This window comes from Streptomyces sp. NPDC026673, from assembly GCF_040638135.1.
Classification (GTDB): Bacteria; Actinomycetota; Actinomycetes; order Streptomycetales; family Streptomycetaceae; genus Actinacidiphila.
Window position 1 is genome coordinate 1 of sequence record NZ_JBEZXR010000037.1, and the last position, 87,088, is coordinate 87,088.

An 87,088-nucleotide genomic window follows, 5' to 3' on the forward strand; every position below is an offset into this window, starting at 1 on the left:
GTGCGGCATCCGGGACGACAAGAGCAGGTGCCCGCCATGCACATAAATATGCGGTCCAGAATGCCCAGCCCCGGAGGCCCCGACCCCGGCCCACCACACACGCAGCGGCGCGGTGCCTGACCGCGCCGGGCAATCGGGCGGGAGGGCGGGGAAAAAGCCCAACCGCAACCACAAACGGCCCGCACACAGAGACCCCGGTCAGCCGACCGCCAAGGTCACCGCACTGCGAGATCCTGCAACCCCACCACCCGCAGCAGCCGCAGCCGCTCGTACGACTCGCTCCCCGGCCGCGCCGTGTAGACGATCAGCCGCTGACCGCGCTCCGCGCTCAGCAGCACCTCGCACTCCAGCTCCATCAGCCCGACCACCGGATGCTGGAACCGTCTCACGTCGGCGCACCGCACGGCGACCTCGCGGGTCTCCCACAGGCGCGCGAACTCCCGGCTGCGACGCCGCAGTTCCGCCACCAGCGCCCCCGCGCGCCGATCGTCGGGCCGGGCGGCCAGCACCGCGCGCAGGTGGGCGACATGGCGCCGGGCGTGCTCCGCACGGTCCGCCGCGGGGAAGAGCTCGCGCGCCGAGGCGTCCAGGAAGAAGCGCCGCACCAGGTTGCGCTCCGCCGGCGGACGGGACGCGGCGTCGCCGACGAGCGCCGCGGCCATCGCGTTCTGGGCGAGGACGTCGCCCGTGTCGCTGACGACCTGCGCGGGGGTGTCGTCGAGCCGGTCGAGCACCAGGAGCAGCCCGGGCCGTACGTGCCCGGTGCCGTGGGGCGGTTCCTCGCCGGCCAGGTGGAACAGGTGGTCGCGCTCGTCCTCGGAGAGGCGCAGCGCACGCGCGAGGGCGCCGAGGATCTGCCGGGAGGGACGGGGACCGCGTGACTGCTCGAGCCGGGTGTAGTAGTCGGCGGACATCCCGGCGAGCTGGGCGACCTCCTCGCGGCGCAGCCCGGGCGTGCGGCGCCGCGCGCCGTCCGTGAGGCCCACGTCGGACGGTGCGAGGCGGGCGCGGCGGCGACGCAGGAAGTCGGCGAGTCGCCCACGGTCGAGGTCCACGGTTCAAGGATCACGCCGGGCGGAGGCGTTATCCAGGGAGTGTCGGTCCCCGGATCGGAAGGTCCCTCCCGCCGTGCCGCGGGCCGCCGCAGCCCGGTCCGGACGCGGCGACGAGAGGGATCGCGGACGCGCACGCCGGTGACGGGTGCGACCGGTCGGGTCGGCAGCCGGTTCATGCCGAGGCCGCTGCGGTGGCGCCGCCCGGCGACGAGCCGCCGTTCGCAGTATCCGCCGGTGGGGGCGGCCCGCGACGCGGGCGTGCTCTGACTCACCCGATCCGGGGACGCAACGGCCGCCGTGCCGCGTGCGCCGCCCGACCTGCTGGGACGCTGTGCGCATGACGACGGCACGGCGGCCGGTCCCCGCGGGGGTGGGCCAGGTGGTGGCGCGTATGCGCGCGCTCGGCACGGCACTCCCGCCCCGGGACGGGGTGGCGGTGTTCAACCGTGTCTATCTGTCGGTCACCGAGGAGCTGGACGGCCGCCTGGCCGCGGGCGGTTTCGGTGATCCCGTGGCCGCCGCCGAACTGGCCGCCCGCTTCGCCGCGCGCTATCTGCGTGCGGTGGACGGCGCGGTCGACGGCCGCGCCGTCCCGGCCTGCTGGCGGCCGCTGCTGCAACTGCGCGGGCACCGCGGCATCCGCCCGCTGCAGTTCGCGCTCGCCGGGATCAACGCGCACGTGGGCCACGACCTGGCGCTCGCCGTGGTGGACACCTGTTCCGCGCTGGGGTGCGACCCTCCGGCGATGGAGCGGGACTTCGACCGGGTCGGGGATCTGCTGACCTCCGTCGAGGAACGCGTCCGCGAGGAACTGATGCCCGGCCCGGACCTGCTGGACCTCGCCGACCCGCTGACCCACCTCGCCGGTTCCTGGAGCCTGGAACGCGCGCGGGACGCGGCGTGGGCCGCGTCCCGCGTGCTGTGGTCCCTGCGCGGACTGCCCGAGGTGTACGAGGAGTTCGCCGAGAAGCTCGACGCGGGTGTCGGGCTGGTGGGGCGCTTCCTGCTGACTCCGCTGGGCCGCTGAGGGCGCCTCAGTCCTCGTCGAGGCCGACCGGGGCGATCTCGTCGTAGAGGTCGCCGGGGCCGGGGTTGGTCGGGTCCGTGGCGCCGCCGAACTGGTGCATGACGCCCCACACGGCGTTGAGCGCGGTCTGCACGGCGCCCTCGGCCCAGCCAGCCGTCCAGGAGATGTCGTCGCCGGCGAGGAAGATGCCGCGCTTGTCCTCGGGCAGGGTGTCCTGCATGAAGTGGGTGAACAGGCGCCGCTGGTAGCGGTAGTGGCCGGGCAGGTTCGCCTTGAACGCGCCCATGAAGTAGGGCTCGTTCTCCCAGGACACGGTCACCGGGTTGCCGATGATGTGCCGCCGTATGTCGACCTTCGGGTAGATCTCGCCGAGCGACTTGAGCATGACCTCCATGCGCTCGGACGCGCTCAGCGGCAGCCACTTGAGGCTGTCGTCGCACCAGGTGTAGGAGAGGCAGATCACGGCCGGCCTGTCGGGGCCGTCGTCCAGCAGGTAGGTGCCGCGGGTCATGCGGTCGGTGAGCGTCATGCTCATCACGTCGCGGCCCGTCTCCTCGTCCTTGTCCAGCCAGAACGGCCGGTCGACGGGGACGAAGAGCTTGCTGGACTCCATGTAGTGGGTGCGCTCGATCGCCGTCCAGTGGTCGATCGGGAAGAGCGAGTCGTCGCAGTCGATCTTGCTGAGCAGCATCCAGCTCTGTGCGGTGAAGATCGCGGCGCGGTAGGTGCGGATGTCGCCGTTCGCGTCGGTGACGGTGATCCGGTTGCCCGCGGTGCGGTGCAGCCGGGTGACGGCCGGGCGGGGGTCGCCGCCGTGCAGCGACTTCAGCGAGGTGCCGTGCGGCCAGTGCACGATCTTCTGCGGCTCGCGCTCCCACAGCCGCTGCGGGAGCTGCTGGCTGCCGCCGACGATGCCGCGGTGGTGGTCGTCGGCCTCGGTGTAGACGACGCGCAGGATCTCCAGGATGGAGTTGGGGAAGTCGGTGTCCCAGCCGCCGGTGCCGAAGCCGACCTGGCCGAAGATCTCGCGGTGGCGGAAGGACTTGAAGGCGTCGGAGTCGCAGAGGAAGCCGTAGAAGGTCTGGTTGTCGAGCTTCTCCACGAGCTTCGCCCAGATCTCGCGGATGCGCGGGACGTCGCGCTCGCGCATGGCGCGGTTCATGTCGGAGAAGTCCGCGCCCTCCTCCAGGCAGGCGTTCCACGCGTGCGCGACGTCGCGGTACACCTGCGGGAGGTCCTCGATGGTCTCGGCGTAGTGCGACTCGCCCTTGAGGTCGACGACGGTCGAGGGGGTCTCGGGCGCGAGCGGGTTGGGGAACGGCTTGGTCTCCAGGCCCACGAGGTCGATGTAGTGCTGCAGGGCGGTCGAGGAGGGCGGGAAGCGCATCGCGCCCATCTCCGCGGTCAGGCTCTCGTCACAGCCCTCGAAGCCCACGGTGCGCAGCCGCCCGCCGATCCGGTCGGCCTCGTAGACGACGGGCCGGAGGCCCATCTTCATCAGCTCGTACGCGGCGACGATGCCGGAGAGGCCGCCGCCGATGACCGCGACCTCCGCGCCGTGCTCGGTCGCCGGTATGGAGCCCAGGCCCGCGGGGCTCGCCAGGAAGTCGTCGTACGCGTACGGGAAGTCCGGGCCGAACATGGTGATCGGCGGCGCCGACCGCACCTCGGGGTGCTGCTCGTCGTGGACCGCGGTGGGCACCGTGGACGTCATGGCGTGGCTCTCCTGGCTGTGAAGCGGGGGTGGGGCGGTGGAGCGGGGGTGGAGTGCGGGTCAGCCCAGCGAGCGGTAGAGCTCGGGGCGGCGGTCGTCGAGGTAGGGGGTCTCCTCGCGGACCGCGCGCAGGAGTGCCGGGTCGGCGTCGGCGACGACCAGTTCCTCGGCGGTGCCGGCGCGGGCGCGTACGGCGCCGTCGGGCCCGGCGAGGCAGCTGAGCCCGGCGAAGTCGAACTCGCCCTCGGGGCCGCAGCGGTTGGCGTAGGCCACGTGCAGCTGGCTCTCGTACGCACGGGCCGGGACGAGGGTCTGGGCGACGAACTCGTAGGGCCGCATCAGCGCGGTGGGCACGGCGAGCAGCTGGGTACCGGACAGGGCGTGGGCCCGCACGTTCTCCGGGAACTCGACGTCGTAGCAGATGAGGAGGCCGATCCGGGTGCCGTCGAGCTCGGCCTGGACGACGGCGTCGTCGCCGGGGGTGAACCAGGTGCGCTCGAAGTCGCCGAAGAGGTGGGTCTTGCGGTAGTTGGCGAGGCGCTCGCCGTCCGGGCCGATCAGCTGGGCGGAGTTGAAGACGCCGCAGCCGTCGCGCTCGGGGTAGCCGTAGACGATCCCGAGGCCGTGCTCGGCGGCGATCCGCGCGACGCGGGCGGCGCTCGGGCCTCCGGCGGCTTCGGCCAGGTCGGGTATCGCGTCGCCGAGGGCGTAGCCGGTCAGGAACATCTCGGGGGTGACCAGCAGACGGGCTCCCGCGGCCGAGGCCCGGCGCGCCGCGGCGTCGAGCGCGGCCAGGCTGTCGTCCACGGAGGAGGGGACGCCGCTCGGGCCTTGGTACAGCGCGGTGCGCAGCGGCGCCATGGAGCCTCTTTCGCCTGGTGGGAAGCGTGTTCCGGTCTGCCTCGACGGTACGATTCCGGGCATCCGGGCGACAAGACGCGTCCGTTGCGCACCGACCGTCGATTCGTTGCGCGCCGGGGCGGGAACGCGGCGATTCGTTGCGCCGGGTGTTCCCGCGCGCGTTCGTCGTCGCGCCGGGTCGTCCCGGCGCGGCCCCTACGCGGGTGAGCCGGAGGTGTAGCGGCGCAGCAGCGGGGAGAGCACCAGCACCGACTTGGTGCGCTCCACGAAGGGCTCGCCCGCGATCCGCTCCAGGACCCGCTCGAAGTGGCGCACGTCGGAGGCGTAGATCTGGACGACGGCGTCCGCCTCGCCGGTGACGGTCGAGGCGGAGGCGACCTCCGGGTAGCGCGACAGGCCGCGCCGGATGTCCTCCGGCGAGGTGTTGTGGCGGCAGTAGAGCTCGACGAACGCCTCGGTCTCCCAGCCCAGTGCGGCGGGCTCGACCCGGACGGTGAAGCCGGTGATGGCGCCCTCGGCAAGCAGCCGGTCGACCCGGCGCTTCACGGCGGGGGCGGAGAGCCCGACGAGGCCGCCGATGTCGGCGAAGGAGCGGCGGGCGTCCTCGGCGAGGGCGTGGACGATGCGTTCGTCGAGTTCGTTCAGTCGCACTGGGGGTGGGTCACTTCTCTTCGCGAGCGAGCGGGGAACGGCGCATGCCGTACGCGACACAGACTACGAGCCCGGGCGCCGTCCGACCGGCGCAGCACCCCCGGGTGATCGCGTCGCAGCCGATCGTCACCCTCGCGCGGGGTCCGAGACCGTCGGACGGTCCCGGCCGGCCGCGGGTCGCCCCGGGCCGTGACCGCGCCCGGTCACGGCTGCGCCCCGTCCGCTTCCGCGAACGGGGCGCCCGGCCGGAGGTGCCGGCTACTGCCAGCTGGCGTGCAGCGGCTTGCCCTCGGCGTAGCCGGCCGCGCTCTGGATGCCGACGACGGCCTTCTCGGCGAACTCGGCGAGGTTGGCGGCCCCGGCGTACGTGCAGGAGCTGCGGACACCCGCGATGATCGAGTCGACCAGGTCCTCGACGCCGGGACGGGCCGGGTCGAGGAACATCCGCGAGGTGGAGATGCCCTCCTCGAACAGGCCCTTGCGGGCACGGTCGTAGGCGGACTCCTCGCTGGTGCGGTTGGCCACGGCGCGGGCGGAGGCCATGCCGAAGCTCTCCTTGTACAGCCGGCCGTCGGCGGTCTGCTGCAGGTCGCCGGGGGACTCGTAGGTGCCCGCGAACCAGGAGCCGATCATGACGTTGGACGCACCGGCGGCGAGCGCCATGGCGACGTCGCGCGGGTGCCGGACCCCGCCGTCGGCCCAGACGTGCTTGCCGTGCCGCGCGGCCTCGGCGGCGCACTCCAGGACGGCGGAGAACTGGGGGCGTCCCACGCCGGTCATCATGCGGGTGGTGCACATCGCGCCGGGGCCCACGCCGACCTTGACGATGTCGGCACCGGCCTCGATCAGGTCGCGCACGCCCTCGGCGGAGACGACGTTGCCCGCCACGACCGGCACCTGCGGGTCCAGCGCGCGGACGGCCTTCACGGCCTGGATCATGCTCTCCTGGTGGCCGTGGGCGGTGTCGACGACGAGGGTGTCCACGCCCGCGTCGAGCAGCTGCTTGGCCTTGCCCGCGACGTCGCCGTTGATGCCGACGGCGGCGGCGATGCGCAGCCGCCCGCCGGCGTCGGTGGCCGGGGTGTAGAGGGTGGCGCGCAGCGCTCCCTTGCGGGTGAGGATGCCGGCCAGCCTGCCGTCGGCGTCGACGGCGGGGGCGAGCTTGCGGTGGGCCTCCTCCAGGCGGTTGAAGGCCTCGCGCGGGTCGATGTCCGCGGGCACCAGCAGGAGGTCCTTGGACATCACCACGGACACCTGGGTGAAGCGGTCCACACCGGTGAGGTCGTGCTCGGTGACGATGCCGACCGGACGCCCGTCCTCGACGACCACGGCGGCGCCGTGCGCGCGCTTGGGCAGCAGGGCCAGGGCGTCGGCGACGGTGGCGTGCGGGCCCAGCACGATCGGGGTGTCGAGGACGAGGTGGCGCTGCTTGACCCAGCCGATCACATCGGTGATCACCTCGATCGGGATGTCCTGGGGGATGACCACCAGGCCTCCGCGACGGGCGACGGTCTCGGCCATGCGCCGTCCGGCGATGGCGGTCATGTTGGCGACCACGAGCGGGATGGTGGTACCGGTGCCGTCGGGCGCCGAGAGGTCCACACCCTGGCGGGAACCCACCGCCGAGCGGCTGGGGACCATGAACACGTCGTCGTACGTCAGGTCGTACGGAGGCTTTGCATCATTGAGGAAACGCACGTACTTCAGTTTTGCATGGGCGGAGCCGGAATGAACACGGAGGAAACTCCGGTGCTCACAAAGGGTCGCTCGTAGCTTCCTCCAAAACGACCTCGAAGCGGAGCCCGGCGGGATCGTGGAAGGCGGCGGCGTCCGCGAGGACCCGGCGGGCGGTCTCCCACTCCCCCGGCTCGGCGGCCGCGTACCCCTGCCACCCGCGTACGACCAGGCGCAGGCCGCCCTGTGCGGGGTCCGGCAGGTCGGTGAGGCAGTCGTAGAGCGCGTCCCAGTTGCGGCCGAACCAGTGGGGCAGCCTCAACTGCTCGGCGCTGCGGTCCATGAACGCGCTCTTGGTGGTGACCCCGTGGAGGTCCAGCACCGCCGTTGCCGTCATCTGCGGACCGCCCTGAAGGTCTTGTAGTGGTCGTCGGTGTAGTAGATCTCGCCGCCGGCTCCGGTGACGATGCGGCGGGCGCCGCGGTCCGGCGCACCCGGGGTCGGCACGGTGTACTCGTGGTAATAGTCGCTCGGGCGTGACGGCAGGATGCCCTCGAAGTTGTGGAAGACGGTGCCGTCCTTCGCGTACGGGAAGGGGCCGCCCGTGTCGATCAGGCGGAGCGTCTCCCGGGCCTCGGCGGGCAGGGTGCCGGCGGCCACCGTGGGCACCGTCTCCGCCGGCGATGTATCGGCCGTCGGCAGCGAGCAGCCGGTGAGCAGCAGCGCGAGAGCGCCCAGGAGGGCGACGGTGATCGCGAGGAGGCGGCGGGCGGGCCCGGTCGGCATGCGGTGATGCTGTCACAGCCGGGGGCACCGGCCGCGCACGGCGCGCGTGGCGACGGCGCCCGGGCCCTACGCGCCCCGGGCCGCCTCGGGGTCGGAGCGGTCGAGGGCCGGGCGCGGCATGGGGGCCGTGGAGTCCAGCAGGTAGTCGGCCGCGGCGGTGTCCGTCACGATGCTGGTGACCAGGCCGGACCGGAGCACGGCGTCGACCGCGGCGGCCTTGCGCGACCCCCCGGCGATGGCGAGGACCTCGGGGATGCGGCGCAGCCGGTCCGCCTCGATCGTGATGCAGCGCTCGCCCAGGTCACGGCCGACCAGTCGGCCCTCGGCATCGAACAGATGCGAGGACATCTCCGCGGCGACGCCCAGGGACGCGTAGTGCTCGCGCTCCGCCTCGGTCAGGGCGTCGTGGACGGTGGAGATGCCGGCCGCCCACGAGCCGATCGACACCACGGCCACGGTGACCTTGTCGAAGTAGCTCATGGCCGCCGCGATGCCGCTCTGGGCGCGCAGCGCGGCGGCGGTCGCCGGATCGCGCAGCACCATCGGGGCGTACATGGGGTGGGCCTCGCCGCCGGAGACCGCCGCCGCGGTGCGGACCGCCTCCACCGAGCCGCGGTCGGCGGTGCCTGCGTCGTACACGCCGGTGAGCTGGACGACGGTGCACGGCGGCAGCCGGTCGAGGGCGTTCGCCATGGTGATGATGGAGCGCCCCCAGGCGAGGCCGAGCACGTCGCCCTCGCTGACGAGCTCGCCGAGCAGTTGGGCGGCGACCGCGCCGAGGTTCTCCGGGTCGGGGCCGTCGGTCTCGTCGGCGGGCGACTCGACGACGACGGCGTGCCGCAGCCCGTAGCGGGCCCGCAGGGCGTCGGAGCGCTCGGCGTCGAGTTCCGCCGGGACCCTGATCTCGATCCGCACGAGGTCGCGCTCGAGGGCCGTCTCCAGGACCCGGGCCACCTTGAAGCGGCTCACGCCGAACTCCTCGGCGATCTGGATCTTGGATTTGCCCTCCAGGTAGAAGCGGCGCGCCATCGCCGCCGCCTGGACCATCTCGCCGGGGCCCATGCGCACCCCTGTGCGGCCTGTGGTCACGTTCTCTCCCCAGTTGCCCATCTGATCGGCTCCGCGCTCATCCTCGCACGTACTCCGCGGTACCGGAGCACGCTGCCCACGGAGTGGTCAGTGCGCGCAGGCGGCCGCCGCCTGCTTGCGCAGACCCCTCACGGCCTCGGCCGGATCCTCGGCGCCGTAGACGGCGGAACCGGCGACGAAGACGTCCGCGCCGGCCTCGGCACAGCGCTCGATGGTGGCGGCCGAGACGCCGCCGTCGACCTGCAGCCACAGATCCAGGCCGTGCTTGTCGATCAGCTTCCGGGCGCGGCGGATCTTGGGCAGCATGATGTCCAGGAAGGCCTGGCCGCCGAAGCCGGGCTCCACGGTCATGATCAGCAGCATGTCGAGCTCGGGCAGCAGATCCTCGTACGGCTCGACCGGGGTGGCGGGCTTCAGCGCCATGGAGGCCCGGGCACCCTTGGCGCGGATCTCCCGGGCCAGGCGCACCGGGGCCGCGGCCGCCTCGACGTGGAAGGTGACGGAACTCGCCCCCGCCTCGACGTAGGCCGGGGCCCAGCGGTCCGGATCGGCGATCATCAGGTGACAGTCGAGCGGGGTCTCCGTCGCCTTGCGGAGCGACTCCACCACCGGCACGCCGAGCGTCAGGTTGGGGACGAAGTGATTGTCCATCACGTCGACGTGGAGCCAGTCCGCGCCCTCGACGGCCCGCGCCTCGTCGGCGAGCCGCGCGAAGTCGGCGGAGAGAATACTGGGGTTGATCTGCACGGCCATGCCCCCAGTATGGCGGTGGACGCCGCCCGCCCGCGCACCGGGCGACCGGCTGTGGAAAACCACCCCGCACGGCCCGGGCGGGCGTGGGATGCTGTGCGGATCGAGAGCACTCCTCGGGGGACGCCTTGGCGAGGCGGAGGTGGCGGGTGTGAAGGCTCCACGCGATTGGGCGGTTCTGGTCTGCGGACGCCGCGGCAAATGGGTCGTGCTGGCGCTGTGGCTCGTCCTGCTGGTGGTGATCGCGCCCCTGGCCCAGAAGCTCACGGACGCCCAGCAGAACGACTCCTCCTCCTGGCTGCCGGGCAGCGCCGAGTCCACCCGGGTCCTGGAGCTGCAGAAGGGGTTCCTGCCCGACACCGCGCCCGCCGTCGTCATCTACGCGCGCCCCGGAGGGCTGACCGCCGACGACCGCACGACGGTCGATCAGGACGCGGCGCGGATACGGGAGATGACGGCCAACGGCGTCTTCGGCAGCCGCACCGTCGGCCCGGTGTACGAGGAGCGGGCGGCCGGCCCGCGCGCCGCGCAGCTCATCGTCCCGATCAGCGTGGACGAGGGCGGCTGGACGGGCCTCGCCGCCGCGGTGGCCGACATCCGCGCCGTCGCCGGCGAGGACACCGGCGGCCTCGAGGTGCACATCACCGGACCGGGTGGTTTCGCGGCCGACTCCGCCGAGGCCTTCGAGGGCATCGACGGCACCCTGCTGTACAGCGCGCTCGCCGTGGTCGTCGTCATCCTGCTGCTGACCTACCGCAGCCTCACCCTCATCCTGCTGCCGGTCGTCTCGGTCATCGGAGCCCTGTTCACGGCGCAGGCGGCCGTCTATCTGCTGGCCGAGCACGCCGACCTCGTCGTCAACGCGCAGAGCGCGGGCATTCTCACCGTCCTGGTGTTCGGCGCCGGTACGGACTACGCGCTGCTGCTGGTGGCCCGCTACCGCGAGGAGCTGCGGCGTCACGAGGACCGGCACGAGGCCATGGCGCTCGCCCTGCACCGGGCGGGACCGGCGATCGTCGCCAGCGCCGCCACGGTCGCGGTGAGCATGCTGTGCCTGCTGGCCGCCGAGATGAACTCGACCTCCGGACTCGGGCCGGTCGCCGCCGTCGGCATCGCCATCGGCCTGGCCGCCATGCTCACGCTCTTCCCCGCCCTGCTGGTCATCGTGGGCCGCTGGGTGTTCTGGCCCGCGATCCCGCACGTCGGCTCGGCGGAGCCCACCCGCAGCGGGCTGTGGTCCCGGACGGGGCACCGGATCGACCGGCGGCCGCGGGCGGTCTGGGTGGGCACCGCCGCCGCACTGGCCGTGCTGTCGCTGGGCCTGATCGGCCTGAAGGCGGCGGGCCTGAGCAACGCCGAGAGCTTCACCGGCACCCCCGACTCCGTCACCGGCCAGCAGGTCGAGGCCCGCTACTTCCCGGCCGGCTCCGGACAGCCGCTGGTGGTGATCGCCGACGCGGACGCGGCGGCGGAGGTGAAGGCCGCGCTCGGCGGCCTCAAGGGCGTCGCCCCCGGCTCGGCGGTCGTCCCGCGGGGGGCGCCGGCGGAGAAGGACGGACGGGTCTATCTGGAGGCCACGCTCACCGACCCGGCCGACAGCCAGGCCGCCAAGGACACCGTGGACCGCGCCCGGGAGGCCCTGCACGCCCTGCCCGGCGCCGACGCCAAGGTCGGCGGCGGAACGGCGACCCAGCTCGACGCGGGCCGCGCCGCCGCGCACGACAACAAGCTGCTCATCCCGATGATCCTCGTCGTCGTGCTGGTGATCCTCGCCATCCTGCTGCGGGCCCTCATCGCGCCACTGGTGCTCATCGCGACCGTCGTGCTCTCCTTCGCCGCCGCGCTCGGCGTCAGCGTGCTCGCGTTCCGCCACCTCTTCGGTTTCGCGGGCGAGGACACGGCCTTCCCGCTCTTCGTCTTCGTCTTCCTGGTGGCGCTGGGCATCGACTACAACATCTTCCTGATGACGCGGATCCGCGAGGAGACCGCGCTGTCCGGGACCCGCGAGGGCACCCTCGTCGGCCTCGCGGCCACCGGCGGCGTCATCACCTCCGCCGGTCTCGTCCTGGCCGGCACCTTCGCGGCACTGGCGACACTGCCGGTGGTCGGCTTCGCCGAGATCGGCTTCGCGGTCGCCTTCGGCGTCCTGCTGGACACCCTGGTCGTGCGGTCGGTGCTGGTCACCGCGCTCAGCCTCGACCTGCGGCACCGGGTGTGGTGGCCCAGCCGCCTGGACCGGCCCCGCGCCGCGCCGCGGGCGGGGGAACCGACGGCCCTGGACGCCCCGCGCGCCGGTGCGTCAGGTCCGTGAGCGACGGCGGACGGGCGGTGCCGCCGGTCACGGCGGCTCCCGCACAGACGTGACCGCCCGCGCGGGGCGCGGGCGGTCACGTGCGGCACGGCGCGTCTCACGCGTTGGGACGCTTGCCGTGGTTGGCGCCCTTCTTCTTCCGGGCGCGCCGCTTGTTGCCACGCTTGGACATGACGCCCAACTCTCTCATTCGGGACAATTCGGCCGCGGCCAGTCTACGGCGGCCCCCGGCGAGCGGCACGCCGGTGAGGTGACGGGGCGGCCGCGGCCGCGGTTTCCACGCCGGCCGCGTGGTCAGTCCGGGAAGTGCTCGCGCATGAAGGCGTTGCGGAAGGTGCCGGACGGATCGAGCCTGGCGGCGAGCCGCCGGAAGTCGTCGTAGCGCGGGTAGAGCTCGCGCAGCGTGCCGGGCGAGGGCGTGAAGAGCTTGCCCCAGTGCGGGCGGGCGGCGAAGGGGGCCAGCGCCTCCTCGACGACCCGGACCGCCCGCGCGACCGCCTCCGCGTCCGGGCTCCAGGTGAAGTGGAAGGCGATGCTGTCGCGCCCGTAGGCCGGGCTGAGCCACAGCGAGTCGGCCGCCACGGCACGGATCTCACTGATCAGCAGCACGGACGAGAACCGCTCCCGTACCCGCCACAGGGCGTCGAACGCCGCCGCGGCGTCCCGCCGGTCCACGAAGAACTCCGACTGGATCTCCTCCCCGCTGCTCGGGGTGAACTCGAGGCGGAAGTGCGGCAGCCGCTCGTGCCAGGGCCCGACGGCACCTTGCTGCGGCGTGCAGTGCGTCCCCGGCATGCCGGGGATCGGGTGCCGCGGCCCGTCGGCCGCGATGGCCCCGAACCACGTGCCGGGCGCGGGCTCGGCCGTGTCGGCGTCGACCCGCTCCTTGACCCACACCTGGTCGACGGCCCGGTCCCGCCACCGGGTGAACGCGGACACGCTGTACGCGCCGGCCATCACCGCGTCGAGGTTCTCCCGGAACCCCTCCCCGGGCATGTCCTCGTAGACCGTCTGCCGCATGGTGAAGGCGGGCACCAGGTCGAGGGTCAGCCGTGTCACCACGCCGAGCGCGCCGAGGGCGACGACAGAGCCGTCGAAGTCCGGGTCGCCACGCCGGATCTCGACGCACTCGCCGTCGGCGGTGACCATGGTCAGCGCCCGTACCGCCCCGGCCAGGCTGCGGTTCGCGGTGCCGGAGCCGTGGGTGCCGGTGGCGCACGCCCCGGCCACGGAGATGTGCGGCAGGGAGCCGAGATTGTGCAGCGCGAGGCCCGCGTCGTCGATGGCGTGGACGATCTCGCCGAAGCGCAGCCCTGAACCGACCGTGGCGGTGCGGGCGGCGGGGTCGATGTCGATCACGGCGGGCAGCCGCGAGGTCGAGACATGCTCGCCGTCGGTGTCGGCGACGGTGCTGAAAGAGTGCCGCGTACCCAGGGCGCGCACCCGGCCGGAGCGCGCGACGATCTCCTGAAGCCGGGCCACGGACTCGGGGCGGTGGAGTCGGCGTGCGGTGAAGGCGACGTTGCCGCCCCAGTTGCTCTCCGCGGGCATCGCGGTCGTTCCTTCCTGTCCGGCCTCGCTCCCGGCCGCCGCTCGGCGCGCGGCGTGCCCGGTCCAGCGGTCGAGGCCTCCGGTTCCACGGTGATTGTCGCCGCCGGCGCGTGCGCGCGGGGGCCCGGGGTCGCCGGACACGCCGGTTCCTCCGTGCCGGCTCGCACCTCACGGGACGGCTGCCGCGGTTCCCGGTCCACACCCATGGTATTGACGTGCTCCCGTCAGGCTGGCATGGTCTAGACCTAACCTGGGCTCAACGGGAAGGTGCCACAGGGAAGTTCACGCTCTCCGATGCACGACGGGCTCCGCGCCCCGTCCGTGCGTGATCCCCCGCCCCGCAGCCGTGCGAGCACCCCCGCGAAGCTCCCTCCCCCCACGACCACGGCCCCGGGCCGGGTAAGGAGCGACTCCCCCATGTCCACGTCCCTCGCCGGACGGCCTCCCACCGGGCGCGCCGCCCTGGGCCCGTCCGTGGTGTTCGCCGTCCTCGCCGCACTCCTCGCCACCCTGTTCGTCGCGACGCCGGCCGCCCGCGCGGCGGACGGCCAGATCACCGGCCTCGCCGGCAAGTGCGTCGACGTCGCCGCGGCGAACAGCGCCAACGGCACCGCCGTACAGCTCTACGACTGCAACGGGACCAACGCCCAGCGCTGGTCCAACCCCGGCGACGGCACACTGCGCGCGCTCGGCAAGTGCCTCGACGTCGTCGACCGCGGCACCGCCGACGGAGCCGCGGTCCAGTTGTGGGACTGCGCGGGCAGCGCCAACCAGCAGTGGGTCGTCACCGCGGCCCACGACATCGTCAACCCCGCCGCCAACAAGTGCCTGGACGTCCGCGACAACAGTTCCGCCAACGCCACCCGGCTGCAGATCTGGAGCTGCACCGGCGGGGCCAACCAGAAGTGGAACGCCCCCGCGAGCGGCGGCGGCGGCACCAACCCGTCCGGATTCGTCGTCAGCGAGGCCCAGTTCAACCAGATGTTCCCGGGCCGCAACGGCTTCTACACCTACAGCGGCCTGGTCGCGGCCCTGAGCTCCTACCCGGGCTTCGCCAACTCCGGCAGCGACACCGTGAAGAGGCAGGAGGCCGCCGCCTTCCTCGCCAACGTCAGCCACGAGACGGGCGGGCTGGTGTACGTGGTCGAGCAGAACACGGCCAACTACCCGCACTACTGCGACTGGGGCCGGCCCTACGGCTGCCCGGCCGGCCAGGCGGCGTACTACGGCCGCGGCCCCATCCAGCTCAGCTGGAACTTCAACTACAAGGCGGCGGGCGACGCCCTCGGCATCGACCTGCTGGGCAACCCCTGGCGCGTCGAGCAGGACGCCGCCGTCGCCTGGCGCACGGGCCTTTGGTACTGGAACACCCAGAGCGGCCCGGGCACGATGACCCCGCACAACGCCATGGTGAACCAGGCCGGCTTCGGCCAGACGATCCGCTCCATCAACGGATCCCTGGAGTGCGACGGCCGCAACCCGGCGCAGGTGCAGAGCCGGGTGAGCAAGTACCAGCAGTTCACGGCGATCCTCGGGGTCGGCGCGGGCGGCAACCTCTACTGCTGAGCTCCGTGTGGCGGGGTGCGGCCCGGACTCCCCGGGCCGCACACGTCACCCGCCGTCAGTCCCCGGTGCGGCGCAGCAGGGCGAGGTACATCGCGTCGGTTCCGTGCAGATGGGGCCAGAGCTGGACGTCGGGACCCTCGCCGAGGTCGGGCACTCCGGGCATGAGGGGGCGGGCGTCCACCCATTCGGCGGGGACGGCACCCGGCCGGCCCAGGACGTCCTCCACGACGGCGCGGGTCTCGGCGGCGTGCGGGGAGCAGGTCGCGTAGCCGACGACGCCACCGACGCGCACCGCGCGCAGCGCGGACTCCAGCAGACCGCGCTGGAGCGGCGCGAAGCCCGGCACGTCCTCGGCGCGGCGGCGCCAGCGGGCCTCGGGACGGCGGCGCAGGGCGCCCAGGCCGGTGCAGGGCACGTCGACCAGGACCCGGTCGAAGGCCCCGGGGCGCCAGGCCGGGCGGGTGCCGTCGGCGACGATCACCTCGTACGGGCCGGGGTTGCCGGACAGGGCGCGGGCGACGAGCCGGGCACGGTGCGGCTGCTTCTCGGAGGCGACCAGGGCCGCCCCGCGCTCCGCGGCGAGCGCGGCGAGCAGGGCCGCCTTGCCGCCGGGACCGGCGCAGCCGTCCAACCAGAGCCGGTCCGGGCCGTCGCCCAGCGGAGCGGCGGCCAGTGCGGCGGCGACGAGCTGGCTGCCCTCGTCCTGGACGCCGGCGCGGCCCTCGCGCACGGCCTCGATGGACGCGGGGTCGCCGCCCTCGGCGAGCCGGACGGCGTAGGGCGACCAGCGGCCGGGGACGGTCGCCTCGGCGGGGAGCGCGTCGGCGAGTTCCTGCGGCGTGGCGCGGCCGGGGCGCGCCACCAGGGTGACCTCGGGGCGCTCGTTGTCCGCGGCGAGCAGCTCCTCCATGCCGGCGCGACCGCCGCCGAGGGCGTCCCACAGGGCCGAGACGATCCAGCGCGGATGCGAGTGGACGACGGCGAGGTGGTCCTCGGGATCCTCGTCGTAGGGCGGCGCCACGTCGCCCAGCCAGGTGTCCAGGTCCTTCGCGGCGATCCGGCGCAGCACCGCGTTGACGAACTTGGCCCGCCCGTCGCCGAGCACCACACGGGCCAGCTCGACGGTGGCGGAGACCGCCGCGTGCGTGGGGATGCGGGTCCCCAGCAGCTGGTGCGTGCCGAGCGACAGGACGTCCAGCACGGGCGGGTCGACCTCGCGCAGCGGCCGGTCCACACAGGCCGCGATGACGGCGTCGTAGGTGCCCTGGCGGCGCAGGGTGCCGTACACCAGCTCGGTGGCGAGCGCCGCGTCGCGCCGGCCGAACTCCCGGCCCTTGCGCGCGGCCTCGGTCTCGGCCTCGCGCAGCAGCGCGGGCAGGACGAGGTTGGCGTACGCGTCGCGCTCGTCGACCGCCCGCAGTGCCTCGAACGCCAGGATGCGCACGGGGTCGCGCTGCGGCTTGCGGTAGGGCCGGCCGCCCTGCGGGGGTCCGCCCTGGGTGCGGCCCCGGCGGGCGGCGGGATGCGGTCGGCGGCGTGACGGTTCGCTCACGTGAAAGGTGCTCCGGGAGTGTCGGTGGTACGGCGGGGGCGCGGTGCGCCCCCGCTTCGAGCGTACGTGGAGGGCGTGCGGTTACCCGCCGAGCCGTTCGCCGGAGGGGACACGGACGCCGCGCGCCCAGTCGGCGGCGGCCATCGGCTTCTTGCCCTGCGGGCGCACCTCGCCGAGTTCCACGGCGTGGCTGCCGGTGCCCACGTACACGGCGCGCTTGGTGACCTCCAGCTCGCCGGGCGCCAGGTCGGTGCGCTCGGGCCGGGGGGTCACGGGGCCGATCTTGAGGCGCTCGCCGCCGAAGAGGGTCCAGGCGCCGGGCGCGGGGGTGCAGCCGCGGACCACCCGGTCGACGCGCAGCGCCGGGGCGTTCCAGTCGACCCGGGCGTCATCGACGGTGATCTTGGGAGCCAGGCTGATGCCCTCGCCGGGCTGCGGGCGGGCCACCAGCGTGCCGTCCTCGATGCCGTCCATGGTGGCGGAGAGCAGCTTCGCGCCGCTGTGCGCGAGCCGGGTGAGCAGGTCGCCGCTGGTGTCGCGCGGGCGGACGTCCTCGGTGACGACGCCGTAGACCGGCCCGGAGTCCAGGCCCTCCTCGATGAGGAAGGTCGCGGCGCCGGTGACCTCGTCGCCCGCCATGACCGCGTGCTGCACCGGTGCGGCGCCGCGCCAGGCGGGGAGCAGGGAGAAGTGCAGGTTGACCCAGCCGTGGGCGGGCACGTCGAGGGCGACGCGGGGCAGCAGCGCGCCGTAGGCGACGACCGGGCAGCAGTCGGGGGCGATCTCCCGCAGCCGGGCGAGGAAGTCCTCGTCGCGCGGCCTGGCGGGCTTGAGGACCTCGATGCCGGCCTCCTCGGCCCGCTGGGCCACGGGGCTGGCGATGAGCTTGCGGCCGCGTCCCGCCGTGGCGTCCGGCCGGGTGACGACGGCGACGACCTCGTGCCGGCCGGAGGCGATCAGGGCGTCGAGGGCGGGAACGGCGACCTCGGGGGTGCCGGCGAAGACGAGCCTCATGCGTACGGGATGCCTTTCTGCGGTGCGCGGCTCTACAGTGCGCGGCCGAATGTGCTGTGCGGGGAGACGCGGACCTGGGGCGCGGGCTGACCGGCCCACTCGGCCTCGCGTATGGCCTTCATGGCGGCCTTGCGCTGCTCGCGGTCGAGGCGGTCGATGAAGATGATGCCGTCGAGGTGGTCGGTCTCGTGCTGGATGCAGCGGGCGAGCAGCCGGGTGCCCTCGATGGTCACCGGGTCGCCGTGCATGTTGAAGCCCTTGGCGACCACGCCGTGGGCACGCTTGGTGTCGAAGCGCAGTCCGGGCAGGGAGAGGCAGCCTTCGGGGCCGTCCTGCTCGTCGTCGCTCAGACTGAGGTCGGGGTTGACCAGATGGCCGAGCTCGCCGTCCACGTGGTAGGTGAACACCCGCAGCGAGACGCCGATCTGAGGGGCCGCCAGGCCGGCGCCGGGGGCGTCCCGCATGGTCTCCTCGAGGTCCCGGACGAGGGTGCGCAGCTCCTTGTCGAAGACGGTCACGGGCTGCGCCTTCATGCGCAGCACGGGGTCGCCGAAGAGGCGGATCGGCTGGATGGACACGCGATGGCTCCGTGGTCGTACGGCGACAGGGCAACCGCACCAGTCTATGGGCCGGTGGGGTGGGGGCGCGCACCCCTGCGCACGCCCCCCGAAGGGTGCGATGCGCCCCTTATGCGTGACTCGATGGGAGTCTGGCGCGTTGGTCAAAGGAGTTTGACCCACAGGAGCCGGTTCGAGAGGCCAGTTGATGCCCGAACACGCAACTCATGACGCCCAGGCCAGGGCGAGCCTTCACCTGCTGGTGCGGGACATCGAGAGGGTCCGCCGACAGGTCGACGCGCTGCGTACCCTCACCACCCAGCTGGGCAATGTCTACCGTCCCCGCCGGGGCGGGCCGTCCGCGGGATTCGTGGTCTACGGCCGCGCCCCCGCCCCGACCGTCCGGCTCGCCCAGGAGCTGCGGGACAGCGTGGAGACCCTGGTGACCGCGGCCGTCGAGTTCGACCGCTCCCTGGGCTTCAGCTGGGACGCCGTCGGCTCCGCGCTGGGCGTCACCAAGCAGGCCGTCCACCGGCGGTACGGCAATCGGCGCGCGGCACCGGGCGGCGCCGCCACGGCGGAGGTGCACGGCGAGCCCCCCGCCCCGGCGGTCGTGCCCTCCGTCCCCGCGGCCCGCGCGATGCCCGCGCACACCGCGCCGGCGGCCCGTGACGAGGCCGTCCCCGGCGCCGTCCCCGCCCCGCGCACGGGCTGACCGGGCGGCTGCCGGGCCCGTCCCGTCCCGCCGCCCACCACGCCGACAGGACGGACGCCGGGGCGGGCGGGTGTGGCGGCCGGAGACGCCGCGGTCAGGACCGCGAATGCTCCGGGACCGCCGCGTCCAACGTGCGCTCCCCCACCGTCTGGCCGCCGCTCGTCTCCCCGGTCGGCCGGAAGCCGAGCCCCAGGTAGAAGCCCTCGGGGCCGTCGTCGCCGGGATGCCAGGTGGTGGTCATCCGGGCGCCGCCCCGGCGGCGGATCTCGGCGGCCACGGACTCGACCGCGAACCTGCCGTGCCCGCGCCCCTGTTCGCCCGCCGCGATGGCCAGGCGCCACAGGCCGGAGCGCAGGTCGGTGCCGCTTCCGTCGCCCGCGAAGTCGATGTCGAAGAACGCCATGAGGAATCCGACGACCCGGTCGCCGTCGAGGATGAGCCGGGGCCAGGCCGTCTCCCCGTACGCGTACGCCTCCGCCAGGGACTTCACGACGGGCGCCACCAAGTGCTCCTGGTCGGGACGGACCTTCAGGGCGATGGCGGCGTCGACGTTCTCGGGCGTGATCTTCTCCAGGCGCAGCGAGGTGGTCATGGCCGCCACCCTAGCCAGGTCAGCCCTGGGCCGTGGCCCGAGGGCGGCGGGCCGGGTACCTCCCCGACACGGCGCTACCCGATGTCCGGCGGGTCGATGCGGACGCGGACGGGATCGGGTTCCTTGCGGGCGATCCGGGCCGTCTGCGCGGACTTCAGGGCGGCCGCCAGGGCGGCGCCGCTGCCGGGGGGAACACGCAGCAGCACCCGCTCCCAGCGCTCGCCGGGAGGGGTGTCGCCGGAGCGGCGGGGCCGCGCCGGATCGACGATCGGCAGCGGGACCGGACCGAGGACATCCGTGCCCTCCGGCAGCCGGACCGTGGCCAGCAGGTCGGCGACGGCGGCGGGACGGCCGCTCACCGAGGCCATCCGGGAGACCGGGGGGAAGCCCAGCTCGGCGCGTTCGGCCAGCTCGCGCACCGCGTGGCCGACCGGGTCCCACCGGACGAGGGCCTGCACGGGCCGCAGCGTGGGCTCCCCCAGGACGACCACCGTGCCTCCCTCGTCGGCCGGACGCACCAGCGCCGCCGCCGCGGCCCAGCGGCGCAGGGTCTCCTCCCCCGCCCGCAGATCGGGCCGGTTGAGCAGGGCCCAGCCGTCCAGCAGCAGCGCGGCCGCGTAACCGCCCTCGGCGACCGGCTCCGCGCCCGGGGTCGAGATCACCAGCGCGGGCGTACCCGCCACGGACGCCAGCACGCTGTCGCGCCCGGAGGTCCGGACGGGCACCTTGGGGAACGCCCTGCCCAGCTCGTCCGCGGTACGCCGGGCGCCGACCACCTGGGCGCGCAGCCGGAAACCGCCGCACTCCTTGCAGTGCCAGCCCGCTTCGGGCCGCCCGCACCATCCGCAGTGCGGCGCGCTCTCCCCGTCGCCGAGCTGCAGCGGGCCCGCGCAGTGCGCGCAGCGGGCGGGCTCACGGCACCGCTCGCAGGCCAGGCGCGGCACATAACCGCGCCGGGGCACCTGCACCAGCACCGGCCCGCGCTGCAACGCGTCCCGCGTCACCTGCCAGGCGACGGACGGCAGCCGGGCCGCCCGCGCGGCGGCGTCCCGCGCCTCGTCGCCCTCGCCGACGGTGCGGACCAGGGGGGCGGCGGCCCGGACCCGATCGCGCGGCGCGGTGAGCGGCAGCGCCCACTGGGTGTCGACCAGTTGCGCGCCCTCCACGGTGCAGGTGAGGCCGCCGAGCAGGAAGCCCGTCCGCTCCTCGGCGGCCCTCAGCAGCAGGACGTCCCGGGCGTGTGGCTGCGGCGCGTGCTGCTCGGCGTGGCTGGAGTCCCCGTCGTCCCAGAGCACGGCCAGCCCGAGGTCCGCCACGGGCGCGAACATCGCGGCCCGGGTGCCGACGACCGCGCGCACGCTGCCGCGGCTCACGGCGAGCCAGCGGCGATAGCGCTCCTCCGGCCCGGCGTCGGCGGTGAGCAGCACATGGCGACCCTCGCCGACGAGCGCGGTGAGCGCCTCGTCGACGCGGGCGGCCGCGCGGCCGTCGGGCACGACGGCCAGCGCCCCGCGCCCCGACGCGAGCGTCGCCGCCATGGCACGGGCGATCTCCTCGGGCCAGTACGGCCCCGGCAGCGCCGTCCACACCGCACGCGGGGTGTCCCCCCGGGCCAGCGCCTGCAGGAACGCCGGTCCGGTCGGATAGCGCCGCCACGGCCCGGGCTCGGGCACGCCGGGAGCGGACAGCGGCTCCCGCGGCGGCTCCGCCTCGACCTTGGCGCGGCGCGGCGGCACCGCGAGCTGCACGATGTCGGCGAGGGCGCCCGCGTAGCGGTCGGCGACGGCACGGCACAGGCGGAGCAGCCCGGGGGTCAGCACCTCCTCGGGCGACAGGACCTGGGCGAGGGGCGCGAGGGGACCGCGGTAGTCGCTCTCGGGGAGCCGGTCCACGATGAAGCCGTCGTGCAGTTCCCCGCCTTCGCGGCGGCCGCCCTTGCCCACGCGGCCGCCGAAGCGCACCCGGACGCGCACTCCGGGCCGCGCCTCGGCGTCCATCGCGGCGGGCACCGCGTAGTCGAAGTACTGGTCGAGGTGGAGCAGGCCCTTGTCGACCAGGACGCGCGCCACGGGCAGCCCTTCGGCCAGCGCCGCGCCCCGCCAGGTCCGCGGCTTGGCGCGGGGCTCCTTGGCCTTGCGCACCGTCTCCCGGATGAGCGCGAGCTGCTCTCCCCCGTGCGGCTCCGCCGCCGGGGACACCTGTCGGTCGTCCTCGCTGCTCACAGCCTCAGTGTTACCAGACACGTCCGACACCGGACGCCGCCGGCGGTGTTCCCGGGGACGACGACGGCCCCGGACCGTGAAGGTCCGGGGCCGTCGTCAGGCCGTGGAGCCGGGGCGCTGGGGCCGGGACTTAGAGGCCGGCCGCCTGGCGCAGCGCCTCGACGCGGTCGGTGCGCTCCCAGGTGAAGTCCGGCAGCTCACGGCCGAAGTGGCCGTACGCCGCGGTCTGCGCGTAGATCGGGCGGAGCAGGTCGAGGTCGCGGATGATCGCGGCCGGGCGGAGGTCGAAGACCTGCCCGATGGCCTGCTCGATCTTCTCGTGGTCCACGGTGTGGGTGCCGAAGGTCTCGACGAACAGGCCGACGGGCTCGGCCTTGCCGATCGCGTAGGCGACCTGGACCTCGCAGCGCGAGGCGAGGCCCGCGGCGACGACGTTCTTGGCGACCCAGCGCATGGCGTAGGCGGCGGAGCGGTCGACCTTGGACGGGTCCTTGCCGGAGAAGGCGCCGCCGCCGTGGCGGGCCATGCCGCCGTAGGTGTCGATGATGATCTTGCGGCCGGTGAGGCCGGCGTCGCCCATCGGGCCGCCGATCTCGAAGCGCCCGGTGGGGTTGACCAGCAGTCGGTACCCGTCGGTGTCGATCTTGATGCCGTCGTCGAGCAGCGCCTTCAGCTCCGGCTCCACGACGAACTCGCGGATGTCGGGCGCGAGCAGCGACTCGAGGTCGATGTCGCTGGCGTGCTGCGAGGAGACGACGACGGTGTCGAGGCGCACGGCCTTGTCGCCGTTGTACTCGATGGTGACCTGGGTCTTGCCGTCGGGCCGCAGGTAGGGGATGGTCCCGTTCTTGCGGACCTCGGACAGCCGCCGGGAGAGCCGGTGCGCCAGCGTGATCGGGAGCGGCATCAGCTCGGGGGTCTCGTCGCAGGCGTAGCCGAACATCAGGCCCTGGTCGCCCGCACCCTGCTTGTCGAGCTCGTCGTCGTCGCCCTCGACCCGGCTCTCGTACGCCGTGTCGACGCCCTGCGCGATGTCCGGGGACTGCGCACCGATGGAGACCGAGACACCGCAGGACGCTCCGTCGAAGCCCTTCTTCGACGAGTCGTAGCCGATGTCGAGGATCTTGTTCCGCACCAGGGTCGCGATGTCCGCGTACCCCTTGGTGGTGACCTCTCCGGCGACGTGCACCAGACCGGTGGTGATCAACGTCTCGACGGCGACGCGCGAGGAGGGGTCCTCCTTGAGCAGGGCGTCGAGGATCGTGTCGCTGATCTGGTCAGCGATCTTGTCGGGGTGGCCCTCGGTCACGGACTCCGAGGTGAACAGGCGGCGGGACACATCGCTCCCTGGGGTTGCAGCGGCTGCTGGCTGATCATTGGCGGCTCGCGCGGGGCTGCGCCCGGCGGGCCATGGGTCAGTTTATCGTCCGACTCATGCGCTGGGACACGACATCTCGCACCTTGGATATGCCGTGACCTGCGACACTGTGCATCACCTCGGGGCGGAACGCCAGTAGCGCACACGTGCCGCCCCGAAGTGTCGTCAGGTCAGGCGGGCGACGACCAGATCCCACACCTGCTCCGCGAGGGCCTCCTTGGGCCCGTACGGCACGGCGGTCTCGCTGCCGTCGGCGCCGAGCACGACGGCCTCGTTCTCCTCGGAGCCGAAGGCCTTGTGATCGCCTACCTCGTTGACGACCAGCAGGTCACAGCCCTTGCGGGCGAGCTTGGCACGACCGTTGGCCAGGACGTCGTCGGTCTCGGCGGCGAAGCCGACGACGATCTGGGCGGGGTGCGGCCGTTCGGCTGACAGCTCGGCGAGGACGTCGGGGTTGCGCACCAGCTCCACGGGCGCGGGCTCCTCGCCGTCCTTCTTCTTGATCTTGCCCTCGGCGTAGCGGGCCGGCCGGAAGTCGGCGACGGCGGCAGCCATCACGACCGCGTCGGCGTCGGAGGCGGCCTTCAGGACGGCCTCGCGCAGCTGCACCGCGGTGCCGACGCGCACGACGTCGGCCCCGGCCGGGTCGGCGAGGCCGGTGTTGGCGGCGATCAGGGTGACCCGGGCGCCCCGGGCGAGCGCCGTGCGGGCGAGGGCGTAGCCCTGCTTGCCGGACGAGCGGTTGCCCAGGTAGCGGACCGGGTCGAGGGGCTCGCGGGTGCCGCCGGCGCTGATCACCACATGGCGGCCGGCCAGGTCGGCCTCCAGGGCGCGGGGACCGCGCAGCAGCACCCGGCGGCAGGCCTCGAAGATCTCGGACGGGTCGGGCAGTCGTCCCTTGCCGGTGTCGACGCCGGTGAGGCGGCCGACCGCGGGCTCGACGACGATCGCGCCGCGGCGGCGCAGCGTCGCCACGTTCTCCTGGGTGGCGGCGTGCTCCCACATCTCGGTGTGCATCGCGGGCACGAACACCACGGGACAGCGCGCGGTGAGCAGGGTGTTCGTCAGCAGGTCGTCGGCGAGACCGTGGGCGGCCTTGGCGAGCACGTCGGCGGTGGCCGGGGCGACCACGACGAGGTCGGCGCCCTGCCCGATGCGCACGTGCGGCACCTCGTGGACGCTCTCCCACACCTCGGTCGCGACCGGGTTCCCGGACAGCGCCGACCAGGTGGCCTCACCGACGAAGTGCAGCGCCGAGGCCGTGGGAACGACCTTCACGTCGTGACCGGACTCGGTGAAGCGGCGCAGCAGCTCGCACGCCTTGTAGGCGGCGATCCCGCCGCTCACACCCAGGACGACCTGTGGCTTTCCCATCGCCTCTCCCGCGTGGTGTTGGACCCGTGTGCGTACTACCCCATGACACACCACGGGCCCGGCGGCCGTGCCGCCGGGCCCGTGGTGGGACGCCTGGGCGTGATTACTGGGCCGGGCCCTCGATGGCCTCGGAGGTCAGCAGGCCCGCGTTGATCTCGCGCAGCGCGATCGACAGGGGCTTCTCGTGCACGTGCGTGTCCACGAGCGGGCCGACGTACTCGAGCAGACCCTCGCCGAGCTGCGAGTAGTACGCGTTGATCTGACGGGCACGCTTGGCCGCGTAGATCACGAGGCTGTACTTCGAGTCGGTGGCCTCGAGCAGCTCGTCGATCGGCGGGTTGATGATGCCCTCGGGTGAGGTGATGGAAGAGGACACGCTCTACCTTCCGATTGGGTGCAAAAAGATCAGACTACGGCCATCAAGGCTAGCAGCTCGCGCGCGACGTCCTCGACGGAGGTGTTGACCAGGGTGGTGTCGAACTCAGGCTCGGCCGCCAGCTCGATCCGCGCGGCCTCCAGCCGGCGCTCGATGACCTCGGGCGGTTCGGTGCCCCGGCCGGTGAGCCGGCGGACCAGCTCGTCCCAGCCGGGCGGCGCGAGGAAGACCAGCTGCGCCTCGGGCATCGACTCGCGGACCTGGCGGGCGCCCTGCAGATCGATCTCCAGCAGGACCGGCTCCCCGGCCTCCAGGCGCTCCAGCACCGCCTGGCGCGGCGTGCCGTACCGGTTCCCCGCGAACTCGGCCCACTCCAGCAGTTCGCCGTTGGCGACGAGCTTGTCGAACTCGTCGTTCTCGACGAAGAAGTAGTGCACCCCGTGCTTCTCACCGGGGCGGGGCTTGCGGGTGGTGGCCGAGACGGAGAGCCACACCTCGGGGTGGACTGTGCGCATATGAGCGACGACCGTGCTCTTGCCGACCCCCGAGGGGCCGGAGAGCACGGTCAGCCGCGGACGTTCACTCATGGAGCGATTATCCCGGTTCCCGGAGGGTGCTGGGAACGTCAGGCAGCGGGGCTGCCGAACTCGCGCTCCAGGGACGCGATCTGGTTGGAGCCGAGCCCACGGACCCGGCGGCTCTCGGAGATGCCGAGCCGCTCCATGATCTGCTTGGCGCGGACCTTGCCCACGCCGGGCAGGGACTCCAGGAGGGCGGAGACCTTCATCTTGCCGATGACGTCGTTCTCCTGGCCCTGCTTGATGACCTCGTGCAGCGAGGCGCCGGAGTGCTTGAGCCGATTCTTGACCTCGGCGCGCTCCCGGCGAGCCGCGGCGGCCTTCTCGAGCGCGGCAGCGCGCTGTTCAGGGGTAAGGGGCGGAAGAGCCACGCCTACGTCACCTCGGAAGTAGAACTGTCGGATACGGATCGGTGTGGAACCTAGTCGCCCCCCACCTGCAGGGGCAACGTGAAACGCGCAGCTTGCGCGCTCTCGACGGAGACTAGCGGCCCCAGCGGCGTCAGTCAGCGCAAACAAGAAGAAAAGTCCTGGTCAGCGTCAACCGACCAGGACTTTTCGGACAAATCTGCGCAGGTTTCCGGACGTCTTGACCGCTACTTGACGACTTCGGCGAGCTGTGCGACCTCGCGTTCCGCCGCTTCGCGCAGTGCGGAGACCGACGGTCCGAGCTTCAGTACGCCACGGCTGACACTCGGCACGACATTGCGCACGGCCTCCCCGAAGACCCGCGGCAGGTCGGCCGCGGTCGCTCCCTGGGCCCCGATGCCGGGGGCGAGCAGGGGCCCGTTCACGGCGAGGTCCACACCCGCCTCGTCGAGGGTCGCTCCCACGACCGCGCCGACCGATCCGAGCGGCCGGTCGCCCTCGTTCTCCGCCGCGATGTGGTTCAGCATCACCTGGGCGAGGGACATGCCGCCCGCCGCGGTTGACCGCTGCACTTCGGCGCCCTCCGGATTGGAGGTCAGGGCGAGCACGAAGACGCCGCTGCCGCTCGCCCGGGCCGCGTCAAGGGCGGGGCGCAGCGAGCCGAAGCCCAGGTACGGGCTGACGGTGACCGCGTCCGAGAACAGCGACGAGGCCGGGTCGAGGTAGGTGGCGGCGTACGCGGCCATGGTGGAGCCGATGTCGCCGCGCTTGGCGTCCATCAGCACCAGCGCGCCCGCGGCGCGGGCCTCGGCGACGGCCGTCTCCAGGACGGCGATGCCGCGCGAGCCGAAGCGCTCGAAGAAGGCGCTCTGCGGCTTGAGGACGGCGACCCGGTCGGCCAGCGCCTCCACCACGGTGCGCGTGAAGCGTTCCAGGCCGGCGATGTCGTCCTGCAGTCCCCACGCGGAGAGCAGCGAGGAGTGCGGGTCGATGCCGACGCAGAGCGGCCCGCGGGTGTCCATGGCGCGGCGCAGCCGCGCGCCGAAGGGCTCGGGGTTCATCGCGGGGTGTCCGCCTTCCGGGTCTCGGCGCCGACGGCGTCGGCGAGGGTGGCGTACGGGCTGGCCTGCAGCAGTGCGGCGAGGTCCCGGTGGACCGTGCGGCACCAGAAGGGCCCCTGGTAGACGAAGGCGCTGTAGCCCTGGACGAGGGTGGCGCCGGCCAGGATGCGCTGCCAGACGTCCTCGGCGGTCTCGACGCCGCCCACGCCGACGAGGGTGATGCGGTCCCCGACGCGGGCGTACAGCCGGCGCAGCACCTCCAGGGAGCGCTCCTTGAGGGGGGCGCCGGACAGCCCGCCGGTCTCCTTGACCAGCGCGGCGTCCGAGCGCAGGCCGAGGCCGTCGCGGGCGATGGTGGTGTTGGTGGCGATGACGCCGTCGAGGCCGAGTTCGAGGGCGAGGTCGGCGACGGCGTCCACGTCCTCGTCGGCGAGGTCGGGGGCGATCTTCACCAGCAGGGGGACGCGGCGGTCGGTCACGGTGCGGTCGGCGGCCTCCCGCACGGCGCTGAGCAGCGGCCGGAGGTGGTCGACGGCCTGCAGGTCGCGCAGTCCGGGGGTGTTGGGCGAGGACACGTTGACGACGAGGTAGTCGGCGTGCCGGGCCAGTCGCTCGGTGGAGGTGACGTAGTCGGCGACCGCCTCCTCCTCCGGGACGACCTTGGTCTTGCCGATGTTGACGCCGACCGTCGTCGGGAAGACCGCCTTGCGGGCGGCCAGGCGCTCGGCGACCGCCGCGGAGCCCTCGTTGTTGAAGCCCATGCGGTTGATCAGGGCGCGGTCGGCGACCAGGCGGAAGAGCCGCTGCCTGGGGTTGCCCGGCTGCGGCAGGGCGGTGACGGTGCCGATCTCGACATGGTCGAAACCGAGCATGGTGAGCCCGTCGATGCCGACGGCGTTCTTGTCGAAGCCGGCGGCCAGCCCGAAGGGGCCGTGCATCCGGCGGCCCAGGGCCTCGGTGCGCAGTGCGCGGTGCCGCGGGGCGAGCAGCGCGGCGGCGAGGGTGCGCAGGACGGGGATTCGGGCGGCGAGGCGGATCCAGCCGAAGGCGAGGTGGTGGGCCTGCTCGGGGTCGAGGCGCTTGAAGAACAGGTTGAACAGCAGGGAGTACATGCGGGGCCTTCCACGGCGGGCGGACTGAGGGCTCGTGAAGAGGGGGACACCGGATCGGTGTCCCCCTCTTCGGCCTACGCCTCGCGGGCGGCGGTCAGGCGTTCCGCGTGCTCTTGCAGGGAGCGGACCCCGACGTCGCCCCGGTTCAGCGCGTCGACGCCCTGGACGGCGGCGGCGAGCGCCTGCACCGTCGTCAGGCACGGGACTCCGCGGGCGACGGCCGCGGTGCGGATGTCATAGCCGTCGAGACGGCCGCCGGTGCCGAACGGGGTGTTGACGATGAGGTCGATGGCGCCCTCGTGGATGAGCTCGACGATGGTCGGCTCGCCGTTGGGGCCGGTGCCCTCGCTCTTCTTGCGCACCACGGTGGCCTCGATGCCGTTGCGCTTGAGCACCTCGGCGGTGCCGGAGGTGGCCAGCAGCTCGAAGCCGTGCTCCAGCAGCGCCCGGGCCGGGAAGATCAGCGCGCGCTTGTCGCGGTTGGCGACCGAGACGAAGGCGCGGCCCTTGGTCGGCAGCGCGCCATAGGCGGCGGCCTGCGACTTGGCGTACGCCGTGCCGAAGACCGAGTCGATGCCCATGACCTCGCCCGTGGAGCGCATCTCCGGGCCGAGGACGGTGTCGACGCCCCGGCCGTGCACGTCGCGGAAGCGGCTCCAGGGCAGCACGGCCTCCTTGACGGAGATCGGCGCGTCCAGCGGCAGGGTGCCGCCGTCGCCCTGGGCCGGGAGCAGGCCCTCGGCGCGCAGCTCGGCGATGGTCGCGCCGAGCGAGATGCGCGCGGCCGCCTTGGCGAGCGGGACCGCCGTCGCCTTGGAGGTGAAGGGGACCGTGCGGGAGGCGCGCGGGTTGGCCTCGAGCACATAGAGGATGTCCCCGGCCAGGGCGAACTGGATGTTGATCAGGCCCAGGACGCCGACGCCCTTGGCGATGGCCTCGGTGGAGGTGCGCAGCCGCTTGATGTCGTGGCCGCCGAGGGTGATCGGGGGCAGGGCGCACGCGGAGTCGCCGGAGTGGATGCCGGCCTCCTCGATGTGCTCCATGACGCCGCCGAGGTAGAGCTCGTGGCCGTCGTAGAGCGCGTCGACGTCGATCTCGATGGCGTCGTCGAGGAAGCGGTCGACCAGCACGGGGCGGTCCGGGCCGATCTCGGTGGACTCGGCGATGTACGAGGCGAGGCGGGTCTCGTCGTAGACGATCTCCATCCCGCGGCCGCCGAGCACGTACGAGGGCCGGACCAGGACCGGGTAGCCGATCTCGTCGGCGATGGCCTTGGCCTCCTCGAAGGTGGTGGCCGTGCCGTGCTTGGGGGCGGGCAGGCCCGCCCGGGCCAGGACGCGGCCGAAGGCGCCGCGGTCCTCGGCGAGGTGGATGGCCTCGGGCGAGGTGCCGACGACGGGCACGCCGTTGTCCTTCAGCGCCTGGGCGAGGCCGAGCGGGGTCTGGCCGCCGAGCTGGACGACGACGCCCGCGACGGGGCCGGCCTGCTGCTCCGCGTGGACGATCTCCAGCACGTCCTCCAGGGTGAGCGGCTCGAAGTACAGCCGGTCGGAGGTGTCGTAGTCGGTGGAGACGGTCTCGGGGTTGCAGTTGACCATGACGGTCTCGTAGCCCGCGTCGCTCAGCGCGAAGGAGGCGTGCACGCACGAGTAGTCGAACTCGATGCCCTGGCCGATGCGGTTGGGGCCGGAGCCCAGGATGATCACCGCGGGCTTCTCGCGCGGCGCGACCTCGCTCTCCTCGTCGTAGGACGAGTAGAAGTACGGGGTGCGCGCGGCGAACTCGGCGGCGCAGGTGTCGACCGTCTTGTAGACCGGCCGGACCCCGAGCGCGTGCCGGACCTCGCGGACGACGTCCTCGCGCAGGCCGCGGATCGCGGCGAGCTGCGCGTCGGAGAAGCCGTACCGCTTCGCCTCGGCCAGCAGCTCGGGGTCGAGCTTGTCCGCGGCGGCCAGCTCGTCGGCGATCTCCTTGATCAGGAAGAGCTGGTCGACGAACCACGGGTCGATCTTCGTGGCGTCGAAGACCTCCTGCGGGGTGGCCCCGGCGCGGATCGCCTGCATGACGGTGTTGATCCGGCCGTCGGTGGGGCGCCGGGCGGCCAGCAGCAGCTCGCCCTTGTCGCCGGGAGCGCCGGTGAAGGCGAACTGGCTGCCATTCTTCTCCAGGGAGCGCAGCGCCTTCTGCAGGGCCTCGGGGAAGTTGCGGCCGATGGCCATGGCCTCGCCGACCGACTTCATGGTGGTGGTGAGGGAGGCGTCGGCGGCCGGGAACTTCTCGAAGGCGAAGCGCGGCACCTTCACGACGACGTAGTCGAGCGTCGGCTCGAAGGAGGCCGGGGTCTGCTCGGTGATGTCGTTGGGGATCTCGTCGAGGGTGTAGCCGACGGCGAGCTTGGCGGCGATCTTGGCGATCGGGAAGCCCGTCGCCTTGGAGGCGAGCGCCGAGGAGCGGGAGACGCGCGGGTTCATCTCGATGACGATGACCCGGCCGTCCTCGGGGTTGACGGCGAACTGGATGTTGCAGCCGCCGGTGTCGACGCCGACCTCGCGGATCACGGCGATGCCGACGTCGCGCAGCACCTGGTACTCGCGGTCGGTGAGCGTCATCGCGGGCGCGACGGTGATGGAGTCGCCGGTGTGCACGCCCATGGGGTCGAAGTTCTCGATGGAGCAGACGACCACGACGTTGTCGTGCTTGTCGCGCATCAGCTCCAGCTCGTACTCCTTCCAGCCGAGGATGGACTCCTCCAGGAGCACCTCGGTGGTCGGCGAGAGCGTCAGGCCCTGGCCGGCGATGCGGCGCAGTTCCTCCTCGTCGTGGGCGAAGCCGGAGCCGGCGCCGCCCATGGTGAAGGAGGGGCGGACGACGACCGGGTAGCCGCCCAGGGTGTCGACTCCGGCCAGCACCTCGTCCATGGTGTGGCAGATGACCGAGCGGGCGGACTCGCCGTGGCCGATCTTGGTGTTGACGGCCTTGACGACCTCCTTGAACAGGTCGCGGTCCTCGCCCTTGTTGATCGCCTCGACATTGGCGCCGATCAGCTCGACGCCGTACTTGTCGAGGACGCCCGCCTTGTGGAGGGAGATCGCGGTGTTGAGCGCGGTCTGGCCGCCCAGGGTGGGCAGGAGCGCGTCGGGGCGCTCCTTGGCGATGATCTTCTCGACGAACTCCGGGGTGATCGGCTCCACATAGGTGGCGTCGGCGATCTCCGGGTCGGTCATGATCGTGGCCGGGTTGGAGTTGACCAGAATCACCCGCAGGCCCTCGGCACGCAGGACGCGGCAGGCCTGGGTGCCGGAGTAGTCGAACTCGGCGGCCTGGCCGATGACGATCGGGCCGGAGCCGATGACCAGGACGGACTGGATATCGGTGCGCTTAGGCACGCTGGCCCTCCATGAGCTTCACGAAGCGGTCGAACAGGTACGCGGCGTCGTGCGGACCTGCGGCGGCCTCGGGGTGGTACTGGACGCTGAAGGCGGGGGTGTCGAGCAGCCGAAGGCCCTCGACCACGTTGTCGTTGAGGCACACATGGGAGACCTCGACCCGCCCGTACGGGGTGTCGGTGACCTGGTCGAGCGGCGCGTCCACGGCGAAGCCGTGGTTGTGGGCGGTGACCTCGACCTTGCCGGTGGAGCGGTCCTGCACCGGCTGGTTGATGCCGCGGTGGCCGTACTTCAGCTTGTAGGTGCCGAAGCCGACGGCGCGGCCGAGCAACTGGTTGCCGAAGCAGATGCCGAACAGCGGGGTCTTCCGCTCCAGGACGCCCTGGATGACGGCCAGGTCGGCGGTGGCCGGGTCCCCGGGGCCGTTGGAGAGGAAGACGCCGTCGGGCTCGACCGCGTAGACCTCGTCCAGGGTGGCGCCGGCGGGCAGGACGTGCACCTCGATGCCGCGTTCGGCCATCCGCTGCGGGGTCATGCCCTTGATGCCGAGGTCGATGGCGGCGACGGTGAACTTCTTCTCGCCGATCGCCGGGACGACGTACGGCTCCTTGGTGGCGACCTCGGCGGAGAGGTCGGCGCCCTTCATCTGGGGGCTCGCCTGCACCGCGGCCAGGAGCGCGGCCTCGTCGGCCTGCGCCTTGTCGCCGGAGAAGATGCCGACCCGCATCGCGCCGCGCTCGCGCAGGTGGCGGGTGAGGGCGCGGGTGTCGATGCCGCTGATGCCGACGACGCCCTGGCGGGTCAGCTCCTCGTCCAGGGTGCGGCGGGAGCGCCAGTTGGAGGGCACACGGGCGGGGTCGCGGACGACGTAGCCGGCCACCCAGATGCGGGAGGACTCGGGGTCCTCGTCGTTGACGCCGGTGTTGCCCACGTGCGGGGCGGTCATGACGACGACCTGGCGGTGGTACGAGGGGTCGGTCAGGGTCTCCTGGTAGCCGGTCATCCCGGTGGAGAAGACGGCCTCGCCGAAGGTCTCCCCCACGGCCCCGTAGGCGCGGCCGCGGAAGGTGCGGCCGTCCTCCAGGACGAGTACGGCAGGGACCCGGGCGGGCCGCTGGGTGGAGGTCGTCATCGTGCGCCTTCCTGGTCGTGCGTGAGAGTGTTCAGGGCCTCGACCCACGCGGCGTGCCCGGCGGCGTGGTCCGAGCGGAAGCCGGAGTCGATCAGCCGGTCGCCGTGCGCCCAGGTGACCACCAGCAGGCCGCCCTCGGTGAGGACCTTGCCGGCGATGCCCTTGTCGAGGCGGGCGCCGCGCAGGTCCGCGGCGGGGACGAAGAAGCTCGGCGCGCCGGTGCGGACGACGTTCAGCCCCTGGTCGGTGAGGGTGAGCTCGACCCGGCTGCGCACGCCGAGGCCGTGGGCGACGATCCGGTCCAGCCACTGCCCCGCGGTGGTGCTGCCGTGGTAGCGGCCACTCGTCGTCAGCATGGCGAGCCGGGGCTCGCCGGGCTCCTCGGGCGCGGTGGGCAGGGCGGGCAGGTCGCTCTGGAGGGTGGCGCGCCACTTCCAGCCCTGGCGCATCAGCCAGTACAGGAGGGCGACGAAGAGCAGGAGCCCGATGACCCAGCCGATGCGCTCGGCCCAGTCGGTGACCTGGGCGGAGTGCTTCTCCTCCGCCGCGATGAGTACCAGTGGTGTCACGTGAGCTTCCCGTCCATGAGCGTCGCCTTGCCCCGCAGGAAGGTCGCGAACACCTGGCCCGGCAGCTCCAGACCCTCGTAGGGGGTGTTGCGGCTGCGGGAGGCGAAGCCCGCGGGATTCACCTCACCACGGTATGCCGGATCGACCAGGGTCAGGTTGGCGGGCTCACCAGCCGAGACGGGCCGTCCGTGACCGGAGAGGCGGCCGATCGCCGCGGGGCGGAAGGACATCCGGTCAGCGACGCCGGCCCAGTCGAGCAGCCCGGTGTCGACCATCGCGTGCTGGACGACCGACAGCGCCGTCTCCAGGCCGACCATGCCCATGGCCGCCGCGCCCCACTCGCAGTCCTTGTCCTCGTGCGGGTGCGGGGCGTGGTCGGTGGCCACGCAGTCGATGGTGCCGTCGGCGAGCGCCTCGCGCAGCGCCATGACGTCGGCCTCGGTGCGCAGCGGCGGGTTGACCTTGTAGACCGGGTTGTAGGTGCGCACCAGCTCGTCGGTGAGCAGCAGGTGGTGCGGGGTGACCTCGGCCGTGACGTCCCAGCCCTTGGACTTGGCCCAGCGGACGATCTCGACCGAGCCGGCCGTGGACAGGTGGCAGATGTGCACCCGGGAGCCGACGTGCGCGGCGAGCAGCACATCACGAGCGATGATCGACTCCTCGGCGACGGCCGGCCAGCCGGTCAGGCCCAGTTCGCCGGAGACGACGCCCTCGTTCATCTGGGCGCCCTCGGTCAGGCGGGGCTCCTGGGCGTGCTGGGCCACGACGCCGTCGAAGGCCTTCACGTACTCCAGGGCGCGGCGCATGATCACGGCGTCGTCCACGCACTTGCCGTCGTCGGAGAAGACGCGCACTCCGGCGGCGGAGTCGGCCATCGCGCCGAGTTCGGCGAGCTTCTTGCCCTCCAGGCCCACGGTGACGGCGCCGACCGGCTGGACGTCGCAGTAGCCGTGCTCGCGGCCGAGGCGCCAGACCTGCTCGACGACGCCCGCGGTGTCGGCGACCGGGAAGGTGTTGGCCATCGCGTGGACGGCGGTGTAGCCGCCCGCGGCAGCCGCGCGGGTGCCGGTGAGGACGGTCTCGGAGTCCTCACGGCCGGGCTCGCGCAGATGGGTGTGGAGGTCCACGAGGCCGGGGAGGAGGATCCGGCCCTCGGCCTCGACCACGGTGGCGCCCTCGGGGGCGGTCAGGCCCGGGCCGATCTCGGCGATGGTCTCGCCGTCGATCAGGACGTCCTGCGGCTCACCGCCGAGGATCCTCGCGCCGCGGATCAGTGTCCTCGGGGTCGCGCTCATGTTCACTTGCTCTCCTCGGTGCGGGCGGGGGCGGTGGCGGGGCCGGACACGGCGGGCTCGGCGCCGCCGAGCAGCAGGTACAGGACGGCCATGCGGATGCTGACGCCGTTCTTCACCTGCTCGACGGCGGTGCAGCGCGGCGAGTCGGCGACCTCGGCGGTGATCTCCATCCCGCGGTTCATCGGGCCGGGGTGCATGACGACGGCGTGGTCGGGCAGGGCGGCCATGCGGATGCCGTCGAGACCGTAGCGGCGGGAGTACTCGCGCTCGGTGGGGAAGAAGGCGGCGTTCATGCGCTCGCGCTGGACGCGCAGCATCATCACGGCGTCGGACTTGGCGAGCACCGCGTCCAGGTCGTAGGAGACCTCGCAGGGCCAGTTCTCGACGCCGATGGGCAGCAGCGTGGGCGGCGCCACCAGGGTGACCTCGGCGCCGAGCGTGTTGAGCAGCAGCACATTGGAGCGGGCCACCCGGCTGTGCAGCACGTCGCCGACGATCGTGATGCGGCGCCCGGCGAGGTCGCGGCCGGGGCCGGACAGGTGGCGGCGCATGGTGAAGGCGTCCAGCAGGGCCTGCGTGGGGTGCTCGTGGGTGCCGTCGCCGGCGTTGACGACGCTGCCGCCGATCCAGTCGGAGTACGCCAGCCGGTGCGGGGCGCCGGACATGTGGTGGCGGATGACCACGGCGTCGGCGCCCATCGCCTCCAGGGTGAGGGCGGTGTCCTTCAGGGACTCGCCCTTGGACACGGAGGAGCCCTTGGCGGAGAAGTTGATGACGTCGGCCGACAGGCGCTTGGCGGCGGCCTCGAAGGAGATGCGGGTGCGGGTCGAGTCCTCGAAGAAGAGGTTGACGACGGTGCGGCCGCGCAGGGTCGGCAGCTTCTTGATGGGACGGTCGGCGACGCGTGCCATCTCCTCGGCGGTGTCGAGCACGAGGAGGGCGTCGTCGCGGGTGAGGTCGGCGGCCGAGATCAGGTGGCGCTTCATCGGGTCACTCCGGAGGATGCGTGCGGGGGCGGACTGGGTGGCGGCGCGCCACGTCTCCCGGGCAGGCCGGTGGCGGGGACGGGCGGGCAGGGCGCTGCCCCGGAAGCCGGGGCGGGGCTCGCGCTACTCGTCCGCCGGGGAGCCGTCGCGTACGCCGAGCAGGACGCAGTCGCGCCCGTCCTCCTCGGTCAGATGGACCTTGACGGTCTCGCGCAGCGAGGTGGGGATGTTCTTGCCGACGTAGTCGGCCCTGATGGGCAGCTCGCGGTGGCCGCGGTCGACCAGGACGGCCAGCTGCACGGCGCGGGGACGGCCGATGTCGCCCAGCGCGTCGAGGGCGGCGCGGATCGTGCGGCCGGAGAAGAGCACATCGTCGACGAGGACGACCAGCCGGCCGTCCACGCCGTCGGCCGGGATCTCGGTGCGGGCGAGCGCGCGCGCAGGACCGAGCCGCAGGTCGTCGCGGTACATGGTGATGTCGAGCGAGCCGACCGGGACCTTGCCACCGGTGATGCCGTCGAGCTTGTCGGCGAGTCTGCGGGCCAGGTGGACCCCGCGGGTCGGGATGCCGAGGAGCACCACGTCGTCGGCGCCCTTGGCGCGTTCGACGATCTCGTGGGCGATGCGGGTGAGCACCCGCGCGATGTCCGGGGCCTCGAGCACGGGCCGGGCCGGATCGGAACCGGTTGTGGTCATGGAAAAGGGACCTCCTTCCCCGCCTCACGGGACGGGCCTTAAAGGACGCCAAAACGTACGGGTCAACCGTATCAGGCACCCTGGCGCACTCCCCGGCGGGGTCTGGCGAGCGCCTGGCGCGGCCTTCGGGCCGGGACCGCCGCCCGTACCACGATCGACTGCGGATCCCGGCCGAAAGGCCGGTGACCGGCCATTCCTCGCTCTTCCGGGGGACCGGTGTGGACCATTCGGCTTGACGGATTCCAATTACGCTGCGTAACCTCACAGTGAGTTACTGAGTTTCCGTCCGGGGAGCCATATGTCCAGCGATTACGCCAAGCAGCTCGGAGCGAAGCTCCGCGCCATCCGCACGCAGCAGGGACTCTCCCTCCACGGTGTCGAGGAGAAGTCCCAAGGCCGCTGGAAGGCCGTGGTGGTCGGTTCCTACGAGCGCGGCGACCGCGCCGTGACCGTGCAGCGCCTTGCCGAGCTCGCCGATTTCTACGGCGTTCCGGTTCAGGAGCTGCTGCCCGGTTCCGCGCCGGGCGGTGCCGCCGAGCCGCCGCCGAAGCTCGTCCTCGACCTCGAGCGTCTGAGCCAGGTGCCGTCCGACAAGGCCGGCCCGCTGCAGCGTTACGCCGCCACGATCCAGAGCCAGCGCGGCGACTACAACGGCAAGGTGCTGTCGATCCGCCAGGACGACCTGCGCACCCTCGCCGTCATCTACGACCAGTCGCCCTCGGTCCTGACCGAGCAGCTGATCAGCTGGGGCGTCCTCGACGCGGACGCGCGGCGCGCGGTGCAGCACGAGGAGGGCTGACACCCTCGGGAAGCAGAAACGTCCCGCCCCTTGGGCACGGCCGCGAGGCCGTACCCAAGGGGCGTTCGTGTTCGTGCCGGCGGCGACGGCCTCGCGGCAGCCCGGACATGCCACGGGCCCGGAACGCGGGGCGTTCCGGGCCCGGTGGGCCATACAGGGCGGCTGGGCCGCAGAGGGCGGCCCTACTCCCCCCGGAGGTCCGGCTTCAGCTCCTTGAGACGGGCCAGCAGACCGTTCACGAACGAGGGCGACTCGTCCGTCGAGAACTCCTTGGCCAGCTGCACGGCCTCGTCCAGGACGACGGCGTCGGGGACGTCGTCCTCCCAGATCAGCTCGTAGGCGCCGAGCCGCAGGATGTTCCGGTCGGTCACCGGCATCCGGTCGAGGGTCCAGCCCACGGCGTGCTTCGACAGCAGTTCGTCGATGCGCCGCGCCCGTTCGGCGTAGCCCTCGACGAGCTGCATCGTGTATTCGCTGACCGGCGGCTGCCGGTCGTCGGTCCGCGCGAGCCTGATCCAGTCGGCCATGGCGGTCTTGGGGTCGACACCCCGCTGCTCCGCCTCGAAGAGAATCTGGAAGGCGCGCTTGCGGGCCTTGTTACGAGCGGCCACGGTTAGCTGGTCACCCGGCCGAGGTACTCACCCGAACGGGTGTCGACCTTGATCTTCTCACCGGTGGTGATGAAGAGCGGGACACCGATCTCGTAACCGGTCTCCAGCTTGGCGGGCTTGGTGCCGCCCGTGGAGCGGTCGCCCTGCACGCCGGGCTCGGTGTACTCGATGACGAGCTCGACGGCGGCCGGCAGCTCGATGTAGAGGGGGGCGCCCTCGTACATGGCGACGACGGCCTCGAAGCCCTCCAGGAGGAAGTGGGCGGCGTCGCCGACGACCTCGGGGCTGATGTAGACCTGGTCGTACGTGTCCATGTCCATGAACACGAAGCTCTCGCCGTCCTTGTAGGAGAACTGCATCCCGCGCTTGTCGACGTTGGCCGTCTCGACCTTCACGCCGGCGTTGAAGGTCTTGTCGACGACCTTGCCGGAGAGCACGTTCTTGAGCTTCGTACGGACGAAGGCGGGGCCCTTGCCGGGCTTGACGTGCTGGAACTCGACGACGGACCAGAGCTGGCCGCCGTCGAGCTTGAGCACGAGGCCGTTCTTGAGGTCGTTCGTGGTGGCCACGGTTGCGGAATCTCCTGCACTGCTGCTTCGGGGACCCGGAGCCGCGACCGCCCGCTACAGGGCGAGCAGCTCCTTGGTCGTGATGGTGAGTAGCTCGGGCCCGCCGTCCGTCGGGGGACGTACGACGAGTGTGTCGTCAATGCGGACACCGCCGCGGCCCGGGATGTGGACTCCCGGTTCGACGGTGACCGGCATGCAAGCGTCCAGTTTACCCATGGCCGAGGGGGACAACCGAGGGTCCTCGCCGATCTCCAGTCCGACGCCGTGTCCGGTGGTCTCCCCCAGCGCCTCGCCATGGCCCCCGGACTCCAGGATGTGGCGTGCCGCGCGGTCCACATCGCGGCAGGCGGCGCCCGGTGCCAGGGCCTCGCGGCCGGCCCGCTGGGCGGCGAAGACCAGGTCGTACAGCTCGATCTGCCAGTCCGCGGGCGTGGTGCCGATGACGAAGGTGCGCCCCACCTCGCAGCGATAGCCCCGGTAGCAGGCGCCCAGGCAGACGGTGAGGAAGTCGCCCTCCTCGACCCGCCGGTCGGTGGGCAGATGGCGCGCCGCGCCCGAGTGGGGGCCCGTGCCGACGCAGGTGGGGAAGGCCGGGCCGTCGGCCCCGTGGTCGATCAGGCGGCGCTCCAGCTCCAGGGCGAGGTGGCGTTCGGTGCGGCCCACCAGGATCGACTCCAGGAGCTCGCTGAGCGCCTGGTCGGCGATCTCGGCGGCGATCCGCAGCGCGGAGATCTCCTGCTCGTCCTTGACCAGGCGGAGCTGCTCCACGGCCGAACCGAGGTCGGACAGGCGTACGCCGGGGGCCGCGCCGCCGACCGCCCGGTGCCGCGCCACGGTCAGGTGGTGCTCCTCGACGGCCAGGGCCTCCGCCTTGCGGTCCGCGGCCAGCGCGGCCGCGGTGACCGCCGGATCCCCCTCCGGGCCGGACAGGACGACGCCCCGCACGTCGTCCGGAAGCCGGCCCTCGGCCAGATCGCCGGACGGATGACGGTGGTGGACCAGGACGTCCTCGGGGCCGGGCCCCACCAGCAGCACGGTCCCCGGCGGGGCGCAGCCCGTCAGATAGCGGACGTTGGCGGGACGGGAGACGAGCGCCGCCGCCGATCCGGCCGCCGCGCAGCGGTCCCGGAGGCGTTCCCTGCGGGCAGCGTGCACCTCGGACATGTGGCGAGCGTACGTCGCGTCCCGCCGGTCGGCCTGTCGAGAGCCGCCGGGGTGGAGCCGGCCCGCGGCTACCAGGCGGGCGGGCCCTGGAGACTGCGGGTGACGACCTGGTCGAGGGCGCCCGCAGCCGCCGCGACGTCGAGGTGGGAGTTGTCGATGATGGGCAGCCCGGAGCCGTACCAGCCGGCCATCCGGCCGTGGATACGGGCGACCTCCTCGTCCGAGAGCCGCCGGTTCCCGCTGCGCTGGGCGTTCCGGGCCAGCACGACGTCGAGGCCGGGGAGGAGGACGACGGGCAGCAGGCCGGGGCCGACGTGGCGCTTCCAGCCGCCGAGGCCGACGACCGGGCGGTCGGGGAAGACGGCGTCGTCGATGATGCAGGAGATGCCGTTCGCGAGGAAGTTGCGGGCGGCGAAACCGCAGGTGCGGCGGGCGAGGCGGTACTGGGCCTCGGAGTTGTCGTTCCATCCGGACTGGGGGTCGGCGAAGCCCGAGCGGACCCACTCGCGGACGTCGTCCAGGCTGATGTGGGCGGTGGGGACGCCCCGGTGGTCGGCCCAGTGCCGTGCGATGGTCGTCTTGCCCGCGCCGGCCGCGCCGATCAGCAGGACCGCCACGGGACCGCGCGTGCCGTGCGGCAGTGCGGCGCCGCCGCTGCCGGCGGGCTGGGCGGGCGGCTGAACCGGGTGCTGGACGGGAGTCCCGTGGGCCATCGGGAAGTGGCCGGTGGTGCCCGGGGGCTGCGGCGGCCCTGGCTGCCCGGCCGGCTGCCCGCCGTGCGGCGGTGGCAGCGGCGCACCCACGGCATGCTGCATCGAGGCCCACTCCGTCCGTACAAGAGCTTTCAGGTTCGACCGAACGGTACCGTCAACGGCCGTAGTTGTGTGAACGGCCGGGCACCCCGCGGGGTGCCCGGCCGTTCGGAATCCCTGATCCCGTGCGACGCCTTCGCTACGCGGAAATCTCCGCATAGGCGGCGAGGAGCACCCCCGGGTCGGGAGCCTCCAGGACGGTCGGCTTAGCGAGGCCGTCCAGGACGATGAAGCGCAGCCGGTCGGCGCGCGACTTCTTGTCCACCTTCATCGTCTCCAGCAGCCGCGGCCACTGGTCGCCGCGGTAGGTCAGCGGCAGGCCGACGGACTCCAGGACGGAACGGTGCCGGTCGGCGGTGGCGTCGTCCAGGCGCCCGGCGAGGCGGCCCAGCTCGGCAGCGAAGACCATGCCGATGGAGACGGCCGCTCCGTGCCGCCAGTTGTAGCGCTCGTTCTTCTCGATGGCGTGGCCGAGGGTGTGGCCGTAGTTGAGGATCTCGCGCAGGCCGGACTCCTTGAGGTCGGCGGAGACCACCTCGGCCTTGACGCGGATGGCCCGCTCCAGCAGCTCCGCGGTGTGCGGGCCCTCGGGGCTGCGGGCCGCGGCCGGGTCCCGCTCGATCAGCTCCAGGATCACGGGGTCGGCGATGAAACCGGCCTTGATGATCTCGGCGAGGCCGCTGACGTAGTCGTTGACCGGCAGCGACTCCAGGGCCGCGAGGTCGCAGATCACCCCGGCGGGCGGGTGGAAGGCGCCGACGAGGTTCTTGCCCTCGGCGGTGTTGATGCCGGTCTTCCCGCCGACCGCGGCGTCCACCATGCCGAGCACCGTGGTCGGCACGGCGACCCAGCGCACCCCGCGCAGCCAGGTGGCCGCGACGAAGCCCGCGAGGTCGGTGGTGGCGCCGCCGCCGACGCCGATGACGACATCCGTCCGGGTGAATCCGGACTGGCCCAGCGCCCGCCAGCAGTACGCCGCGACCTCGGCGGTCTTGGCCTCCTCCGCGTTGGGCACCTGGATGGCGACGGCCTCGTAGCCCTGCTCCGCCAGGTCCTCGCGCAGCGCCTGGCCGGTGGCCTCCAGCGCCTCGGGGTGGATGACGGCGACCCGCGCCGCCTTGTCGCCGATCAGGCCCGGCAGCTCGCCGAGCAGCTGCCGGCCGACCAGCACCTCGTACGGCTCGGTGCCGGCGCTACCCCCGACCAGGATGCGGATGGGGGCGTGGGCGGCGTGCTCCGTCATGCGTTCTTCAGCTCCAGTGCGTCCAGGACGGCGTCCGCGACGTCCTCGGGGGTACGGCCCTCCGTGCTGACCACGGCGCGGGCGACCTCGGTGTACAGCGGGCGGCGGGCATCCATCAGCTCCCGCCACTGCCGCCGCGGGTTGACGGCCAGCAGCGGGCGGGCGGTGTCGAGGCCGACGCGCTTGACGGCCTCGGCGACGTCCATGTCGAGGAAGACCACGGGCAGCCCCGTGAGCAGCTTTCGGGTGTCCTCGGCGAGGATCGAACCGCCGCCCAGGGCGAGCACACCCGGGTGCTCGGCGAGCGCGGAGCGGACCGCCTCGGCCTCCAGCACGCGGAAGTGCTCCTCGCCGTCCTCGACGAAGATGTCGGAGATCGGCCGGCCCTCGGCCTCGACGATGTCGGCGTCGGTGTCGCGGCAGGTGGTGCCGAGCCGCTCGGCGAGCAGCTCGCCCACGGTGGTCTTGCCGACCCCCATCGGGCCGACCAGGACGACGACCGGGCCGCTCATCGGATCGCCAGGTTGTCGAGGTAGCCCCGGACGTTGCGCCGCGTCTCGGCGACGCTGTCCCCGCCGAACTTCTCCGCGACCGCATCCGCCAGGACGAGGGCGACCATCGCCTCGGCGACGATGCCCGCGGCCGGAACGGCGCAGACGTCCGAGCGCTGGTGGTGGGCCTGAGCGGCCTCACCGGTGGTCACGTCCACGGTGGCCAGGGCGCGCGGCACGGTGGCGATGGGCTTCATCGCGGCGCGCACCCGCAGCAGCTCGCCGGTGCTCAGACCGCCCTCGGTGCCGCCGGAGCGGCCGGAGGAGCGCCGGATGCCGTCCTCGGTGGAGACGATCTCGTCGTGCGCCTGGGAGCCGGGGACGCGGGCGAGCTCGAAGCCGTCGCCGACCTCGACGCCCTTGATGGCCTGGATGCCCATCAGGGCGGCGGCCAGACGCGCGTCCAGCCGCCGGTCCCAGTGCACATGGCTGCCGAGGCCGACGGGCACGCCGTAGGCCAGGACCTCGACGACGCCTCCGAGGGTGTCGCCGTCCTTGTGGGCCTGGTCGATCTCGGCGACCATCCGCTTGCTCGCGTCGGCGTCGAGGCAGCGCACGGGGTCGGCGTCGAGCTTCTCGACGTCGGCGGGGGTCGGGTAGACGCCGTACGGGGCCCTGGCCGAGGCGAGCTCCACGACGTGGGAGACGATCTCGATGCCGGCCGTCTCCTTCAGGTAGGAGCGGGCCACCGCGCCGAGCGCGACGCGGGCGGCGGTCTCACGGGCGGAGGCGCGCTCGAGGATCGGCCGGGCCTCGTCGAAGCCGTACTTCTGCATCCCGGCGAGGTCGGCGTGACCGGGGCGCGGGCGGGTCAGCGGCGCGTTGCGGGCGAGCCCGGCGAGGATCTCGGGGTCGACCGGGTCGGCCGCCATGACCTGCTCCCACTTGGGCCACTCGGTGTTCCCGACCATGACCGCGACCGGGGAGCCGAGGGTCAGCCCGTGGCGCACGCCGCCGAGGAAGGTCACCTGGTCCTGCTCGAACTTCATCCGGGCACCGCGGCCATAGCCCAGCCGCCGCCGCGCGAGATGGTCCGCCACCATCGCGGTGGTGATCGGCACACCGGAGGGCAGACCCTCCAGCGTCGCGACGAGTGCGGGGCCGTGCGACTCCCCCGCTGTCAGCCAGCGCAACCTGCTCAACGGTGCTCGCTCCTTCTTCATCGCCCGGACCGCGGCGAGCGGACCGGACCATCCGTGCGTAATCCGATCCTTTCACGTCCCGGCGCGAAGGCGGGGCGCGGTCCGCTGGGCGGACATCGCGCCGGACACCGGCGGGCGGATCAGGAGCGGTGCAGCGCCGCCTCGCCGGCGGCCCGCATGGCCGCCAGGGGGGCGGGTTTCCGGCCGGTCATCAGCTCCACCTGCAGCACCGCCTGGTGCACGAGCAGGTCGAGCCCGCCGACGACGGCCCCGCCCCGCCCCGCCCAGGCGGCGGCCAGGGCGGTGGGCCACGGGTCGTACAGGACGTCGAAGAGCGTGCCGGGGCGCTCCGGGACGACGGCGGCGAGCGCGTCCGCGGTGCCGGTCGGGGTCGTGGAGATCACCAGGGGCGCGGCCAGGGCCTCGGCCGCCTCGTCCCACGCGGCCGTGCGCACGGGCACGCCGAGCCGCTCGCCCCACTGCCGCATCTCGCCCGCGCGGACGTCGCTGCGCACATACGCGGTGACCTCGCCGTCGCAGATCTGCGCCAGCGCCGCGAGCGCCGAGGAGGCGGTCGCCCCGGCGCCGAGGACGGCGGCGGACGGGACGCGTCCGACCCCCCGCTCGCGTAGGGCGGCCACCATCCCGGGGATGTCGGTGTTCTCACCGAGGCGGCGGCCGTCCTCAGTGAGGACCAGCGTGTTGACGGCCTCCACGGCCGCGGCGGTGTCACCGACCTCGTCCAGCAGCGGGATGACCGCACGCTTGAGCGGCATGGTCAGCGACAGCCCCGCCCACCGCTCCCCGCCCCCGGCCAGGGAGTCCAGGAAACCGGGCAGCGCCGCCTCGTCGACCTCGAAGCGGTCGTACGTCCAGTCGGCCAGTCCCAGCTCCGCGTAGGCGGCGCGGTGCAGTACCGGTGAGAGCGAGTGCGCGATGGGCGATCCGAGAACCGCGGCTCTAGGCATGCGCGGCCCCCTGCGGGTTCTTCGACATGGCCTGGCCTGGTCCCCTCAGCTGCGCGACGTCCGGCGATCCGGGCCGTCCCTGTCCGGCCGGCGGCGACCGGGGACGGCCCGGTCGAGTCTAGGGCCTCAAGATCGGCCCCGGTCCGGGCAGCGCCGGGCGCGGCACGGGGAGACCTTCCCCGTGCCGCGCCCGGATGAAGGCTCAGCCGTTGTGCTTCTTGTTGAACTCCCGCGCGAGCTTGTCGTGCTCCGCGAGCGTCTCGGTGAACTTGGTCGTGTGCCCGTCGAGGGAGATGAAGTAGTACCAGTTGCCCTTTTCGGGATCCATGGCCGCGGCCAGCGCCTTCGCGCCGGGGTTGCCGATCGGCCCCGGCGGGAGCCCCCGGTAGTAGTACGTGTTGTAGGGGTCGTCGAACGTACGGAGCTCCTTGAGCGAGAGATTGATCTCGCTCTGGTTCTTCAGGTAGTTGTACGTCGAGTCGAACTCGAGCTTGCCGTTGGTCTCGGTGTTGGTCGGCTTGAGGCGGTTGTAGACGACCCGCGACATCTTCCGGAAGTCCTCGTTCGACTTGCCCTCGGCCTGCACCAGGCTGGCCAGGGTGACGACCTGCAGCGGTGACTCCAGCCCCAGCTTCTCGGCCTTCGCCTCCACGTCGAACTTGGCGTACTGCTTCTTGGCGTTGCCGACCATGGTGCGGAGCAGGTCGACGGGCTTGGTGTCCTTGCCGACGCTGTAACGGCTCGGCCAGAGGAAGCCCTCCAGCGGATCCTTGATCTCCTTGTTGTCGTCCGCCCAGTCGGGCAGCCCGAGCTTGCCGATGTCGTCCTCGGCGACCTTGGCGGTGGTGCCCTTGTCGAGCCCCAGCTTGGCGTCGACGATCGCGTAGATCTGCACGTCGCGCAGGCCCTCGGCGATGACCAGGACGTTCTGCGACTTCGGGTCGAGCATCATCGTGACGGCGCTGGACGCGGACATCCCCTCGTGCAGGACGTAGACGCCCGCCTGGATGGAGCCGCCCTCGGGGTCCTTGCTGACGGCCGCGGTGAAGGCGTCGACGCTCTTGACGACGCCCGCCTTCTTGAGGATGTTGCCGATCTGGATACCGCTCGCGCCCTGCGGGATCTCGACCTGGACCTCGCCGCTGCCCTTCCCCGCGAAGTCCGGCGGCGGGCCGAAGTTGCTCTGGTAGTACTGGTAGCCGAACCAGCCGACGCCGGCGATGCCGCCACCGAGGACGACGAGGACGACCAGGCACGCCATGCCGCTGCGGCGCTTCTTGGCGCCCTTCCCGCCCTTGCCGTCCTTTCCTGCACGGCCGCGCCGGTCGCCGCGAGCGGGTGGCAGGTCGTCGTCGTCCTCGTCGCCGCCGCCGGAGAAGAAGGAGTGGTCGTCGGCGGCCCCGGTCTCGTCGTCCCACAGCGGGGCCTCCGGCTCGGCCGGCTGGGGCCGCTGAGGCCGCCGCGGAGCCCCCTGCTGGGGCTGGGGCGGCTGCTGCTGTTGCGGCTGCTGCTCGTACGGGGGCTGCTGCTGGTACGAGGTCTGCTGATCCGGGTAGCGCTGGTCGGGCCGCTGGGGGGGCGGGTAGCCGCCCTGCCCGTAGTAGTCGGGCTGCTGCCGGCCGCCGTAGCCGTCGGTGCCGTTGCCGTATCCGGCCGGGGCACCCCAGGAGTCGTACTGCTGCTGCTGAGGGTCGTACGGGTACTGCTGCTGCTGACCCGTGCCGCCGTAGGTGTCCCAACCGTCCTGCTGTTGATACTGGGGCTGCTGCTGGTACTGCTGCTGCTGTTGCTGTTGCTGTTGCTGTTGCTGTTGCTGTTGCTGTTGCTGGTACTGCTGTTGCGCTTGTTGCTGCTGGTACTGGGAATACTGCTGGTGCTGGGGATGCTGGTGTTGCTGCTGAGAGTGCTGCTGCTGTCCCCACTGATCGCCGAAGAGAGGGTCTTCGGGGTGCCATGCATCGGAGCCTGGGCTCCGGCCATAGTCAGTCATCGATCCCCTACGGTTCGGTTCGCGAGGCGGCAGCAGGCCGGCGCTTGTGGCGCGGGCGGGCGGGTTCCGTCCCGTCGGCACCCACGGGTCCAGCTGTGGAGCCGCCGTGCTGCGCGGAACGTTACCGTACCGCGATCAGATAAACGGTTCGACGCTCTCGCCCGGCTCTTTACCAGACACCCGTTCGGTCTCGAGGGCGCTCTGCAGGATGACCACCGCGGCGGCCTGGTCGACGACGGAACGTCCCTTCTTGGCCTTGACGCCCGAAGCGCGCAGCCCCTGAGTGGCCGTGACGGTCGTCATCCGCTCGTCAACGAGGCGCACCGGAACGGGGGAGATGATCTTCGCCACACCCTGGGCGAAGTCGCGGGCCTTGGCCGCGGCCGGCCCCTCCCGCCCGCTGAGCGAGCGGGGCAGGCCGACCAGCACCTCGATCGGCTCGTACTCCTCGATGATCTGCGCGATCCGGCGGCGCGCGGCCGGGACGTCCCGGCCGGGCACCGTCTCGACGGGCGTGGCGATCAGCCCGTCGGGGTCGCAGGAGGCGACCCCGATACGGGCGTCCCCGACGTCGATCGCGATCCTGCGACCCCTGCGCATCATCGTCCTCAGGCCGTCTCGGCGACCAGTCGCTGCACGGCGGCGATGGCCTCGCCGACCGCGTCGGCGTTCTGACCGCCGCCCTGGGCGACGTCCGGCTTGCCGCCACCGCCGCCGCCGAGGGTCTTGGCGGCGGTACGGACCAGGTCGCCGGCCTTCAGGCCGCGCTCGCGAGCCGCCTCATTGGTGGCGATGACGGTCAGCGGGCGGTCGTTCGCCACGGTGAACAGGGCCACGACGGCAGCACGGCCGCCGCTGATCCGCTGGCGGACGTCGAGCACGAGCTTGCGCAGGTCGTCGGCACTGGTGCCGTCCGGCACCTGGCCGGTGACCAGGGCGACGCCCTTGACGTCCTGGGCGGAGTCGGCGAGCCCGGCGGCCGCCTGCAGGACCTTCTCGGCGCGGAAGCGCTCGATCTCCTTCTCGGCCTCCTTGAGCTTGGCGAGCATGCCGGAGATCTTCTCCGGGAGCTCCTCCGGGCGGCCCTTGACCAGCTGCTGGAGCTGGGCGACGACCGTGTGCTCGCGGGCGAGGAAGTTGTACGCGTCCACGCCGACCAGGGCCTCGACGCGGCGCACGCCGGAGCCGATCGAGGACTCGCCGAGCAGCTTCACCAGGCCCAGCTGGGCGGTGTTGTGGACGTGCGTACCGCCGCACAGCTCCTTGGAGAAGTCGCCGATGGTCACGACGCGCACCCGCTCGCCGTACTTCTCGCCGAACTCGGCGATGGCGCCCTGCTTCTTGGCCTCGTCGATGCTCATGATCTCGGCGGTGACGTCGAGTTCGCGGGAGAGCACGGCGTTGATCTTCTGCTCGACGTCCGTCAGCACGCTGCCCGGCACGGCGGTCGGCGAGCCGAAGTCGAAGCGGAAGCGGCCCGGGGAGTTCTCCGAACCGGCCTGGGCCGCCGTGGGGCCGAGCGCGTCGCGCAGCGCCTGGTGGGTGAGGTGGGTGGCGCTGTGGGCGCGGGCGATGGCACGGCGGCGGCCGAGGTCGATCTTGGCGAAGGCGGCGGATCCGACGGTGATCTCGCCGACCTGGACGCTGCCCTTGTGCACGGTGACTCCCGGCACGGGCTGCTGCACGTCGCGCACCTCGATGACGGCGCCCGAGTCGGTGCGGATACGGCCGGTGTCGGCGAGCTGGCCGCCGCCCTCGGCGTAGAAGGGGGTGCGGTCCAGGATGACCTCGACCTCGTCGCCCTCGTTGGCGGCGGGCGACGGCACGCCGTCCACCAGCAGGCCGACGACCGAGGCCTCGCCCTCGTTGTCGGTGTAGCCGGTGAACACCGTCGTGCCGGCGGCGTCGGCGACGGCCCGGTACGCCGACATGTCGACGTGGCCGCTCTTCTTCACCAGGGCGTCGGCCTTGGCGCGGTCCCGCTGCTCCTTCATCAGGCGGCGGAAGCCGTCCTGGTCCACCGACAGGCCCTGCTCGGCGGCCATTTCGAGGGTGAGGTCGATCGGGAAGCCCCAGGTGTCGTGGAGCAGGAAGGCCTTGTCGCCGGCGAGCACGCCGGAACCCGCGGCCTTGGCCTCGGTGACGGCGGTGTCCAGCACATTGGTGCCGGCCTTCAGCGTCTTGAGGAAGCGGGCCTCCTCGGCGAGGGCGACCGTCTCGATGCGCTTGCGGTCCTCGATGAGCTCCGGGTACTGCTGGCCCATCGTCTTGATGACGGTGTCGACGAGGTCGCCGACCACCGCGTCCGTGGCGCCCAACAGCCGCATGTTGCGGATGGCGCGGCGCATGATGCGGCGCAGCACATAGCCGCGGCCCTCGTTGCCGGGGGTGACGCCGTCGCCGATGAGCATGACCGAGGTGCGCATGTGGTCGGCGACGACGCGCAGCGAGACGTCCGACTCGTGGGCCGCGCCATAGGCGACGCCCGTGAGCTCGGTGGCCTTGTCGATGACGGCGCGCAGGGTGTCGGTCTCGTACATGTTCTGCACGCCCTGCAGGATCATGGCGAGACGCTCGAGGCCGAGGCCGGTGTCGATGTTCTTGGCGGGCAGGTCCCCGAGGATCGGGAACTCCTCCTTGCCGGTTCCCTCACCGCGCTCGAACTGCATGAAGACCAGGTTCCAGATCTCCACGTACCGCTCGTCGTTGACGGCCGGGCCGCCCTCGACGCCGAACTCCGGGCCGCGGTCGTAGTTGATCTCGGAACACGGGCCGCAGGGTCCGGGGACGCCCATGGACCAGAAGTTGTCCTTCATGCCCAGGCGCTGGATGCGCTCGGCGGGCACGCCCACGACGTCGCGCCAGATCTGCTCGGCCTCGTCGTCGTCCTTGTAGACGGTGATCCACAGCCGCTCGGGGTCGAGGCCGTAACCGCCGTCCGCCACGGGAGTGGTGAGCAGCTCCCAGGCGAACTTGATGGCGCCTTCCTTGAAGTAGTCGCCGAAGGAGAAGTTGCCGCACATCTGGAAGAAGGTGCCGTGACGCGTGGTCTTGCCGACCTCTTCGATGTCGGGCGTGCGGACGCACTTCTGCACGCTGGTGGCGCGCGGGAAGGGCGGCTTGACCTCACCCAGGAAGTAGGGCTTGAACGGGACCATGCCCGCGGGCACCAGAAGGAGCGTCGGGTCGTCGGCGATGAGCGACGCCGACGGCACGACGGTGTGCCCGCGCTCTTCGAAGAAGCGCAGCCAGCGGCGGCGGATTTCTGCCGACTCCATCAGTGTTCGTCCTTCCGGTGGTGGTACGTGATCGCCGGCCGCGGGGCCGGCATGTCGAGATCGGTGGCCGTGTGGCCCAGTTGGTCGTTGAGCTGTTCCTCGCGCTCGGCCATGCCGGCGCGGACGTCCTGTGCGAAGGTGCGCAGCCGGTCCCCGGCCTCGAGGGCCTTGTCGGCCGCCTTCGCGGCGAGGCTCTCGGGCGTCAGGCTGCGGATCTTGCGATGGACCTTGTTGGTGGCCCACACCCCGGCGGCGGCACCGGCGGTGAACCAGAAGGCACGGCGGAACATGGCAGGTCAGCCCCTTGACTTACGGCTGCGGGCGGACGGGAGCGTCCGGCCGACGACCACGGTGCGCTTCTTGCCCGCGCCCTTGGTCTGGAGGGTGACCGCGCGCCGCACGCCGTAGCCGAAGGCCGCGACCTTCACCAGGGGGCCACCGAAGGTGGAGGCGACGGTCGTGGAGAGGGCGGAGGCGTTGGCGGTCACCTCGGCGACGTCGGAGGTGATGGTGTCCACCCGGGCCAGCTGGGCGTGGGCGGAGCGGACCGCCTCGGAGGCCTCGCCGAGCAGCGGCACGGCCTGGTCGGTCACCTCCGCCACGAGGCGGGTGGCCTGCCGGAGCACCTGCGCGAGCCGCACGAGCGCCACGGCGAGGAACGACACCAGGATCGCCCAGAAGACGGCCACGATGAGGCCGGCCACCTCTCCACCGGACACGCTGCCACTCCCTCGGATCCACCGCGCCAACCAGGTACAGATCAGATACCGACCTTATCGCGACGGGCAGCTCGCTCCGTACCGCATTGCGGGCGGGCGGCGCCCCCGGCCGCCCTCGGGCGGCAGGGCCGGATTGTACGTTCCGCTTATTTGACGATACCCTCCGTGACCCATGCGCCATGAGACGACGCCGGGCAATCTGCCGTGCGAACTGAACCACTTCGTCGGCCGGCGGCGCGAGCTCGACGACGTGGCCCGCCTGCTGGGCAGGGCCCGGATGGTGACGGTGACCGGGGTGGGCGGGGTCGGCAAGACCCGGCTCGCGCTGCGTGCGGCGGCCGGGCTGCGCGCCGATTTCACCGACGGGGTCTGGGTGGCCGAGCTGGGGGCCGTACGGGATCCGGAACTGGTGGACCATGCGGTGGCCGACGCCCTCGGCCTCACCGACCACACCACGCGCGGCCCGCGGGCCGCGCTCACCGCGTTCCTGGCCCGCCGCGAGCTGCTGCTCGTCCTGGACTGCTGCGAGCGGCAGGTGGAGGCGACGGCGGAACTGGCCGAGGCGCTGCTGCGGCGGGCCCCGGGACTGCGCTTGCTGGCCACCAGCCGGCAGCCGCTGGGGGTGACCGGCGAGCACATGGCGGCGCTGGAACCGTTCGCCGACACCCGCGAGGCGGTGGAGCTCTTCGCCGACCGGGCGGCCGCGGTGCTGCCGGGCTTCACCGTGGACGGCGGCAACCTGGCCGAGGTGGCGGAGTTGTGCCGCCGCCTGGACGGCATCCCGCTGGCGCTGGAGCTGGCGGCGGGCCGCGTGCGGGCCCTGTCGGTACGGCAGATCACCGGTCGGCTGGACGATCGCTTCCGGTTGCTCACCCGGCGCGGCGGCACGGGCGGCCCGGAGCGGCACCGGGCGCTGCGTACCACGATCGGGTGGAGCCACGAGCTGTGCAGTCCCCGCGAACGGCTGCTGTGGGCACGGCTGTCGGTGTTCGCCGGGGACTTCGACCCCGAGGCGGCGGAATACGTCTGCGCGGGCGGCGACCTGACCGCCGACACCCTGGGGGACCTGCTGGCGGACCTGGTGGACAAGTCGGTGGTGCTGCGCCGCGAGGTCGCGGGCGCGGTGCGCTACCTGCTGCTGGACACCGTGCGCGAGTACGGGCTGGGCTGGTTGCGGGAGCTGGGCGAGGAACGGCGGCTGCGGTCCCGGCACCGGGACTGGTACCTCGGCTTCGCCACCTGGGGCGAGATGGAGTGGTTCGGCGCCCGGCAGGCGGAGATCTCGGCGAGCACCGAGCGCGAACTGCCCCATCTGCGGGCCGCGCTGGAGTTCTCCCTGGAGACGCCCGAAGAGCTCAGGACCGGGCAGTACCTGGCGGCGAGCCTGTGGTTCTTCTGGGTCGGCTGCGGCCGGCTGGCCGAGGGCCGGTACTGGCTGGAGCGCGCGCTCGCGGCCGATCACGAACCCACGGGGCAGCGGGCCAAGGCCCTGTGGGTGTGCGGCTACGTCTCGATCCTTCAAGGCGACGGCACCGCGGCACTGGGCATGCTGTACGAGTGCCGGGAGCAGGCCCTGGCGGCCGGTGACGCGACGGCGGTGGCGTACGCGGTGCACCGGATGGGGTGCGGCGCCCTGCTCAGTGACGACCTGCCGCGGGCGAGGTCCCTGTTCGAGGAGGCGCTGGGCCACTACCGGACGCTGGGCGAGTTGAACAGCAACGTCATCATGGCCGAGGTCGAACTGGCGATGGCGGTGGCCTTCGAGGGCGACCTGGAGGGCGGGATCGATCTGTGCGACCGCATCCGGGAGGTCTGCGAGGACCACGGGGAGCGCTGGGCGCTGGCGTACGCGCTGTACACCCGGGCCGTCATCGCGTGGTGGCAGGACGACCCCGGGCTCGCCGCCGACCTGGCGGCCGAGTGCGTGCGGATCAACCACGCCTTCCGCGACATGGTGGGCATCGTGCTCGGCATCGAACTGCTCGCGCTGCTCAGGGTCCCGCAGGACGCCCGGGAGGCGGCGGTGCTGCAGGGCGCCGCGGGCGGCATCTGGAATGTCGTGGGACTTCCGGTGTTCGGTTCGCGCTACTTCGGGATCCCCCACCAGCGCTGCGAGGAACTGGCCCGCGCCGAACTCGGCCGGCTCGGCTACGAGGGGGCGTACGCCGAGGGCGGCGTCCTCGACCTCGACGCCGCCGTCGCCCGGGCGCTGGCCGGACTTCCGCCGACGCGCCCCGGACCTCGCCCGCCCCGCGGCCCCGTCCCCCCGGGCGGCCCACTCACCGCCGGCACCCCGCTGCGCGGCCGGAGCGCCCAGGACTGACCCCGGCGGCGGCGCCGGCGGAAACCGCGCGGCGGGCACGCGGGCACGGGCGCCGGCGTACGCGCCCGGAGACGCGAAAGCCCCGGCGCCCCCGCCGGTGAGGCGGGGGCGCCGGGGCTGACGTGCGAGCCGGACGCGGCAGGCGTCAGCGAGCGTAGTACTCGACGACGAGCTGCTCGTCGCAGATCACGGGGACCTCACGACGGTTCGGCAGGCGGTCCAGGCGGAAGGCCAGCGCCTGCAGGTTGACCTGCAGGTACTTCGGGGTCTCGCCCTCGCCGGCCCAGCCACCCTCACGGGCGACCTGGAACGGGGTCTTGGAGCGGGAGCGCTCGCGGACCATCACGACGTCGTCCGGGGTGACCCGGAAGGACGGCTTGTCGACCTTGTGGCCGTTGACCTCGATGTGGCCGTGGACGACCATCTGGCGGGCCTGGTAGATGGTGCGGGCCAGGCCGGCGCGCAGGACGAGGGCGTCCAGGCGGCGCTCGAGCTCGACGATCAGGGCCTCGCCGGTCTTGCCGCTGACCTTGCGGGCGCGGTCGTAGGCGCGGGCCATCTGGCGCTCGGAGATGTCGTACTGGGCGCGCAGGCGCTGCTTCTCGAGCAGTCGGACCTTGTAGTCACTGTTCTGCTTGCGGCCGCGGCCGTGCTCGCCCGGCGGGTAGGGACGGGCCTCGAAGTACTTGACGGCCTTCGGCGTCAGGGCGATGCCGAGGGCACGCGACTTCTTGACCTTGGGACGCGACTGGTTCACGTTTCCCAGACCTCCATGTAAGTTAGGTAAGGCTTACCTTAGCGAAGGAGATCGTATGTCTCGCCCTGGGAACACCACGCGCATCACGGACGGTACGGACGCCGCACAGGGCGCCGCCGACGCCACGGCGGGCGCCGACTCGACGGAGGTCCGATCAGCTCATGGTCAGCCGCGTCCCAGCGGGCATGAAATCGCCCGACTGCCGTCAGCAGCCGAGCGCACACGAACTCTCGTACAGGGTACCGCCTCCGCCATCCTGGTGATTCCCGGCCTCACCCCCGACCTGCCCGAGCTCATGGTCCCCGAGGAGCGGATCGTGGGCACCGACGGGGACCTCTTCCTGCTGTTTCCCGCGGAATCACCGGCCGTGCGGGCCGCCACCCACGCCGAGGACGACGAACTCACGGCTGTGTTGGAGATCACCGATGTCGCCCCGGTCGCCGTGCCGGGGCGCATCCGGGGCAGGGCGTGGATCGCCGGCTGGATCACCGTCGCACGCGACCTGCCCGCACCGGCCGGGAAGGTGCGGCTGCGGCTGGAGGTCGGCGAGGCGTCCCTGGACGACCTGTGGGGCGCCGAGCAGGTGGAGCCGGACGAATTCGCCGCGGCCCGCCCCGACCCGCTGATCACCCACGAGGCCGAGCTGCTGCAGCACCTCGCGGCCGCGCACGCCGACCAGGTGGGGTGGCTGTGCGCGCTCGCGGGGGGTGCCGGTGCCTGCCGCAGCGAGCCGACCGCCGCGGTGCCGCTCGCCCTGGACCGCTTCGGGCTGCGGGTGCGCTTCACGGGAGAGGACGGCACCTTCGACGCCCGCTTCGAGTTCCTGGAGCCGGTACGGGGCCACACGGATCTGCACCGGGCGATGCACACGCTCTTCGACGCCGCCCAAGAGGCCGCCGCGCACGGGCGCTGACACCCGGCCGCGCAGGGTGACCCCCGCGGGGCGCACTACTCCCCCGCCAGCCGCTCCCTGACCCGCTCCAGGACATCGGCGTAGCGGGCCTCGGCCCCGTAGCGGGTGGGCTCGTAGTAGCGCCGGCCGTGGATCTCGTCCGGCGCGTACTGCTGGGCGGCGATGGCACCGGGCAGATCGTGCGGGTACTGGTAGCCCTGGCCGTGTCCGAGTTTGGCGGCGCCCTTGTAGTGGCTGTCGCGCAGGTGTGCGGGGACCGGGCCGGCCTTGCCCGCCCGTACGTCGGCGAGCGCCGCGCCGATCGCGGTCGTGGCCGCGTTGGACTTGGGCGCGAGGGCGAGCGCGATCGTGGCATGGCTGAGCGTGAGCGCGGCCTCGGGGAAGCCGATCATCGCCACCGCCTGCGCCGCGGCGACGGCCGTGGGCAGCGCGGTCGGATCGGCCAGGCCGATGTCCTCGCTTGCGGAGATCATCAACCGGCGGGCGATGAACCGCGGGTCCTCCCCCGCCTCGATCATGCGGGCGAGGTAGTGCAGGGCCGCGTCCACGTCCGAGCCGCGGATGGACTTGATCAGGGCGCTCGCCACGTCGTAGTGCTGGTCGCCGTCGCGGTCGTACTTCACCGCGGCGCGGTCGACGGTCTCCTCGAGGGTGCTCAGGGAGATCTCCGGCTCGCCCTTCGCCAGGGCGGCGCCCGCGCCCGCCTCCAGCGCGGTCAGCGCCCGGCGGGCGTCCCCGCCGGCGATCCGCAGCAGATGGTCCTCGGTGTCCTCGGGCAGGGTGACCGCGCCCTTGAGCCCGCGCTCGTCGGTGAGGGCCCGGCGCAACAGGCCGCGCAGGTCGTCGTCGGTCAGCGGCTCCAGGGTGAGCAGCAGCGACCGGGACAGCAGCGGGGAGATGATCGAGAAGTACGGATTCTCGGTGGTGGCGGCGATCAGGGTGACCCAGCGGTTCTCGACCGCGGGGAGCAGCGAGTCCTGCTGGGCCTTGCTGAAGCGGTGGATCTCGTCCAGGAAGAGCACGGTGTCGCGGCCGTAGCCACCGGATTCGCGCTTGGCGCTCTCGATGACCGCGCGGACCTCCTTGACGCCCGCGGTGATCGCCGAGAGCTCGACGAAGCGCTTGTTGGTGGCATGGCTGACGACATAGGCGAGGGTCGTCTTGCCGATCCCCGGAGGCCCCCAGAGGATGACGGAGGAGATCCCGGCCGGCCCGCCGCCGCCTTCGCCGACCAGGCGCCGCAGCGGCGATCCGGGCCGCAGCAGATGGCCCTGCCCCACGACCTCGTCGAGGGTGCGCGGACGCATCCGTACGGCCAGGGGGCTGCCTCCGGGCTCCCTCGACTGGCGGTCCTCTGCGGCGGCGGTGAACAGGTCGGGCTCCACGGCAAGGAAGCCTATGCCACCCCACCGACAGGGCGGCCCCGCGGTCAGATCAGGGTGCTCCAGTACGTCCACCAGCGGGTCAGGATGGCCACGGCGATGGCGCCGTACCAGAGCACGGGGACGACCCAGTGGAACTCCAGCACCAGGGCCCGGACGCCGGCGGGCGCCGGGATGATCCCGTGCTTGACGTTGTGGACGAGGGTGTACCAGAACAGCGCGATGGTGACGACCCAGGCCAGCGAGCACCACAGGCACAGCGAGCCGATGTTGTACAGCGACTGGTACTGCAGCCACGTGACGAAGCCGACACCGAAGAGCGTTCCGGCCTGCAGACCGAGCCAGAACCAGGGTCGGTAGCGGGCGCCGGCGAACATCCCCATCGCGAGGGCGATGACCACGGGGTAGGCGACCATGCCGATCATCGGATTGGGGAAGCCGAAGGCGTGCGCCTGCTCGCTCTTCATGATGTTGCCGCAGGAGATGATCGGGTTCAGGCTGCAGCCGGGGACGAAGTTCGGGTCCTCCAGCAGCTTGAACTTGTCGATCGTGATGACCCACGACGCGAGCAGGCCGAGCGCGCCGGACACGACGAGCAGCCAGGTGAAGGCCCTGCCCGCGCCGATGAGGCCGTCCGCGGACTCCTGGCTGCCGCTGTCGGTGCGAGCCGTCTCAACCGCCGTAGTCACCATGTCGCCGTTTCCGTGGGTCGGGGGTGTGCCGCACTGCCCAACGCGTCTGACCCGCCGGAAGTGCCGGGTCCCATGGTGCCGTGTCACCCGTCCGAGCGACAACGGGCGAACGGCGGCGACCCGACCGGCGACGCCGGGTGCGCGATCGACGGCGTTGCGTCACGGACCGCGGAGGCTCGATCGGGAACCACCCCTCGCCAAAAATGCGTGCATATAAGACATATAGGATTCTGAGTGGACCCGGAGATCCGAGGAATCACTCCGACGGGAGAGGTGCCCCATGCATCGACCCGAATGGGTGCCTGCAGGGACGGATGTGGAGACTCCGAACGCCGCCCGGGTCTACGACTACTACCTGGGCGGATCGCACAACTTCGAGGCCGACCGCGACATGGCCCGTCAGGCCATGGCCCTGTGGCCCGACCTTCCGGTGATCATGCGTGCCAACCGCGCGTTCCTGCGCCGTGCCGTCCACCACCTCGCCACGCGCGGCATCACCCGCTTCCTGGACATCGGCTCCGGTATCCCGACCTTCGGCGCGGTGCACGAGGTGGCGCGGGCCGTCCGGCCGCGGGCGCGCGTGGTGTACGTGGACCTGGACCCGATCGCCGTGGCGCACAGCCGTCTGCTGCTCCGGGACGACCCGCTGAGCGCCACGGTGATGGCCGACATGACCGACACCGGCGACCTGCTCTCCCGGCCCGAGGTCACCGACCTGCTCGCCCCCGGCGAGCCGGTCGCCGTCCTCCTGGTGGCCATGCTGCACTTCGTCACCGACGCCGAGGACCCCGGCAAGATCGTCGCGGTGCTGCGCGATGCCGTACCGCCGGGCAGCCATCTGGTGCTCACCCACGCCTCCCGGGAGAGCCGGCCCGACCAGGCGGAGCCGCTCGAGGAGCTGTACGCACGGCGCACCACGACCCCGCTGGTCATGCGGACCAGGAAGGATGTGACGGGCTTCTTCGACGGCTGGGAACTGCTTCCGCCGGGCGTGGTCTGGCTGCCCGAGTGGCGGCCGGAGGACCCGGAGTCGGTGGGACCGCACCCCGAGTGGATCTCGGGCCTCGCGGGTGTGGGACGGCGGCCGTGAGCCGGCCGCCGTCCACCGTCGGCGGTCCCGGCCTGGAGTTCGCGGACGCCTGGTCCCGGCTCCTGCGTTCGGGGCCGGGGCTCGCGCTGCCCCCGCTGACCCTGCGCCGGGTGGCGGCCACGACCGCGGACCTGCTCAGCCGGGCGCTCGGCGAGCGAGGATGCGACGCCTCGCTCGCGGAGCGGGCGGGCACGCTGCTGGTGGAGGCGCATTTCACCGATCCGGAGATCCTGGCGGAGGCGGTGGCGCTGCTGCAGATGCAGCCGGCCGATCCCGAGCGGGTGCCGGCCGTGGCCGGCGCCTTCGCCTCCGGCTGGGCGTCGGCGCTGCGCGAGCGGACGCTGCGCGAGCAGGAGGCGATCCAGCGGGCGGCCTTCCGGGCCCGGGAGGACGCGGAGCGGGCCCGGCTCGCCTCGGAGGCCCGGTTCCGCGCGCTGTTCGAGCACGCCGCCATCGGTATCGGCATCGCCGATGTGGACGGCACGATCGTGCAGGTCAACCAGGCACTGCGGGAGCTGCTCGGGGCCCGTCCCGAGGATCTGCGGGGCCGCCGGGTCACCGAGCTGGTGCACCCCGAGGACGCCCCGGGGGTGTGGGAGGCGTACGACGACCTGGTCAGGGGCCGCCGCGAGCGGTTCCAGTGCGACAAGCCGTACTACCGGCGCGACGGCGAGGTGGTGTGGACGCACCTGACCGTCTCCCTGATCCGCGACGAACACGGGGCACCCCGCTACCAGGTGGCCATGGTGGAGGACATCACCGACCGCTACCGGCTGCAGGAGCGGCTGCGCCACCAGGCCACGCACGATCCGCTGACCGGGCTGCCCAACCGCGCCGCGTTCTTCGAGCGGCTGGAGGGCGTGTTCCAGGAGCCGCAGCCCGGCGCCCGCTTCGGCCTGTGCTACGTCGACCTGGACGGCTTCAAGGTCGTCAACGACAGCCTCGGCCACGAGACCGGGGACCGGTTGCTGACGGCGGTGGCGGAGCGGCTGGACGCGGCGCTCGCCCCCCTGGGGCACCTGGTGGCCCGGCTGGGCGGGGACGAGTTCGTGGTGCTGCTGGAGGAGTGCCGGGGCGAGCAGGAGGCCGTGGCGGTCGCCAAGCTCGTCCTGACGACGCTGTCCCGGCCCTTCCTCGTCAACGAGCAGCAACTGACGATCGGGGCCAGCGTCGGGGTGTTCGCCCAGCGGGTGGCGGCGACGACCCCGGGCGCGGCCGTACGGGCGGCGGACCTGACGCTGTACCGCTCCAAGGAGGCCGGACGCGGCCGGTGGACGCTCTTCGATCCCACGCACAACGCGCGGGCCGTGAGCCGGTACGCCATCTCCGTACGGCTGCCGGTGGCGCTGGACCGCGGGGAGTTCTTCATCGACTACCAGCCGCTGTGCTCACTGGCCGACGGCTCGCTGGTGGCGGTGGAGGCGCTCGTGCGGTGGCGCCACCCGCAGTTCGGCGTGCTGGGGCCCGACGAGTTCGTGGGGACCGCGGAGGAGACCGGGCTGATCATGCCGCTGGGCAGGTGGATCCTGGAGCGCGCGATCGGCCAGGCGGCGGAGTGGGTGCGGCGGTTCGGGGAGGCGGCGCCGCAGATCAACGTCAACCTGGCCGTCCGTCAGATCCGCAATCCCGGCCTGGTGCACGACGTCACGTCGATCCTGGCGGGCACGGGCCTCGCACCTGGGCGGCTGGAACTGGAGATCACCGAGAGCGCGGTGATCGGCCCCGAGGACGAGTCGCTGCGCGCCCTGCAGGCGCTGGCGGACGCCGGGGTCTCGCTGGCCGTCGACGACTTCGGCACCGGCTGGTCGAACCTTGCCTACCTCAGGGACCTGCCGGTGTCCGGGCTGAAGATCGCCGGCGCCTTCGTCACGGACCCGCACCGCGCCGGGACGGACGACCCGGTGGGCTGGCGGATCGTCGGCGGACTGGTGTCGCTGGCGCACGCGCTCGGGCTCACCGTCACCGCCGAGGGTGTGGAGAGCTCCCAGCACGCCCGGCGATTGCGGTCGCTGGGCTGCGACTGGGGTCAGGGCTGGTACTTCGGTCGGCCGATGCGGCCGGAGCGGATCGCCCACTGGATCGAGCGGGGGCATCCGGAGTGACCGGGCGCCCGGGAGACGTTCCCGGCGGACGCCGGTACGGCCGGCCGGTGCGAGGCCGGCCGGCCGTGTGATCCGCGGATCAGGCGAGTCGTTCGCGCACCGCCGCGACGACACCCTCGACGGGGACGGCGGTCTGCTCGCCGCTCTCGAGGTCCTTCAACTGCACGGCGCCCTCGGCCAGATCCCGCTCGCCGGCGACGATCGCGAAGCGCGCGCCCGAACGGTTGGCGGACTTCATCGCGTTCTTCAGGCCCTTGCCGCCGAACGCGAAGTCGGTGGCGATGCCCGCCCGCCGCAGCTCGGTGACCGCTCCGAACAGCACGCGGCGCGCCTCCTCGCCCATCGGCACCGCGAACACCTGCGTGGGCGCGGGCAGTTCGAGCTCGATGCCCTCGGCCTTGAGCGCCAGGACCGTACGGTCGACACCGAGCGCCCAGCCCACGGACGGCAGCGCGGGACCGCCGATCATCTCGGACAGCCCGTCGTAGCGGCCGCCGCCGCCGACCGCGGACTGCGAGCCGAGGCCGTCGTGCACGAACTCGAAGGTGGTGCGGGTGTAGTAGTCCAGACCGCGCACCAGCTTGGGGTCGTCCTCGTAGGCCACGCCCGCCGCCGTCAGCAGCTCGCGCACCTGCTCGTGGTACGCCTTGCAGGCCTCGCACAGGTGGTCGCGCATCATCGGGGCACCGACGAGCTGCTTCTGCACGCTGTCGCGCTTGTCGTCGAGGACGCGCAGCGGGTTGATGTCGACCCGCCGGCGGGTGTCCTCGTCCAGGTCCAGGCCGCGCAGGAAGTCCTGGAGCGCGGCCCGGTAGACCGGACGGCACTCCCGGTCGCCCAGCGAGTTCAGCAGCAGGCGGAAGTTCCGCAGCCCGAGCGAGCGGTAGGCGTCCACGGCCAGGATGATCAGCTCGGCGTCGAGCGCCGGGTCCTCGGCACCGATCGCCTCGGCGCCGACCTGGGAGAAGTGGCGGTAGCGACCGGCCTGCGGCCGCTCGTAGCGGTAGTACGAGCCGGAGTACCAGAGCTTGACCGGCAGGTTGCCGGCCTTGTGCAGGTTGGCCTCCAGCGCGGCGCGCAGCACCGAGGCGGTGCCCTCGGGGCGCAGCGCGAGGTGCGTGCCGCCCTTGGTGGTGAGGGTGTACATCTCCTTGGTCACGATGTCGGTGGACTCGCCGACGCCGCGGGAGAACAGCTCGACCTGCTCGAAGCCGGGGGTCTCGACGTAGCCGTAGCCGGCCCGCCGCAGGGGCGCCGCGATCGCCTCGCGTACCGCCAGGAACACGGCGGAATCGGGCGGCAGGAGGTCGTAGGTGCCCTTGGGGGCCTTGAAGGTGCTCACTGGAGGTCTCTCGTCACATTCCTCGTCGCGGAGGGGCGGGGTGGTCGTCCCCTCCGAGGCCGCGGGCCACCTCCGCCAGATAGGGGTTGGTGGCGCGCTCACGGCCGATGGTCGTCTGGGGTCCGTGGCCGGACAGCACCACGGTCGAGTCGTCGAGCGGCAGGCACACACGGGCCAGCGACGCGTACAGCTCGTCCATGGAACCGCCGGGCAGATCGGTGCGGCCGACGGAGCCGGCGAACAGCAGGTCGCCCGAGAAGAAGACCGAGGGGATCTCGGCGCTCTCGGGGAGCCTGAAGGTCACCGACCCCTCGGTATGGCCCGGCGCGTGTGCCACGGACAGCTCGAGACCGGCGAGCTCCAGCCTGCTGCCGTCGGTGAGCTCCTTGAGGTCGTCGGGCTCGCCGATGGTCAGGTCGCCGAGCAGCTGCGCGCCGATCGAGCGGCCGAGGGCCTTCTCCGGGTCGTTCAGCATGTAGCGGTCCCGGGGGTGGATCCAGGCCGGGACGCCATGGGCCCCGCAGACCGGGACGACCGAGGCCACGTGGTCGAGATGGCCGTGGGTGAGGATGACGGCGACGGGCTTGAGACGGTGTTTGGCGAGCGTGGCCTCGACGCCCTCGGCCGCCTCGTGGCCCGGGTCGATGATCACGCACTCCTCACCGGCGGCGGGGGCGACCACGTAGCAGTTGGTGCCCCAGGCCCCGGCGGGGAACCCGGCAATGAGCACGTTCGTCCTTCTGTCGGCTGTCGTTCACGGCAGGTCGTACCGCACAGCGGCGGCCCCATGAGCCTACCGGCGTCAACGCGGCCATCGCGAACCAGTAACGTCGCTGGACTGGGGGGCGCGCGGGGCGCGAAGATCGGCGACGGTACGTACTCATATTCGGACGCTACGAGCAGAAGGCATCGGGAGACGGCTCAGTGGTCACCAAGGATCAGCGGCGGCGCCAGCTCGCCCGGGAGAAGTTCGAGCGCCAGCAGCAGCGACGTGCGCAGGAGCAACGGAAGGGCGTACGGCGCAACGCGATCGTCGCCGCCGTGCTCGCGGTCGTCCTGGCGGCGGGCGCCACGGCGTGGGCGGCTGGCGCCTTCAGCTCGGACGCCAAGAAGGACGACGCCGCTGCGGCGAGCGCCTCCCCCACCCCCGCCGAGCCGAGCAAGGCGCCCGATCCGTGCGCCAAGCCCGCGGCGGGCGACCCCGGCACGGAGCAGTGGAAGAAGGAGCCCGAGGTCACGATCGACTCCTCGGCCAAGTACACCTTCACGCTCCAGACGACCTGCGGCGACATCGCGCTGAACCTCGACGCGAAGAACGCCCCGCACACGGTCAACTCCTTCGCCTTCCTTGCGGGCAAGGGCTTCTTCGACCACACGAAGTGCCACCGGCTCACCACCTCCGGCATCTACGTGCTGCAGTGCGGCGACCCGACCGCCCAGGGCTCCGGCGGGCCCGGCTACACGATCCCGGACGAGAACCTGAAGGCGAAGGAGATCGCCGGGGGCACCTACCCGGCGGGGACGGTCGCCATGGCCAACACCGGCCAGCCGCACAGCGGCGGAAGCCAGTTCTTCCTGGTCTACAAGGACAGCCCGCTGCCCCCGAGCTACACCCCGTTCGGCACGATCGCCGACTCCGGCATGAAGGTGCTCGAGAAGATCGCGGCCGCGGGTGAGTCGACCGGCGGCGGCGACGGCGCCCCGAACGCCACCGTGGTGATCAACAAGGCGTCGGTGAAGAAGTCCTGATCGTCCCGACCCGCACCCGCGGGTGAATTTCGCGGGTGCGGGATGCGGACAGCCGGGGCACCGGTCGCCTATGTTGGCGTTGTGTAGGGTGCCTGCTCCGACGGCTGCACCAGGGAAGGACGCGGACCGTCGGACCGGTCAGGGCGCGGCCCGGCCGAATGGAACTGTGGACGATGCCCGCGAGCCGTGCGGCGGCCGGGCATCACGTGGAGGAGGCGCTGTGAGCAGCGACCCGTGGGGCCGCGTCGACGAGACGGGGACCGTGTACGTGCGTACGGCCGATGGCGAGCGCGAAGTCGGCTCGTGGCAGGCGGGCTCCCCTGAGGAGGCGCTGGCCTACTTCGAGCGGAAATACGAGGGCCTCGTCGTCGAGATCGGCCTCCTCGAACGCCGTGTGAAGACCACCGACCTGTCCCCCAAGGACGCGTTGACCGCCATCGATCACCTGCGCACCGCGGTGACCGAGGCCCACGCCGTGGGCGACCTCGCCGCGCTCGCGAAGCGGCTGGACGCGCTCACCGAGCAGGTGGACGCGCGCCGCGAGGAGCGCAAGGTGGCCAAGGCGAAGGCCTCCGAGGAGGCCAAGACGTCCAAGGAGCAGCTGGTCGTCGAGGCCGAGCAGCTGGCGCAGAGCGAGCAGTGGCGGGCCGCCGGCGAGCGGCTGCGCGCCCTGGTCGACACCTGGAAGGGCCTGCCGCGCCTGGACCGCAAGACCGACGACGAGCTGTGGCACCGCTTCAGCCACGCCCGTTCGGTCTTCTCCAAGCGGCGCAAGGCGCACTTCGCGGCGCTCGACGCGCAGCGCGAGGACGCCCGGCGGCGCAAGGAGAAGCTGGTGGAGGAGGCGCAGGCGCTGTCCGGCTCCACCGACTGGGGCCCGACGGCGGCGCGCTACCGCGAGCTGATGGCCGACTGGAAGGCCGCGGGGCGTGCCCAGCGCGAGGCCGAGGACGACCTGTGGAACCGCTTCCGCGGCGCCCAGGACGTCTTCTTCGCGGCCCGCTCCGATGTCTTCGCCGAGCGCGACACCGAGCAACGCGAGAACCTCACGCTCAAGGAGGAGCTGGCCATCGAGGCCGAGAAGCTGCTCCCGGTCACCGACCTGAAGGCGGCGCGCGCGGCCTTCCGCGGCATCAACGAGCGCTGGGAGGCGATCGGCCACGTGCCGCGCGACGCCCGGCCGCGCATCGAGGGCCGCATGCACGCGGTCGAACGGGCCCTCCAGGATGCCGAGGAGTCCGAGTGGCGCCGTACCAACCCCGAGGCGCGGGCGCGTGCCGCGGGGCTCACCGGGCAACTCCAGGCGGCCGTCGACAAGCTGCGTGAGCAGATCGAGACGGCCCGGGCCGCGGGCAACACCGCCAAGGCCGACAAGCTGCAGCGGGAGCTGGACGGGCGGCAGGCGCTGCTCGACCAGGCGCTCAAGTCCCTGGACGAGTTCGGCGGCTGACCCCCGCGAGCCACGCGGAAGGGCCCGTACGCGATGCGTACGGGCCCTTCCGCGTTCGGCCTCCGCGTTCGGCCTCCGGGTGCGCCCGGCGGGGTCGCCGTGCCGGGCGCACGGCCCCGGATCAGCGCTGCCGCGCCGAGGTGACCCGGTACACGTCGTAGACGCCCTCGACGCCGCGCACGGCCTTCAGGACGTGCCCCAGGTGCTTGGGGTCGCCCATCTCGAAGGTGAAGCGCGAGGTGGCCACCCGGTCGCGTGAGGTCTGGACCGCGGCGGACAGGATGTTGACGTGCTGGTCGGACAGGACGCGGGTGACGTCCGACAGCAGACGGGACCGGTCCAGCGCCTCGACCTGGATGGCGACCAGGAAGACGGACGACTGGGTCGGCGCCCACTCGACGTCGATGATCCGCTCGGGCTGCTGCGAGAGCGACTCGACGTTCACGCAGTCGGCCCGGTGCACGGAGACTCCGTTGCCGCGGGTGACGAAGCCGATGATCGGGTCGCCCGGCACCGGGGTGCAGCAGCGGGACAGCTTGACCCAGACGTCCTTCTCGCCCTTGACGATCACACCCGGGTCGGCGGCCGAGCGCCGCTTGGTCCGGCTGCGCGACGGGGTGGTGATCTCGGCGATGTCCTCGGTCGCGCCCTCCTCGCCGCCCAGCGCCTCGACGAGCTTGTGCACGACGGACTGCGCGGTGATGTGGCCCTCGCCGATCGCCGCGTAGAGCGCGGAGATGTCGGGGTAGCGCATCTCGTGCGCGAGCGTGACGAGCGAGTCCCCGGTGAGCACCCGCTGGATCGGCAGGTTCTGCTTGCGCATCGCACGGGCGATGGCTTCCTTGCCCTGCTCGACGGCCTCCTCGCGGCGCTCCTTGGAGAACCAGGCGCGGATCTTGTTGCGGGCGCGGGGGGACTTGACGAAGCCCAGCCAGTCACGGGACGGGCCGGCGCCCGCCGCCTTGGAGGTGAAGACCTCCACCGTGTCGCCGTTGTCGAGGTTCGACTCCAGCGGCACCAGACGGCCGTTGACCCGTGCCCCTATCGTGCGGTGGCCGACCTCGGTGTGGACGGCGTACGCGAAGTCGACCGGGGTCGCGCCGGCGGGCAGCGCGATGACATCGCCCTTGGGGGTGAAGACGAAGACCTCGTTGCGGGACAGGTCGAAGCGGAGCGACTCCAGGAACTCGCCCGGGTCCTCGGTCTCCTTCTGCCAGTCCAGCAACTGCCGCAGCCACGCCATGTCGTTGACGGCGTCGTCCTTCTTGGCGGACTTCGGGCTGTCGGTGCGCACCTTGGAGGCGCCGGCGACGGCCTCCTGCTTGTACTTCCAGTGCGCCGCGATGCCGTACTCGGCGCGGCGGTGCATGTCGAAGGTGCGGATCTGGATCTCGACCGGCTTGCCGCTGGGCCCGATGACCGTCGTGTGCAGCGACTGGTACATGTTGAACTTGGGCATCGCGATGTAGTCCTTGAACCGCCCCGGCACCGGGTTCCACCGCGCGTGGATGGTGCCCAGCGCCGCGTAGCAGTCGCGGACGGTGTCGACGAGGACGCGGATGCCCACCAGGTCGTAGATCTCGGCGAAGTCGCGGCCCCGCACGATCATCTTCTGGTAGACGCTGTAGTAGTGCTTCGGGCGGCCGGTGACGGTCGCCTTGATGCGGGCGGCGCGCAGGTCCTGCTGCACCTGGTCGGTGACGACCGCCAGGTACTCGTCCCGCTTGGGGGCGCGCTCGGCGACGAGCCGGACGATCTCGTCGTACATCTTGGGGTAGAGGATCGCGAAGGCGAGGTCCTCCAGCTCCCACTTGATGGTGTTCATGCCCAGCCGGTGCGCCAGCGGGGCGTAGATCTCCAGCGTCTCGCGGGCCTTCTTCTCCTGCTTCTCCCGCTTCAGGTAACGCATGGTGCGCATGTTGTGCAGGCGGTCGGCGAGCTTGATGACCAGCACACGCGGGTCCTTCGCCATGGCGACGACCATCTTGCGGACCGTCTCGGCCTGCGCGGCCTCGCCGAACTTGACCTTGTCCAGCTTGGTGACGCCGTCCACCAGCAGCGCGACGGAGTCGCCGAAGTCGCGGCGCAGCGCGTCGAGCCCGTACTCGGTGTCCTCGACGGTGTCGTGCAGGAGCCCGGCCATCAGCGTGGCCGGATCCATGCCGAGTTCGGCCAGGATCGTCGTCACCGCGAGCGGGTGCGTGATGTACGGGTCGCCGCTCTTGCGCTTCTGGCCCCGGTGCCACCGTTCGGCGACCTGGTAGGCGCGCTCGATCTGGCGCAGCTGCGACGGGTCGCCCTTGGGGTCGTTGCTGCGGACTATGCGCAGCAGGGGCTCCAGGACCGGGTTGTACGGGCTGGAACGCTGGACGCCGAGCCGGGCGAGGCGGGCGCGGACCCGGTTGGAGGAGGTGGCCGGCCGGTTCGGGGCCACGCTCCCGGGAGTGCGTACGGGCCGGGCGGCGGGGGTCGCCGGTGCGGCGGGCGCGGGCTTGGCGGCCTTGCTCTCCGCGGGTGCGGCGGGCGCGACGGGAGGGGCCGCGGAGAGGGAAGCCGCCTGCTTCCCGTCTGCGGCGGTCATCGGCTGAGCCTGCCTGGCCTCTTCTTGCAAGGGCACTCCTTCTGGGCCCCTCCCGGCCGAAGGCGGGCGAGGAGGGAAGGTCCGAGACACCATGGTAGCGATCTGATCGGGTGAACCGCGTCCCGTCCGCCCCGTGGACCCCCACAACGCCCGTAGGCGGGCCCGGCACCGCTTCCGCGGCCGGGAACGCCGCCTCCTGCCGCAAAGCCGCCGACGCGCTGGTCAGGCCCTCTGCGGACGCGCCTGTTCCGGCGCCCGTCCCCCACACGGATCCTCACCCGGACGATCCCGCACGCGATGCGCCCGGACATGCGTGTGGCGCCAGAGCCGGAACTCTGGCGCCACACGTCGGAAACGGTGCTCAGACCGCGATCAGCGCCTCCAGGGGGGCGCCAGCGAGAGACGGAGCGAGGCGGGCCCGCCCGCCGAGGAAGCCCAGCTCCAGAAGGACCGCGACACCGGCGACCTCGGCGCCGGTGCGGCGGATCAGCTCCAGGGACGCCTCCGCCGTGCCGCCGGTGGCGAGCACGTCGTCGATGACCAGGACCCGGTCACCGGCCGAGAAGGCGTCCTGGTGGACCTCGATCTCGGCGGTGCCGTACTCCAGCGCGTACGCCTGGCCCAGCGTCGCCCCGGGCAGCTTGCCCGCCTTGCGCACGGGCACGAACCCGAGCCCGGCGCGGGCGGCCGCCGGGGCGGCGAGGATGAACCCGCGCGCCTCCAGGCCGACGACCTTGTCGGCGCCGTGCCGGGCGCAGAGCCCGGCCAGGGCGTCGATCAGCGCGTTGAACGCCGCGGGGTCGGCCAGCAGCGGGGTGATGTCCTTGAACATCACGCCCGGCTTCGGGTAGTCGGGCACGTCCCGGATGCGGCTGAGCAGCAGGCTGCGCAGCCCCTCCGGGGTGGCGTCCGCGATGGTCATCGGTGGTGTTCCTCGGTCCTTCGTCGCTACGGCTCGTCGATCGTCCGCCGCGTCCTCAGCGGCGCTTGCCGGAGGGACGGTTGCGGCTGCGGTTGCGGGCCGGCTGGGTGCGCTGGCCGCCGACGACGGCGGCACCCGCGTGGCTGTCGTCCTCCTCCGGCTCGCCGTCCTCGTCCGCGAGAGCCGCGTCCTGCGGCTCGTCCGCGCCGTCCTCGCCGCGGCGGGCGTCGGCGGCGCGCTTGGCGAGCACGCGCTTGCGCAGCGCCTTCATCTCCGGGGCGCGCTCCTTGAGGTCCGCGACCAGCGGGGTCGCGATGAAGATCGAGGAGTACGCACCGGCGGTGAGGCCGACGAAGAGCGACAGGGCGATGTCGTTGAGCATGCCCGCACCGAGCAGGCCGCCGCCGACGAACAGCAGGCCCGCGACCGGGAGCAGCGCCACGACCGTGGTGTTGATCGAACGCACCAGGGTCTGGTTGAGGCTGCGGTTGGCCAGCTCGCTGTACGTGTAGCGGTTCTGCTTGGTGATGTCCTTGGTGGACTCCTTCAGACCGTCGAAGACGACGACGGTGTCGTAGAGGGAGTAGCCGAGGACGGTCAGCAGACCGATCACGGTGCCCGGGGTGACCTCGAAGCCCACGATGGCGTAGACGCCGATGGTGATCGTGAGGTCGTGGATGAGGGCGATCAGCGCGGCCACGGCCTTGCGCCACTCGAAGGCGATGGCCAGGTAGATCGTGACCAGGACCATGAAGATCACCAGGCCCTGGAAGGCCTTCTTGGAGATCTCGTCGCCCCAGCTCGGACCGATGATCTGCGGGTCGATGTCGGCCGCCTTGACGTTCAGATCCGCGGCGATGTCGCCCTGGATCTTCTTCGCCTCGGTGAGCGAGATGTCGCTGATCTGGACGCGGACGGCGCCCGATCCGAGCTTCTGCACGATGGCCTGGTGGCCACCGGTGTCATCGGCGATCTTGTCCTGGACCTGGCTGACCGACATCTCGGTCTTCGGCGTCGTGAAGACGGCGCCGCCGGAGAACTCGATGCCGAGCTTGAGGCCGTTGACGGCGAGGCCGACGATCGCCGCGATGGTGATCAGGACGGAGACGCCGTACCAGAGCTTGCGCTTGCCGACGAAGTCGTAGGCGATCTCGCCTCGGTGCAGGCGGTGCCCGAGGTTGCCGAGCCGGGACATCAGGCCTCCTTGACGTCGGTACGGGCCGCGGGGCGGCGGGTGCGGCGCAGCGGGGGGTTGACGCCCAGGGCACGCGGGTCGAGCCCGGACCAGGGGTGTCCGCCGGCGTAGAACTTCTTGCGCGCCAGGATCGTCATCAGCGGCTTGGTGAACAGGAACACCACGGCCACGTCGAGCAGCGTCGTCAGGCCCAGGGTGAAGGCGAAGCCCTGCACCTTGCCGACCGAGACGATGAAGAGCACGGCGGCGGACAGGAACGACACGAAGTCCGAGACGAGGATCGTGCGACGGGCGCGCGGCCAGCCACGGGCGACGGCCGGCTGCAGGGAGCGGCCCTCTCGCAGCTCGTCACGGATGCGTTCGAAGAAGACGATGAACGAGTCGGCTGTGATGCCGATGGCGACGATGGCACCGCAGACGGCCGGCAGGTTCAGCGCGAAGCCGATGGCCGGGCCGAGCAGCGTCATGATCTCGTAGGTGAGGATCGCCGAGACGATGAGGCTCAGGATCGCCACGAAGCTCAGACCGCGGTAGTACGCGACCAGGTAGAGCACGACCAGGGCGAGGCCGACGCCGCCGGCGATGAGGCCGCCGTGCAACTGCTCGCCGCCGACCGCCGCCGAGACCTTGGTGACGTCCGACTTGTCGAAGGTGAGCGGGAGGGAGCCGTAGGACAGGACGTTCGCCAGGTCCTGGGAGCTCTCCTGGGTGAAGTTGCCGTAGATCTCGGCGCTTCCGCTCAGGGTCTGGTTCACCGAGGGGGCGGAGACGACCTCGTTGTCCAGCACGATCGCGAACTGGTTGTTCGGCTGCACCTGCTGGGACAGCTGCGAGGTGATCTTCGAGAAGGCCTTGGAACCGGTGCCGTCGAAGGACAGGGTGACGACCCAGCCGTTGCCGCCCTGCGTGTCGAACTGGGCGGCGGCCTTGCTGACGTTCTTGCCGTCGACCGCGGCGGGGCCGAGGGCGTACTTGGCGCCGCCGTCCTGGCTGCAGGCGACGATCTTGTCGGTCGGCTTGGCCTTGAGGTTGAGGTTGGCGCGCGTCTTCGCGTCGGAGCAGTCCAGCGCGGCGAGCTTCGCCTGCAGGTCCTCGGGGATGGAGGTGTCCAGCGTGCTGCCCGGGGCCGCGTTGCCCGCCGAGGGCGACGGGGTCGGAGTGGGCGAGCCCGAGGCCGACGCGGACGGCGTCGACGAGGCCTTCAGCGCGTCGGTGACGGCGCGGCCCTGCGTCGAGGCGGTCGGGGACGGCGAGCCGGAGGCCTTGGCGCCGGTGGAGGCGCTAGCGGAGGGCGAAGCCGAGGACGAGGGCGAGCCCGAGGGGCTGGCGCCGGGCGACTCCGACGCCGCCGGGGTGTTGGGCACCTCGGCGAGCACGGGCCGGAAGTAGAGCTGGGCCGTGGTGCCGACCTGCTGCTCGGCCTGGTCGGCGTTGGTGCCCTTGGGGATGTTGACGATGATGTTCCGGTCGCCCTGGATCTGGCTTTCGGCTTCCGAGACACCCAGACCGTTGACACGCCGGTCGATGATCGCCTTGGCGGTGTCCATGTTGGTCTTGTTGATCGCCCCGGCCTGGTCGCTCTTGGCCGTCAACGTGATGCTCGTACCGCCGGCGAGGTCGATGCCCAGCCGGGGGGTGGTGTGGCCGGAGAGGAACATCCCTCCGGTGAGCGCCACGATGGCCAGCAGGATCACTGCCAGCGCCCGCCCGGGGTATCCCTGGCTCCCCGAGGGCCTACGGCCCCTCTTCGGTGCTGCCACCTTCTCGTTTCTCCCTGTCCAACCGCCCTGCGGACCTGCGCGCGCAGCAGGGCGGCACGATGAGTAGTACGGACTTGCCGAGCCTGAAACGTACCGGCCGGGCCGTTACTTCTTGTCGGTGCCGTCCGTCTTGGGGGCGTCCTCGGTCGCGACGTCGTCCGCGGACTTGCCGAGGTCGACACGCTCGTCGGCCTTCTCGGCGTCCTCGCTGTCCTCGGCGTCGTGCGCCTCGAGCTCGGGCTCCGGGTCGATGCCGTGGACGACGCGGTCGTACTCGGCCTGGTCGAGGACCGCGGCGATGGCGTTCTTCGCGAAGTGCGCGTGGACACCGTCGGCCAGCTCCAGCAGGACCGTGTCCTCGTTGACCTCCTTGACGACGGCGTACATGCCGCCGATCGTCCGGATGCCCGAACCGGGGGCCATCTGGTCACGCATCTGCGTGGCCTGGCGCTGCCGGTTCTTCGCGGAGCGGGTCATCAGCAGCATGACACCGATGATCAGTACGAAAGGCAGGATTTGAACCAGATTCATGGTGTCTTGACGATCCTTCGCACGGCCGCTGGGGCCTGGTCTACGGGATTGTGGGTGTCGGTCCCGGAGGGACGACGTCGGCGGAGTCTAAGCGTTCGTTCGCCGGTGGAACAACGCCAAGCATTACACCGAGGTTCCTGCGGCGGCGAGTCTCCCCGCCGTCAAGGGCCGAACAGCCCGTCTTGCCCGGGTCCGCCGCCCTGTGGCGGGACGAGTCCGAGGTGTGCCCACGCGGCGGGTGTGGCGACACGGCCACGGGGTGTGCGTGCCAGCAGCCCCTCGCGCACCAGGAACGGCTCGGCCACCTCCTCCACCGTCTCCCGCTCCTCCCCCACGGCCACCGCGAGTGTCGACAGCCCCACGGGGCCGCCGCCGAAGAGTCCCAGCAGGGCCCGCAATACCGCTCGGTCCAGCCGGTCCAGACCGCGGCCGTCGACCTCGTAGACCTCCAGCGCCTGGGCGGCGACCTCGCGGGTGATCAGGCCGTCGGCCTTCACTTGCGCGAAGTCCCTTACGCGGCGCAGGAGTCGGTTGGCGATACGCGGGGTGCCACGGGAACGTCCGGCGATCTCGGCGGCGCCCTCGGGATCGATCTCGACGTCCAGCAGCCGCGCGGAGCGGTGGATGACGCGTTCCAGCTCGGCCGGGGCGTAGAACTCCATGTGGCCGGTGAAACCGAAGCGGTCGCGCAGCGGCGGCGGCAGCAGGCCGGCCCGGGTGGTGGCGCCGACCAGGGTGAAGGGCGGCAGTTCGAGGGGGATGGCGGTGGCGCCGGGGCCCTTGCCGACGATGACGTCGACCCGGAAGTCCTCCATCGCCATGTAGAGCATCTCCTCGGCGGGCCGGGACATCCGGTGGATCTCGTCGAGGAAGAGCACCTCGCCCTCGGCGAGGGAGGAGAGGATCGCCGCGAGGTCGCCCGCGTGCTGGATGGCGGGGCCGGAGGTGATGCGGATGGGGGCGCCCATCTCGGCCGCGATGATCATCGACAGGGTCGTCTTGCCCAGCCCGGGGGCGCCGGAGAGCAGCACGTGATCCGCGGTGCCGCCGCGCCGGCGCGCCGCCCGCAGCACCAGGTCGAGCTGCTCGCGGACCCTTTCCTGGCCGACGAACTCCTCCAGCGCCTTGGGCCGCAGCGCCGCCTCGACGGCCTGGTCCTCACCGTCGGCGGCGGCGCCGACGAGACGGTCGGCGGTGGTCGGTACGGACTCGTCGTCCCAGTTCACTTCGATGCGCCTTACGCTCGGCTGGCTACGGTCAGCGGGCTCGGTTCAGGGTCTGCAGGGCGGCCCGCAGAAGGACTCCGACCTGCGGCTCGGCGCTCGCCTCGGCCTGCGGCGCGACGGCGGCCACGGCCTCCTCCGCCTCGCGCGGCTGGTAGCCCAGGCCGATCAGCGCGGCGTGCAGCTGCTCGCGCCACGAGGCGGGGCCGGCGGCCGCCGCGGGGCGTACGGCGGCCGCGCCGCCCACGGGGGCGCCAAGCCGGTCCTTGAGCTCCAGCAGCAGCCGCTGGGCGCCCTTCTTGCCGATGCCGGGAACGGCGGTCAGGGCCTTCTCGTCACCGGTGGCGACGGCGATGCGCAGCCCGTCGGGGCTGTGCACCGCGAGCATGGCCTGGGCGAGCCGGGGGCCGACGCCGCTGGCGGTCTGCAGCAGCTCGAAGACCTGGCGCTCGTCGTCGTCGGCGAAGCCGTAGAGGGTGAGGGAGTCCTCGCGGACGACCAGGGAGGTGGCGAGCCGGGCCGGCTCCCCCACCCGCAGGGCGGCGAGGGTGCCCGGGGAGCACTGGACCGCCATGCCGATCCCGCCGACCTCGATCACGGCCGTGTCGGGGGCGAGGGCGGCGACGGGCCCGCTGACGAAGGCGATCATGTGCTGGGCTCCTGGATTCGTGCTCGGGCGACGGCCTGCTGGAGGCGGTTGGTCGCGGTGCCGCGCCAGATGTGACAGATGGCGAGCGCCAGGGCGTCGGCGGCATCGGCGGGCTTGGGCGGGGCGTCGAGCCGCAGCAGCCGGGTGACCATGGCTCCGACCTGCGCCTTGTCGGCCCGGCCGCTGCCGGTGACGGCGGCCTTGACCTCACTGGGGGTGTGCAGATGGACGGGCAGGCCGCGGCGGGACGCGCAGAGGATGGCGACGGCGCTGGCCTGGGCGGTGCCCATCACGGTGCGCACATTGTGCTGGCTGAACACCCGCTCCACGGCGACCGCCTGGGGCGCGTACTCGTCGAGCCACGTTTCCAGGCCACGCTCGATGAGCACGAGGCGGTGGCCGATGTCGGCCTCCGCGGGGGTCCTGACGACCCCGACGCCGGCCATGCGCAACGGCTTCCCGGGGGCACCGTCCACCACACCGACGCCGCAGCGGGTCAGCCCCGGGTCCACGCCGAGCACACGCACCGCGCCCCTCCCTCCCTCGGACAGCCGTTCAGCGGTTCCTGGAGGCTATCGGGTGCCACCGACAACGACGGCGGCCCGGTGGGGGTGTGTCATCCCCACGGGCCGCCGTGCCGCCGTGCGTCCTTCCGGACGGCTCAGGCCTCGACCTTCTCCATGATCTCGTCGGAGACGTCGAAGTTGGCGAAGACGTTCTGCACGTCGTCGCTGTCCTCGAGCGCGTCGATGAGCTTGAAGATCTTGCGGGCGCCCTCCTCGTCGAGCTCCACCTGCATGGTGGGGACGAAGTTGGCCTCCGCGGAGTCGTAGTCGATGCCGGCCTCCTGCAGCGCCGAGCGCACCGCGACGAGGTCGGTGGCCTCGCTGAGCACCTCGAAGGACTCGCCGAGGTCGTTGACCTCCTCCGCGCCGGCGTCCAGGACGGCACCGAGCACGTCGTCCTCGCCGAGCCCGCCCTTGGGGACGATCACGACGCCCTTGCGGTTGAACAGGTAGGACACCGAGCCCGGGTCGGCCATGGAGCCGCCGTTGCGGGTCATGGCGACGCGCACGTCGGAGGCGGCGCGGTTGCGGTTGTCGGTGAGGCACTCGATGAGCACCGCGACACCGTTGGGGCCGTAACCCTCGTACATGATCGTCTCGTAGTCGGCGCCGCCCGCCTCGAGACCGGCACCGCGCTTGACCGCGCTGTCGATGTTCTTGTTGGGCACCGAGCTCTTCTTCGCCTTCTGGATGGCGTCGAAGAGGGTCGGGTTACCGGAGATGTCGGCGCCGCCGGCGCGGGCCGCGACCTCGATGTTCTTGATCAGCTTCGCGAAGAGCTTGCCGCGCTTGGCGTCGATCACGGCCTTCTTGTGCTTCGTCGTAGCCCATTTAGAGTGGCCGGACATCAGCCTGTCTCCTTCACGTCACCGATTGCTTCACGAACACTGCGATCCTACCGGGATCACATCACCGTGCGGCGCGCACCATGTCGACGAAGAGCCGGTGCACCCGGTGGTCCCCCGTCAACTCCGGGTGGAACGACGTCGCGAGCAGGGCGTCCTGGCGGACGGCGACGACGGTGCCGTCCGCCAGCCGGGCCAGGATCTCCACGCCGCTGCCGGTGGACTCCACCCAGGGAGCGCGGATGAAGACGCCCTCGACCGGGCCGCCGTCGACGCCGTCGACCTCCACCGCGGTCTCGAAGGACTCGTTCTGCCGCCCGAAGGCGTTGCGACGGACGATCATGTCGATCCCGCCGAACGTCTCCTGGTCGTCCCGGCCGTCCAGGATCTTGTCCGCGAGCATGATCATGCCGGCGCAGGTGCCGTAGACCGGAAGCCCCTCCCGGATGCGCTCGCGCAGCGGCTCCATCAGGCCGAAGAGCGTGGCGAGCTTGGACATCGTGGTCGACTCGCCGCCCGGGATCACCAGGCCGTCGACCTCGGCCAGTTCCTCGGGCCGCCGCACGGGGCGGGCCAGGGCGTCGGCCTCGGCGAGCGCGACCAGGTGCTCGCGGACGTCGCCCTGCAGGGCGAGGACTCCGATGGTGGGGGTGCTGCTGGACACGCGGGGGACCTTCCGGAACGTCAGGGTGGGGCGACGGACGATGGGCAGGCCGTCACGGGCCTGCCCATCGTGAGGGGCGCGGGGCGCTTACCAGCCGCGGTTGGCGTAGCGCTCGGCCTCGGGCAGGGTGTCGCAGTTGATGCCGACCATGGCCTCGCCCAGGTTGCGGGAGGCGTCCGCGATGATCTTGGGGTCGTCGTAGAAGGTGGTGGCCTTCACGATGGCGGCGGCGCGCTTGGCCGGGTCGCCGGACTTGAAGATGCCGGAGCCGACGAAGACGCCCTCGGCGCCGAGCTGGCGCATCAGCGCGGCGTCGGCCGGGGTGGCGACACCGCCGGCGGAGAACAGCACGACCGGCAGCTTGCCGAGCTCGGCGACCTCCTTGACCAGCTCGTACGGCGCGCGCAGCTCCTTGGCGGCGGCGTACAGCTCGTGGTTGTCGAAGCCGCGCAGGCGGGCGATCTCGTTCTTGATCTGGCGCAGGTGGCGGACGGCCTCGACCACGTTGCCGGTGCCGGCCTCGCCCTTGGAGCGGATCATGGCCGCGCCCTCGGCGATCCGGCGCAGGGCCTCGCCCAGGTTGGTGGCGCCGCAGACGAAGGGGGTGGTGAAGGCCCACTTGTCGGAGTGGTTGACCTCGTCGGCCGGGGTGAGCACCTCGGACTCGTCGATGTAGTCGACGCCGAGCGACTGCAGGACCTGGGCCTCGACGAAGTGGCCGATGCGGGACTTGGCCATGACCGGGATCGAGACGGCCTCGATGATGCCCTCGATCATGTCCGGGTCGGACATGCGGGCCACGCCGCCGTCCTTGCGGATGTCGGCCGGGACCCGCTCCAGCGCCATGACGGCGACGGCGCCCGCGTCCTCGGCGATCTTCGCCTGCTCGGGGGTGACGACGTCCATGATCACGCCGCCCTTGAGCTGCTCGGCCATGCCGCGCTTGACGCGCGCGGTTCCCGTCTCGGGGGACTGGGGGGTGCTGGGAAGCGTGGTGGACACGGGGACCTCACTCGGAGACTCATCTTCTGGGGCTGCGGCAACCCTCCGCGTCTCCCGGCGGCGCCACGGCCGACCGGGGAACACCGATGGTTGCTCCGTGTCTCATGGTGGACCGCACCAAGTGGACCGGAAAAGGGCCAATCGCTCCTCAGTGGCCTGCCGCGCCCTCCGCGGTGAGGACGGCCGGCGGTTCGTCGTCCATCTCGAACGTCACGGGCCTCGGCGCGTGCCCGGCGAGCCGGAACCAGCGCACCTTGCGGTGCTCGCGCAGCGCCCTGGCGGCCCGTACGGCGTCGTTGTGGAAGCGCCGCGCCATGGGCACCCGGCGCACCGCCTGGGTGAGCTCACGGGTCGCCTCCTCGCCCCCGGGGGCGGCTCGGACGGCGTCGACGGCGTCGGACTCCGCGAAGACCGCGCGCAGCGCCTGGCTCAGGTCGCTCTCGGCCACCTCGCGCTGCTCCTCCTCGGCCTGCCGGGCGGAGTGGGCGGCCTCGTAGAGCACGATGCTCGCCGCCGGGTCCAGCACCCCCGCGGTGGCCAGTTCCTGTGCCACCGAGGCCCTGCGCAGCAGCTGCGCGTCCAGCGCGGCCCGCGCGGCGTCGATTCGGGCGTGCAGGCGGTCCAGACGGCCCGCGGTCCAGCTCAGGTAGAGGCCGACGGCGACGAGCGCCACGGCCACCCAGATGAAGGTGGTCACGGGCCGCAAGGCTACCGGTGCGGCCGGTACGGTCCGCCGGGCGGCGGCCCCGCCGGGCGCGGGCGGCGCCCGCGGCCGTGCCGGCCGCACCGGGGGCGGGTCGTGGCGGCGGCTCGGGCGGCGGCCGTGACGGCCCGCCGGAGGCGGTCCACGGGACCGCCCGGCGGAGGTCAGTCGCGGGCGAAGCCGAACCGGGCGCGCAGGCCCACCCGCTCGTCGGCGGCGACCGACGCGGCGCCGGCGGTGACGGTCTCGTACACCGCGAGGATGTCCGCGGCCACGACCGACCAGTCGAAGCGCCGCACATGCCGCGAGCCCAGTTCCCGCAACTCCGCGCGGCGCTCGGCGTCGGCGAGGAGCCGTACGGCGGAGACCGCCAGCGCGTCCGGGTCCTCGTTGGGGAACAGCTCTCCGGCCGCACCGCCGTCGAGCACCTGGCGGAAGGCGTCCAGGTCGCTCGCGAGCACCGGTGCCCCCGCCGACATGGCCTCGACCAGGATGATCCCGAAGCTCTCGCCGCCGGTGTTGGGCGCGACGTACAGATCGACGCTGCGCAGCAGGCGGGCCTTGTCCTCGTCGCTGACCATGCCGAGGAACTCGACCCGTTCGCGCATCTCCGCGGGCAGGTCCTCCACCGCCTCGGCCTCGTCGCCGCGCCCGGCGACCAGCAGGCGGGCCCCCGGCCGCTCCGCGAGGATCTTCGGCAGGGCCTTCATGAGGACGGGCAGTCCCTTGCGGGGCTCGTCGATCCGCCCGATGAAGCCGATCGTCTCGTTCTGCCACTCCGCCTTGGGCTCGGCGCCGGCGAAGAAGCCCACGTCGACGCCGTTCGGGATGACCACGGCGTCCCCTCCCAGGTGCTCGACCAGGGTGCGCCGGGCGTACTCGCTGACCGCGATGCGGGCGCTGATCTTCTCCAGCGCGGCCTGCAGGATCGGGTAGGCGGCGATCATGGCGCGGGAGCGCGGGTTGGAGGTGTGGAAGGTGGCCACGATGGGCCCCTGTGCGGCCCAGCAGGTCAGCAGACCGAGGGAGGGCGAGGACGGCTCGTGGACGTGGATCACGTCGAAGGCGCCCTCGTGGAGCCAGCGGCGCACCCGCGCGGCGGAGAGGAAGCCGAAGTTCAGCCGCGCGACCGAGCCGTTGTACGGCACGGGCACGGCCCGGCCGGAGGAGACGACGTACGGCGGCAGCGGGGTGTCGTCGTCGGCGGGCGCCAGGACGGACACCTCGTGGCCGAGAGCGATCAGGTGCTCGGCGAGGTCGCGGATGTGGAACTGGACGCCGCCGGGGACGTCCCACGAGTACGGGCTGACGATCCCGATCCTCAAGGCTTCTCCGTTCCGGAGCGGTCGGTGGGGTCGCCGGACACCGGGGAGGACGCCGCGGCGGGCCCACCGGGTTGCCCGGGGGCCGCGGCGGGGCGCGGTTCGAGGTCGGCGAGCCACAGGCGCTGCAGCATGTGCCAGTCCTCGGGGTGCTCGGCGATGCCCCCGGCGAAGACGTCCGCCAGGCGCTGCGTCATGACGGCGGTCCGCTCCGCCCGCGTGCCGCCCTCCGGCACCTCCAGCGGCGCGTGCACATGTCCCCGCAGTATCGGCGAGTCGTCGTACCAGAGGGTGACCGGCAGCAGCAGCGCGCCGGTCTGCTGGGCGAGCAGGGCGGGCCCCGCGGGCATGCGGGTGGCCTCGCCGAAGAAGTCGACCTCGACGCCGGAGGAGGACAGGTCCCGGTCGGCGACCAGGCACACCAGCCCGCCGCCGCGCAGCCGCCGGGCCAGCGCCCCGAAGGCGGCGCCGCCGGTGTGCGGCAGCACCTCCATGCCCAGGCCCTCGCGGTAGGCAACGAAGCGGTCGTACAGCGTCTCGGGCTTCAGCCGCTCGGCGACGGTCGCGAAGGGCACGCCGAGCTTGGTGGTGACCCAGGCACCGGCCAGGTCCCAGTTCGCCATGTGCGGCAGGGCGAGGACGACGCCGCGGCCGGAGGCCAGGCCCTCCTCCAGGTGGTGCAGGCCCTTCGCGTCGAACGAGGAGCGGATGCGGTCCTTGCTCCAGGCGGGCAGCCGGAAGGACTCCATCCAGTACCGCAGGTACGAGCGCATGCCGGCCTTCGACAGCTCGCGCAGCCGCTCCGCGTCGGCGCCCGGCACGACCCTGGCCAGGTTGGACTCCAGGCGCTCCACGCCCTTGCCGCGCCGGCTCCACGCCAGGTCGGCGATGGACCTGCCGAGCCGTTCCGCGGCGGGTTCCGGGAGTCGCTTGACCGCGCCCCAGCCCAGCCCGTACAGGGAATCGGTCAGCCGGTCCTTCACGCCGTCCCGCTCCCTTCGCGCGCCGCCGCGTCGGCCTCGAGGGCTTCGTGGCGCACCGTGATCACCCGCTGCACCAGCGTCACCAGGCTGCCGACGGCCACGATCCACAGGGCGATCGGCAGCAGCCACTGGATGCCCGGCACGCCGAACTTGTGGAGTCCGGCGAAACCGCAGGCCACCAGTGAGATCACCAGTCGCTCGGCCCGTTCGACCAGCCCGTTCACCGCGACCGGCAGTCCGATGCTCTCACCGCGCGCCTTGGTGTACGAGACCACCTGGCCGCTGGCGAGGCAGAAGATCGTCACCGCGCACAGCACGAGGTCGTTCCCGCCCCCCGCGTACCACAGCGCCAGCCCGCCGAAGATCGCCGCGTCGGCGACCCGGTCCAGGGTGGAGTCCAGGAAGGCGCCCCAGCGGCTGGAGACACCGGCCTGGCGGGCCATGTTGCCGTCCACCAGGTCGGAGAAGACGAAGAGCGTGATGACGACCGTGCCCCAGAAGAACTCGCCCCTGGGGTAGAAGACCAGCGCTCCCGCGACCACGCCTCCGGTGCCGATCAGCGTGACCGTGTCCGGGCTGACGCCCCGGCGCAGCAGAAACGCGGCGAACGGTGTGAGAACACGCGTGAAGAAAGCACGCGCGTACTTGTTCAGCATGGCCTTCCCGGAGGTCGGTGGGTGCCCCGGCGCGGCCCCGTCGGCCGCCCGGCTGGCCCATCGTAGCCAGGCGGGTTCCCGGCGAAGGCGTGAGGCTCCCGCCCTACCGCTGCACGTACGACGTATGGACGCACCGTGACGGGCGTGGGAAGGTCGAAATACCGCGGGCGTCACCGAGGACCGCCCTGGGCGGGTGGTCTCCCGTGGCGCCAGTCCCCATGCCGTGACGGACCGGGAGGCGAGGCACATGGGCGACAGGAGAGACACGGCTCCAGGAGCCGCCGGAAGGGCATCGGCGGCCGGCCGGCCCCAGGATGTACGCAACGTGGTGCTGGTCGGCCACAGTGGCTCCGGAAAGACGACGCTGGTCGAGGCGCTCGCCCTGGCCACCGGAGCGGTGAACCGCGCCGGGCACGTGGCCGACGGCGGGACCGTCTCCGACCACGACGAGATCGAGCACCGCCAGCAACGCTCGGTACAGCTCTCACTCGTGCCGGTGGAGTGGGACGGAATCAAGATCAATCTGCTGGACACCCCCGGATACGCCGACTTCGTCGGGGAACTCAGGGCCGGTCTGCGCGCGGCGGACGCGGCCCTGTTCGTCGTCTCGGCGGCGGACGGGGTCGACGGCGCCACCCGGATGGTCTGGGAGGAGTGCGCGGCGGTCGGCATGCCGCGCGCGGTCGTCGTCACGCACCTGGAGGCGGCGCGGGCCGACTTCGACGAGATGACCGAGACCTGCCGCGAGGTCTTCGGGGGCGACTCACCCGACGCGGTGCTGCCGCTGTACCTGCCGCTGCACGGCGAGGAGGCACCGGACGGGCACGCGCCCGTGACCGGGCTCATCGGCCTGCTGTCGCAGCGGGTCTTCGACTACTCCTCCGGCAAGCGCGAGGAGTACCCGCCCGACGACGGGCAACTGCCGGTGATCGACGAGGCGCGCGCCCGGCTCATCGAGGGCATCATCGCCGAGAGCGAGGACGAGTCCCTCATGGACCGCTATCTCGGCGGCGAGGAGCTGGACCTCAAGACCCTGATCCAGGACCTCGAACGCGCCGTGGCACGCGGCTCGTTCCACCCCGTGCTGGCCGCCGCGCCGGCCGCCGAGGGCTGCAGGCAGGGCATCGGCACCGTCGAGCTGCTCGAGCTGATCACCGGCGGCTTCCCGACTCCCCTGGAACGCGAGGTGCCCCAGGTCACCACCCCGCAGGGCACACCGCACGCGCAGCTCTCCTGCGACCCGGACGGGCCGCTGGCCGCCGAGGTCGTGAAGACCTCCTCCGACCCGTACGTGGGGCGGATCAGCCTGGTGCGGGTCTTCTCCGGCACGCTGCGTCCCGACGAGACCGTCCACGTCTCCGGCCACGGCCTGGAGGACCGCGGCCACGAGGACCACGACGTCGACGAGCGCATCGGCGCCCTGTCCTCGCCGTTCGGCAAGCACCAGCGGACCGTGCCGCATTGCATCGCCGGCGACCTGGCCAGCGTGGCCAAGCTGACCCGTGCCGAGACCGGCGACACCCTCTCCGCCAAGGACGACCCGCTGCTCATGGAGCCCTGGCTGATGCCGGACCCCCTGCTGCCGGTCGCGATCCAGGCGCACAGCAAGGCCGACGAGGACAAGCTCTCCGTGGGCCTGTCCCGGCTCGTCGCCGAGGACCCCACCATGCGCCTGGAGCAGAACCCCGACACCCGGCAGGTCGTGCTGTGGTGCCTGGGCGAGGCCCACATGGATGTGGCCCTGGAACGGCTGCGCACCCGCTACGGCGTCCAGGTCGACGCCGTGCCGCACAAGGTGGCGCTGCGCGAGACCTTCGGCGAGAAGTCGGTCGCGCGCGGACGGCACGTCAAGCAGTCCGGAGGGCACGGCCAGTACGCCATCTGCGACATCGAGGTCGAACCGCTCCCCGTCGGTTCCGGCATCCAGTTCGTGGACAAGGTGGTCGGCGGCGCGGTACCGAGGCAGTTCATCCCCTCGGTGGAGAAGGGCGTCCGCGCCCAGGCCGCCAAGGGCGTCGCCCTCGGCTTCCCGGTCGAGGACATCCGCATCACCCTGGTCGACGGCAAGGCCCACTCGGTGGACTCCTCCGACGCCGCCTTCCAGACCGCCGGCGCCCTCGCCCTGCGCGAGGCGGCCTCGCAGTGCCGCATCCATCTGCTGGAACCGGTCAGCGAGATCCAGGTCATGGTGCCGGACGACTACGTCGGGCCGGTCATGAGCGATCTGTCCGGGCGCCGGGGCCGCGTACTGGGCACCGAACCGGTCGGCCAGGGACGCACCTTGGTGCGCGCCGAGGTACCGGAGATCGAGATCGGGCGCTACGCGGTCGATCTGCGGTCCCTGTCGCACGGCACCGGCCGGTACGGCCGCTGCTACGCCCGGCACGAGCCGATGCCGCCCCAGCTGGCCCAGAAGCTGAGGGAGCAGCACGCCCAGGAGTCCGGCAAGTAGCCCCCTCCCGGGGGACGTTGACGGCCCGGCGGACGATCTTCTTCCGCCGGGCCGATGACGCATGTCATACGCCCCGTATACGCTGGGTGGGCAGCGCGGGGAGGTGTGCCGGCGCTGCGGCCGGGGAATGGGCCGGGCGGGTTCGTGTCCGCGCGGGCGGGGACCAGAAGGGGGCGGCAGTGACCGACGGTTTCGACTTCCTGAGCCCGGGCGCGCAGATACCGCTGAGCGGGGTGGACGGCCAGACGGGGGCGACCCAGGCGCTGGCGTCGGCCGCGTACCGGGACAGCCCCCTGGCGGCCCTCGCGGAGGCCGACGAGGGCAAGTCGTCGGTCAAGGAACCGAAGATCACCTTGCTCCGGGCCAACCTGGGCGAGGCCTTCGCCCGCGCCGTGCAGAACCGGATGCTCGGCGCCTCCCGCAACGAACTGGTGCAGTGCTTCGGCGCGGAGCCCCAGACGGTCGTCGAGCACTGCCTGGCCGCCAACCGGATCCGCCAGGAGCGCGACAGCAAACTGGCGGCCGTCATGGTCGTGTTCGGCCTGCTCTTCCTGCCCGGAATGCTGATCTGGCTGGGCGCCTTCCAACTGCGGGCCATCGTGCGGAAGTCCGAGGGCTCCCGGGCCGGGCTGCTCGGCTCCGTGGTGCTGGTGGTGGCCGGCTTCTTCGCCGTCCTGTTCGTCGTCAACCCGCCGCTCACGGGCTTCTGGTCGCAGTATCTGCGGGTGATGATGGTGGCCCCGGTCCTCGGCTGGTTCTGGGCCAAGCGGATCTGCGAGCAGACCGCCCGGGATCTGCGCGAACGCTGGGCGGGGCTGGTCTCCGGCAGCGGAGTCGGCGCCAAGATCCCCGAGGCCGTGCCGCGCAACCCCAACCAGACCCGGGCCGAGAAGCTGCGCCAGAGCCTGGCCAAGCTCTCCGCCGAGCAGCAGAGCAATGTGGTCTTCTACGCCGGCCCCAAGGGTGTACTCGGCATGGGCGGCCGCTGGGGCGCCTGGCACATGGCCGAGGAGCTCACCCCGCGCGAGGGCCTGAGCGAGATCCACCCGTTCCGCAGCTGGGACGTCATCAAGATGATCCACGGCAAGCTGCGCGATCTGCAGCGCGGCCCGCTGCACACCGGTGGCCTGCCCAAGCCCCTGATACAGCACTGGGTCGTCGCCCACGTGGGCGAGGGCGCCAAGAAGGTCACCCGGCCCACCGGCGCCGTCGTCGACGGTTACACGGTCCGGGATTTCGAGATCCAGCGGATCTGCAACGAGCAGCAGTTCGACAAGGGCAACCGGCACTACCTGGGCGTGCAGTTCGTGGTGTGGGACGGTCAGCTGGTGATCACCATGATGGTCACGGTGACGGTGCTGGCCAGCACCCTGCGGGTCGAGGTGACCGGGCACGCGCTGGGGCCGGTGCACTCCCTGTTCACCACGGCTCCGGAGGCCAAGGAGAAGGAGATACCCCACCCGGTCAAGTTCTGGGAGACGAAGAAGGTGCAGCTGCCGCTCGTGGAGAGCGACGAGGTGGTGCGGCTGGCGGCCCGGGCCCCCCTCACCCGCTTCCCCCAGGTGCTCGACCACCTCGGCGGCAAGATCGTCCTGCCCGAGCCCTTCGGGCTGCGGCACAGCTGGGCCTCGGCCCCCTGGACCAACCGGTTCATGGCCGACGACGCGCTGCGCGCCGCCACGCCGGTGCTGCGCGCGGTGCACGCCGCGGCCATCGCCGTCATGCAGGAGAACGGCGTGGACACCACGAAGTTCACCAACCGCTCGCAGTTCCTCAGCACCTCGGTGCAGGACGCGTCGCCCAGTGAGGCCGACGTCTACTGACGCCGCCCGGTCCGGGCGGTGAGCCCACCGCCCCGACCGGTCATCCCCTTCGGGTCAGCCGGCCGGCCATGCGTCGGCGAGCATCTTGCGCGTGTCGGCGAGCAGCTGCGGCAGCACCTTGGTGTGGCCGACCACGGGCATGAAGTTGGTGTCGCCGCCCCAGCGCGGCACCAGGTGCTGGTGCAGGTGCGCGGCGATCCCGGCGCCCGCGACGGTGCCCTGGTTCATGCCGATGTTGAAGCCGTGCGCGCCCGAGGCGGAGCGCAGCGCCACCATGGCGCGCTTGGTGAAGTCGGCGAGCTCGGCGGTCTCGGGTCCGTCGAGGTCGGTGTAGTCGGCGACATGGCGGTAGGGCACGACCATCAGGTGGCCGCCGTTGTACGGGTACAGGTTGAGGACCGCGTACACGGCGTCGCCGCGCGCGATGACCAGCCCGTCCTCGTCGCTCATCTCCGGAATCACGCAGAAGGGACAGCCGTCCCCGGCACCGGGGCCGGTCGGCTTGTTCTCGCCCTGGATGTACGCCATGCGGTGCGGCGTCCACAGGCGCTGGAACGCGTCCTGCGTCCCCACTCCGTTCTGCAGTTCCGGCTCACTCGTCATGCCTTGCAGCATATGGCGTCGCCCCGGTCCTGCGTGTCGCCGGGGGCGGTCCACGGCGCGGGGCACGATGCTGGCCCCATGCCCATGGATGACGAGCGGCGGCTGCGGGAGTGGGAACGGCGGGGCAGCGTGCCGCTGTCGATCGCGTCGCTGCTGTTCCTGGTCGCCTACGCGGTACGCGTGCTCGTCCCGGACCTGCCACCCGGCTGGTCCGACCTGCTGCTGCTCATCACCATCGTGACCTGGGGTTTCTTCATCCTGGACTATCTGTTCCGGGTCGCCGTCGCTCCGCACCGCTGGGCCTACGTCCGCCGCCACTGGCTCGACCTGGTCGTGGTGGTGCTGCCCCTGCTCCGCCCACTGCGCCTGCTGCAGATCTACGGGAAGGTGCAGGACCTCCGCATGCGGCCGCGGCTCTCCCTGGAGGCCCGGGTGATGTCGTACGCGGGGCTCAGCGCCCTGCTGCTCGGTTTCGCGGCCAGCCTGCAGGTCTACGCGGACGAGCGGTACGCCCCCGGGGCGGACATCCGCACCTACGGCCAGTCGGTGTGGTGGCTGTGCTCCACGATCACCACGACCGGGTACGGCGACCTCGTCCCGGTCACGGTGCGCGGGCGGGTGATCGCCGTGGGCGTGATGTTCCTGGGCGTCGTCCTGATCGGCGCGGTGGTCGGTTCGTTCTCGTCGTGGCTCACCAAGAGTTTCCGCCGGGCCGATGAGCAGCCGGACGCGCGCAGGCCCCCGGAGGGTGGATGACCTCCGGGGGCCTGCGCGTGTCCGTGCGGGCCGGTCAGACCTGGACGCGGTCCTCGACGGCCTTGGCGATCTCGGCGATCGCCTCGTCACGCGGGATGCCGTTCTTCTGCGAGCCGTCCCGGTAGCGGAAGGAGACCGATCCCGCGGCCATGTCCTCGTCGCCGACGATGACCATGAACGGCACCTTGCTCCGCTGGGCGTTGCGGATCTTCTTCTGCATGCGGTCCGCGGAGGCGTCCACGTCGACCCGCAGGCCCTTCTTCCTCGCCTCGGCGGCGAACTCCTGCAGGTAGGACACGTGCCCGTCGCCGATGGGGATGCCGACCGCCTGGACCGGGGCCAGCCACGCCGGGAAGACACCCGCGTAGTGCTCCAGCAGCACCGCGAAGAAGCGCTCGATGGAGCCGAACAGCGCGCGGTGGATCATGACCGGGCGCTGCTTGGAGCCGTCGGCGGCGGTGTACTCCAGGTTGAAGCGCTCCGGCAGGTTGAAGTCGAGCTGGACGGTCGACATCTGCCAGGTGCGGCCGATGGCGTCCTTGGCCTGGACGGAGATCTTCGGTCCGTAGAAGGCGGCGCCGCCCGGGTCGGGGACGAGCGGGAGACCCTGCTTCTCGGCCACCTGGCGGAGCGTCTCGGTGGCCTCCTCCCAGATCTCGTCGGAGCCGACGAACTTCTCCGGGTCCTTGGTGGACAGCTCCAGGTAGAAGTCGGTCAGGCCGTAGTCGCGCAGGAGGTTGAGGACGAAGGTGAGCGTCCTGTCGAGCTCGTCCGCCATCTGCTCCTTGGTGCAGTAGATGTGCGCGTCGTCCTGGGTGAAGCCGCGGGCACGGGTGAGGCCGTGCACGACACCCGACTTCTCGTACCGGTACACGGTGCCGAACTCGAACAGGCGCAGCGGCAGTTCACGGTACGAGCGGCCGCGCGCGTCGAAGATCAGGTTGTGCATCGGGCAGTTCATGGGCTTGAGGTAGTAGTCCACGCCCTCGTCGAGCTGCATGGGCGGGTACATGCCGTCGGCGTACCAGTCCAGGTGGCCCGAGGTCTCGAAGAGCTTCCCCTTGGTGGCGTGCGGGGTGTAGACGAACTCGTAGCCCTCCTCCTCGTGCCGGCGGCGCGAGTAGTCCTCCATGACCCGCCGGACGATGCCGCCCTTGGGGTGGAAGACCGCTAGGCCCGACCCGATCTGCTCCGGGATGGAGAACAGGTCGAGCTCGGCGCCGAGCTTGCGGTGGTCGCGCTTCTCGGCCTCGACCAGGAAGTCCAGGTACTCCTTCAGCTCGTCCCTGGACGGCCAGGCGGTGCCGTAGATGCGCTGGAGCTGCTTGTTCTTCTCGCTGCCGCGCCAGTAGGCGGCGGCGGAGCGCATCAGCTTGAACGCCGGGATGATCCGCGTGGTGGGCAGGTGGGGACCGCGGCACAGGTCCTTCCAGCACAGCTCGCCGGTCTTGGCGTCCAGGTTGTCGTAGATGGTCAGCTCGCCGGCGCCGACCTCCGCGGAGGCGCCCTCGGCGGCCTCGGCGGCGGAGCCCTTGAGGCCGATCAGCTCCAGCTTGTACGGCTCGTCGGCGAGTTCCTCGCGGGCCGCGTCGTCGCTGACGGCACGGCGGGAGAAGCGCTGGCCGCGCTTGACGATCTCCTGCATCTTCTTCTCGATGCGCTTGAGGTCGTCGGGGTGGAAGGGCTTCTCGACGTCGAAGTCGTAGTAGAAGCCGTCCTTGATCGGCGGGCCGATGCCGAGCTTGGCCTCCGGGAAGAGCTCCTGCACGGCCTGGGCCATCACGTGCGCGGTGGAGTGGCGCAGGATGTTGAGGCCGTCCTCGCTGGCGATCCCGACGGGCTCGACCTCGTCGCCGTCGGCGACCTCGTACGCGAGGTCCTTCAGCCGGCCGTCGACGCGCGCGGCCACGACGGTGCGGTCGCCGTCGAAGAGCTCGGCCGCCGTCGTGCCCGTGGTGACCAGCCGCTCTTCCTGCTCCTCGGAATCGCGTTTGATGATCACGCGGACGTCTGACACCGGTCTCTCCTGACGTATGTCCCACTGGGTCCGGCAGCGGAATGCTGCACCGGTGAATCCTACCGAGCCGCGCGGGTGCCCCGCGAAGCGATCGCCCGCGGCCGCGCGGCCGCGGGCCTCGGAAGTGCGCACCGCGGAACTCCAGACACCGAGTATGTGATCCGGGTTGGGGGGGGGGGGGTGGTTTGAGG

General features: G+C 72.2%; 77 protein-coding genes. 14 read left to right on the forward strand and 63 right to left on the reverse strand.

The window, feature by feature from the left end; translation table 11 throughout:
- Positions 1-215: 215 nt before the first annotated feature.
- Positions 216-1,055, reverse strand: a complete 840-nt coding sequence (locus AB0F62_RS23915; protein ID WP_361802546.1) for a helix-turn-helix transcriptional regulator — start codon at positions 1,053-1,055, stop codon at positions 216-218.
- Positions 1,056-1,392: 337 nt separating this feature from the next.
- On the opposite strand from AB0F62_RS23915, the gene AB0F62_RS23920 reads away from it, so the two are divergent.
- The gene (locus AB0F62_RS23920; protein WP_361802549.1) at positions 1,393-2,082 is read left to right on the forward strand and encodes a DUF5995 family protein; all 690 of its coding nucleotides are present in this window, start codon (positions 1,393-1,395) and stop codon (positions 2,080-2,082) included.
- Positions 2,083-2,089: 7 nt separating this feature from the next.
- Here AB0F62_RS23920 and AB0F62_RS23925 read toward each other — a convergent pair whose 3' ends face one another.
- The 8 genes from AB0F62_RS23925 to rpe all read right to left on the reverse strand — a co-directional run bounded on the left by AB0F62_RS23925 (position 2,090) and on the right by rpe (position 9,610).
- A complete protein-coding gene (locus tag AB0F62_RS23925; protein ID WP_361802552.1) occupies positions 2,090-3,796 on the reverse strand; it encodes an FAD-dependent oxidoreductase in 1,707 nt (568 codons plus the stop codon).
- 60 nt (positions 3,797-3,856) lie between these two features.
- Entirely contained in the window at positions 3,857-4,657 is an 801-nt protein-coding gene (locus AB0F62_RS23930) for a carbon-nitrogen hydrolase family protein (protein ID WP_361802555.1), read from the reverse strand.
- Between the two features lie 195 nt (positions 4,658-4,852).
- On the reverse strand, positions 4,853-5,308 hold the full coding sequence (locus tag AB0F62_RS23935; RefSeq protein ID WP_361802558.1) for an Lrp/AsnC family transcriptional regulator: 456 nt from the start codon (positions 5,306-5,308) through the stop codon (positions 4,853-4,855).
- 258 nt (positions 5,309-5,566) lie between these two features.
- Positions 5,567-7,015: a GuaB1 family IMP dehydrogenase-related protein gene (locus AB0F62_RS23940; protein WP_361802755.1), complete on the reverse strand. Its 1,449-nt coding sequence runs from the start codon at positions 7,013-7,015 to the stop codon at positions 5,567-5,569.
- A 46-nt stretch (positions 7,016-7,061) separates the two neighbouring features.
- Positions 7,062-7,379: a barstar family protein gene (locus AB0F62_RS23945; RefSeq protein ID WP_361802561.1), complete on the reverse strand. Its 318-nt coding sequence runs from the start codon at positions 7,377-7,379 to the stop codon at positions 7,062-7,064.
- Complete coding sequence (locus AB0F62_RS23950) at positions 7,376-7,768, reverse strand: ribonuclease domain-containing protein (RefSeq protein ID WP_361802564.1); 393 nt, start codon at positions 7,766-7,768, stop codon at positions 7,376-7,378. The genes AB0F62_RS23945 and AB0F62_RS23950 overlap by 4 nt, the downstream gene beginning before the upstream one ends.
- Before the next feature lie 66 nt (positions 7,769-7,834).
- Positions 7,835-8,857: a sugar-binding domain-containing protein gene (locus tag AB0F62_RS23955; protein ID WP_361802758.1), complete on the reverse strand. Its 1,023-nt coding sequence runs from the start codon at positions 8,855-8,857 to the stop codon at positions 7,835-7,837.
- Positions 8,858-8,944: 87 nt separating this feature from the next.
- Positions 8,945-9,610: a ribulose-phosphate 3-epimerase gene (rpe, locus tag AB0F62_RS23960; protein ID WP_361802567.1), complete on the reverse strand. Its 666-nt coding sequence runs from the start codon at positions 9,608-9,610 to the stop codon at positions 8,945-8,947.
- 148 nt (positions 9,611-9,758) lie between these two features.
- Between rpe and AB0F62_RS23965 the strand changes: the two genes are divergently transcribed.
- Complete coding sequence (locus tag AB0F62_RS23965) at positions 9,759-11,918, forward strand: MMPL family transporter (protein ID WP_361802570.1); 2,160 nt, start codon at positions 9,759-9,761, stop codon at positions 11,916-11,918.
- Between the two features lie 294 nt (positions 11,919-12,212).
- On the opposite strand, the gene AB0F62_RS23970 is transcribed toward AB0F62_RS23965, so the two are convergent.
- Complete coding sequence (locus tag AB0F62_RS23970; protein ID WP_361802573.1) at positions 12,213-13,469, reverse strand: FAD-binding protein; 1,257 nt, start codon at positions 13,467-13,469, stop codon at positions 12,213-12,215.
- A 417-nt stretch (positions 13,470-13,886) separates the two neighbouring features.
- Between AB0F62_RS23970 and AB0F62_RS23975 the strand changes: the two genes are divergently transcribed.
- The gene (locus AB0F62_RS23975; protein WP_361802576.1) at positions 13,887-15,035 is read left to right on the forward strand and encodes a glycoside hydrolase family 19 protein; all 1,149 of its coding nucleotides are present in this window, start codon (positions 13,887-13,889) and stop codon (positions 15,033-15,035) included.
- A 55-nt stretch (positions 15,036-15,090) separates the two neighbouring features.
- On the opposite strand, the gene AB0F62_RS23980 is transcribed toward AB0F62_RS23975, so the two are convergent.
- From AB0F62_RS23980 to def, 3 genes are all read right to left on the reverse strand, one after another.
- Positions 15,091-16,479 carry a transcription antitermination factor NusB gene (locus AB0F62_RS23980; RefSeq protein ID WP_361802761.1) on the reverse strand — a complete coding sequence of 463 codons (1,389 nt, stop codon included), beginning with the start codon at positions 16,477-16,479 and terminating at the stop codon, positions 15,091-15,093.
- A 189-nt stretch (positions 16,480-16,668) separates the two neighbouring features.
- Positions 16,669-17,601, reverse strand: a complete 933-nt coding sequence (fmt, locus tag AB0F62_RS23985; protein ID WP_361802579.1) for a methionyl-tRNA formyltransferase — start codon at positions 17,599-17,601, stop codon at positions 16,669-16,671.
- A gap of 32 nt (positions 17,602-17,633) precedes the next feature.
- On the reverse strand, positions 17,634-18,179 hold the full coding sequence (gene def, locus AB0F62_RS23990) for a peptide deformylase (protein ID WP_361802582.1): 546 nt from the start codon (positions 18,177-18,179) through the stop codon (positions 17,634-17,636).
- 187 nt (positions 18,180-18,366) lie between these two features.
- On the opposite strand from def, the gene AB0F62_RS23995 reads away from it, so the two are divergent.
- Positions 18,367-18,873: a hypothetical protein gene (locus tag AB0F62_RS23995; protein ID WP_361802585.1), complete on the forward strand. Its 507-nt coding sequence runs from the start codon at positions 18,367-18,369 to the stop codon at positions 18,871-18,873.
- Positions 18,874-18,967: 94 nt separating this feature from the next.
- Here AB0F62_RS23995 and AB0F62_RS24000 read toward each other — a convergent pair whose 3' ends face one another.
- From AB0F62_RS24000 to pyrR, 15 genes are all read right to left on the reverse strand, one after another.
- A complete protein-coding gene (locus AB0F62_RS24000; RefSeq protein WP_361802588.1) occupies positions 18,968-19,465 on the reverse strand; it encodes a GNAT family N-acetyltransferase in 498 nt (165 codons plus the stop codon).
- 74 nt (positions 19,466-19,539) lie between these two features.
- Positions 19,540-21,687 (reverse strand): primosomal protein N', encoded by a 2,148-nt coding sequence (locus AB0F62_RS24005; protein ID WP_361802591.1) that lies wholly within the window; start codon positions 21,685-21,687, stop codon positions 19,540-19,542.
- A gap of 130 nt (positions 21,688-21,817) precedes the next feature.
- Positions 21,818-23,026 (reverse strand): methionine adenosyltransferase, encoded by a 1,209-nt coding sequence (metK, locus tag AB0F62_RS24010; RefSeq protein WP_361802594.1) that lies wholly within the window; start codon positions 23,024-23,026, stop codon positions 21,818-21,820.
- Between the two features lie 204 nt (positions 23,027-23,230).
- A complete protein-coding gene (gene coaBC / locus AB0F62_RS24015; protein ID WP_361802597.1) occupies positions 23,231-24,439 on the reverse strand; it encodes a bifunctional phosphopantothenoylcysteine decarboxylase/phosphopantothenate--cysteine ligase CoaBC in 1,209 nt (402 codons plus the stop codon).
- Positions 24,440-24,542: 103 nt separating this feature from the next.
- A complete protein-coding gene (gene rpoZ / locus AB0F62_RS24020) occupies positions 24,543-24,815 on the reverse strand; it encodes a DNA-directed RNA polymerase subunit omega (RefSeq protein WP_361802600.1) in 273 nt (90 codons plus the stop codon).
- Positions 24,816-24,844: 29 nt separating this feature from the next.
- A complete protein-coding gene (gene gmk / locus AB0F62_RS24025; RefSeq protein WP_361802603.1) occupies positions 24,845-25,402 on the reverse strand; it encodes a guanylate kinase in 558 nt (185 codons plus the stop codon).
- 38 nt (positions 25,403-25,440) lie between these two features.
- Entirely contained in the window at positions 25,441-25,764 is a 324-nt protein-coding gene (locus tag AB0F62_RS24030; RefSeq protein WP_018564176.1) for an integration host factor, read from the reverse strand.
- A gap of 224 nt (positions 25,765-25,988) precedes the next feature.
- The gene (gene pyrF / locus AB0F62_RS24035) at positions 25,989-26,822 is read right to left on the reverse strand and encodes an orotidine-5'-phosphate decarboxylase (RefSeq protein ID WP_361802607.1); all 834 of its coding nucleotides are present in this window, start codon (positions 26,820-26,822) and stop codon (positions 25,989-25,991) included.
- The gene (locus AB0F62_RS24040; RefSeq protein ID WP_361802610.1) at positions 26,819-27,934 is read right to left on the reverse strand and encodes a quinone-dependent dihydroorotate dehydrogenase; all 1,116 of its coding nucleotides are present in this window, start codon (positions 27,932-27,934) and stop codon (positions 26,819-26,821) included. Before AB0F62_RS24040 ends, pyrF begins: the two co-directional genes overlap by 4 nt.
- 74 nt (positions 27,935-28,008) lie before the next feature.
- Positions 28,009-31,320 (reverse strand): carbamoyl-phosphate synthase large subunit, encoded by a 3,312-nt coding sequence (carB, locus tag AB0F62_RS24045; protein WP_361802613.1) that lies wholly within the window; start codon positions 31,318-31,320, stop codon positions 28,009-28,011.
- Positions 31,313-32,452: a glutamine-hydrolyzing carbamoyl-phosphate synthase small subunit gene (gene carA, locus AB0F62_RS24050; RefSeq protein ID WP_361802616.1), complete on the reverse strand. Its 1,140-nt coding sequence runs from the start codon at positions 32,450-32,452 to the stop codon at positions 31,313-31,315. Before carA ends, carB begins: the two co-directional genes overlap by 8 nt.
- Positions 32,449-33,021: a hypothetical protein gene (locus AB0F62_RS24055; protein WP_361802619.1), complete on the reverse strand. Its 573-nt coding sequence runs from the start codon at positions 33,019-33,021 to the stop codon at positions 32,449-32,451. Before AB0F62_RS24055 ends, carA begins: the two co-directional genes overlap by 4 nt.
- A complete protein-coding gene (locus AB0F62_RS24060; protein WP_361802622.1) occupies positions 33,018-34,316 on the reverse strand; it encodes a dihydroorotase in 1,299 nt (432 codons plus the stop codon). The genes AB0F62_RS24055 and AB0F62_RS24060 overlap by 4 nt, the downstream gene beginning before the upstream one ends.
- Positions 34,317-34,318: 2 nt before the next feature.
- A complete protein-coding gene (locus AB0F62_RS24065; protein WP_361802625.1) occupies positions 34,319-35,302 on the reverse strand; it encodes an aspartate carbamoyltransferase catalytic subunit in 984 nt (327 codons plus the stop codon).
- 123 nt (positions 35,303-35,425) lie between these two features.
- The gene (gene pyrR, locus AB0F62_RS24070) at positions 35,426-35,998 is read right to left on the reverse strand and encodes a bifunctional pyr operon transcriptional regulator/uracil phosphoribosyltransferase PyrR (RefSeq protein WP_361802628.1); all 573 of its coding nucleotides are present in this window, start codon (positions 35,996-35,998) and stop codon (positions 35,426-35,428) included.
- 298 nt (positions 35,999-36,296) lie between these two features.
- Here pyrR and AB0F62_RS24075 point away from each other — a divergent pair, with 298 nt between their 5' ends.
- The gene (locus AB0F62_RS24075) at positions 36,297-36,797 is read left to right on the forward strand and encodes a transcriptional regulator (protein WP_018564185.1); all 501 of its coding nucleotides are present in this window, start codon (positions 36,297-36,299) and stop codon (positions 36,795-36,797) included.
- 182 nt (positions 36,798-36,979) lie between these two features.
- On the opposite strand, the gene nusB is transcribed toward AB0F62_RS24075, so the two are convergent.
- From nusB to AB0F62_RS24140, 13 genes are all read right to left on the reverse strand, one after another.
- Positions 36,980-37,408, reverse strand: a complete 429-nt coding sequence (nusB, locus tag AB0F62_RS24080; RefSeq protein ID WP_361802631.1) for a transcription antitermination factor NusB — start codon at positions 37,406-37,408, stop codon at positions 36,980-36,982.
- A 2-nt stretch (positions 37,409-37,410) separates the two neighbouring features.
- The gene (gene efp / locus AB0F62_RS24085; RefSeq protein ID WP_361802634.1) at positions 37,411-37,977 is read right to left on the reverse strand and encodes an elongation factor P; all 567 of its coding nucleotides are present in this window, start codon (positions 37,975-37,977) and stop codon (positions 37,411-37,413) included.
- A gap of 54 nt (positions 37,978-38,031) precedes the next feature.
- Positions 38,032-39,141, reverse strand: a complete 1,110-nt coding sequence (locus AB0F62_RS24090) for an aminopeptidase P family protein (protein ID WP_361802637.1) — start codon at positions 39,139-39,141, stop codon at positions 38,032-38,034.
- Positions 39,142-39,209: 68 nt separating this feature from the next.
- A complete protein-coding gene (locus AB0F62_RS24095) occupies positions 39,210-39,956 on the reverse strand; it encodes an AAA family ATPase (RefSeq protein ID WP_361802640.1) in 747 nt (248 codons plus the stop codon).
- Positions 39,957-40,092: 136 nt separating this feature from the next.
- On the reverse strand, positions 40,093-41,196 hold the full coding sequence (aroB, locus tag AB0F62_RS24100; protein WP_361802643.1) for a 3-dehydroquinate synthase: 1,104 nt from the start codon (positions 41,194-41,196) through the stop codon (positions 40,093-40,095).
- On the reverse strand, positions 41,193-41,708 hold the full coding sequence (locus tag AB0F62_RS24105; RefSeq protein WP_361802646.1) for a shikimate kinase: 516 nt from the start codon (positions 41,706-41,708) through the stop codon (positions 41,193-41,195). Before AB0F62_RS24105 ends, aroB begins: the two co-directional genes overlap by 4 nt.
- Positions 41,705-42,889 carry a chorismate synthase gene (aroC, locus tag AB0F62_RS24110; protein WP_361802649.1) on the reverse strand — a complete coding sequence of 395 codons (1,185 nt, stop codon included), beginning with the start codon at positions 42,887-42,889 and terminating at the stop codon, positions 41,705-41,707. Before aroC ends, AB0F62_RS24105 begins: the two co-directional genes overlap by 4 nt.
- A gap of 140 nt (positions 42,890-43,029) precedes the next feature.
- Positions 43,030-43,857: a shikimate dehydrogenase gene (locus AB0F62_RS24115; RefSeq protein ID WP_361802652.1), complete on the reverse strand. Its 828-nt coding sequence runs from the start codon at positions 43,855-43,857 to the stop codon at positions 43,030-43,032.
- Positions 43,858-44,059: 202 nt separating this feature from the next.
- On the reverse strand, positions 44,060-45,847 hold the full coding sequence (mltG, locus tag AB0F62_RS24120) for an endolytic transglycosylase MltG (protein ID WP_361802654.1): 1,788 nt from the start codon (positions 45,845-45,847) through the stop codon (positions 44,060-44,062).
- Between the two features lie 135 nt (positions 45,848-45,982).
- Positions 45,983-46,447, reverse strand: coding sequence for a Holliday junction resolvase RuvX (gene ruvX, locus AB0F62_RS24125; protein ID WP_361802764.1), 465 nt, complete (start codon positions 46,445-46,447; stop codon positions 45,983-45,985).
- Positions 46,448-46,455: 8 nt separating this feature from the next.
- Positions 46,456-49,125 (reverse strand): alanine--tRNA ligase, encoded by a 2,670-nt coding sequence (gene alaS, locus AB0F62_RS24130; RefSeq protein WP_361802657.1) that lies wholly within the window; start codon positions 49,123-49,125, stop codon positions 46,456-46,458.
- A complete protein-coding gene (locus AB0F62_RS24135) occupies positions 49,125-49,415 on the reverse strand; it encodes a DUF6167 family protein (protein ID WP_361802660.1) in 291 nt (96 codons plus the stop codon). Before AB0F62_RS24135 ends, alaS begins: the two co-directional genes overlap by 1 nt.
- Positions 49,416-49,421: 6 nt before the next feature.
- Positions 49,422-49,844: a DUF948 domain-containing protein gene (locus AB0F62_RS24140; protein ID WP_361802663.1), complete on the reverse strand. Its 423-nt coding sequence runs from the start codon at positions 49,842-49,844 to the stop codon at positions 49,422-49,424.
- 172 nt (positions 49,845-50,016) lie between these two features.
- Between AB0F62_RS24140 and AB0F62_RS24145 the strand changes: the two genes are divergently transcribed.
- Positions 50,017-52,167: a regulator gene (locus tag AB0F62_RS24145; RefSeq protein WP_361802666.1), complete on the forward strand. Its 2,151-nt coding sequence runs from the start codon at positions 50,017-50,019 to the stop codon at positions 52,165-52,167.
- 145 nt (positions 52,168-52,312) lie between these two features.
- On the opposite strand, the gene rpsD is transcribed toward AB0F62_RS24145, so the two are convergent.
- Positions 52,313-52,924 (reverse strand): 30S ribosomal protein S4, encoded by a 612-nt coding sequence (rpsD, locus tag AB0F62_RS24150; RefSeq protein WP_361802669.1) that lies wholly within the window; start codon positions 52,922-52,924, stop codon positions 52,313-52,315.
- 199 nt (positions 52,925-53,123) lie between these two features.
- Between rpsD and AB0F62_RS24155 the strand changes: the two genes are divergently transcribed.
- Entirely contained in the window at positions 53,124-53,837 is a 714-nt protein-coding gene (locus AB0F62_RS24155) for a DUF2470 domain-containing protein (protein WP_361802767.1), read from the forward strand.
- A 35-nt stretch (positions 53,838-53,872) separates the two neighbouring features.
- Here the strand turns inward: AB0F62_RS24155 and AB0F62_RS24160 are convergent, their stop codons facing one another.
- Together AB0F62_RS24160 and AB0F62_RS24165 are read right to left on the reverse strand one after the other, a co-directional pair.
- Complete coding sequence (locus AB0F62_RS24160; RefSeq protein WP_361802672.1) at positions 53,873-55,222, reverse strand: replication-associated recombination protein A; 1,350 nt, start codon at positions 55,220-55,222, stop codon at positions 53,873-53,875.
- Between the two features lie 44 nt (positions 55,223-55,266).
- A complete protein-coding gene (locus tag AB0F62_RS24165) occupies positions 55,267-55,911 on the reverse strand; it encodes a vitamin K epoxide reductase family protein (RefSeq protein WP_361802675.1) in 645 nt (214 codons plus the stop codon).
- 280 nt (positions 55,912-56,191) lie between these two features.
- Between AB0F62_RS24165 and AB0F62_RS24170 the strand changes: the two genes are divergently transcribed.
- A complete protein-coding gene (locus AB0F62_RS24170; RefSeq protein ID WP_361802678.1) occupies positions 56,192-57,001 on the forward strand; it encodes an SAM-dependent methyltransferase in 810 nt (269 codons plus the stop codon).
- Positions 56,998-59,103: an EAL domain-containing protein gene (locus tag AB0F62_RS24175; RefSeq protein WP_361802681.1), complete on the forward strand. Its 2,106-nt coding sequence runs from the start codon at positions 56,998-57,000 to the stop codon at positions 59,101-59,103. Before AB0F62_RS24170 ends, AB0F62_RS24175 begins: the two co-directional genes overlap by 4 nt.
- 79 nt (positions 59,104-59,182) lie before the next feature.
- Here the strand turns inward: AB0F62_RS24175 and hisS are convergent, their stop codons facing one another.
- The gene (hisS, locus tag AB0F62_RS24180) at positions 59,183-60,445 is read right to left on the reverse strand and encodes a histidine--tRNA ligase (protein ID WP_361802684.1); all 1,263 of its coding nucleotides are present in this window, start codon (positions 60,443-60,445) and stop codon (positions 59,183-59,185) included.
- A 13-nt stretch (positions 60,446-60,458) separates the two neighbouring features.
- On the reverse strand, positions 60,459-61,175 hold the full coding sequence (locus AB0F62_RS24185) for an MBL fold metallo-hydrolase (protein WP_361802687.1): 717 nt from the start codon (positions 61,173-61,175) through the stop codon (positions 60,459-60,461).
- 194 nt (positions 61,176-61,369) lie between these two features.
- Between AB0F62_RS24185 and AB0F62_RS24190 the strand changes: the two genes are divergently transcribed.
- Both AB0F62_RS24190 and AB0F62_RS24195 read left to right on the forward strand, forming a co-directional pair.
- Positions 61,370-62,194, forward strand: coding sequence for a peptidylprolyl isomerase (locus tag AB0F62_RS24190; protein ID WP_361802690.1), 825 nt, complete (start codon positions 61,370-61,372; stop codon positions 62,192-62,194).
- Between the two features lie 220 nt (positions 62,195-62,414).
- Positions 62,415-63,644 carry a DUF349 domain-containing protein gene (locus AB0F62_RS24195; RefSeq protein WP_361802693.1) on the forward strand — a complete coding sequence of 410 codons (1,230 nt, stop codon included), beginning with the start codon at positions 62,415-62,417 and terminating at the stop codon, positions 63,642-63,644.
- Positions 63,645-63,765: 121 nt separating this feature from the next.
- Here AB0F62_RS24195 and AB0F62_RS24200 read toward each other — a convergent pair whose 3' ends face one another.
- From AB0F62_RS24200 to pgsA, 15 genes are all read right to left on the reverse strand, one after another.
- Complete coding sequence (locus AB0F62_RS24200) at positions 63,766-66,225, reverse strand: bifunctional (p)ppGpp synthetase/guanosine-3',5'-bis(diphosphate) 3'-pyrophosphohydrolase (RefSeq protein ID WP_361802696.1); 2,460 nt, start codon at positions 66,223-66,225, stop codon at positions 63,766-63,768.
- A 361-nt stretch (positions 66,226-66,586) separates the two neighbouring features.
- On the reverse strand, positions 66,587-67,147 hold the full coding sequence (locus tag AB0F62_RS24205; protein ID WP_361802699.1) for an adenine phosphoribosyltransferase: 561 nt from the start codon (positions 67,145-67,147) through the stop codon (positions 66,587-66,589).
- A 55-nt stretch (positions 67,148-67,202) separates the two neighbouring features.
- Positions 67,203-68,342, reverse strand: coding sequence for a protein translocase subunit SecF (gene secF, locus AB0F62_RS24210; RefSeq protein ID WP_361802702.1), 1,140 nt, complete (start codon positions 68,340-68,342; stop codon positions 67,203-67,205).
- Positions 68,342-70,102, reverse strand: a complete 1,761-nt coding sequence (gene secD, locus AB0F62_RS24215; protein WP_361802705.1) for a protein translocase subunit SecD — start codon at positions 70,100-70,102, stop codon at positions 68,342-68,344. Before secD ends, secF begins: the two co-directional genes overlap by 1 nt.
- 105 nt (positions 70,103-70,207) lie before the next feature.
- Positions 70,208-70,633: a preprotein translocase subunit YajC gene (yajC, locus tag AB0F62_RS24220; RefSeq protein ID WP_361802708.1), complete on the reverse strand. Its 426-nt coding sequence runs from the start codon at positions 70,631-70,633 to the stop codon at positions 70,208-70,210.
- A 161-nt stretch (positions 70,634-70,794) separates the two neighbouring features.
- Positions 70,795-71,859, reverse strand: a complete 1,065-nt coding sequence (gene ruvB / locus AB0F62_RS24225) for a Holliday junction branch migration DNA helicase RuvB (protein ID WP_361802711.1) — start codon at positions 71,857-71,859, stop codon at positions 70,795-70,797.
- Positions 71,860-71,890: 31 nt separating this feature from the next.
- Positions 71,891-72,505, reverse strand: coding sequence for a Holliday junction branch migration protein RuvA (ruvA, locus tag AB0F62_RS24230; protein ID WP_361802714.1), 615 nt, complete (start codon positions 72,503-72,505; stop codon positions 71,891-71,893).
- A complete protein-coding gene (gene ruvC / locus AB0F62_RS24235) occupies positions 72,502-73,032 on the reverse strand; it encodes a crossover junction endodeoxyribonuclease RuvC (RefSeq protein ID WP_361802717.1) in 531 nt (176 codons plus the stop codon). The genes ruvA and ruvC overlap by 4 nt, the downstream gene beginning before the upstream one ends.
- A gap of 134 nt (positions 73,033-73,166) precedes the next feature.
- Complete coding sequence (locus AB0F62_RS24240; RefSeq protein ID WP_361802719.1) at positions 73,167-73,919, reverse strand: YebC/PmpR family DNA-binding transcriptional regulator; 753 nt, start codon at positions 73,917-73,919, stop codon at positions 73,167-73,169.
- Positions 73,920-73,980: 61 nt separating this feature from the next.
- On the reverse strand, positions 73,981-74,580 hold the full coding sequence (gene pdxT, locus AB0F62_RS24245; protein WP_361802722.1) for a pyridoxal 5'-phosphate synthase glutaminase subunit PdxT: 600 nt from the start codon (positions 74,578-74,580) through the stop codon (positions 73,981-73,983).
- Positions 74,581-74,667: 87 nt separating this feature from the next.
- Positions 74,668-75,582, reverse strand: coding sequence for a pyridoxal 5'-phosphate synthase lyase subunit PdxS (pdxS, locus tag AB0F62_RS24250; RefSeq protein ID WP_361802725.1), 915 nt, complete (start codon positions 75,580-75,582; stop codon positions 74,668-74,670).
- A gap of 148 nt (positions 75,583-75,730) precedes the next feature.
- Positions 75,731-76,288 carry a hypothetical protein gene (locus AB0F62_RS24255; RefSeq protein ID WP_361802728.1) on the reverse strand — a complete coding sequence of 186 codons (558 nt, stop codon included), beginning with the start codon at positions 76,286-76,288 and terminating at the stop codon, positions 75,731-75,733.
- 161 nt (positions 76,289-76,449) lie between these two features.
- Positions 76,450-77,610: a glycosyltransferase family 4 protein gene (locus AB0F62_RS24260; protein WP_361802731.1), complete on the reverse strand. Its 1,161-nt coding sequence runs from the start codon at positions 77,608-77,610 to the stop codon at positions 76,450-76,452.
- Complete coding sequence (locus AB0F62_RS24265) at positions 77,607-78,590, reverse strand: phosphatidylinositol mannoside acyltransferase (protein ID WP_361802734.1); 984 nt, start codon at positions 78,588-78,590, stop codon at positions 77,607-77,609. Before AB0F62_RS24265 ends, AB0F62_RS24260 begins: the two co-directional genes overlap by 4 nt.
- Positions 78,587-79,246 carry a phosphatidylinositol phosphate synthase gene (gene pgsA / locus AB0F62_RS24270; RefSeq protein ID WP_361802737.1) on the reverse strand — a complete coding sequence of 220 codons (660 nt, stop codon included), beginning with the start codon at positions 79,244-79,246 and terminating at the stop codon, positions 78,587-78,589. The genes AB0F62_RS24265 and pgsA overlap by 4 nt, the downstream gene beginning before the upstream one ends.
- 247 nt (positions 79,247-79,493) lie before the next feature.
- On the opposite strand from pgsA, the gene AB0F62_RS24275 reads away from it, so the two are divergent.
- Together AB0F62_RS24275 and AB0F62_RS24280 are read left to right on the forward strand one after the other, a co-directional pair.
- On the forward strand, positions 79,494-81,698 hold the full coding sequence (locus AB0F62_RS24275; RefSeq protein ID WP_361802740.1) for an elongation factor G-like protein EF-G2: 2,205 nt from the start codon (positions 79,494-79,496) through the stop codon (positions 81,696-81,698).
- 179 nt (positions 81,699-81,877) lie between these two features.
- A complete protein-coding gene (locus AB0F62_RS24280; RefSeq protein WP_361802743.1) occupies positions 81,878-83,521 on the forward strand; it encodes a hypothetical protein in 1,644 nt (547 codons plus the stop codon).
- A 54-nt stretch (positions 83,522-83,575) separates the two neighbouring features.
- On the opposite strand, the gene AB0F62_RS24285 is transcribed toward AB0F62_RS24280, so the two are convergent.
- Positions 83,576-84,136, reverse strand: coding sequence for an HIT domain-containing protein (locus AB0F62_RS24285; protein ID WP_361802746.1), 561 nt, complete (start codon positions 84,134-84,136; stop codon positions 83,576-83,578).
- Between the two features lie 66 nt (positions 84,137-84,202).
- On the opposite strand from AB0F62_RS24285, the gene AB0F62_RS24290 reads away from it, so the two are divergent.
- Positions 84,203-84,880 (forward strand): potassium channel family protein, encoded by a 678-nt coding sequence (locus AB0F62_RS24290; protein WP_361802749.1) that lies wholly within the window; start codon positions 84,203-84,205, stop codon positions 84,878-84,880.
- A 34-nt stretch (positions 84,881-84,914) separates the two neighbouring features.
- On the opposite strand, the gene thrS is transcribed toward AB0F62_RS24290, so the two are convergent.
- Positions 84,915-86,897: a threonine--tRNA ligase gene (thrS, locus tag AB0F62_RS24295; RefSeq protein WP_361802752.1), complete on the reverse strand. Its 1,983-nt coding sequence runs from the start codon at positions 86,895-86,897 to the stop codon at positions 84,915-84,917.
- Positions 86,898-87,088: the final 191 nt, after the last annotated feature.

Coding starts and splice junctions, on each gene's coding strand:
- AB0F62_RS24170 (WP_361802678.1), top strand. CDS start 56,192: ATGCATCGACCCGAATGGGTGCCTGCAGGGACGGATGTGGAGACTCCG.
- AB0F62_RS24000 (WP_361802588.1), bottom strand. CDS start 19,465: ATGACCACCTCGCTGCGCCTGGAGAAGATCACGCCCGAGAACGTCGAC.
- AB0F62_RS24145 (WP_361802666.1), top strand. CDS start 50,017: ATGCGCCATGAGACGACGCCGGGCAATCTGCCGTGCGAACTGAACCAC.
- pyrF (WP_361802607.1), bottom strand. CDS start 26,822: ATGAACCCCGAGCCCTTCGGCGCGCGGCTGCGCCGCGCCATGGACACC.
- ruvX (WP_361802764.1), bottom strand. CDS start 46,447: ATGCGCAGGGGTCGCAGGATCGCGATCGACGTCGGGGACGCCCGTATC.
- AB0F62_RS23920 (WP_361802549.1), top strand. CDS start 1,393: ATGACGACGGCACGGCGGCCGGTCCCCGCGGGGGTGGGCCAGGTGGTG.
- AB0F62_RS24075 (WP_018564185.1), top strand. CDS start 36,297: ATGTCCAGCGATTACGCCAAGCAGCTCGGAGCGAAGCTCCGCGCCATC.
- alaS (WP_361802657.1), bottom strand. CDS start 49,125: ATGGAGTCGGCAGAAATCCGCCGCCGCTGGCTGCGCTTCTTCGAAGAG.
- AB0F62_RS24060 (WP_361802622.1), bottom strand. CDS start 34,316: ATGAGCGCGACCCCGAGGACACTGATCCGCGGCGCGAGGATCCTCGGC.
- AB0F62_RS24285 (WP_361802746.1), bottom strand. CDS start 84,136: ATGCTGCAAGGCATGACGAGTGAGCCGGAACTGCAGAACGGAGTGGGG.
- pgsA (WP_361802737.1), bottom strand. CDS start 79,246: ATGCTGAACAAGTACGCGCGTGCTTTCTTCACGCGTGTTCTCACACCG.
- rpe (WP_361802567.1), bottom strand. CDS start 9,610: ATGGCCGTGCAGATCAACCCCAGTATTCTCTCCGCCGACTTCGCGCGG.
- AB0F62_RS24040 (WP_361802610.1), bottom strand. CDS start 27,934: ATGTACTCCCTGCTGTTCAACCTGTTCTTCAAGCGCCTCGACCCCGAG.
- AB0F62_RS24275 (WP_361802740.1), top strand. CDS start 79,494: ATGGGCGACAGGAGAGACACGGCTCCAGGAGCCGCCGGAAGGGCATCG.
- AB0F62_RS24240 (WP_361802719.1), bottom strand. CDS start 73,919: ATGTCCGGCCACTCTAAATGGGCTACGACGAAGCACAAGAAGGCCGTG.
- yajC (WP_361802708.1), bottom strand. CDS start 70,633: ATGAATCTGGTTCAAATCCTGCCTTTCGTACTGATCATCGGTGTCATG.
- AB0F62_RS23970 (WP_361802573.1), bottom strand. CDS start 13,469: ATGCCCGCGGAGAGCAACTGGGGCGGCAACGTCGCCTTCACCGCACGC.
- coaBC (WP_361802597.1), bottom strand. CDS start 24,439: ATGGGAAAGCCACAGGTCGTCCTGGGTGTGAGCGGCGGGATCGCCGCC.
- fmt (WP_361802579.1), bottom strand. CDS start 17,601: ATGAGGCTCGTCTTCGCCGGCACCCCCGAGGTCGCCGTTCCCGCCCTC.
- AB0F62_RS23950 (WP_361802564.1), bottom strand. CDS start 7,768: ATGCCGACCGGGCCCGCCCGCCGCCTCCTCGCGATCACCGTCGCCCTC.
- AB0F62_RS24105 (WP_361802646.1), bottom strand. CDS start 41,708: ATGAGCGGCCCGGTCGTCGTCCTGGTCGGCCCGATGGGGGTCGGCAAG.
- AB0F62_RS23945 (WP_361802561.1), bottom strand. CDS start 7,379: ATGACGGCAACGGCGGTGCTGGACCTCCACGGGGTCACCACCAAGAGC.
- AB0F62_RS24065 (WP_361802625.1), bottom strand. CDS start 35,302: ATGAAGCGCCACCTGATCTCGGCCGCCGACCTCACCCGCGACGACGCC.
- aroB (WP_361802643.1), bottom strand. CDS start 41,196: ATGACGGAGCACGCCGCCCACGCCCCCATCCGCATCCTGGTCGGGGGT.
- AB0F62_RS24200 (WP_361802696.1), bottom strand. CDS start 66,225: ATGACCGCCGCAGACGGGAAGCAGGCGGCTTCCCTCTCCGCGGCCCCT.
- pyrR (WP_361802628.1), bottom strand. CDS start 35,998: ATGACCACAACCGGTTCCGATCCGGCCCGGCCCGTGCTCGAGGCCCCG.
- AB0F62_RS24135 (WP_361802660.1), bottom strand. CDS start 49,415: ATGTTCCGCCGTGCCTTCTGGTTCACCGCCGGTGCCGCCGCCGGGGTG.
- AB0F62_RS23975 (WP_361802576.1), top strand. CDS start 13,887: ATGTCCACGTCCCTCGCCGGACGGCCTCCCACCGGGCGCGCCGCCCTG.
- AB0F62_RS24115 (WP_361802652.1), bottom strand. CDS start 43,857: ATGCCTAGAGCCGCGGTTCTCGGATCGCCCATCGCGCACTCGCTCTCA.
- AB0F62_RS24165 (WP_361802675.1), bottom strand. CDS start 55,911: ATGGTGACTACGGCGGTTGAGACGGCTCGCACCGACAGCGGCAGCCAG.
- AB0F62_RS24090 (WP_361802637.1), bottom strand. CDS start 39,141: ATGTCCGAGGTGCACGCTGCCCGCAGGGAACGCCTCCGGGACCGCTGC.
- mltG (WP_361802654.1), bottom strand. CDS start 45,847: ATGACTGACTATGGCCGGAGCCCAGGCTCCGATGCATGGCACCCCGAA.
- ruvA (WP_361802714.1), bottom strand. CDS start 72,505: ATGATCGCCTTCGTCAGCGGGCCCGTCGCCGCCCTCGCCCCCGACACG.
- secF (WP_361802702.1), bottom strand. CDS start 68,342: ATGTCCCGGCTCGGCAACCTCGGGCACCGCCTGCACCGAGGCGAGATC.
- gmk (WP_361802603.1), bottom strand. CDS start 25,402: ATGAGTGAACGTCCGCGGCTGACCGTGCTCTCCGGCCCCTCGGGGGTC.
- AB0F62_RS24095 (WP_361802640.1), bottom strand. CDS start 39,956: ATGCAGCATGCCGTGGGTGCGCCGCTGCCACCGCCGCACGGCGGGCAG.
- carA (WP_361802616.1), bottom strand. CDS start 32,452: ATGACGACCTCCACCCAGCGGCCCGCCCGGGTCCCTGCCGTACTCGTC.
- AB0F62_RS24205 (WP_361802699.1), bottom strand. CDS start 67,147: ATGACCATCGCGGACGCCACCCCGGAGGGGCTGCGCAGCCTGCTGCTC.
- AB0F62_RS23930 (WP_361802555.1), bottom strand. CDS start 4,657: ATGGCGCCGCTGCGCACCGCGCTGTACCAAGGCCCGAGCGGCGTCCCC.
- AB0F62_RS23925 (WP_361802552.1), bottom strand. CDS start 3,796: ATGACGTCCACGGTGCCCACCGCGGTCCACGACGAGCAGCACCCCGAG.
- AB0F62_RS24290 (WP_361802749.1), top strand. CDS start 84,203: ATGCCCATGGATGACGAGCGGCGGCTGCGGGAGTGGGAACGGCGGGGC.
- AB0F62_RS23995 (WP_361802585.1), top strand. CDS start 18,367: ATGCCCGAACACGCAACTCATGACGCCCAGGCCAGGGCGAGCCTTCAC.